At 52.4% G+C, this 115,343-nt stretch carries 100 protein-coding genes and 1 pseudogene (1 of these 101 only partly in view); 30 read left to right on the top strand and 71 right to left on the bottom strand.

Annotation, left to right across the window (positions count from 1 at the left end):
- Window positions 1-102: 102 nt before the first annotated feature.
- The 9 genes from AC3RCL_RS07175 to AC3RCL_RS07135 form a co-directional block, all read right to left on the bottom strand.
- The gene (locus tag AC3RCL_RS07175) at window positions 103-1,284 is read right to left on the bottom strand and encodes a phosphotransferase (RefSeq protein ID WP_015733943.1); all 1,182 of its coding nucleotides are present in this window, start codon (window positions 1,282-1,284) and stop codon (window positions 103-105) included.
- A gap of 238 nt (window positions 1,285-1,522) precedes the next feature.
- Window positions 1,523-2,290 carry a phosphotransferase gene (locus tag AC3RCL_RS07170; RefSeq protein WP_492536284.1) on the bottom strand — a complete coding sequence of 256 codons (768 nt, stop codon included), beginning with the start codon at window positions 2,288-2,290 and terminating at the stop codon, window positions 1,523-1,525.
- Window positions 2,291-2,798: 508 nt separating this feature from the next.
- Entirely contained in the window at window positions 2,799-3,095 is a 297-nt protein-coding gene (locus AC3RCL_RS07165; RefSeq protein ID WP_015733941.1) for a hypothetical protein, read from the bottom strand.
- A gap of 20 nt (window positions 3,096-3,115) precedes the next feature.
- A complete protein-coding gene (locus tag AC3RCL_RS07160) occupies window positions 3,116-3,418 on the bottom strand; it encodes a hypothetical protein (protein ID WP_015733940.1) in 303 nt (100 codons plus the stop codon).
- A complete protein-coding gene (locus AC3RCL_RS07155) occupies window positions 3,415-3,735 on the bottom strand; it encodes an alpha-helical endospore appendage domain-containing protein (protein ID WP_235201757.1) in 321 nt (106 codons plus the stop codon). The genes AC3RCL_RS07160 and AC3RCL_RS07155 overlap by 4 nt, the downstream gene beginning before the upstream one ends.
- A 29-nt stretch (window positions 3,736-3,764) precedes the next feature.
- Window positions 3,765-4,121 (bottom strand): hypothetical protein, encoded by a 357-nt coding sequence (locus tag AC3RCL_RS07150; RefSeq protein WP_015733939.1) that lies wholly within the window; start codon window positions 4,119-4,121, stop codon window positions 3,765-3,767.
- 84 nt (window positions 4,122-4,205) lie between these two features.
- A complete protein-coding gene (locus AC3RCL_RS07145) occupies window positions 4,206-4,910 on the bottom strand; it encodes a glycosyltransferase family A protein (RefSeq protein WP_492535040.1) in 705 nt (234 codons plus the stop codon).
- Between the two features lie 354 nt (window positions 4,911-5,264).
- A complete protein-coding gene (locus AC3RCL_RS07140) occupies window positions 5,265-5,846 on the bottom strand; it encodes a WIAG-tail domain (protein WP_015733936.1) in 582 nt (193 codons plus the stop codon).
- A gap of 72 nt (window positions 5,847-5,918) precedes the next feature.
- Window positions 5,919-7,064: a glycosyltransferase family 4 protein gene (locus AC3RCL_RS07135; protein ID WP_015733935.1), complete on the bottom strand. Its 1,146-nt coding sequence runs from the start codon at window positions 7,062-7,064 to the stop codon at window positions 5,919-5,921.
- 283 nt (window positions 7,065-7,347) lie between these two features.
- Here AC3RCL_RS07135 and AC3RCL_RS07130 point away from each other — a divergent pair, with 283 nt between their 5' ends.
- Window positions 7,348-8,451 (top strand): YheC/YheD family endospore coat-associated protein, encoded by a 1,104-nt coding sequence (locus tag AC3RCL_RS07130; protein WP_015733934.1) that lies wholly within the window; start codon window positions 7,348-7,350, stop codon window positions 8,449-8,451.
- A 51-nt stretch (window positions 8,452-8,502) separates the two neighbouring features.
- On the opposite strand, the gene AC3RCL_RS07125 is transcribed toward AC3RCL_RS07130, so the two are convergent.
- From AC3RCL_RS07125 to AC3RCL_RS07100, 6 genes are all read right to left on the bottom strand, one after another.
- On the bottom strand, window positions 8,503-11,388 hold the full coding sequence (locus tag AC3RCL_RS07125; RefSeq protein WP_492535039.1) for a DUF5704 domain-containing protein: 2,886 nt from the start codon (window positions 11,386-11,388) through the stop codon (window positions 8,503-8,505).
- Between the two features lie 802 nt (window positions 11,389-12,190).
- A complete protein-coding gene (locus tag AC3RCL_RS07120; RefSeq protein ID WP_492535038.1) occupies window positions 12,191-13,393 on the bottom strand; it encodes an S-layer homology domain-containing protein in 1,203 nt (400 codons plus the stop codon).
- A gap of 325 nt (window positions 13,394-13,718) precedes the next feature.
- On the bottom strand, window positions 13,719-14,117 hold the full coding sequence (locus AC3RCL_RS07115) for a helix-turn-helix transcriptional regulator (RefSeq protein WP_015733931.1): 399 nt from the start codon (window positions 14,115-14,117) through the stop codon (window positions 13,719-13,721).
- Between the two features lie 114 nt (window positions 14,118-14,231).
- Window positions 14,232-14,963, bottom strand: a complete 732-nt coding sequence (locus tag AC3RCL_RS07110) for a hypothetical protein (protein ID WP_492535037.1) — start codon at window positions 14,961-14,963, stop codon at window positions 14,232-14,234.
- 184 nt (window positions 14,964-15,147) lie between these two features.
- Window positions 15,148-15,873 carry a hypothetical protein gene (locus tag AC3RCL_RS07105; protein ID WP_492536282.1) on the bottom strand — a complete coding sequence of 242 codons (726 nt, stop codon included), beginning with the start codon at window positions 15,871-15,873 and terminating at the stop codon, window positions 15,148-15,150.
- Window positions 15,874-16,133: 260 nt separating this feature from the next.
- Window positions 16,134-16,292, bottom strand: coding sequence for a hypothetical protein (locus AC3RCL_RS07100; protein ID WP_009591751.1), 159 nt, complete (start codon window positions 16,290-16,292; stop codon window positions 16,134-16,136).
- A 221-nt stretch (window positions 16,293-16,513) separates the two neighbouring features.
- Between AC3RCL_RS07100 and AC3RCL_RS07095 the strand changes: the two genes are divergently transcribed.
- The 6 genes from AC3RCL_RS07095 to queF all read left to right on the top strand — a co-directional run bounded on the left by AC3RCL_RS07095 (window position 16,514) and on the right by queF (window position 20,521).
- Window positions 16,514-16,966 (top strand): cell division protein ZapB, encoded by a 453-nt coding sequence (locus AC3RCL_RS07095; RefSeq protein WP_213580515.1) that lies wholly within the window; start codon window positions 16,514-16,516, stop codon window positions 16,964-16,966.
- Window positions 16,967-17,020: 54 nt separating this feature from the next.
- A complete protein-coding gene (locus tag AC3RCL_RS07090; RefSeq protein ID WP_492535036.1) occupies window positions 17,021-17,725 on the top strand; it encodes an AIM24 family protein in 705 nt (234 codons plus the stop codon).
- A gap of 277 nt (window positions 17,726-18,002) precedes the next feature.
- A complete protein-coding gene (gene queC, locus AC3RCL_RS07085; RefSeq protein WP_096775319.1) occupies window positions 18,003-18,680 on the top strand; it encodes a 7-cyano-7-deazaguanine synthase QueC in 678 nt (225 codons plus the stop codon).
- A complete protein-coding gene (queD, locus tag AC3RCL_RS07080; protein WP_036662528.1) occupies window positions 18,677-19,168 on the top strand; it encodes a 6-carboxytetrahydropterin synthase QueD in 492 nt (163 codons plus the stop codon). The genes queC and queD overlap by 4 nt, the downstream gene beginning before the upstream one ends.
- The gene (queE, locus tag AC3RCL_RS07075; protein ID WP_375120652.1) at window positions 19,161-19,955 is read left to right on the top strand and encodes a 7-carboxy-7-deazaguanine synthase QueE; all 795 of its coding nucleotides are present in this window, start codon (window positions 19,161-19,163) and stop codon (window positions 19,953-19,955) included. The genes queD and queE overlap by 8 nt, the downstream gene beginning before the upstream one ends.
- A 68-nt stretch (window positions 19,956-20,023) precedes the next feature.
- On the top strand, window positions 20,024-20,521 hold the full coding sequence (queF, locus tag AC3RCL_RS07070) for a preQ(1) synthase (protein WP_009591586.1): 498 nt from the start codon (window positions 20,024-20,026) through the stop codon (window positions 20,519-20,521).
- 113 nt (window positions 20,522-20,634) lie between these two features.
- Here queF and AC3RCL_RS07065 read toward each other — a convergent pair whose 3' ends face one another.
- From AC3RCL_RS07065 to AC3RCL_RS07055, 3 genes are all read right to left on the bottom strand, one after another.
- A complete protein-coding gene (locus AC3RCL_RS07065; RefSeq protein WP_192569386.1) occupies window positions 20,635-21,540 on the bottom strand; it encodes an EcsC family protein in 906 nt (301 codons plus the stop codon).
- A gap of 195 nt (window positions 21,541-21,735) precedes the next feature.
- Window positions 21,736-22,209, bottom strand: coding sequence for a Dps family protein (locus AC3RCL_RS07060; RefSeq protein WP_492535035.1), 474 nt, complete (start codon window positions 22,207-22,209; stop codon window positions 21,736-21,738).
- Between the two features lie 205 nt (window positions 22,210-22,414).
- Window positions 22,415-23,863, bottom strand: coding sequence for a potassium/proton antiporter (locus tag AC3RCL_RS07055; RefSeq protein ID WP_176502489.1), 1,449 nt, complete (start codon window positions 23,861-23,863; stop codon window positions 22,415-22,417).
- 212 nt (window positions 23,864-24,075) lie between these two features.
- Between AC3RCL_RS07055 and AC3RCL_RS07050 the strand changes: the two genes are divergently transcribed.
- Window positions 24,076-25,185 carry a GNAT family N-acetyltransferase gene (locus tag AC3RCL_RS07050; RefSeq protein WP_192569387.1) on the top strand — a complete coding sequence of 370 codons (1,110 nt, stop codon included), beginning with the start codon at window positions 24,076-24,078 and terminating at the stop codon, window positions 25,183-25,185.
- A 291-nt stretch (window positions 25,186-25,476) separates the two neighbouring features.
- Here the strand turns inward: AC3RCL_RS07050 and AC3RCL_RS07045 are convergent, their stop codons facing one another.
- Entirely contained in the window at window positions 25,477-25,752 is a 276-nt protein-coding gene (locus AC3RCL_RS07045; RefSeq protein ID WP_492535034.1) for a hypothetical protein, read from the bottom strand.
- A gap of 103 nt (window positions 25,753-25,855) precedes the next feature.
- Window positions 25,856-26,533 carry a general stress protein gene (locus AC3RCL_RS07040; protein WP_009591703.1) on the bottom strand — a complete coding sequence of 226 codons (678 nt, stop codon included), beginning with the start codon at window positions 26,531-26,533 and terminating at the stop codon, window positions 25,856-25,858.
- A gap of 235 nt (window positions 26,534-26,768) precedes the next feature.
- Here AC3RCL_RS07040 and AC3RCL_RS07035 point away from each other — a divergent pair, with 235 nt between their 5' ends.
- The gene (locus AC3RCL_RS07035) at window positions 26,769-27,722 is read left to right on the top strand and encodes a hypothetical protein (protein ID WP_277748246.1); all 954 of its coding nucleotides are present in this window, start codon (window positions 26,769-26,771) and stop codon (window positions 27,720-27,722) included.
- Window positions 27,723-27,794: 72 nt separating this feature from the next.
- Window positions 27,795-28,034, top strand: a complete 240-nt coding sequence (locus AC3RCL_RS07030) for an NHLP leader peptide family RiPP precursor (protein ID WP_015733918.1) — start codon at window positions 27,795-27,797, stop codon at window positions 28,032-28,034.
- A 91-nt stretch (window positions 28,035-28,125) separates the two neighbouring features.
- On the opposite strand, the pseudogene AC3RCL_RS07025 reads toward AC3RCL_RS07030, so the two are convergent.
- From AC3RCL_RS07025 to AC3RCL_RS07005, 5 genes and pseudogenes are all read right to left on the bottom strand, one after another.
- Window positions 28,126-29,349, bottom strand: a pseudogene (locus AC3RCL_RS07025) (ATP-binding protein); the annotation flags it as partial.
- Between the two features lie 124 nt (window positions 29,350-29,473).
- A complete protein-coding gene (locus AC3RCL_RS07020; RefSeq protein ID WP_028407136.1) occupies window positions 29,474-30,667 on the bottom strand; it encodes a transposase in 1,194 nt (397 codons plus the stop codon).
- A gap of 105 nt (window positions 30,668-30,772) precedes the next feature.
- Window positions 30,773-31,459, bottom strand: a complete 687-nt coding sequence (locus AC3RCL_RS07015; RefSeq protein WP_492535032.1) for a hypothetical protein — start codon at window positions 31,457-31,459, stop codon at window positions 30,773-30,775.
- Window positions 31,460-31,613: 154 nt separating this feature from the next.
- Window positions 31,614-33,527, bottom strand: coding sequence for an ATP-binding protein (locus AC3RCL_RS07010; protein WP_492535031.1), 1,914 nt, complete (start codon window positions 33,525-33,527; stop codon window positions 31,614-31,616).
- A gap of 284 nt (window positions 33,528-33,811) precedes the next feature.
- A complete protein-coding gene (locus tag AC3RCL_RS07005; RefSeq protein WP_492535030.1) occupies window positions 33,812-35,263 on the bottom strand; it encodes a SulP family inorganic anion transporter in 1,452 nt (483 codons plus the stop codon).
- A gap of 341 nt (window positions 35,264-35,604) precedes the next feature.
- On the opposite strand from AC3RCL_RS07005, the gene AC3RCL_RS07000 reads away from it, so the two are divergent.
- From AC3RCL_RS07000 to AC3RCL_RS06985, 4 genes are all read left to right on the top strand, one after another.
- Window positions 35,605-36,303, top strand: coding sequence for a hypothetical protein (locus AC3RCL_RS07000; protein ID WP_277748243.1), 699 nt, complete (start codon window positions 35,605-35,607; stop codon window positions 36,301-36,303).
- Window positions 36,304-36,584: 281 nt separating this feature from the next.
- Window positions 36,585-36,761 (top strand): hypothetical protein, encoded by a 177-nt coding sequence (locus AC3RCL_RS06995; RefSeq protein ID WP_015733913.1) that lies wholly within the window; start codon window positions 36,585-36,587, stop codon window positions 36,759-36,761.
- A gap of 96 nt (window positions 36,762-36,857) precedes the next feature.
- Window positions 36,858-37,250: a hypothetical protein gene (locus tag AC3RCL_RS06990; protein ID WP_015733912.1), complete on the top strand. Its 393-nt coding sequence runs from the start codon at window positions 36,858-36,860 to the stop codon at window positions 37,248-37,250.
- A gap of 271 nt (window positions 37,251-37,521) precedes the next feature.
- A complete protein-coding gene (locus tag AC3RCL_RS06985; RefSeq protein ID WP_277749013.1) occupies window positions 37,522-38,244 on the top strand; it encodes a peptidylprolyl isomerase in 723 nt (240 codons plus the stop codon).
- A 181-nt stretch (window positions 38,245-38,425) separates the two neighbouring features.
- Here AC3RCL_RS06985 and AC3RCL_RS06980 read toward each other — a convergent pair whose 3' ends face one another.
- Entirely contained in the window at window positions 38,426-40,534 is a 2,109-nt protein-coding gene (locus AC3RCL_RS06980) for a class I SAM-dependent methyltransferase (protein WP_492535029.1), read from the bottom strand.
- A 173-nt stretch (window positions 40,535-40,707) separates the two neighbouring features.
- Between AC3RCL_RS06980 and AC3RCL_RS06975 the strand changes: the two genes are divergently transcribed.
- From AC3RCL_RS06975 to AC3RCL_RS06955, 5 genes are all read left to right on the top strand, one after another.
- Window positions 40,708-41,427: a 3-ketoacyl-ACP reductase gene (locus tag AC3RCL_RS06975; protein ID WP_015733909.1), complete on the top strand. Its 720-nt coding sequence runs from the start codon at window positions 40,708-40,710 to the stop codon at window positions 41,425-41,427.
- A 325-nt stretch (window positions 41,428-41,752) separates the two neighbouring features.
- Entirely contained in the window at window positions 41,753-42,676 is a 924-nt protein-coding gene (locus AC3RCL_RS06970; RefSeq protein WP_015733908.1) for an AEC family transporter, read from the top strand.
- 33 nt (window positions 42,677-42,709) lie between these two features.
- Window positions 42,710-43,891, top strand: a complete 1,182-nt coding sequence (locus AC3RCL_RS06965; protein WP_277748241.1) for a MalY/PatB family protein — start codon at window positions 42,710-42,712, stop codon at window positions 43,889-43,891.
- 167 nt (window positions 43,892-44,058) lie between these two features.
- Window positions 44,059-45,324, top strand: coding sequence for an MFS transporter (locus tag AC3RCL_RS06960; protein ID WP_277748240.1), 1,266 nt, complete (start codon window positions 44,059-44,061; stop codon window positions 45,322-45,324).
- Window positions 45,325-45,336: 12 nt separating this feature from the next.
- Complete coding sequence (locus AC3RCL_RS06955; protein WP_277748239.1) at window positions 45,337-46,431, top strand: ArsR/SmtB family transcription factor; 1,095 nt, start codon at window positions 45,337-45,339, stop codon at window positions 46,429-46,431.
- A 176-nt stretch (window positions 46,432-46,607) separates the two neighbouring features.
- Here AC3RCL_RS06955 and AC3RCL_RS06950 read toward each other — a convergent pair whose 3' ends face one another.
- The 8 genes from AC3RCL_RS06950 to AC3RCL_RS06915 form a co-directional block, all read right to left on the bottom strand.
- A complete protein-coding gene (locus AC3RCL_RS06950; protein ID WP_492535026.1) occupies window positions 46,608-48,527 on the bottom strand; it encodes a DUF4855 domain-containing protein in 1,920 nt (639 codons plus the stop codon).
- Between the two features lie 119 nt (window positions 48,528-48,646).
- Window positions 48,647-49,405 (bottom strand): N-acetylmannosamine-6-phosphate 2-epimerase, encoded by a 759-nt coding sequence (locus AC3RCL_RS06945; protein ID WP_492535024.1) that lies wholly within the window; start codon window positions 49,403-49,405, stop codon window positions 48,647-48,649.
- 47 nt (window positions 49,406-49,452) lie between these two features.
- Entirely contained in the window at window positions 49,453-50,286 is an 834-nt protein-coding gene (locus AC3RCL_RS06940; protein ID WP_096775299.1) for a carbohydrate ABC transporter permease, read from the bottom strand.
- Window positions 50,286-51,215 (bottom strand): carbohydrate ABC transporter permease, encoded by a 930-nt coding sequence (locus AC3RCL_RS06935; protein WP_492535022.1) that lies wholly within the window; start codon window positions 51,213-51,215, stop codon window positions 50,286-50,288. Before AC3RCL_RS06935 ends, AC3RCL_RS06940 begins: the two co-directional genes overlap by 1 nt.
- 88 nt (window positions 51,216-51,303) lie before the next feature.
- Complete coding sequence (locus tag AC3RCL_RS06930) at window positions 51,304-52,620, bottom strand: ABC transporter substrate-binding protein (protein ID WP_492535021.1); 1,317 nt, start codon at window positions 52,618-52,620, stop codon at window positions 51,304-51,306.
- Between the two features lie 253 nt (window positions 52,621-52,873).
- Window positions 52,874-53,836, bottom strand: a complete 963-nt coding sequence (locus AC3RCL_RS06925) for an ROK family protein (RefSeq protein WP_452517286.1) — start codon at window positions 53,834-53,836, stop codon at window positions 52,874-52,876.
- A 101-nt stretch (window positions 53,837-53,937) separates the two neighbouring features.
- On the bottom strand, window positions 53,938-54,807 hold the full coding sequence (locus AC3RCL_RS06920) for a MurR/RpiR family transcriptional regulator (protein ID WP_036662487.1): 870 nt from the start codon (window positions 54,805-54,807) through the stop codon (window positions 53,938-53,940).
- Between the two features lie 189 nt (window positions 54,808-54,996).
- On the bottom strand, window positions 54,997-55,524 hold the full coding sequence (locus AC3RCL_RS06915) for a hypothetical protein (protein WP_492535019.1): 528 nt from the start codon (window positions 55,522-55,524) through the stop codon (window positions 54,997-54,999).
- 174 nt (window positions 55,525-55,698) lie between these two features.
- Between AC3RCL_RS06915 and AC3RCL_RS06910 the strand changes: the two genes are divergently transcribed.
- The 4 genes from AC3RCL_RS06910 to AC3RCL_RS06895 all read left to right on the top strand — a co-directional run bounded on the left by AC3RCL_RS06910 (window position 55,699) and on the right by AC3RCL_RS06895 (window position 58,542).
- Entirely contained in the window at window positions 55,699-56,292 is a 594-nt protein-coding gene (locus AC3RCL_RS06910; protein WP_192569403.1) for a M15 family metallopeptidase, read from the top strand.
- 270 nt (window positions 56,293-56,562) lie between these two features.
- The gene (locus AC3RCL_RS06905; RefSeq protein WP_015733895.1) at window positions 56,563-56,949 is read left to right on the top strand and encodes a GntR family transcriptional regulator; all 387 of its coding nucleotides are present in this window, start codon (window positions 56,563-56,565) and stop codon (window positions 56,947-56,949) included.
- Window positions 56,939-57,817, top strand: coding sequence for an ATP-binding cassette domain-containing protein (locus AC3RCL_RS06900; protein ID WP_015733894.1), 879 nt, complete (start codon window positions 56,939-56,941; stop codon window positions 57,815-57,817). The genes AC3RCL_RS06905 and AC3RCL_RS06900 overlap by 11 nt, the downstream gene beginning before the upstream one ends.
- Window positions 57,814-58,542 carry a hypothetical protein gene (locus AC3RCL_RS06895; protein ID WP_015733893.1) on the top strand — a complete coding sequence of 243 codons (729 nt, stop codon included), beginning with the start codon at window positions 57,814-57,816 and terminating at the stop codon, window positions 58,540-58,542. The genes AC3RCL_RS06900 and AC3RCL_RS06895 overlap by 4 nt, the downstream gene beginning before the upstream one ends.
- An 85-nt stretch (window positions 58,543-58,627) precedes the next feature.
- Here the strand turns inward: AC3RCL_RS06895 and mmsB are convergent, their stop codons facing one another.
- From mmsB to AC3RCL_RS06855, 8 genes are all read right to left on the bottom strand, one after another.
- The gene (mmsB, locus tag AC3RCL_RS06890; RefSeq protein WP_009591707.1) at window positions 58,628-59,794 is read right to left on the bottom strand and encodes a multiple monosaccharide ABC transporter permease; all 1,167 of its coding nucleotides are present in this window, start codon (window positions 59,792-59,794) and stop codon (window positions 58,628-58,630) included.
- A gap of 2 nt (window positions 59,795-59,796) precedes the next feature.
- A complete protein-coding gene (gene mmsA / locus AC3RCL_RS06885; RefSeq protein ID WP_145038703.1) occupies window positions 59,797-61,329 on the bottom strand; it encodes a multiple monosaccharide ABC transporter ATP-binding protein in 1,533 nt (510 codons plus the stop codon).
- A 43-nt stretch (window positions 61,330-61,372) separates the two neighbouring features.
- The gene (gene chvE, locus AC3RCL_RS06880) at window positions 61,373-62,458 is read right to left on the bottom strand and encodes a multiple monosaccharide ABC transporter substrate-binding protein (protein WP_492535016.1); all 1,086 of its coding nucleotides are present in this window, start codon (window positions 62,456-62,458) and stop codon (window positions 61,373-61,375) included.
- 366 nt (window positions 62,459-62,824) lie between these two features.
- A complete protein-coding gene (locus AC3RCL_RS06875) occupies window positions 62,825-69,667 on the bottom strand; it encodes an invasin domain 3-containing protein (protein ID WP_492535015.1) in 6,843 nt (2,280 codons plus the stop codon).
- A 268-nt stretch (window positions 69,668-69,935) separates the two neighbouring features.
- Window positions 69,936-71,153 carry a response regulator transcription factor gene (locus AC3RCL_RS06870; protein ID WP_145038707.1) on the bottom strand — a complete coding sequence of 406 codons (1,218 nt, stop codon included), beginning with the start codon at window positions 71,151-71,153 and terminating at the stop codon, window positions 69,936-69,938.
- Complete coding sequence (locus AC3RCL_RS06865) at window positions 71,150-73,093, bottom strand: cache domain-containing sensor histidine kinase (RefSeq protein WP_442789414.1); 1,944 nt, start codon at window positions 73,091-73,093, stop codon at window positions 71,150-71,152. The genes AC3RCL_RS06870 and AC3RCL_RS06865 overlap by 4 nt, the downstream gene beginning before the upstream one ends.
- The gene (locus AC3RCL_RS06860; RefSeq protein WP_492535013.1) at window positions 73,074-74,081 is read right to left on the bottom strand and encodes a substrate-binding domain-containing protein; all 1,008 of its coding nucleotides are present in this window, start codon (window positions 74,079-74,081) and stop codon (window positions 73,074-73,076) included. The genes AC3RCL_RS06865 and AC3RCL_RS06860 overlap by 20 nt, the downstream gene beginning before the upstream one ends.
- Window positions 74,082-74,325: 244 nt before the next feature.
- Window positions 74,326-74,916: a TetR/AcrR family transcriptional regulator gene (locus AC3RCL_RS06855; RefSeq protein ID WP_492535012.1), complete on the bottom strand. Its 591-nt coding sequence runs from the start codon at window positions 74,914-74,916 to the stop codon at window positions 74,326-74,328.
- Between the two features lie 189 nt (window positions 74,917-75,105).
- Between AC3RCL_RS06855 and AC3RCL_RS06850 the strand changes: the two genes are divergently transcribed.
- Together AC3RCL_RS06850 and AC3RCL_RS06845 are read left to right on the top strand one after the other, a co-directional pair.
- Window positions 75,106-75,816, top strand: coding sequence for a futalosine hydrolase (locus AC3RCL_RS06850; RefSeq protein WP_145038709.1), 711 nt, complete (start codon window positions 75,106-75,108; stop codon window positions 75,814-75,816).
- Complete coding sequence (locus tag AC3RCL_RS06845; protein WP_251499337.1) at window positions 75,813-76,670, top strand: 1,4-dihydroxy-6-naphtoate synthase; 858 nt, start codon at window positions 75,813-75,815, stop codon at window positions 76,668-76,670. Before AC3RCL_RS06850 ends, AC3RCL_RS06845 begins: the two co-directional genes overlap by 4 nt.
- 216 nt (window positions 76,671-76,886) lie before the next feature.
- Here AC3RCL_RS06845 and AC3RCL_RS06840 read toward each other — a convergent pair whose 3' ends face one another.
- Window positions 76,887-77,402, bottom strand: a complete 516-nt coding sequence (locus AC3RCL_RS06840) for a mismatch-specific DNA-glycosylase (RefSeq protein ID WP_015733882.1) — start codon at window positions 77,400-77,402, stop codon at window positions 76,887-76,889.
- A 41-nt stretch (window positions 77,403-77,443) separates the two neighbouring features.
- Window positions 77,444-77,947, bottom strand: coding sequence for an LURP-one-related/scramblase family protein (locus tag AC3RCL_RS06835; RefSeq protein WP_492535011.1), 504 nt, complete (start codon window positions 77,945-77,947; stop codon window positions 77,444-77,446).
- Window positions 77,948-78,101: 154 nt separating this feature from the next.
- On the opposite strand from AC3RCL_RS06835, the gene AC3RCL_RS06830 reads away from it, so the two are divergent.
- Window positions 78,102-78,620 carry an RNA polymerase sigma factor gene (locus tag AC3RCL_RS06830; protein WP_009591721.1) on the top strand — a complete coding sequence of 173 codons (519 nt, stop codon included), beginning with the start codon at window positions 78,102-78,104 and terminating at the stop codon, window positions 78,618-78,620.
- Window positions 78,617-79,627: a DUF4871 domain-containing protein gene (locus tag AC3RCL_RS06825; protein WP_492535009.1), complete on the top strand. Its 1,011-nt coding sequence runs from the start codon at window positions 78,617-78,619 to the stop codon at window positions 79,625-79,627. Before AC3RCL_RS06830 ends, AC3RCL_RS06825 begins: the two co-directional genes overlap by 4 nt.
- Before the next feature lie 233 nt (window positions 79,628-79,860).
- Here the strand turns inward: AC3RCL_RS06825 and AC3RCL_RS06820 are convergent, their stop codons facing one another.
- A complete protein-coding gene (locus AC3RCL_RS06820) occupies window positions 79,861-80,742 on the bottom strand; it encodes a DUF6612 family protein (RefSeq protein WP_096775282.1) in 882 nt (293 codons plus the stop codon).
- A 125-nt stretch (window positions 80,743-80,867) separates the two neighbouring features.
- On the opposite strand from AC3RCL_RS06820, the gene AC3RCL_RS06815 reads away from it, so the two are divergent.
- Entirely contained in the window at window positions 80,868-81,428 is a 561-nt protein-coding gene (locus AC3RCL_RS06815; RefSeq protein ID WP_213580491.1) for an SLOG family protein, read from the top strand.
- A 16-nt stretch (window positions 81,429-81,444) separates the two neighbouring features.
- Here the strand turns inward: AC3RCL_RS06815 and AC3RCL_RS06810 are convergent, their stop codons facing one another.
- The 13 genes from AC3RCL_RS06810 to AC3RCL_RS06750 form a co-directional block, all read right to left on the bottom strand.
- Window positions 81,445-84,042 (bottom strand): TPM domain-containing protein, encoded by a 2,598-nt coding sequence (locus tag AC3RCL_RS06810; RefSeq protein ID WP_492535007.1) that lies wholly within the window; start codon window positions 84,040-84,042, stop codon window positions 81,445-81,447.
- 185 nt (window positions 84,043-84,227) lie between these two features.
- Entirely contained in the window at window positions 84,228-85,346 is a 1,119-nt protein-coding gene (ald, locus tag AC3RCL_RS06805; RefSeq protein WP_015733875.1) for an alanine dehydrogenase, read from the bottom strand.
- Between the two features lie 291 nt (window positions 85,347-85,637).
- The gene (locus tag AC3RCL_RS06800; RefSeq protein WP_015733874.1) at window positions 85,638-87,137 is read right to left on the bottom strand and encodes an alpha-glucosidase/alpha-galactosidase; all 1,500 of its coding nucleotides are present in this window, start codon (window positions 87,135-87,137) and stop codon (window positions 85,638-85,640) included.
- Between the two features lie 107 nt (window positions 87,138-87,244).
- Entirely contained in the window at window positions 87,245-88,162 is a 918-nt protein-coding gene (locus AC3RCL_RS06795) for an AraC family transcriptional regulator (protein WP_375120680.1), read from the bottom strand.
- Window positions 88,163-88,318: 156 nt separating this feature from the next.
- Entirely contained in the window at window positions 88,319-90,307 is a 1,989-nt protein-coding gene (locus tag AC3RCL_RS06790) for a methyl-accepting chemotaxis protein (protein ID WP_492535005.1), read from the bottom strand.
- Between the two features lie 6 nt (window positions 90,308-90,313).
- Window positions 90,314-90,436, bottom strand: coding sequence for a hypothetical protein (locus tag AC3RCL_RS06785; RefSeq protein ID WP_260871434.1), 123 nt, complete (start codon window positions 90,434-90,436; stop codon window positions 90,314-90,316).
- Between the two features lie 219 nt (window positions 90,437-90,655).
- On the bottom strand, window positions 90,656-91,324 hold the full coding sequence (locus AC3RCL_RS06780; protein WP_492535004.1) for a response regulator transcription factor: 669 nt from the start codon (window positions 91,322-91,324) through the stop codon (window positions 90,656-90,658).
- 57 nt (window positions 91,325-91,381) lie between these two features.
- Complete coding sequence (locus AC3RCL_RS06775) at window positions 91,382-93,814, bottom strand: sensor histidine kinase (protein WP_492535003.1); 2,433 nt, start codon at window positions 93,812-93,814, stop codon at window positions 91,382-91,384.
- A 408-nt stretch (window positions 93,815-94,222) separates the two neighbouring features.
- Window positions 94,223-95,023, bottom strand: a complete 801-nt coding sequence (locus AC3RCL_RS06770; protein WP_492535001.1) for an ABC transporter ATP-binding protein — start codon at window positions 95,021-95,023, stop codon at window positions 94,223-94,225.
- On the bottom strand, window positions 95,010-96,020 hold the full coding sequence (locus AC3RCL_RS06765; protein ID WP_492535000.1) for an ABC transporter ATP-binding protein: 1,011 nt from the start codon (window positions 96,018-96,020) through the stop codon (window positions 95,010-95,012). Before AC3RCL_RS06765 ends, AC3RCL_RS06770 begins: the two co-directional genes overlap by 14 nt.
- 7 nt (window positions 96,021-96,027) lie before the next feature.
- The gene (locus tag AC3RCL_RS06760; protein WP_009591588.1) at window positions 96,028-96,864 is read right to left on the bottom strand and encodes an ABC transporter permease; all 837 of its coding nucleotides are present in this window, start codon (window positions 96,862-96,864) and stop codon (window positions 96,028-96,030) included.
- Window position 96,865: 1 nt separating this feature from the next.
- Window positions 96,866-97,876, bottom strand: a complete 1,011-nt coding sequence (locus AC3RCL_RS06755; RefSeq protein ID WP_085981266.1) for an ABC transporter permease — start codon at window positions 97,874-97,876, stop codon at window positions 96,866-96,868.
- A gap of 102 nt (window positions 97,877-97,978) precedes the next feature.
- A complete protein-coding gene (locus AC3RCL_RS06750; protein ID WP_145038723.1) occupies window positions 97,979-99,802 on the bottom strand; it encodes an ABC transporter substrate-binding protein in 1,824 nt (607 codons plus the stop codon).
- Window positions 99,803-100,048: 246 nt separating this feature from the next.
- Here AC3RCL_RS06750 and AC3RCL_RS06745 point away from each other — a divergent pair, with 246 nt between their 5' ends.
- Window positions 100,049-101,302, top strand: a complete 1,254-nt coding sequence (locus tag AC3RCL_RS06745; protein WP_492534998.1) for an ATP-binding protein — start codon at window positions 100,049-100,051, stop codon at window positions 101,300-101,302.
- Between the two features lie 67 nt (window positions 101,303-101,369).
- Here AC3RCL_RS06745 and AC3RCL_RS06740 read toward each other — a convergent pair whose 3' ends face one another.
- Together AC3RCL_RS06740 and AC3RCL_RS06735 are read right to left on the bottom strand one after the other, a co-directional pair.
- Window positions 101,370-101,714, bottom strand: a complete 345-nt coding sequence (locus tag AC3RCL_RS06740) for a hypothetical protein (RefSeq protein ID WP_192569423.1) — start codon at window positions 101,712-101,714, stop codon at window positions 101,370-101,372.
- Window positions 101,715-101,885: 171 nt separating this feature from the next.
- A complete protein-coding gene (locus tag AC3RCL_RS06735; RefSeq protein ID WP_096775269.1) occupies window positions 101,886-103,184 on the bottom strand; it encodes an alpha-glucosidase/alpha-galactosidase in 1,299 nt (432 codons plus the stop codon).
- 191 nt (window positions 103,185-103,375) lie between these two features.
- On the opposite strand from AC3RCL_RS06735, the gene AC3RCL_RS06730 reads away from it, so the two are divergent.
- Window positions 103,376-104,260 (top strand): helix-turn-helix transcriptional regulator, encoded by an 885-nt coding sequence (locus AC3RCL_RS06730; protein ID WP_492534997.1) that lies wholly within the window; start codon window positions 103,376-103,378, stop codon window positions 104,258-104,260.
- Window positions 104,261-104,332: 72 nt separating this feature from the next.
- Here AC3RCL_RS06730 and pepT read toward each other — a convergent pair whose 3' ends face one another.
- The 11 genes from pepT to AC3RCL_RS06675 all read right to left on the bottom strand — a co-directional run.
- Window positions 104,333-105,565, bottom strand: coding sequence for a peptidase T (gene pepT, locus AC3RCL_RS06725; RefSeq protein WP_213580483.1), 1,233 nt, complete (start codon window positions 105,563-105,565; stop codon window positions 104,333-104,335).
- A 145-nt stretch (window positions 105,566-105,710) separates the two neighbouring features.
- Window positions 105,711-106,547, bottom strand: a complete 837-nt coding sequence (locus AC3RCL_RS06720) for a MetQ/NlpA family ABC transporter substrate-binding protein (protein ID WP_096775266.1) — start codon at window positions 106,545-106,547, stop codon at window positions 105,711-105,713.
- A 54-nt stretch (window positions 106,548-106,601) separates the two neighbouring features.
- Window positions 106,602-107,300, bottom strand: coding sequence for a methionine ABC transporter permease (locus tag AC3RCL_RS06715; protein WP_015733860.1), 699 nt, complete (start codon window positions 107,298-107,300; stop codon window positions 106,602-106,604).
- Complete coding sequence (locus AC3RCL_RS06710) at window positions 107,293-108,054, bottom strand: methionine ABC transporter ATP-binding protein (RefSeq protein WP_096775265.1); 762 nt, start codon at window positions 108,052-108,054, stop codon at window positions 107,293-107,295. Before AC3RCL_RS06710 ends, AC3RCL_RS06715 begins: the two co-directional genes overlap by 8 nt.
- Before the next feature lie 145 nt (window positions 108,055-108,199).
- On the bottom strand, window positions 108,200-110,170 hold the full coding sequence (locus AC3RCL_RS06705) for a tetratricopeptide repeat protein (protein ID WP_096775264.1): 1,971 nt from the start codon (window positions 110,168-110,170) through the stop codon (window positions 108,200-108,202).
- A 217-nt stretch (window positions 110,171-110,387) separates the two neighbouring features.
- Complete coding sequence (locus tag AC3RCL_RS06700) at window positions 110,388-110,888, bottom strand: DUF3995 domain-containing protein (protein WP_340964583.1); 501 nt, start codon at window positions 110,886-110,888, stop codon at window positions 110,388-110,390.
- Window positions 110,889-111,057: 169 nt separating this feature from the next.
- Window positions 111,058-111,732 (bottom strand): response regulator transcription factor, encoded by a 675-nt coding sequence (locus tag AC3RCL_RS06695; protein WP_192569430.1) that lies wholly within the window; start codon window positions 111,730-111,732, stop codon window positions 111,058-111,060.
- A gap of 93 nt (window positions 111,733-111,825) precedes the next feature.
- Window positions 111,826-112,812, bottom strand: coding sequence for an ABC transporter ATP-binding protein (locus AC3RCL_RS06690; protein ID WP_492534994.1), 987 nt, complete (start codon window positions 112,810-112,812; stop codon window positions 111,826-111,828).
- 15 nt (window positions 112,813-112,827) lie between these two features.
- Window positions 112,828-113,628, bottom strand: coding sequence for an ABC transporter permease (locus tag AC3RCL_RS06685; RefSeq protein ID WP_192569432.1), 801 nt, complete (start codon window positions 113,626-113,628; stop codon window positions 112,828-112,830).
- Window positions 113,625-114,401: an ABC transporter permease gene (locus AC3RCL_RS06680; protein ID WP_036662442.1), complete on the bottom strand. Its 777-nt coding sequence runs from the start codon at window positions 114,399-114,401 to the stop codon at window positions 113,625-113,627. Before AC3RCL_RS06680 ends, AC3RCL_RS06685 begins: the two co-directional genes overlap by 4 nt.
- A 348-nt stretch (window positions 114,402-114,749) precedes the next feature.
- A protein-coding gene (locus AC3RCL_RS06675) for a LysR family transcriptional regulator (protein ID WP_213580479.1) crosses the window boundary here: on the bottom strand, window positions 114,750-115,343 show its 3' portion. Its footprint extends 318 nt past the window's final position; only the last 594 of its 912 coding nucleotides appear in the window; its start codon lies off the right edge, out of view; its stop codon occupies window positions 114,750-114,752.

Here is a 115,343-nt window from a genome sequence, read left to right as displayed (position 1 = left end):
TGATTCATTCCTATACCTCCCTCCTGATTTCAGAGCTTTGACCTGGCCATCATGCCAATGTTCTTGATACTCCCGGAGCCTATCCCGCTAAAGCCATTGGCATTAATATAACCCGAGCTCCTTACCCCACACATTGATTCTTTCTAAATAATGATCCAATAAATGAACCGTCTTCAGATCCTCCACGCCCCAATAGAGCTGCTGGAACAAGCTGCGTTCCAAAACGCGCTGCAAATAGGCCATTTTGTACAACGTAACCGGGTCCGTATCGAACCGGATTCCATATTTGAGCATTTCTGCGGCATATAAAGGCGCACAGCGTTCAATTACGGCATTTTCGTCGCCTCTCCAGTCCTTGCGGTATGCAAAAAACACACCCATTAAATTAAACATATCGAACCAGCAAGGTGAGAAACGTGCACCTTCCCAATCGATAAACTTAATGTTCCAGTTCTCTTCGGCTACATTGTGGCAGCCGATATTCGGTGTTTGCAGATCATTGTGAATGATGCTTTTACCTGCCTGCAGAAGCTCGGGAAAATAAATAGGTCCTTTTTGTAACATGGTACGGACATTAGCGTAGCTAGACTCCAGCCTCGCCTTTAATTCGGGACGTTCCATTGCTTTATCCAGATATTCTATAGTTCTTTGATGCGTCTTCTGGCGCTCTTGCGTTGAGTTGGGGGAATCGTAAAGCGGGAGCCATTCCTCGAATGTTTCCCAATGACTATAAAAATTGTCGTTATAGGTTAGCGCGTGAAGTTTCGCCAAGGAAGGGATAATCCGGTCAAAATAATCAGGTGTAAAGATAACCTGACCCTTTACTTGAGGGACGAACTCCATGAATACCCATACATCATCACCATTCATACCTTCCACGATCAGATATATGTTAGGTATCAGATCCGATAAAATATGGGTTGCTTTTCGGTACATGTTTAACTCGATAAGTTTCTGTTCGTTCACGGGTGCTTTGAATATCTTTAAAATCATTGGATATTTTTGTCCGTTTGCCGTAATTTCGAGTTTCCAGATTGCACTCTTGAATGTTTCTTTCAAACACTCCATATTTCCGTCGTTCAAAACAACGGAAGATCCGAAATGGCTTGCAATCTGATCAGCGCATCCAAGCTCCCGCCACTTCAGACTTATATCGTTAAGAGGCGGGTTTGCCAATAAGGCTTGTGCATCCTCAAGCCCTTTATTATATCCATCTTCTTTTCCCTTTTTAAATCCATCCGCACGACCTTGCTCGAACCCTTCCGAATTTCCTGTTTTCACCATATCCGCGATCCTCCACTCCGTATTCCTTTTATATCCTATGTGGAGGACCTCCGACATGACATTAAAAAAACGCGATTTAACATTCCGTATACACGATTTTACATCCTGCGAATAATTGGATCTTTATGCGGATGGGCGCTGGATAAACATTGTAAAGCAACGCAAAATAACCCGCAGAACACGCGGGTTAACCGTGTAGTATTCAACTTCGTATTCATAGGACCGAATGTTTCTAGCGCTAATAAAGCTCCAAATTTTTTCCTAAGACCTTGATTTTTTCTAAATACGCCGGCAGCAGCTTCGCCTCTTTTTTTCCGGTAACAGCCCAATTCAGCTGCAGATACAGCCCTTTCTCGAGTATTCGTTTTGCAAATGCCATCTGATACAGTTTTAGTGGATCCGTATTAAAGATAACTCCGTGCTTTCTCATCTCATTCGAATATAATTGAACGCAGCGGCGGGTTATATCCTCTTCCTGATCACCCCATTCTCGGCGGTATGCCAAGAAAACCCCGATCAAATTGACGAGATCAAACCAGCACGGGGCATATTTTGCGCCTTCCCAATCGATAAACTTGATTTTCCACGACTTCTCCTTAACATTGTTGGTCGCTATGTTTGCAGTGTGAAGATCTCCATGGATAATGCAGCAGCCTTCATGAACGACCTCCGGGAAATAATCCGGCCCTCTCTGCAGCAGGCCCTTTACGAGTGAGTAGTATGGATTAATCATATCTTTCAACTTGTTGTTTTTCATCGCTTCATCTAAATAAAATAAGGTTAACTTATTTATGTTTTTTCTTTCTTGTCTCATAACATTGGAATTATATCGAGGCAGCCAATCACCGAATAGTCCCTCATATTGTATAAAGCGTTCATTCATCGTAGAGGAGTGGAGCTTCGCTAGTGTCGGAATGATTTTGTCAAAATGATCCGGATTATACTGAACTCGCCCTTTAAGAGGCTCAACGTATTCCATGAATACCCACAAATCGCGTCCGTTCATATTTCGTTTGGTCTTATAGACCAGTGGCATGAACGGTTGAAGCACTGTTCTTCCTTTACGGTAGATATTTTTCTCAACCGTGCTTTCCGGCCGGTCTTTTTTGAGCGCTTTCGAAATTTTAAGAATGACGGGGACGCGCTTTTGGTCATGTTCGATTTCAAGTTTCCATATGCTGCTTTTGTAGGAGTCTTTTAAACATTCCATGGTTTGATGAACCCATCTCGCTTCGGTGCCAAAGGACTTGAATGATTTGGGGAAACCCATCTTACGGCATGTTCTTCGAATGAATCGCTTGTCTATTCTGCTGGTTCGACTCATTAGTCCTCACCCCATTTTTTGCTTTTAACCATCGTATGTCGAACATAGCGATACAAATCCATTCATTCGCCTACCAAACGGAAATGTGCTCTGGCTCAAATTGGTCCGCGGGGTTCTTCCATACATAATTTTGATTCGGTAAACGGGATCGTTCTTCAGCCTTAGTTATATAGAATGCTACCTGTGTCGTCTAGGCTAAGGTAACAGCCTGTCTCCCATCTTCATACCCTTTCGCAAATCCGGCTTTAAAATCTTCCATGTAGGAATGATCATACCCTTTGTCATGGATTTGGTGGGATAAAGGCCGGGATCTGCCGGCCTCAGACCTGGAGCTGTAGCGTCCACCGGCTCGATGGCGCTTGACTGGCTTGCCATGGCGGCGTTTAGTAACTGATGACTTCAGGCTTCTCAGCCCTTTTGCGAATGACTTCTTCCGTGCCATGGGTGAAGCCTTACGATGATTCCTGACCGTTAATGCCGTGTTCATGGCGAATCCTCCTGCAAGGTTCAATTCGTAGCTTCTAACCCGGCCTCATTGTAAAATAGCTGGCACTCGGATGTTATCCAGGGCGATGCCGGACTGCCTAATTTGTACCGATTTAACGGAATGCCTGTCAACATTTCAGCCATCACGGATTGATAGCCGACAAGCAGCCGAATATTCTCCGCAAGCGTGCGCGCGGTTGTTTCGGAATGTGCCGTAACCTCTGCGATACTTTCCAAAATACTTGCCAGCGCTTGCTGGCTTCTAGCAATGGATGATACCATAGCAATCTTGGCCTCATGTTCCCGTTGTATGCGCGCGATCATGAGTCCGTATCTCCGAAATCGAATGCATCAAATCCCATGGCATCATCTTGTTCAGCGTCCGTTCCGAGAATAATCCGCAGATTCCGGCACAGACCGGAGCCTATTTTCGTCAAGCCCTCGATTTGCTCGACAATTTGCTCGTGAATGGATAACGAATCCTTCAACTCTCCCTTGGAACGAGGATATTGAGTCAAGACCCATTGACAAACCTTTTCGGCTTCTACCGCTTTCCCTTGAAGAATGAGATAGGTATTATATTGAATAGTCACGGATGCATCGAGAATCCGCATGAACGATTCCTCTTTACTCACATACATTCCCCCTTAACCAACGAAGTCGGATCCCATTATTCTTCGCCTTGCTCGTTCGCTCTAAGCTCTTTCATTACGATTTCCAAACTGTCTGCCGATGTTTGTTGCAGGTCGGCCATGGCGTTCAAATAAGCAGCAATGCTGCTATTGACTTGTTCCACCTGGGATCCTGACGACCGGCCACCTAATAATTGTCCCCCTAACGATGGTCCTCCTAACGATGATCCTCCTCGTGAATTCGGTTCTTCGGAGGCTTGGATTTCATGATTCGGTAAGGAATGTATAATTTGAGCCATGCGGACTGCTGCATGGCGCTGAGCTTCTAGAATGCGCGCTAATTGCTGCTGGGAGTGCGATAGGTATTCGACCATATCATCTATTTTTTTCTCCACGACATAACTCTCCTTCGCTCATCATATTTTTCAACATATGCTTCGACAAGCTTCCTGGTGCCATCAATAATGCCATCCTTCGAATCAAGTGAATAGATCCTTAGCTGGCAACATCGTTCTATATTGCTGCGGAACTCGCCCTAACCATTCGCTTATGCTTTCCTGTAATGATGGAAGCCCCTCATCTAGTCCTCCAACCTCCGTTAACAGCTCGGGGCGGAACAGAGCACAGCATGCATTTAACCGGTTATGGATATCCGCTTCGTCCCCGGAAAGTACGGGGGTTCCTGACTGTGCAAAACTAACGCAAACCGTTTTGATAGCGGGTGCATGTTCCAGCTCATCCATCAGACCGCCGATCCAGTTATCCATAACAGGTGTACAGCCATATAGAATAACTAACTTCTTCCCGTGTGCAGCACGAAGTGTCTTATTAAGAACAACCGCTATGCCTTGACCACTTCTCTCCATAATGTGTCGTACCGCTCCGATCCGGCCGCGCACATATTGCCTGGTTCCTTCCGAGGAGCCGGCATCAGCTATGAGCAGCTCATATGGATGCGGCGTTAAGGCTTCGATTCTTCTAATCTTGCCAATGGCATCTTCGTTTGGATCATGAATGGGAATGATGATGCTGATGCCCTCAAATGAGGCTTCTCCGTTTTTTTGTCCGTGTTGAACGCCATAAGAATAGCCAACGATAAATCCATCCTTCCGTCCTTCAACCGGATCAGCTTTGGGAAGAGTCGCCGATAAAGATGTCCGTAAGCGAGTGCCGCGTCTCTTCATCGTAAAAAGTCCTTCATATACATTCCGCCTCCCGTTTCTCATCACTGCGTGAGGACCGAATAATCATTTGGCAATTCATTTCTATTGTATGTTGACTTTCTCGCTTCGTGACGGCATCCACAGGGACCATTCCATTCTCTAAACGTATGATCATCTTCCATATGTAAACAACACTTGATTGGAGTAACATGTTCGTAAATGAGCGTCATTCGGAGAACTCCTTAGTATTCACTTTCGCGGATGATTGCACTGAGGCTCTTTCGGAACGGCATCTTCATCATGTTGACGAATGGGACCTCCCACGGTTACTAAAAAGGATGGGTGGAATCTCGCTTCCCCCATCCTTCTCCTCCATTATGTTGCCATCCGGCCTATTGAGATCCAGTACAGCCAGCCTTCTGAGATCACAGTGCCTGCCGGCCGCGTAATTCCGATGGCCACCTCCGCATGCTGCCGTTTTCGAATGCCAGCTTGAAACACCGGATCACTGCACGATGCCACCACTACATAATGTTCATCTTGATAGGAGGTCTGAAGCGGTATTGCAATTTCGATCGTTTCTTGTTCATCAGAAAAGATGAAGGGGAAATATCCAAACTGCTGAAGTAAAGGCATATCAGGAATCCCTTGAACCGGATTAAAGGAAAGATGACTCGGTTGAACCGATTCAAGCGCTAGTTTGGAAGAAATAATGGATTCGGATGACAGATGAATACTGTGTACGGCATAATCCTCAATCGCTTCACTTCTTACGCTGCGATGCTGCAGATGGGAAGCACTGATTACATCATCAGCCAACGCGTGATCCATCACATCATTATCTAAATCTGACCACTTGCCGGAAGTTCCTCTGATGGCTATCTTCTTATTATAGCCATCGTACCGCCGAAAGGGCCTTCCCCTTCTTATCCTGGTGATCCTTCTGGCTTTGTTCACTGTCAGCTCTCTCCTCTGCTTCTAATCGTTACCTTCATCCTATTCAAGAGAAGGGGCTACTGCCACAGTCGGTTAGATGGTTTGCATCAGGTTAGCCCATCGTTCTGCCGTATGATCCCATCTGAAACGCTGACGTACCGTTTCACGGCCAGCCATCCCGATTCGGGTACGCAGATTCTCGTCCTGAAGCAATCCGTTAATCCGTTCGGCAAGCCCGCCAGGAAAATCATCCCTTTGAACCAGGTAGCCCGTCACGCCGTTCTCCACGATCTCCGGGATACCGCCTGCATTCGCAGCGATGACGGGAACTCCTGCAGCCATGGCTTCCACGTTCACGAGCCCAAAGGCTTCCCTCGGCGCTGAGGGGACAACCACAATATCGGCAAGCGAGTACCAGTCTGCAATTGCGGGATAAGGGATAAAGGGGCGGAAAAATACCCATTGGGTATAAGGTCCGGCCGTTCTTTTCAGTTCCCGTACATATGCGGTTTCCCGATCGGATCCGTAGGCTGCACTCCCGATGATAAGCAAAAGAACATCCGGATGCTTGTCAATGATATGAGGCAATGCGGCAATCAGATGGTGAACCCCTTTGTCAGGGATGAGCCGTCCCGCAAACAGAATGATTCGCCGTCCGCTCCATCCGTAATGAGCAAGCTTTGCTTCTCTTAGTGCCTTGGCAGCAGGACTGAAAGCAGGAGTAAAATGATCAAGACTCACACCAAGATGATTAATCGTGATCTTCTCCAGAAGCCCAGCATGTCTTGAAGTGATATCCTCCAGCAGGAAACGGCTGTTCACCACAATGCCGTCCATCCAGCGAGCAATGGTCCCAAAACGCTGCTCGCTCATATACGGAGGTGAAATAAATGTATTGGAGTGAAGATTCAATACGATTTTCACATCCGGCAGATGCATTTTGAGGCGCTGCGCCAGCAGCGGCCGATTGTGAACTTCGATAATATCCGGTCTCCACTTCTGAAGCCTCCGCAGCAAGGAAGGATAATAATTCGTTCCAGATGGCAGGCGGTAGCACGGAACGCCGTTGATCGTGTCTTTTGAAGGGAGCCCTTTTCCCAGTACTCCGAATATGCGCACATCCATGGCACCCTGCGCTAATGGAATGGTCTGCTCTACTACCCGCTCGACGGAGCTGCTCCTCCCCGATGGAATGACAAACGATCCCGGCGTCACAACCGCCACCTTCCGCAAACCCATAACTCCACATCCTTCTCACATCTTATCTATATGAAAAACACCTACTGATATATCAAAGGTTCCCCCTTGATCCGTAGTGTTTCGTTGCCATATCCAAAATGCGCATACCTGTTCATTTGTATGGTTAGATACCTTAACATATACCGAATCAGGGCCTGTTGGTGACTAATTCCCGACAAAGAATAGGCCAACCACGGGCGACACCCGTCCATCCGGGACAATCATCCTCACGCATACGATATGGTACAAAGACTACAGGATTATGGTGACAAGGAGGGTGACCATGCATCTGGAATATGTCGGCATTCTGCTCAACAACAATACGTATCGCAGAATTTCCAGCGGGGGAATCGGCACTGAATCACTGGCCAACTACGAAGAAGCTGCTGCCATGAATGGGTTGGTTCCTTGTTTTTTTACAATCCATCATATTTCACTAGAGACTGGAAAGGTGACTGGTTTTGTTCCGGCTCCAGCTGGATATTCGCAAGTGCATATTCCCATCCCACGCGTTATTCATATGCGGGCTATTTATCATAAAAAACAGGAGCAGGCGCTGATTGATCAACTGATCAAGCGCGGGGTATTCGTTTATAACGGGCGTACGCGTTACGGTAAAAACGTTATACATCATATGCTGGAGCAGGACCAGGGGATATTACCATCCCTGCCTCATACGGTAGAAGCTACCCCTGCCTCGATTCGCTCCATGCTGAGCCAGCACGGGGATCTCGTTCTAAAACCATGCAATGGAAGCATCGGGGTTGGTATCATGCGATTAAAAGGTAACTCTTTACGCAGTCAATTCACTTACTCCCGCTCATCCCCATCGGCCAAGGGCTGGCGAACGGTTACCTTGCCGCCCGGAAAGCTCCATCCTCTGATCTATCAGCGGATTAGGCAAGCTCCATTCGTTGTACAGCAGCGCATACCGCTTGCCGAATATGATGACCGCCCCTTTGATATCCGAGTTACCGTTCAGCGCGGGGGAAGCGGGCGCTGGGAAGTCGCCGGCATGTTCGCCAAAACATCGGCTCCACGAACGTTTGTCTCCAACATTGCTCAAGGCGGCTCAGCCTATCGGGTCCCGGACATACTCGCCCGCTGCATGCCTGACTTGCCTGTAGGACTTACCATCGAACGAATTGCTGAGTTTTCCCTCCATGTCGCCAAGACGCTGTCCTTGTATATTCCGTACGCAGCTGATTTTGGAATGGATGTCGGCATTACCGAGAATGGAAAGATCTATTTCATTGAATGCAATGGCTGCGATCAACGTTATGGATTTCGGGAAGCCGGAATGGAGGAAGTTTGGAAATACTCATACTACAATCCGATGGCTTTTGCCCGGTATCTTTATGATAACGGGGTCTGGCCGCATTATTGAATGGAAAAACCAGCCTCTCCTGAGAACGGGAGAGGCTGGTTCATGACGATTTTAATGGGGAACCTGGGATTTGAAATCCCCTTTACTGGATTGATCTGCATGATAAAATACGACATCCCCATCCAGCAGGGTAAGTCTTTTGCCATACGGATCGGTATAGGTTCGGCTGTACCCTTCAAGCTGCCACTGATTCATGAGCGGTGCATGAATGTATTGCAGATGGGGCTTGGCCGTATTGCCCTCCCGGATCGTCTCGATGTTGAAATTGACCACGATATACCCCTTCTTCAGAAATACAGAGGACTTCTCGTCCAATCGGTTACTCCGCCCATAAGCCGCCAGATCCGTTCCTTTCTTCACCACATAGACGTCGGCGGGAAGGCTGTATTCACCGTACCAGCGCTGAACAGCGGCGTTGGCCCGCTCACCGTCAACGGAGGTTGGCAGCCCCGACTTTGGCCCAATCAATGTTCGAATGCCGGAAGGCAGCAGCATCCAGTCGAGCCGGCCTACCCAGGTCTTGCTCCTGCTGATCTTCTCCATATACTGCTTCGCGTAGGCCGCCGGGGACATTCCCGACGGTGCCCCCCCGTGGTTGTATAGATACGAAGCGGTATCCTGCAGTTCCTCATGGGGTACATTGCGCAGCCTTTCATTCAGAATGACGTAACGCTTCTCTATATCCTGCGGGGAACCGATTCGAATGAACTTCCGGTTTCCACTGTGGTAATACAGATCGACAGGCTGACGTCCGCTGCCGTCTTTATTCACGAAATAAAAGCTCGGCGTAACCGAAATGCCGTCCTGCGCCCCGAACATATTGCCCTTAGTCTTCAAATCGAATTTGAAGTGGTATCCTGTCTTCACGGCCGCATTCTTATACCCCTGTGCCGGATGCTTGCCCGGAGCGATGGGAAGCGTATAAGGCAGCGCGTTCCCCCGGGCCTCGCCGTCAATGCCGCGGAGTCCTGTCCAATAGGACGCCCCGCTTGGTGACGCATTCCCTTTTTGTTTGCGGAAGACCGTCTCCCAGTTATAATCGGCAATATCCGTGATATGAAAATCATACACGCGCCCGATCACTTCCACAGGTTCTATATCCGTAGCCACATGGTGGGATAAATTCGTGTTGGCATCGGGCTGCGTCGTATAGTCGGGCGGCGCGTTCTCCGCAATCGTACGGAAGTACACCTGGTAATCACCCTCATCTACCCACACCGGCAGGAAAAACTCCGTGTCCAGCTGTGCTGTCGGGATCGTGATCCAGGTGCCTTTTGGATAGAAGGTGCGCTTGTCGCTGCTGTACACATCGAACGGAAAATAAACCTGCTTCGATCTTACATACTTCGCATAGTCCCGGTTTCCGTATCCCTGAATGTTCCGATGCTGGCCCGAGGTAGGGATGCGTACCGTAAACGGCCGATCCAAGATGAAGGCAGACCGATTCGGATTAGGGGTCGTCTTCTGGTTGTGGGCCTGATCATCCGTTACGGAGGAATAGTTGACGACCGGGGTGTGGACCGTGACGGTGTTTATGGCGTTGACCGGGAACGTTTGATGGGACCCGCCATTAATGTTGCCCGGGATGAGCTCGTAATCAATCGTACCGGTGCTCGCCGTATTCGCTTTATTCAACAGCGTACTGCTGATAAGATAGTTTCTGCCGTACAATACGTCTCTTTGAATCGTCGCAGCCGGAGGGATAATCCCTGGAGATGGCGCCGTTCCCTGTGCCCAGCTGTCACTCATGACGGTAGATCCGTTAAACAGGACTTTATCGTTTCTTACCTGGTTTTGGCCCACGGCCGACTCGGCTGCGGACGTAAAATCGGTTGTCGGCACCGCCGGCCTGCTTGAACCGCCTGAAACGGTTTCCGTCCCTAAATCCACTTCTTCGCATGAAGCAGGCTCCACATGATCGTCAAGACTCGCGCTGTGATCGGACGTAAGAACGGGAGGTGTGTAACCGGCCGGAGTGAGGCTCACCGAACCGCTTGGCAAAGCATAGTTGCTGACAGTCGTTTTGGACAGCTTATAAACCTCCAGGTTATCGATTTGCCAGTAGGAGTACGGCCTCGTTATCGTCACCTGTTCTTCTACCGGAACCTCTTCTTCCATAGGTTCATCGGGCGTGCCGGGATCATCCGGTCCTGAGCTTGGCGTTCCCGGGATCGTCCAGGTGAGAAGGTATGTTTTTTTGACGGGAACAGTGTAGGTGATCTCCCCCGTCATGTTCGCCCATTGGTTCTTGTACAGATAATTGAGGCCAAACACATTGACGTACAGGGATTCCGAAGTCGGTATCCCGTCAAGAACATCAAACTTTTCTGAATCCCGGTTATCCGCCTTAATGACGCCCGTTGCCACGGGGTCCATTACCGTGTGCGAAGTAACAGTTCCCTTTCTCGCAGCACCGATTTGGATCCCGCATGTGTTGGGCGGGCCGCCTGAGCCTCCATCTCCACCGCCGCCGCCTCCTCCGTTATTTCCGCACGATGACCCTGTCCCGACCTGTATCATGGCATCGTCGGTTTCGTCCAAGGCTTGGGCCGTGTCCTTAAAATGAGCCGTAATCGTCGCTTGCCCCGTCGTTGCCACGGCTGTAACCATACCGGAAGCGTTCACGGACATGATGCTGTTATCCGAGCTTCGCCAAGTCAACTTATCGTGTCTTTGCAGATTATATGTACTTCCGTCTACCTTCGTTAATTTCGCTGTAAGTTGAACGGTACCGGCCGGTGGAACACAGGTGGGGCCGGTAATTTCCAGGCTTGATGTTCCATCTGCAAAGGTGGCTCGGAGGAGTTTGTCTTTGTACATATAAGTGTAGGAATCAAAAGACACCCAAAACTTAGCAAAGTACCATACCTGCTTTGCTCCTGGATTTGCCCAGTATCGGTTGTAAGTGTCATTGTTGAATGTTTGAGTATAATACATCCTTATACTATCAATTGAAGTGACATCTGCTATTTGTCCTACTAAGGTGCTTGGATCAGTTGTCCCAGTAGATCCATGAACATCTGGAATTCGTGATGTATTGTCAATCTTTGTATTTGAAGAACTTATATCATTAGTAGAGATAGCACTATGTTTTATCCACGTCCCTTCCAAGGTATGCCCGGTTTCACTTATCAAAAAAGCAGTAGTTCGATTGATAGGTAAAGATAATTTATTATCCGTACAGCCAGGATATTTAGGAAGTTGGTGTCCTTGAATTGTTTCTTTTTCTACATAACCATTACAGTTTCTATTATCCATGATAGTTCCATTGGTACTTGATGCTTTCCATAATTGGCCAAAGTCATGACCTGCATCTGTTACTGACCACCTATCCCAGTAATATACGCCACCATAATTGGTATTATCTACGGATGAAACCTTTAGTCTTGTACCACTTAGAGAATCCTTTCCAGCCCATGTTGTAGAACCTGGAGTAAACCCTTTGACTGTTCTGATAGGGTTATTAGTACTCTTATTTATCCATTCAAGTTTTTTTATTACTTTTCCTGCGGGAGCATTTACACTAATTCTTGTAGTTTCTAGCTCCTTTTTAGATGAAAATAATATTCCACTATATTCGTAATCTTCAGTAGTTGTTACAAAATCATACGTAATATTCTGTGTAGTATCAGCAGCATCCAAGGTCTCGATCGGAGGAATGCAAATAGAGACTATAGACAATGAAAGAAAAAAAATCGCTGTTTTAAATAAATATTTATTCTTAATCATGTTGAGTTACCTATCGTATGAGCTTTGACTTTGATAGGGTACTCTGATAAATCGGAGCTCCAGCCGAGATAGTTTCTACTAAGACCCTAATGTTTCCGTCTGTGCTAAAACCAGTTTTCGGGATAACTAGACCATTAATTTTTCTTTTTGGATCTTTGGATTCAACAAGATATGCCATATTCAGTAGTCCTCCAGTTGGTTGGCCGTTATATCCCAAGATTGCTAGATTCAATTGATTAATTGGGTAGGACTTAGGCTTTTTATTTATCGGCAAATGTGACTTCAATACGATTACATAAGCTTGAAGATCATTAGTAAAAAGATTTTCTTTCGAACCAAATTTCCATACCAGTTTATCTTTACTTGGAAGTAATTTGCGGTTTGGATCTTTCGGATCATTCCAATCTATTGCAATAAGTTCATCAACTTGGGCTACTACGGATCCATCCGGCGCTCCGAAACGCAATTTGGATGTTTTCCATGAATCAATTCCAAAATTTTTGTTATGGTTATCAGGCCCATTAAAAATCTCCGGTGCCACCGAGAAAATATTCGTCTTGTGCCAATACACCTCAGCAGCAGCTACTGCATATTTATCCACGGGAAGCTCCTTGCCGCCTTTTACCTGAAGCAGTCGCTCAATGACCGCAATCGCTTGAGCTCTTGTGGTAGCTCCTGTTGGTGATATTACGCCCGGGGCGGTCCCGGATATGATGCCATCCTTGGATGCAAGATACATCCACTGCTTATCCTCTACATTTTTGTACCCCAGTGCTTTTACCGCCAGTTTGGACATTTCTTCACGCGTCATCCGTTGAGTCAGGTTACCGTCGGCATAATCGCCGACTTTATAGATCCCTGCCGATTCTGCCGCCGTCACGTAAGGAGCATACCAGGAACCTGAACTTGTAGAAGCTGCCTCAAGCTCCAGGGCCGACACCGCCAATTTGATGAATTCCGCTCGGGATACCTGTTGGTTAGGCAGGAATCTTTTATCCGGGTACCCATCCACATAACCTCGTTGTACCGCATCTTGTATAGCTGCCTGGGCCCAGTGGCCCTGAATATCCGTAAACTGGACAACCGGGGTCTCACGAGACTCCACCGCTTTGCCGATCGTATTGTCTTGGGCCGCCTCCGCCACGGCCGAATTCAAGCTTCCGACGATTACGGTTAGCACCGTTAATACACTCATCAAAATCTTCTTTTTCATGCATATCCTCCTGAAAATCGTTATAGATAAACCCTATGTCATTGCTTCATATCTCCTTCCTACGCCCTTGCTTAGGGACATCTACCGCCAGCTCTCACAATTACACAACGCTTACAGTTTTGTATGTATGAGAGAAATTGTAGTTATTTTATCATATAATCCACTATTTTGGTATAATATTCCTAACCTGATTCTAGTTGACTAGTTGATTCATCATCTCTATTCACGACCGCAGTTGCACCCTAAACATGACAAAACCTCGACGATAGTCACATGAATTTGTGTCCATTCGTTCGAGGTTTAATTGTTACATGTAGTGAAAGTGTTATAAACCGGTAGTGGATTCTTCCCGGTCTCCGGCTTGAATCTCAGCCTTCTCCGCGCTTTGCTTATATACAGCAGCCAACACCTTTTCATAAGCGCTTTCAAATTCATCCGGCAGGATCGGCTTGATTTTGTCCATTACATTCAGCAGTTTAAATAGTGCCTGCACCTCCTCTTCCGTTAAACCAAGGGGGTACATTGCAAAATGTCCAATGAAGGTATAGCCGCGGCCGCGGCCTTGGTGAGTGATGGGGATATGCATGGCACTGAGGGCATCCATATCCCGATAAATGGTTCTTTCACTGGTTCCACAGCGTTCGGCAAGCTCCCGAGCAAGTATTCCTGGTCTTGCTTGTACAAGGGTAATGATTCTCATTAGTCGGATCAGTCGGTCTGTCATATGGCATTCTCCCTATCTTTCTAGTAAATTAGACATATTTTTGTTGACTGCTAAATAGTACATTCGACCCTGATATCATTTTTCCTTTTTTATATAGGGATTCTTGTTTCCTGGTTATGACTTAAGTCTAAAGTCCCTTTTCCAGTTCGCATTTTCAGAATAAAACTGCTGATATGTATTCTTATATAGAACACTAAGTTTATAAAGGACTTCGGCCTCCTTTAAATATTCCGGATCTCGAAATCGGGTTGCGTATAAAAGCATCTCATCTGCCTGTCTACGAATCAGATCTTCACCTTGAGTCAAATTCCCCTGTTCCAGCTCTTCTCTTGCCTGCTCCAGGATGAAAGCATTCTGGTATAATTTCAGTACTTTCTCTACCCGGTAATCTGCTTTTCGGTATCTCAATGTCGTATGATTGCTGAATTGAAGCGGTATCGTTCGGGACGGCTGCAAAACCACCTTCTGCTTTAGAACATCCATATAGGTCCATAAAGCAGTAACGATCGGATACACCCCCGATTGACGAGCACCGACACTCAGCTCCAGAACCAATTGCTTGGTTCTCCCTTCGGACAAAGAGCCTAAAGACAACGAGATGTTGCGATCATTCAGAATCTCTCCTTGGCAGCCATACATCTGTTCCACTTGAACGCCTTCTCCTAATTGAAGGTGCAGCTGGACTTCTTCGGCTATGCGCCGACGAAGGCCATTGGACTGCGTTTTCTGCTTCTGGACACCAGCCCTCCACTCGATCCGCAGAAAGACTTGACTAGTGCCGCCAGCGAACACATGGCTGTGGCTCCATGTATAATCCGAATACAAGCCTGACTGCAATACATCCACCTCTTTCCTCTTCTTCTAATAATGTACCAATAGAGAGGGACATCTTACTGTCACGGAACATACGTTCCCATCCCAATTTCGACAAAAAAAGACCACAGCCCTTGAGCTGCGGTCTTTCGTGGATATGCTTTTATGGCAGTTCGCGTACAAGGAAATCTGCGGCTAACCTCAGAATGCCCTTCCTTTACAATAAAATGGTGTTGACGACGGCAAGCAGCACAACATATATCCCTAAAGCGATCCCAATGAATTTGACCAGCTGGGTTGAGCCGATCCGGTACAACTCGATTGCGGCGGCGCTGTTTGCTGCCAATCCGGTCATTAGAGCAAAGACAAGAAGGAAGAAAGCCGGCTTTACCAACAAGAAGCTGAGCAGTCCACTAACGATAAGCACCGCTCCGAACGGCAGCTGGAACGAGCCCATTTTGGCGATGTAATCCTTCATGTCGAGCTTTTGTTTGGTCATCATGTTCCCGGCAAGCCAGAACGAACCCAGCAGGATGACGGTTGAGAACAATCCCAGCAAAAGAAAACGGCTCCCCATGCCGAAATCGCTTAACAAGGCGGACATCATGCCCAGTCCGGAATAGAACATCCGCTTGACTCCAAGGCCGAACAACCAAAAGCCGAGGATGCTGGAGGCCATCCCGATCAGGCCATAGATCATGCCTGTTTGTTCCCCTCGCATATTCAGGGCGCTCATCGGATTTTTCAATAGATTCAGCAGCACCTGACCATCGACTTGAACGGCCGAGGAAGTTTTGGCATGCGAGCCTCCGGCCGATGCGGAATCTTGACGCCCATGTTCCGGCTCCGCCGCTGCCGCGGTGTATTTCGCCGAGATGTCGTTAGCGCATTGATGTGCGACGCCATCCGTTAATTCTTTACCGCAATGAATGCAAAAGCCCATTTTCTTCAAAACTCCTTTTCTCCTGTTATGGATTATGTATACTGATTCAAGTTACAACCTAGTATAAAGGATAAATGTATTATTTTGTAACTGTTTCTGCCATAAAACGTCATATTCAGACGATATTTTCTGTTTGTCTAGGATACTCCCCTCCCGCAGCAGAATGAAAACGACTTCGATAGATTAACGCCAACCAACGCAAAAAAGCCCGGAGCGTTCTCCGGGTTTTAAAGGCTGCTTATTTGAATATACGGGATCTACTAACCTATTACCGCTGCCGAAGCGGACTTCGTATCTCCCATAAATCTTTCGGTGCGTTGAATGGGCGCGTACGTGACTTTATCGATTAATAAGCCGTTGCCTACGGGCTTTCCATTCACCGTTATCATAATTTTCTTCACGTTGTTATCTTTCATCATAATCGCAATCTCCTTTTATCTGCTAGTTCATTTTATGTTCATTTCGTATGGGATGGCCTCTATGCGCTTGCTTGAATACATTACCCGCCGCATCGGCAAGTTAAACAACTTAGCTGCGAATGGATTCACTTCCCATGCGAATGTGGGTAATGTATATTAATAGAAACCTGTCGAAATCTGATTCGTATTTACTATAAATAATCGAATGGTGGTGACCCCGCATGTTTAAGCCGTCAAAATCCAGGCTCATCCAACTTTCTTTTATTCTGCTGGTGGCAGGAATCGCGCTGCCGGCCGGAGGACGGACCGCCGACGCCAATTATTTCAATAATATGTACGATAATATCCAGCAGTTCACGGGACTCCCCGATGAAATAAACCAGCTTAAGAGCAACTATAACCAAGCCCTGCAAGAGCTTGATAAAGCCAAGATCGCTTCCGAACGGCTGCAGCAGCAAAATCTGACCCTGGCGGAGCAGAACTCCAATCTTGCAGAGCAGAACCAGCAATTAACCCAAATGGTAAGCCAGTTACAGGAGGCTGAAGCCGCACGAAAGCGCGGGGCGGAACGTTTAAAAACGGTAGCGATCACCGCCGTGGCGTTGGCTGCCGGATACTTTGTCATCATTCGCGTCCTGCGATTCGGCATGCGCCGAACGAACCGTTCGAGATAGGACAAGCTTTTATCCAGTTCCATACCATTCAACCAGGCAAAAGGAGGCGCGGCGATGATTATCCGAATGGAAGATGCAGCCGGCAGCGGAGCAGGTCAAGCGGTTACGTTCTCCTTGACGGAAGGGGACACGGCGCATGTCCTTCATCCCGAGCAGATCGTTGCCTATCGGGGACCCTCCTCCGGGCGCAGCGATCGACTCATGAACGTGAAGGGCATCTACCGCAAAAAAAAGCTGATCCGTGCCGACATTACGGGACCCAGCCAGTTTACGGCTGCGCTTCCCCCGGGCTTCAACATGCATGAAATTCAGCTGGAAGGCGAACAGGACATGCTCTATGATTTTCGTCATGTTTTCTTTTACACCCAGTTTGTTACGATGCAGACAAGAATACTGAAAATCAAAAACATGCTGGTCACGCGAGATGCCATTAAGATGAAGTTTTCCGGGAATGGCAGCATCGGCATTCTGACCCAAGGCCCGGTATGCAAAGTCAAGCTGCATCCTACCGAGCCGCTGTATGTGGACGCCGGAAGCATCATTGCCTACCCCGAAGCCGCTAAGCTGGATCTGACCGTATACGGCAATCATCTGGCCAGCCAGCACATGAACTATCACTGGAAGCTCACCGGCGACGGTTATGTGCTGTTTCAAGCGGGACGCCAGAATCAGCGGCTCGTGAACGAATTAAACGACGAAGGCATCATCAAGCGATTCCTCCGGGAAGCAATTCCCTTCGGCGGAGTGTTTATCAAATAATCCAGCCGTGTTATAATGGAGGGCGTAATCGGACTGCATGCCGGTCACGGCTCTCCATGCGGTCACAAGGACAACAGAAGACAATCCATGCGCCTGCATCGGTGCGTGGGAGAGGTTCGTGAACTCCCTCTATAAAAAACTATCGTGTCTTATTCGGTGTTACACCCTAAGAATAAGGCTTGTTTTTTTACGGATTCAGTTCAATGAACTTCTCTTTCTTCTACGGGATCGGCCCTCTGGGGCTGCTCTTAAATTATGAAGGATGAGAGGTTTTTTTATGCTTAAAAATGAAAAAGCAGTCGTTGTTTTCAGCGGGGGGCAAGACAGCACCACCTGCCTGTTCTGGGCGAAGGAACGCTTCGCCGAGGTGGAAACCGTAACATTCGATTATGGCCAACGCCATAAGCTTGAAATAGAATGCGCGGCACAGATTGCCAAGGAGCAAGGCGTGAAGCAGACAGTGCTTGATATGAGCCTGCTTAATCAGCTGGCACCGAATGCATTAACGCGCAGCGATATCGAGATCGCCGAAGGCGACGGCTTGCCTACGACGTTTGTGGATGGCCGAAACCTGCTGTTCCTCAGCTTTGCCGCCGTGCTGGCCAAGGGCGTCGGAGCGAAGCATCTGATCACGGGCGTATGCGAGACGGATTTCAGCGGTTATCCCGACTGTCGGGACAGCTTCATCAAATCGCTCAACGTTACGCTGAACCTGGCCATGGATTACCCGTTCGTCATTCATACCCCGCTCATGTGGCTCGACAAATCCGAAACCTGGGAGCTTGCCGACCAGATGAATGCGCTCGAATATGTTCGCGACCATACGTTAACCTGTTATAACGGCATCAAGGGAGACGGCTGCGGGGAATGTCCTGCTTGCAAGCTGAGAAAAGCGGGGCTCGACAAGTATATGCAGCGCCGCAGCAGCATCTCCGAGAGGGGGCGCCTGGTATGAGCCGCGAGCCCGGGGCTTTCCGCATTGTAGAGCATCTGCAGAAGCTTGGCGAAGACATCGATGCTGGAAGCCTGCGTTACCATCGGAAGCGGGTGCTTGTTTCCAAAGAGTTTACCTTCGATGCTGCGCACCACCTGCATTGCTATGAGGGAAAATGCAAAAACCTGCATGGCCACACGTATAAAGTGGTTTTTGGTATCAGCGGAACTCCAAACGAGGTCGGCATTACCGTGGATTTTGGAGACATCAAGGATTGCTGGAAAACGAGTATCGAACCTTACCTGGATCACCGTTACCTGAACGAGACCTTGCCGCCGATGAATACGACAGCAGAGAACATGGTGGTCTGGTTGTTTGAGAAAATGGAGGAGGCCCTCCGCAGCAGAGAATCCTACGAGGAACAAGGCATGCGAACGGAATTCGTTCGCCTGTTCGAGACGCCGACCAGCTATGCCGAGGTCAGACGGGAGTGGATGATCCATGAATAATGTGCATGAAACGCCTGTTACGGATTCAAACGGGGGCTCCTCCCCTGCCATGACGGTGGACCGTCCGATTCCCGTGATGGAAATTTTCGGTCCTACCGTTCAAGGCGAAGGCATGGTCGTTGGCCGCAAGACGATGTTCGTTCGGACGGCGGGCTGCGACTATCGCTGTTCCTGGTGCGACTCCGCATTCACATGGGACGGTTCCGCTAAGGACTCCATCTCGCTGTTGAGCGCTGATGAGATCTGGCAAGAGCTGTACCGTCTGGGCGGAGAACGCTTCGATCACGTCACCCTGTCCGGCGGCAATCCCGCTCTTCTTTCCCAGCTTGGAGCGCTTGTGGATGAGCTGCATCGGCACGGAATTACCGTTGCCGTGGAGACCCAGGGCTCACGCTGGCAGGACTGGCTGAATCATATCGATGAAGTCACCATCTCCCCTAAGCCGCCAAGCTCGGGCATGGATACGGACTGGGGCAAGCTCGACGATATCGTCTCGCGTTTATCCGCCCGTCCGCCCGGCAGAACCTTCAGCTTGAAGGTTGTGGTCTTTGACGATAAGGACTTGACCTACGCGGAAACGGTACATGAACGATACCCGAACGTGCCATTTTACTTGCAGACCGGCAATCCCGATGTAGGCACAGGCGATACGACTTCGCTTGTCTCCCATCTGCTGGACCGGTACGAGTCGCTTGTTGATGCGGTCATGCAATCCGACCGGTTAAACGATGTGCGCGTCTTGCCGCAATTGCATACGCTCGTCTGGGGGAATAAACGCGGCGTATAGCACGGCATCAAGAATTTACCGATGATTGGATTGAGTTTGAATTCATATAAATGAAGGAGTTATCATATATGGCTGGAAGACAAAAAGAAGAAATGGAAGACGTTACCCTGCTCGGCAACCAAGGCACGAAATACACCTTCGAGTATGATCCCGGCATTCTGGAGAGCTTTGACAACAAGCATCCCTACCGCGACTATTTCGTCAAGTTCAACTGTCCCGAATTTACAAGCTTATGCCCGATCACAGGCCAGCCGGACTTTGCGACCATCTACATCAGTTACATTCCGGATATCAAGATGGTGGAGAGCAAGTCCTTGAAGCTGTACCTGTTCAGCTTCCGCAATCACGGGGACTTTCATGAGGACTGCGTCAATATCATCATGAATGACCTGATCAAGCTGATGGATCCGAGATATATCGAGGTATGGGGCAAATTCACCCCGCGCGGCGGCATTTCCATCGATCCGTACTGCAATTACGGTCGCCCGGGCACCAAATACGAGGAGATCGCCGCGAATCGTCTGATGAACCATGACCTGTACCCCGAAAAGGTGGATAATCGGTAAGAAACCACCTTTATGGGTTGCGTCATGATATTTTCCGTGATGGATTAAGAAAAGGGATGCCCGCGCATGGCGGGCATCCCTTTTTGTCGTGTCGATCCGTATATCAGCCTTGATTACAGCGGATATTCCATATTCCGAAGCCGGTAATGAACACGCCGCTTCTTGTACAGCATTTTCCCGGCTTCGGCCACATCGCTTATGGTGCCTTTGTTGCTGATCGAACCGAATACGATCCCGGCGATCGGAATCAGCTGAAACAGCTTTTTCATCCCGAAGTTATCGGTATACGACTGAACGACTTCACGCCAGCCCTGCAGCTGCGAGAAGACCTGCTCCGTCGCCTGGACGTCGTCAAAACTGGCAAGCTCCTCCAGCACCGCTTTCTTTCCGACGATGTCGGCGGATGCAAACTGCAGGCATTTCACGATAAACACCCGCTCCCGGGGATCGTTCGGATCATACCCGTAACAAAGGGCCATCTCCTGAAGCACCTTGAGCGATTGACCGAGCACCATGGGCAGATCGGCCGCTATCGTAAATACGCCTCCGATTCCCGTTGCCGCCCCTTGGGCCGCCGCGAATTTGACCCGCTTTACCGTCAGCGTATCCGCTGCCGCATCCATGGCCTGGAGCGGCAATTTCGCGGCTGTTGCCAGCGTAAGTCCGGAAGCCACCGCCTGCTCCTCTCCGTTCCCAGCGCCACCCGACTCCGCCTCGCCGGATTTCGCGGAAGGGTCGTTCACCGCGGCTGAACCTTCCAATCCAGCGGTCTGAGCCAGTACGTTCATGACCGACTTCTCCCGAACCAGATGCTTCCCGCCGCTTTGAATAAATCCGCCTACCTCGTTCAAGGCGCTTCCGATTTTCTCTTGAACAGCCTTGGGCGTGAGGCGATCCAGCAGCATAAAGGGAATTCTTCCGAGCTTCTCCCAGAACATGACGTCCTTCTGCTCCTTCTCCCATTTCAAAATCTCTTGAAGCTGCGACTCCAGCTGTTGTCGTGATTCCATCTCTGCCATCCTCACTACTCCTCTATCCGAATTAAAACGATCTATGAAGGTTATACGCACAAAATTGAAGAAAGGCGCAATAAATTTCAAATTGAATCTTGCAACAGCATTCGCAAGGCGAACAAAAAAAGAGATCGGCCTTATCAGGTCGATCTCCCTTTGCTTATGTTAGCCGTCATGAAACGGCAGCAACGGATATGAACTTTATTTGCCCAAAAATGCGTTCAGCATCCACGAATGCTTCTGCACAGCGCTCGCCATGCCGGTCAACAGATCGGCTGTCGCATCGTCGCCCTCTTGGTTTGCTGCCTCGATACCGGACTTGAGCTCTCCGGCCACTTTCTCGAAATCCGCAACCAGCTGTCCGACCATCTGCTCGGCCGTGTTTTCATTCGAGACCTCCTGCAGCGTCGTCAGCTTCAAATATTGAGCCATGCTGGCGGCCGGTTTGCCGCCGATGGCCAGCATTCGCTCTGCCAGCTCATCCACATAACTAGCGGCCGTGTTGTACAGCTCCTCGAATTTCTCGTGCAGCACGTAGAACTGAGGACCTTTCACATACCAATGATAATGGTGCAGCTTCACGCCAAGCACACTCCAGTTGGCTACCTGCGTATTCAGAATTTGTTGAAGTTCATCGGTCGTATTTCCTTGTGCTTGTTGGGTTAGGTTACTCATCTATATCGTCTCCTTTGATATTGTATTTAGACTTATTCTAAATCCTTGAATTAATCATAACAGATTCTTGTCTCTTTTGCAAAGGAAATCGAAACTTCTCGGATGAAGATAGGATGAAGAAATTACCTCCGATTTATACCTATCCTAAATTATTTTTAAGACCGTCTGCTGTGATGGGGATCATATAGCTTCAGCTGCGAAATCCCTAGGATAACCCCAGAATCGATTTCATTTCCTTCCGTTTTTGCTTCGGATTCATCACGTACAACGTGTCCCCTGCCTCAATGACGGTGTTTCCTCTCGGCGTGATGATGCGCTTCTCCCGAATGATGGCCGTAAAGAGAATATCGTCCGGCAGATTCAGCTGCTGAATCTCCTTGCCGACGATGGGCATATCCCCATCCACCAGCACGTGGTTGATCTCGGAATCCGTTTTTCCTAGTGCCATCAGCTCCAATAAGGACGGAGCCTTTGCTTTATCCTTCTCCACCAGCGCAAGCCTTTGCGTGAGCGGGGAGATGGTGGTGCCCTGGATCACCGCTGAAGTCAAAACAACAAAGAACACGACATTAAAAAACAATTCCCCCTGCCTGATTCCCGCCAGTACGGGATATGTAGCCAATACGATCGGTACGGCCCCGCGGAGGCCGGCCCATGAAATCAATATTTTCTCGCGGACGGCAAATTTGGCGAACAGCAGACTGCTGAACACGCCGATCGGCCTGGCGATGAAGATGAGAATCAAGGACAACAGGAGTCCTTGCCATACGACCTTCGACAGCTCGTTCGGGAAGACAAGAAGCCCGAGCAGCACAAACATCACGATCTGCATCATCCACGCAAAACCTTGGTTGAATGCTTGAATCGTCTTACGGTACGTCAGCTCGGTATTGCCGAGCAGCAAGGCCATAACGTATACGGCAAGCAAACCGCTGGCTCCAAGCCATGCGGCGGCTGCATACGTAAGCACGGCAAATCCTAAAGCGGTCACGGGGTATAGCCCCGAAGAATCGAAGTTGATGCGATTGATCACATACACGGCCAGCATGCCGACAAGAATGCCGACAACCAGTCCCAATCCCATTTCCATGACAAAGGAAAAAATAAGCCCGAACAAATTTAAGCCCGGATGTTCTATCCATTCGATTAAGGACACGGTTAGAAACACCGCCATCGGGTCATTGCTTCCGGATTCGGCCTCGAGCGTCATTCGAAGCCTTTTCTTCAGATTCGTTCCGCCAAGAACCGAGAATACGGCTGCCGCATCCGTCGAGCCGACGATAGCGCCGATTAACAGCCCTTCTTTCAAAGAAATATCAAGCACGAAAGAGGCGCATAGTCCGATTACAACGGTTGTCAGCAGGACGCCTATCGTGGCAAGCGAAATGGCCGGACCCAGAACCGGCTTGATTTCTTTGAAATCGGTCTGCATCCCGCCCTGAAATAAAATGACGATCAGTGCGAATATGCCGACCAGCTGCGTGAGCTCCGCATTATCGTAATAAATGAACCGGCTGAGAATCATCCCGATCGCGATAAACAGCACCAGAGCGGGCATGCCGAAACGGGAAGAGAACTTGGTGGTCAATACGCCTGTCAGAAGCAAGGCGCCGCACAGCAAAATCATGGAATCAACAAAACTTGGCAAGCTCATCCCTCCGGCGTCAGATTCGTTCATTTATTATTACCCGAAAAACACCGCCTTTTCGCATACGCCTAAACCGTAAAACGCTTCGCTGCAGGGCTGGCTAACTCCGCCAACCGGACAATTCCGAATAACCTTAGAAAACGTTTACTGGAAATTCCCCGCCCAATGACTTTATACTGGTAATAACAAGCGACATACATAGGGGAGGCGTCAATCGAGTGAAGATTTCTATGATGAAAAGCGATCAATTGCAACAAGCCGTCGAGCTGTCCGACCGTATTTTTCTTAAGCAGCCGGAGCAGCCTTCAATGGGGGTATCCTTCCCTCCGATATTCTCGCCGGGTATCAGCCATTCCTACGGTGCCTGGGATCAGGACAAACTGGTGTCTTTCATGGGATTCGTGCCGTTCACCATCCAGACTCGCGGTGCCCGATTAAATATTTTCTCCATCGGCTCCGTCTGCACGGACCCGGATTACCGGGGACAGCGACTTGCAGGCAATCTCCTGGAACAGTGCATGCGGCATGGCGAGGCGTCCGGTGCATCCCTCATCCTTATTTCCGGCGGCAGATCCCTGTATACCCGGGCAGGCAGCCGTTTATTCGGCCGGGCGCTCCGGTTCCGTCTATCTCCGGCCGTCGTGGAGCCGCTGCGTGCTGCAACGGAAAAAAAAGTGAACATCCGGGCCATGCAGCCGCACGATTTGTTCCAGATCCAAAGACTGATGGAACAGCGGGAGGCTGGATATGTTACGACGGCTTCGGAGCTTAACAAGCTGCTGGATGCAAGCGCATACTCCAACGTGATCCGCCTTAAGCAGCAGGTGCTTGTCGCCGAAGAAGACGGGGCGCTGACCGCTTTTGCCATCATCGCCGTACCCGGAGACACGATGACGCCTTCCAGGGAGTCTACCCTCGTCGAGTGGGGAGGAAGCCCTGAAGCAGCCGCACTGATTATAGCCGATGCCGTCGCGTCCTTCAGCCTTTCGGAGCTTACGGTTCCGCTGCCTTGGCAGGATAAGGAGCTTGCCGCTTTAATCCAATCTGCCGGTACCCTGCCTGAGTATATTCGCAACGAGGGAACCATTTATTTGGTAAGCGGCCCGCAGCTGCTTCGTCAGTTGGCTCCTCTGCTTCCGGAGGGGTTGATCCAGGCGGAAGGCGAACATGGTCCGTACCGTCTTACCTTGAGCCATGAAACGTTGGAGCTGGATGACGAAGGTTTGCTTTCCATCCTGTTCGATCCGGAATCCCCGTATCGGGCTAACGGGAGCGTAACCTTCGATCCTGTCCCTCTCCCTTACACAACCGGACTTCAATATATATAATGGAAGAACGAAAGGTGCATCTGATCCTTTTCCCTACGCAGGGGAGGTCATATGCGCCTTTTTTACTTTCGCTTGAGATTGAGTACCTGGAACCTGTTCATCCCAAACAGAACCAGCGTCGATACTGCATCCCGAGGAGTAGCCGTCCGCCTATTTTTCCCAGGATAAGTGCCCTTCCTCTCCGCTTCCACATAGGATGTGATAACCGATCTGATAGAAAGAGGTGCAAGGCCTTGAGTCATCAACCGAAAAGAGGGCTTCAATCCCAAACAAGCCTCGGTATCCCGGGTCTCATCCCTGGATACCCTTACTATCCTTATCCATACTATCCACCGTTTTATCCGCCGGTCTATCCGTTTCCTCCGTATTACCCGGGGTATCCCGGATTTCCCGGACATGGGCATGGGCACGGTCCTTGGCATCCGGGACATGGCCCAGGACCGTGGCATCCGGGCGGACCTGGACATGGCCCCGGTGGACCTGGCGGTCCTGGACATGGGCACGGCCCCGGCGGTCCCGGGTACGGGCCGAGGGGTGCGAGAATGCAGCGCAACAAGCGTTAAACACGACTTCAAGCAAGCCCCATGAAGCCGGATTGTCGCCGCAAACAAACCGCCCGGAAGAATCCGGGCGGTTTGTTCATCGTTCATGATGCATATGAGAATAACCCTTATCGTCTTTTCGTGGTTTCTTCACGATCCGGGCTTACAATGTTAGGACTCACGGCGCCGCCATTGCCATCGCCATAGCCTTGATACAGGTTAGGGTCCGGCACGGCATCCTCGGTGGCAGCAGCCGCTTCAGAACGCGAATCTACCGGTGCTCCCGTACCGCTGTAGGTACCTTCTTCGCGGTAATGATGTTCATTGAGCGCGCTGTTGCTGCGGAATATATCATATACCTGGCCACCGTTCGACTCATCGGCATCCACCATGACCAGAATATGTCCTTCATCGACGTAGCCCCCATATTCCTCCGCTTGATCTTCCGGAATGCCAAGGCCGATCAGGCCTCCTACCAACCCGCCTGCACCGGCACCCACGGCGGCGCCCGTCAGCGTTGCCGCGATCGGTCCAGCGGCAATGATCGGACCAATGCCCGGAATGGCCAATGCGCCAAGACCTGCGAGCAATCCGGTGACGCCGCCCAGCACGCCGCCGGTAGCCGCTCCGGAGGCCAATCCCTCGGGCGCTTTGGTCCCGGTCTCGTCCTGAATATGGGAAGATTCGCCGCGATCCTTGGCAATGACAGAGATTTCATCGGCTCTGAATCCTTGCTGCTTTAGTTCCTCAATGGCTCGGGTTGCTTCCTGCTCCGTCCGAAAAGCTCCTACAATTTTCTGAGTCATATGAATTCCTCCTATTTGGTCATTTTCGGTTATCGCTGTACATCCCTAAATTAAACGCCAGCCGCCATAATCAAACAAGGAAACCGAATAACCGCTTGTAAAGAACCCCGTCGCAGAGCCGAAACTTCCACATATCGCCATGGAATGGGACTGGTAATATTTAACTCCATAAGCATTCATGTTAATATAGCAAGTAAGCACTTGTACCTTAAAAATTGAATAGGTTGGTGATTCCATGAACTGGTTCAAGCCTTTCGAGGACGATCTTGCCGCCGCTTTCTCGGCCTGCGAAGCAAGGCTGTCCGAATTCCCTGCTCCCCTGAACCAAATCGGTCTTTCATACCTCAGAAAGTTTGACGTCTTTGAGCAGGACAGTTCCAAAAATTACATCTGCTATCTGCTTCCCTTCTGGATGAAAGAACGGACCGCACTCCCTGCCGATATTTACCGTGATCTCTCCACGGCCAACATTATCGGCATGTTATACTACTTCATTCAAGACGACATCATGGACTCGCCTCATGACGGCCAGTCCTCTATCGATCCGAAACACCATCTCGCGCTTGCCAACCTGCTGTATTACGAATTTCTCACATCCTATCAACCCTACTTCCCGGCAAATTCAGAATTCTGGTCTTATCTCAAACACTATACGCACGAATGGTCGGAAGGCGTCATCCATGAAACCCGGGAGGATTACTTCAAGCACGACAGGGCCATGGTTGCCAAAAAGGCGGCTCCCGTGAAGCTGGGAAGCACCGCCGCACTGCTTCTATCGGATCAAGCAGACCTTATTCCACGAACGAACGATGTGATGAATCATGTGCTGCTTACCTTGCAGATGATGGACGATTGGACCGATTGGAAGCAGGATCTTGCAGATGGCAGCTACAACTGCCTGCTCTCCCTTATTAAATCGGAACGGGGGCAACCGCAGGACGCTGTTCTAACGATATCCGAAGTACAGGAAGCCATCTTTATCAACAACATGCTGAAGCCTTATGCAGAGATTGCCGCTGCCACCCATGCCCATCTCTTATCGGTTGATATCGAGGCTCCGCACCTGATTTCCTTCCATCAAACCATGGTGGATGAACTTCAGAACGAAGCGAATCATATCGAAAACAGTAAAAAAACCTTGTCTTTTGGCGGGTTAAATTACCACTTGTCTATTCTAAACAAAAAATAATAGATTTTATATTTGTTCCATGGTATTCTTTAAGAGTAAAAAATAACCAATTTATTTGAAAGGGTGATTCTTATGACGACAGAAGCCATCTTTCAAACACAATTGATTCAAAAAGCCTGGGAGGATCCTAGCTTTAAGGCAAGACTGCTGAGCGATCCAAAGTCCGCGATCAAGGAAGTTCTTGGTGTACGGATTCCCGACCACATCGAGATTCGAACGCTTGAAGAGAATCCGGGCGAGCTGTATCTGGTCATCCCTCCGAATCCGACTAGCGTGATCAAATCGGAAGCCAAGGAAAGAGCCATCTGGTAAAGACTACATAACAGCCTGGACATTTCATAAATAGATGAATAGGTAAAAAGAGTGGGGACGGTAACCGCCATCGCTGCCGCAGCCTAGCGAATCATTCGCAAGCTGCGGGAAGCGTAATGACGGCATCGGTCCCCACTCCTTGTTTACTCGTAAAATAAATGTCCCCATCCATGGCCTCGATAATTCGGAAGGTCACCATCAGGCCAAGGCCCGTACCCTTCGTTTTGTTAGAGAAATAGGGCTCTCCCAGACGTGCCAGCACATCCGGCCCCATCCCCTCTCCATTATCCACCACATGAATAAACACCTGGCCTTGCTGGCGATAGCAGCGGATATGAACCAGCCCTTCGTCGCCCAGCGCCTCAATGCTGTTCTTCACGATGTTAATGAAGGCCTGCTTGAATTTCGAGGAATTGCCCCGAATCGTAATATCCTCCGGAATATCGACGGTAATTCTGCCTCCTTGCAGATGAGCCAGCGGGCCGAGTATGCCTTCGATATGCTTGAACTCCTCGGATATCCGCAGCACCGTGTCTTTGCCGAATTCCGGCTTGGCAAAGGTTAAGAAATCCGTAATGATGCCCGAGGCACGGTCCAGCTCGACCAAGGCCAGATCCAGATACTCCCGTTCGGTGGACTGGGCTTTTCCGGTGAGGAGCTGCAGGAATCCCCGCGTCACTTGCAGCGGGTTGCGAACCTCATGCGCGACCGATGCCGCAAGCTCACTGATGATCTCCATCTTCTCTGAACGCTGCAGCTCATTGTTGAACATCTCAAGCTCTTTGGAGTATTGAAGCATCTGTTCGTGATTTTTGGCAAAATGCCGTCCGAGAATAACGATGAGCGCAATGATGAAGCTGACGATGCCCCATTTCCAGAGGAACAGATTGTAGCTGCCCCGGGTCAGGAAAAACTGCAGCAGCTCGCCCAAACCCACAATGGCAAACACCGCAAAGCCGGCGTTGAAAATAATGGCGTCCTTATTTCCCTTAACGGCATAGTACATCGAGCTTCCGACCAGCAGTACGAATTGAACAATCATGACAAAACCCAGGACCTGAACGGAGAAAAAATAATACAGGTCGAACCATTGATTAATGGCCCATTGATTGAAGATCAGGAACAGGCCGCAGAACAGCGAATAGAACACCTGGAACTTCCGAAGTTTGCGCAGCACGCCCCTCCAGCCGGGGCCGAAGATTTTTTCAAAAAAGAGACTGAACGAAGGAAGTAAAATAAATAATGAGATGTCATATAACTGAGTATATAAATTTCCATATTCATCAAAAATCGTATAAAGAAACGGGGAGTATGTAAATGAGCATTTTGCATAATTCCGAATTTGGATAAATCATAGGAAGAACAGACATTGTCTCGTCTCTAAATCACGCGTTTTCTGAAAAAGGACAGACCTCCAGAATTTTTGAAGTTTGAACTTTTTAAGCGGCGGCTTGCTTTCTTCTCGAAGCAGTTGAGAGCGCAGATACGAGTAGGACGATGGCGTTCAAATACTGCTGCGTAGTGACTTTTTGAACGCCCCAGACATGCAGGCTATCCGCGGACAAATACGTTTTCATTCGAGAATTGCACCGTTCCACGCTGGTTCGTTCATTGTAAAGCTCTTTCCAGCGCTTGGTATCGCGATGCGGATTACTATATCGCCTTAGATCGTCCTTCGTATCGACTTTGACGACCATGCCATAGTTGGACGCTGAGCAAGTGGCCATGCCTAACGGGCAATCTACTTTGCCTGTGGCATGCGGACAACGAAACTTCAAGTAATCGCCGTCGGCGCCCCAGTAAGTCATCGCGAACCCCATCGTACAGCAGGGTGTTCCGTTTGTCGTCATGCCAGCGGGCGGTTCTTTTTCTCCCCGAGGATTGAGAGGAATAATGGCTTGAGCGTTCACCTTTCGAGCCGCTTCGTACACTTTCATTTGGTCATAGCCCGCATCAAGCATGAAGAATCTCGTGCGTTTATCGACAGCAACCTTCTCAATCAGGCTCGGCGCCATTTCTCCATCATTCACATGCGCTGGCGTGACTTCGAGCGCAAGTGGAAGTTCGCTTTTCGTATCCACCGCCAAGTGGAGCTTATAGCCGAACCAAGTCACTTTATTACCGAAGGAGTCGAACTTCGCTCCCCAGTTCGCATTGCCCGTTTGCTCGCTTTTTCGCTTAGGCTGCTTCTTTTCGTAAGCGTGAATCGAGGCACTGTCGATCGCAACATGATTTCCGTCGATGATGCCGTCTTGCTTGCAGCGATTGACCAAGTCTTCGAACAACTGTTTGGCCAGCTCTTTCTTCGTCAGCTCGGCAAAGACTCTGCTTAATGTAGCGATGGATGGAGCCTCGCGGTCGAGTGGAAGTCCGCATTGATAGCGAAACCTAAGATCGGTACTCAGTCGATGATGTAAACCAGTAAATGTCTGGATACGTTCTAGAGGAGCAGCAAGAAGGGCGCGCAAAATGCCTTCTCTGCAATGCCCGTCGGCTCCTCGGGGTGAACGACTTCTCAGTTCTTTCGCGTAAGGACGGAGGTCCAGCACACTGAAAAAGATCGGCAAACGATCTTTTGACTCGATTTTTAGCAGTTCCTCAAAGGAAAACAGACTTTCTTGGAGAATATACAAGAGACTTTACCCCTTCTTGAGTTTTCTGGATTGGTCTCTTGAAAACTTCTGCAAGTTGGGGTAAAGTCCCTTTTTTATGCCTGAAAATCCTTGCGTAGCAAGGGCTTAGATTACTGCAAAATACTCAAATACCAGTATGCCAACGGATAAAATAATAAACGATAAGGACAGGACGGTAATCAAATATTTTCTGTTCAGAAACACGGCGCAGATCAGCATCACCAATGCAATAAAAACAAAGGCGCTCCCGAGGATGATATCCACCAGATTCGACTTCACGAATTGGTTCAACAGATCATGATAATTGCCGACCAGTATTTTCCCTTCCATCGTCACATGATCTCGCGCGGTTTCCAGCCAGATGTACAGATCCTTCCCGAGTAAGTCCTGATGAAGGGGAAGCAAAATGTAGTTCAGCTCATAATTGTACGTACGAGTTGATTCGTAAATCTTCTCATGGTCCGCATATACCGCAACCTGCTGTCCGTGCAGCTTGTCAATCAAAATGCCGGGGGATGCCGATGATATTTCGGGAATCTTCATTTGAATCCATGCGGATGCCTTGGCATGCGGCTTGGAAGGCGTCGAAGCTCCGGTCGAAGTTACCAGCCAGTCATCCCTGTGGGCCGGTACGCTGTCCGGTACCCCTCGGGTTTCGGACCAAAGGATTTTCCACTCCTTAATCGCTGCCCGAGCTGCCGTTTCTTCGGTGGCAAAGACAAGCCCAGGTAACCCCTGGCTAAAAGCTATAACGATGATCAGGAACACAGCGATTCTCCATCCAGACCTCATGGACGCACCTCAAACATTATAATGGGTGATTCTCTTACTGTGTTATTCGCTGCGACAAAACCTTCCACCTTCTAATTTTCGGAAAAATGATAAAATTTTCTATTAATGATATAACAAAGAGAGATGCAGCGCGGCATCTCTCTCGATTGGAAATCTAATCTTCCACTGAATCAGGAACGGACGGAAAGCGAATGATCGCCTCGGTGCCGCTTCCTTTTTCACTGATAAAATGAATGGTTCCTCGCATCGCTTCGATGATCCGGAAGGTGACCATCAGGCCAAGCCCCGTCCCTTTCGACTTATTCGAGAAATACGCCTCGCCCAGCCTCTCCAGATCCCCAGCCTCTATTCCAATGCCGTCATCTTGGATGTGAATCACGACTTCACCTGATTCGGCATAGGCCCAGATGCGAATAACGCCTTCTCCATCCAGTGCCTCGATGCTGTTCTTGACGATATTAATCATCGCTTGCTTCAGTTTGGATGAATTACCGGTGATGTATAATTCCTTGGCGTCATCCAGTTCGATCGTGCCCCCGCTCAGATTCGCAAGCGGCAGCAGAATGCCTTTCACATGCTTCAGCTCCTCATACACGTTCAGCCTGGTCTCATGCTCCAATTCAGGCTTGGCAAACGTGAGGAAATCCGTGATGATCCCGGAAGCCCGGTCCAGTTCTTTCAGCGCCAAGCCAAAATACTCCTTTTCCGTCTGCTTGGAGTTCTCGGCCAGAAGCTGCATGAAGCCGCGCGTCACTTGCAGCGGATTTCGAACCTCGTGCGCAACCGAAGCGGCGAGCTCGCTGATGATCTCCATTTTCTCCGATCGCTGAAGTTCGTGATTAAACATCTCCAGCTCCCGGGAATATTGCAGCACTTGCTCATGGCTTCGGGCGAATTTACGCCCCAGCAATATGATCAGGGAGACGATCAGGCCGATAACGCCCCATTTCCACAGAAAGAGCTCATAATGCCCGTCATGGTAATAGAAGGCCAGCATATCTCCGAGCGTCGCTATCGCCATCGTGCCGAAGCCTGCGGTAAAAATATAAGCGTCCTTGTTGCGCTTGGCAGCGTACAGAATCGTGGTACCGATCAGCAGTACCATCTGCAGGATAATCAGGATGCCGAGAATCTTCACGGAGAAGAAATAGTACATATCATAAAACGAATGATGGCTCAGAACATGTACCGCAAGGAAAACCAGGCAGATCCCGGAGTAGGCCATCTGAATTCTTCGGCCGTAACGAATGATCCGGTAGGGACCGGGTCCGTAGATTTTCTCGAAATAGAAATACAGCGCCGGCAAAACGGTGAAAAGCGAAATATCAAATACCGAGACCCATACGCTGCCGAGTTCGCCATAAAAGGTGTACAGGAACGGCGAGTACGTAATTAGCAAGGCTCCGCTTGCCAGAATGATCACGCTCAGGGACAGCCAGCTGGATACCGTATGCTTCGGAAGGAACAAGCAGCAGAAGAACATGACCACCGCAATAAACAAAAAGGAGCTGCCTAATATAAAATCCTCCAAATCCTTATTGATAAAACCTCTACGCAGATCATCATACTCGCCGAGCATGATCTCGCTATCGATGCCTAATGTCATATCGCTAGAACCGTTTGTCCAAATATAAACGGTTTTGCCGGCATCATCCGGATGAAAAGGAAGCAGCAGCGAATGATTCGTATACATATAGTCCCGCTTGGCTTCATACACCGGTTCGTCGTTCAAGAAAGCCAGAACATCCTGCCCCTTGATCCGGTCAATCATAATGGCCGATTGTTTCCAAGGAAGGTCGGGCAGGGTAAAACGATTCCATGCTGAAGATACCCCATCTGACTTTGGGGGTTCTTTGTTCTCTGGTGTCCCTGTCAGCCAACCGCTTGAATTCCGAATGCCGGCCGGCGAAACAACCTCCTGTTGTTCGTTATCCCACATAAACTGCCAATCAGGTATCACGGTATGAGCACGCTCAGCATCCGATTGTCCCGGTGATAAAATCGATATAATCAGCAGCAGCGGCACGACCAGCAGAAGCAGGAATATGGATTTGGGCATATCCTTCATCTAGTCAGCACCTCTAACCGTTATTGTCAATATAAATCCGTCTTCTTCTCCATCCTTTGCATCGATTCGACAAACTTCGTGTTCATTTACAATCAATATAACATGAAATGCCAGGTATCGTTTGTAAAATTTTATTTACGTTCATACCGACAACCGGCCGAAAAGCAAGAATGGCGGTGCAAGGATCATATCCTTGAGCACCGCCATTTCTTCATTTGGCATGTTTTTCATCTGACAAACCTTACCTCTATTGAGCACACCTGCTTACAGAATGACTAATGCTTCTAATGCGTAGAGTTTGAAGCAAGGCCGGCTTTATCGACCATCCGCTGGCTTTCGTCGTTCAACCCTATGAGCGTGAGGTCTTTCCCCGCTTCCTTGTACTTATGCCATACCTTCGAAATGGCATTCGTGGCTGACTGATCCCATACATGGGATTTGGAGAAATCAATCACGACATGTTCCGGATCATCGTTAACGTCAAACAGATTTACAAAATACAGCATCGTTCCGAAAAACAGCTGTCCCCGGATTTCGTATACCTTGGTGCCGTTCGGCTGCATATGGGGCACGGCGTGAATTTTGGCCATCTTCCACCCGAAATTCAAGGCGCTTAAGATAATCCCGATCATGACCCCGATGGCCAGATTATGAGTCGCTACCACAATGATGACCGTTGCCAGCATGACGATGGCATCTCCTAACGGCACGCGGTGAAGCGTGCGAAGCGATCCCCATTCAAACGTGCCGATCGAAACCATGAACATGACCCCGACAAGCGCCGCCATCGGAATCTGTTTCACGACATCCCCGAGCACAATGATGAGGAACAGCAGAAACACGCCGGAAACCAAGGTGGATAACCGGGTGCGCCCTCCCGATTTCACATTAATCACCGTCTGTCCGATCATGGCGCAGCCCGCCATGCCGCCAAAGAATCCGGTGATCACGTTGGAAACGCCCTGACCGCGGATTTCCCGGTTCTTGTCGCTGCCCGTCTCGGTCATCTCATCCACGAGCGACGCGGTAAGCAGCGATTCCGTCATCCCGACGACAGCAAGAGCCAGGGAAATAGGCAATATCGTCATGATCATGTCCAGGCTCACGGTTACATTCGGAATGTGGAAGAACGGCAGTGCCTGGGTAATGTTGCCCATGTCCCCGACCGTTTGCACCGGGGCTTTGAACCAAACCGCAACGATCGTCATCACGATGATCGCAACGAGTGCCGATGGAACCGCTCTGGTTATCAGCGGCAATAAATAAATGATCAGCAGCGTGCCGATCACCATCAAGTACATCGGCCACGATTCGCCCTTGAAATTCGGAAGCTGGGCCAGAAAAATGATGATGGCCAGGGAATTCACGAAGCCGGTGATAACCGGCTGGGGAACAAACGTGATAAAACGTCCGAACTTGAGCGCTCCCATCAACCATTGCAAGATTCCCGTCAGAATCGTTGCCGCATACAAATACTCGATCCCGTGCATAGCCACAAGCGGTCCCATCAATGACGCCATGGCCCCTGTCGCCGCTGAGATCATGCCGGGACGGCCGCCGAAAAACGAAATGCTGACGGCAATCACGAAGGACGCATAGAGTCCCACCATCGGATCAACGCCTGCCATGATGGAGAAGGCGATCGCTTCCGGGATGAGAGCGAACGCTACCGTCAGACCCGATAAAATATCTTTGCGCGAGTTGCCAAAGAAGCCTTGTCTAATCCATTGAAACAAAGTCCTGATCACTTCCTGTTCTGTTGTTGGTTGTTGACAATCCACTCTCAGAATTGTCCCGGTCCGTTAGTCGCTTTTTCGATTATAACGGGATCATTTTAAAATTTCATTGTTCAATTTAAGGGAAATAATCCACGAAATCATTCATTTTCTCTCATTTATCTTGTGTTTGGTCCATTTTCCTTATTTGAAAATTTTCATAATACGTCAACCGACAGGGAAAGATAGAGCTTGCTTGGTTTACCATAACCTGATTGTTTCGGGATTCATTCTTGATTCAGCGGGTAAAGTCGAAGTATAGAAACCTATTGTAATTGAAAACAAGGAAGGAGATGGACACGATGCGAGACGAAAACAATCGGAATACGCTGGCAGATTTGACATATTTGGAATTCGAGGCCAAACGGAAAGTCGAGGATATGGATTTGATTCCGCAAGACGATCTGAGAGACGTCAACACCTATACGGAGCAAAGCCTAAGCAGCGAAGACGCGGATCATATCGCGTACGATCAGAATGAAGCGGCTCCTGCGGATGCAAAACCGGAGGAGCGGATGAACCCCGATCACAGCGCCATTGATGCATGGGAAGCTACAGGTGCCGATCCGGATCAACGGACCATTGCCGATGAGCGGTTATCCTTGTCATCCGATGCCGGAGAAGCCGACGAGGTGCGGCTGGACCGCACCGCCGACGAAACGGTTATTCGCGATGTCGCGGACGACGAGACGGACCGGGAATGGCGGGCCATCGAGGGTGAGCCCCCAACTCGTCCGGGTGACGAGGTCATCGCCGAGTACACCGGCGATGCGAAGCAGAGAGTCGCAGCCGACGCCGCGTTTTCAGGCAGCGGTACCGCCTTTCTGAATCAGGACATTTTTATGAATTACCCTTCGGGTGAAGAGGAGTATACGCCGCTGGAGGACGTGCCCGACGCGGACGCGATTGCGGCCAACAGCCCGGTGGATCCCGCCGCGCCTCCGACGGAACAGATGCACGGAACCGATCTGCTGAACGGCAGCAATGGCGAGGACGACTAAAACCTGCAAGACCCGCCTCTCCTTATAGGAAGGCGGGTCTTATACTAGCACTGTATGATCCCTCTATTTTCCGAATATGATATCCAGCCAGCCGAGAAATGACATCCACAACAGGATGCCGATCAGGGTACCCCATATGAGTGCCGTTAATATGTTGCCCTTTCTTTCCATGCCTACGCCTCCCATACAACCGTCTTTATAGTAAAACAGTATGGGTCAAGCTATCAGTTCTTATACCAGCCGTTCATTTCAAAGATTCGATTTCATAGGAGGAACAGCCGATGAAGAAACAACCTGACGAGAAGCACCGTTTAGTGACCGAACGCGACATCGATGAGGAATTCGGCCTGTTTGTCGAGGATTCCTATCCGGACAGCATTCCGATACCCGACAGCATCAAACACGAGAAGCCGGATGGCAGCGGTACGAGTAACCGCGGAAATCCTCCGTCATCCTGAACAACACCGGGCAGGAATCGTGATCCTCTTCTTTCACCCATGCCATACCTTCCAACATACACTACACCATACGACCCTGGAAGGATGATGCCTCATATGAAAGGATTGCCGATCCATCCCTGCAGACATAAGATCACCCTGCAGCAGCGACTGGCCTCGTTGACCGGACATCTGGTGGAAATCAACGCGCCGAACACCGGGTTGGAACCCGGACGGCTGCAGCGGGTATTCCCAAAAAATTTCATCAAGGTGCAGGGCGAGCTTTTTGTGCCGTCCAGTCTCAACTCGGTTCGGGTATTCGATGTCAAGCCGCCGGGCAAAACGGTGCGGGTTGGGGTACGGACCACCTTCCCGACCCGCGGCGCCTTCGACCGGATCCGGCTTGTCAGAATCGGAGCCGATTTCATCGAATTGCTTGCCAAGGACAAGAACCGTTCGCGGATTCTGCTCCCTTTAAACAAAGTGGAGGGCATATTTCCTGCCAAGTAAAGACGTACAATGCTCCCCATTTCCTGAAGCTTCCGGACTTGTACAGGTTCGGGAGCTTATTTTTTGCATTCTGAGCCGCTGGCCTTGATTCGTTAATCGCAAGGAAAACATCCTCTATACGCGGTCGGTCTTCTGTGACATGACGTTGATAACGGTTTCCTTAATGTATACTCCGCTATTTCGATTTTCAGTACTTGTCCAACCTGTGATAAAATATGATACAGATTACATGCTTAAGACCTGATAAGGCAAAGCACAGGAGGAGTCAATGATGTTGAAACGCAGAACACGCTGGATGCCGGCCCTGCTCGTCATTCTTGGGCTGTTGTTCGTGATGACGGCATGCGGCCAGAATGACAAGGAAACCGAAAGCGGCGCAGGCGGCGGAACAGGTTCGACGAACGGCGCCGCGGCGCCCGAAGCGGAACCACCGAAGGAAACCGAGGTCAAGCAGAACGTGCCCGACCCGAATGCCAGCCACCCCATCGTCACGATTGAAATGGAGAACGGCAAAACGATAAAGCTTGAGCTTTACCCGGAGGTTGCGCCGAATACGGTGAACAATTTCATCTCTCTGGTGGAACAAGGGTTTTACGATGGCACAGGCTTTCACCGCGTCATCCCCGGCTTCATGATTCAAGGAGGTGATCCTGACGGGAACGGCACGGGGGGACCCGGCTACGCAATCGCCGGAGAATTTACGTCCAACGGGTTTCAGAATGACCTGAAGCATACGACAGGCGTATTATCCATGGCGCGCGCGCAGGATCCAAACTCCGCCGGGTCGCAATTCTTCATTATGGTCGCGGATGCGCCTTCGCTGGATGCCCAGTACGCCTCCTTCGGTAAGGTCATCGAAGGCATGGAAACGGCTGAGGAAATCGTGGGCTTGGAGCGGGATCAGATGGACAAGCCGCTTGAAGTGCCCGTCATGAAGAAAGTGACGGTCGATACGCTCGGGAAGGATTATCCGGATCCCGAAAAGCAGGAATAGCTTTTTTGGGATAAGCGCTGCGGCACAGGGCGCTGTCAGCGAACCATTTTCCTTCCTCGCTTGTGAATGAGCACAGAATCCGGACGGCTTACCAAACAACATGCGAAAGAGGACCGAAGCACGCTTGAAATATAGCTGCGTTCCGGTCCTCTTTTTTATAGATTACAGCAGGGTATGGCCTTTACGGACGAGTCGGCTTCTCGATCACGTAAAGGCAGGTGCTGTCCGGCAAAGTTACCGCCTTCCCATCCTCATCCATGAATTCGATGCGGTCAGCCAATGCCTCGGCATATCCTTCCTGAAGATAATGCTGCTGCACGCGGATCAGCGCTTCGGGGCCCAGCGTTCGGCGGATGCACTCCGCATACTGCGTAGGCGTGAAATATCCGAACTGCTCCTGCACTTCATGAACATACGCTTCGGGGCCCCAAGTATAGGTATACAGAAACTCCATCGCATCGTTGACAGGCATGCGCACCTCCGCGTCAGCCAGCTGCTCGTAGGATATGACCCGGCCTTTGAAATCCGAGGCATACCGGTTCAGCCATTCCATGCCGTCGGCCTCAAGGAAACGGATCCTTCTCCAGGTATCCTCGGGCTCGGTCATGATTCCGTCACGGATAATAATGCGGCCCCCGGGTGCAAGCACCTCATAGGCACTGAGCAAGGCTGCCTCCACGGTCGCCGTATTGAAGCGCGCACCGTCTGTTTCAATGTACGAATACAACTCATGCAGTATCGAGGAGAAGATGACCGTATCGACGCTCCCGGGTTTCACATAGTTCCTGAGATTCAGCGCGTCCCCCTTCAGGACCTCCCATGTTTTGTGCTCCAGACGTTTGCGTTTCTCCAGCGCTTCAATCACGTTCGAGGAGATATCGATCCCGACGGGGCGCGCGTGCGGCAGCCGTTCCTCGATCAGGTCAAGCAGCACGCCTCCACCGGGACCGATATCCAGTACCGCCGTTCCCGTGATATAATCCAGAATCACTTTCTTGTAATCTCCCGTGCTGTTCATATCGTTTAAATAACTCTCTTCGTTATGAAACCGGTCATAAGCATCCCGCCTCAGGCCAAACAGATCAAACAACAGCAGCACTGCCTTCTCGTAGAGCGGGGATTTCTCCGCCTCGATGCAAAAATCGATTAATTTCTCCGCGGCCTGCGAGAATTCGAAGGTAAAGAATACCGTATCCGGCAGCTCCGGCTTTCGTTCGATGCGGTGGCGCAGATGCGGGTTGGCACTCGCCTGACCTTGAAGGCAGGCCTCCCAATCCGTCTGGCGCAAATATTGCTCGATCATTCTTTTCTTGTACACGTTCAGCTTCTTGACGCCCTTGTAATCGTAATACATATCGTTCATCAGCGACTCAAAGCTCAGGTGGCTCACCGAATCCGAAGACCATTGATCCTCCGGGCTCTGTTTCTCCGGATGGAGAGCCAGCAGCAATACCTTCACGAACTCTTCCAACGAGAAATCCTGCAGGGCCGCTTCCACATACCAAAGCGTCATGTCCTGAAACCCATGCAGGGCAGCAGGCAGATCCGTCTGCCTCCGAATCTCCTGAAACTGCCTGTCGAAATCTTCTCCCCGGGCAATGGAAGCGGTCCGAAGGCGGCGCAGCCTTTCCTCATAAGTCCACCGATCCGGGACGCTCCCTTGGGCAAGCTTGCGAATCAGTTGTTTGATTTCCTCCTCAACGGAATGCCATAGCTCCTCCGATACGGCAGCAATGATGCAGTGATTCAAAGGGATCAGCAGCCGGATCAGCTCATCTTCGGTGAGCCGTCCTTCCTCCGTAAGCTTCATCAGCGGCAGGTTTTCCTCGAAGGCGACTTCCCCCCGGATGTGTTGCCCGAGCAGTCCATGGGTAAGTATGAGAGTATGTACCATCTCTTCGTGCGGTGACAGGGTTCCCCTGCCTTGCCGGATATGTCTTTCATACAGCTGCGCGGACCCGATATTATGCAGGAACAATTGGATGCCCGACTGCTGCCAGCGAAGGCGATCCCTCATCGTTCCGCCCTTGGCCGTTTCCGCCCACACCAGGACTTCTTCCAGCAGCTCTTTGATCCAATAGGAAACAGGCAGCGAATCCAGTATCTTCAATGTGCGTTCTACATAATCCAGCACGGGGTTGGCATGGGTCAATTGCCCGATGGACGTGATCCGTTCCAGATTGACGATTCGTTCCTCGGCCGATATCAGCTTCAATAGCCATGGATGCGTTCCCGCAGCCGATTCATCCCCCTGACGAAACGCGGTTATGATATTCAGCGCTTGCAGCATAGGTTGTTCCTCCACTTCCTGTTAAAAATGAACAAAGGTTATCTTTGGTTTCGCTGCTACGATTATAACAAATTGTTTAGGGTGGATCGCGGGCATTTGGTAGTTGCGGATGGTACAGGGTATACTGGTCAACGAAACCATATTTTTTTATCAATGTGAAGGAGTGAATGTACATGAGCCTGAAAAATAAAACAGCCCTCATCACGGGTGCAGGCAAAGGGATTGGACGTGCCCTGGCCATCGCACTTGCCAAGGAAGGCGTGCACGTTGGACTCGTCGCCCGCACGGCAGCAGACCTGGAGCCGCTGAGCGCCCTGGTTGCCGAGCAATATGGTGTCAGAGCCGTCGCGGCGGTGGCCGACGTTTCCGTGCAGAGCGAGGCAGAGGCTGCTTTCGCGGCGGTAAACATGGAGCTGGGCTCGGTGGACATTCTGATCAACAACGCGGGCATCGCCCAGTTCGGCAACCTGCTGGAGATGGAACCCGAAGCCTGGAAGCGTATCGTTGACGTGAATCTGATGGGGACTTACTATATGACCCGCGCAGCGCTGCCCGGCATGATCGAGCATAACCAAGGAGACATCGTCAATATCTCTTCTACGGCCGGAGAACGCGGCTTCGCCACGGGCTCAGCCTATAACGCTTCGAAATTTGCGGTTATGGGACTGACCGAAGCCGTGCTGCAGGAGGTCCGCAAGCACAACATCCGCGTGACGGCGCTGACCCCGAGCACCGTGAACACGGATCTCGCCGTCAATGCCGGTCTGAAGATCGGGGACGAGGACCGGATGATGCAGCCGGAAGACGTAGCCGAGCTTGTACTGGCTGCGCTCAAGCTGCCGCAGCGCGTATTCGTCAAATCCGCCGGGATTTGGACAACCAACCCGCAATAAGGACGCGTCGACAGACGCTCCCATTGCAATAACCAAATTCAAGGGTGTTCTTTGGTCAGGGGCCAAGGAACATCCTTTTTGCGTGCAGCTTGCGTGTAACGCGATGGTCTGCGCCAGCGAATCCTGCGCAACCCTTCCCCCAAGGTTAGGTTCCGATGAAGTCAAGAACGTTTCGCTTAAATACCCGGCAAGATGCGCGTGCTTTGTTCTTTTTTCCATGCGGAATCAAGTGTCAACCATCCGTTGTCATGATATAATGACATGGCGTCATACGCACAGCCAGACCATTACCAAGCTATACTCATGGAAAGAAGATGACAACAGCATGATCGCCGACATTTTACTTGAAGTGGTACTTCCCATCTTTGTCCTGATAGGCTTTGGCATTATTATGCAATATGCCTTTAAGCTCGATTTGTACACACTCGCCAAAATCAACTTTTACTACATTACGCCTGCAGCCGTATTTATGAGTATGTACGAATCCAAGATGTCACCGCAGCTTCTGGGCATGGTGGCGTTATTTTATGCGCTTTATATCGGCGTTCTCTACTTGATCAGCATGCTGGTTGCCAGACAGCGCAAGTTCAACCGGGGGATGAGAGCCGCATTTACCAACAGCCTCCTGCTGGATAATTCGGGAAACTACGGCCTTCCGATCAATGATCTGGCCTTCAAGGGAGATCCGATGGCCGGCTCGGTGCAAGCGCTGATCATGTCATTTCAAAGCCTCCTTACGTTTACGTACGGAGTTATTTCCATTCAGGGAGCCAAGACGGAGGGATTATACAAACAGGCCATTATCGGATTTCTGAAAATGCCCGTCCCCTATGCCCTCGTCATCGGCATTGTGCTGCATGCCCTGGCCTTGCCGCTTCCGGTCTTTATCTCGCAGCCGTTGACCTATGCGGACCAGTCCATGGTGGCGATCGCCCTGCTGACGCTCGGGGCACAGATCATTAAATATCCGCTGCGCCTGCGCCGGCTCGATGTTTACCTCAGCGTCCTGCTGCGTCTTTTGGTCGCGCCGGCTATCGGCATTCTGATCGTGCTGCTGCTCGGGCTAAAAGGCGTTCCGGCGCAAGCGCTCATCATCGCTTCCGGCATGCCCGTCGGCGTCAATTCGTCCATCCTGGCGGAAGAATATCAGAATGAGCCTGATTTTGCTGCACAAACTGTCCTTATATCGACCATACTAAACGTAATTACGATTACCGGCCTGATCACGCTGGCCAAATTCATAGCCTAAAGACTAACTCAACTCAGCTAGGAGGAATTACATATGAATTTTGATCTTGCGATTGACCGCACCTGTACCAACTGTCAGAAATGGGATAATGTCCCCACCGTCTTCGGCGTGCCGGACGCGCTTCCGATGTGGGTGGCCGACATGGATTTTGCCGCGCCATCCGCCGTTGTAGAGGCGCTTCATAAACGGGTGGAGCATGGCGTGTTCGGCTATACGTTCCCGTCCGACTCTTACCGCGAAGCGATTAGCGATTGGATGAAGAAACGCCACAGCTGGAGCATTCAGCAGGAGTGGATTCAGTTCTGTCCGGGCGTCGTCCCGGCTCTCAGCCTTATCGTGGATGCGTTCACCGAGCCGGGCGATCAAGTCGTCATCCAGACGCCGGTCTATCCGCCGTTCTACAGCGTCGTTCAGGACCATGGCCGTGAGCTGGTGCATAATCCGCTTCTTCTTAGCGAAGAGGGGGATTACACGATGGATTTCGAGGACCTGGAGAAGAGCTTTTCTACCGGCCATGTCAAAATGATCATTCTGTGCAGTCCGCACAACCCGGTGGGCCGGGTGTGGAGCCGAGCGGAGCTGGATCGTCTGGCTTCCCTCTGCCAGCAATACGACGTGCTTGTCGTATCGGATGAAATCCATGCGGATCTGGTGTTTGAACCCGGCGCGCATACGCCGTTCGCCGCGCTGTCCGAGGATGCCGCCGAGCGTTCCATCATCTGTACCGCTCCTAGCAAGACGTTTAATATCGCCGGCCTGAACACGGCGAACATCATCATCCCGAATGCGCAGCTGCGCAGCAAGTTCCGCAAAATATTGAACCGTTACGCCATCGGCTCCATCACGCCGATGGGTGCGGCCGCCACCGAGGCTGCTTACCGTGAGGGCGAACCGTGGCTGGATGAGCTTCTGGTTTACATCCGCGGGAACATGGAGCTGGTAGCCCAATATGCACAGGAACATCTGCCCGAGCTGAAGGTGGTTATGCCGGAAGCCACCTACCTGTTGTGGATTGATTTCCGCGGCATGGGCATGTCCCACGAAGAGCTAAACCGCTTCCTCGTTCAAGAGGCGAAGCTCGGATTGAACAGCGGCGCGGCCTTCGGCAAGGAAGGCGAAGGCTTCATGCGCATGAACCTGGCCTGCACGCGCGCCACCGTTCAGGAGGCGTTGTCCCGCCTGAACAAAGCTGTCGGGGAATGGCGGAAGGCTTAAAAACATACAAGATCCCGGAATGAAATGATTAACGGAGTCAAGCCCATGGCTGACTCCGTTTATTTTTGTATTTTACGATAACGGCTCTTTTATTAGATAAAGATCTAAAATTATTATTGACCATCATCTAACAGTTATGTTTTACTTCTATCTAGAAAGGTGGTTAGATGATGGTGATACAAGAAAACGCTCGAGAGATTCGTTATCGGGATCTGTCATCCCAAAAGGAGTATCTGAAGTTAATGATGGCCAATGCCGTGAACCGGTTCGGCGATTCCATCGACATGATTGCTTTTTCCTTGATGGTATACCAGCTTACCGGTTCCGCTTCATGGGTAGCCGTTATTTTCGGCATCAATGCACTCCCTTCCATCCTGTTTCAGCCCTTTGCAGGCGCCATCGTTGAAAGACTTCACAAGAAAACCATCATGATCCTTGCGGATATCGGACGAGGAGTGATTGTAGGCGTCACTGCCGTCCTGCTTATGCTTGATCTGCTTCAGCCCTGGATTCTGCTTGTGCTTACGTTCATGAATTCCACACTGGAATCCCTTCGCATTCCCGCCGGGTTAGCCATCATTCCCCAAGTGCTTGATAAAGCCTTATATACCCATGGCATATCCTTAAATTCAACCATCAAGAAAATCGTGGAGTTAGCCGGTCTTGGCGCTGCCGCAGCCATCATCGGATTATTCGGCCTTGGGGTGGCTATTTTGATCGACGCCGTCACCTTTTTACTGTCCGCCCTCTTCATTCTGGGCATCAACAGCAAGGAAACATGGCAGCGGAGCCCGATTCGGCTGGATTTGAAAGGCTATCTCCATGCGCTGGCCGAGGGATTCATCTATCTAAGAAAGGCAAAAGTCGTATTCGCCGTCTGCATATTAGGCGGCATCATGGGCATCTTCCTGATTCCCATTAACTCCATGATGGCTCCATACACGACGGGAGTGTTAGGACTGTCCGCCAAGGGGTTGTCCGTTGCCGGCATTTCCTCAACGATCGGTCTTGGCATCGGTGCCTTCTTGTTCCCTTACTTAAGAAAACATTTCTCTGCACGCATTCTGTTCATCACTGGCGGGACGTTCATTGGAATCTGTTATCTGGTATGGTTCTGGATATCGCACTATTCCGGACAAGTCATGCTGACCTATGTCATGTTGGCTTCTACCATGCTGATATTCGGTTTTTTTGCTTCCTTCGTGGAAACGGTGATCGGGGTAGCCTTCATGGAACACATTGAGGAATCCTACTTGTCTCGCGCCGGTGCCATTTTTAACGCTATCGCAAGCTCAACCATTCCGCTCGGTTCGCTGATCGTCGCCACCGCGATGACGTTTATAACCCTTGAACAGCTATTTGTCGCTACTGGTATTTTTACAATTATATTGTTTGTTGGTATGCTCTTCATAAACACATTACGCCAGCTGTAAAGGAGTAATCCCATGAACATAACGGTATTGGCAAGGCCGGATATTCTCCGTGAATGCATCGAATTGCTCTATCGGTATACGAATCATGAAGACACCCGGTCCGTGAAGAATGAACTCACGATGAAATATAATCTGGACTCGCCGGACCTATTGCAAACCTTCGACCCCATCATCGAGATAGGAGAGCTGGTTTACGGCCAACTGGAAGCAGCGCCTGATCGCATGGCTTTTTTCTTCGAAAGCCGGGGACAAGCGGGGTGGTGCTGCGCCAAGCTGCTATTGGATGAATATCTCCGCTCAGCGGGTACGAATGCGAATATTCTTCGGCTGTCCCCTGTCATGCAGGATGAACGGCGGCGCAAATACGCGGAGTCTCTCTTCCGATTATTTATGGGGGATGCCGAAAGCCACGAATGCCAATCGACTCATACCGATGCCGATCTGACCAACATGATTGACGGACTCGAACTGGACGTTCAGGAAAAATGGACGTTACATCTCTTATATCAGAACTTCGAGATATACATGCAGGAATTGCAGAGCATCCTTGAACAGGCCGTGACCCTGTATGAGGAACAATTGCCCTTGCTTGAGCCTCTGCTGGACCGCTTTGCGGCAAGATACCATCAGGTGGTTCAAACCGAACCGCTGGAGTACATCAATAACCGATTCCAAATCAATCTCTTGGACGATGAGGAAATCCGAATCGTTCCGCAAATCATGGGTTTCAATATGGTCACGCTCCATCCTCAAAAAAGCGAGAATTCAATAGAGACGCTGTATATCGGCATTCTCTTTGAAGCTCTTCAAGAAGCGGTCAGCCGGGTCATCTCGGACGAGAAGATATGCAAAACGTTGAAAATGCTGAGCGATGCCAGCAAATTTGCAATTCTGAAGTCAATTTACCGTGAGCCGGCATACGGTTCGGAACTGGCAGACCGGCTGAATCTAACCACGGCTACCATCTCGCATCATATGAACGCACTCATACACCAGGGATTCGTCATGATGGAAAAGCGGGCAAACCGAATCTACTACCGAATGAATCGGACGGCTGTCGAGACTTACCTGGAACAGCTGCGATCCAGCTTATTGCAGCAGGAATGAGCAGTCGTCCTTGCATGCCCGGTATGGGATTTATCCTCTCCGCATAAGGAAAAAGAAGGGTGAGCCAATGTCTCTCCTTTGGCTCACCCTTCTTATGCAACCCTTTCTCTTCCACAGCCGTTAGTCGCTTCGCCAAACGAAAATAGCTGTTGAGCGAACTCTTATCCGTCTGAATGCTACTGCATATGCTTCGCCAAATACTCGCCGTTTGCCTTCAGCAAGGGATAGGCTTTGCCGGATACCGTCCCGCTCTGCTTATGGCTTTCCAGCAACTCCATGAAGCCGTCCAAATGGTGGGCCGCCTGCTGCTTGTTCCCCTTCTCTTCGAAGCGGATGACCGAATCCAGGTGCGCCGTAAGCGAGCGGGCAGCCCCTTGGTTCGCAAACCCGCCTGCTTGCTCCAGCTGATCGACCAGACCTTTCAGGTGCAGGGAGCTTGTATTCTCCAGCTGGTACGTTCCTCTAACAAACTGATACAACCAGTCATACATTATCCGGATATCCGGATCCTGGCTTGCCGCTGCATCTCTTAACACAGGCCCGGAGCCTTTGTAATACGCTTTGAAGGTATCGTTCATATAGCCATACTTCACGCCGCCATCCAGGTATTCCTTATACCGGTTGCGGAATACATCGTCGGTCAGCATCCGTCCGTCAAACTCGATCTCGACGCCCATCCCGAATCGTTTGGCCGTGTATGCGGCATCGTCCAGGCGCTCGCTGCTCATGTCTTCAAAGAAATAGTTCGGCTGGAACGCGACCGCGTCGAATCCGACCTCTTCCCACATATAACTCTTATAGGCCAAGAAATGAGGAATCCAGAAGGACTTTAAGCCTTCGCCGTGAATTTGGCCGTTCACGTATTTCAGCATATCCGGACCGGAAGCGCTTGTGCTTACCTGTTCGGACAGCCAGTATAAACCGGCAAGCTCCAGATTGGAATAATGGTTAGCCTCCCACCGCTGCAGCACTTCGTCCATCCACCAGCGGATCGCCTTTTGCCTGTTCGCCATGGCCGACTCCTCGCCAATGGCCCCGGCGTTAAAATTTTCGGAGATTCCATCTCCGTCCACGTCGCCGAAGTCGGTTAGATACTCGCCCGTATCCGGGATCATCACGACCACCTTGGTTTTATGGTCAGGCTGCCCCAGCTTGGCTCCTACCTCCTTGGTGGCTTCATTGAGATGGTGCATCTCGCCGTCCGCATCAAAAGTCTTGTCGAGGTACCACTTCCAGTCCTTCAGGTTCGCGCCGCCGCCAAAGTCGCGTCCATCCGGCGATATCAACCCAAGCGTAAGCACGCCGTCAAAAAACCAATCCACCGGCTCCCCGTTCTGGTCCACGTAGCTGATCTGAGGAATGATCTCCTCTTTGCTCCAGTCTCCATCCCCATTGGCATAATGACCATTGTATAGAAGGGACAAATCATGAATGCCGGCCGTAGCCTCTCCCGGCTGCAAATATTTAAATTCTTGCGGCGGAAGCTGCACCGCCCCAGCGGCTTTGCCATCAGTCCCCATGATCTCGATTTCGTCGATGAAGGTCCAGGCCCTTGTATGCATGGTGAAGCTCACCTTCACATAACGCGCGTAAGCGAACTTCCCATCTTCGAAGCCCGGCACGCCATCGGTCTGGCTATCCCAAGCGTACGTTTCGTCTACGGGCGGACCGTCCACCCATAACGTCTGGGTCGCTTTATTCGTCAAGTTCGCCCAATGAACATTGTCGTCCGAGACATACATCGAAACCGTTAGCGGAAACAGAATCGCCGAGCCAGGCCAATCCTGCAGAAAACGCGCGTTGATGCCCGAGATGGATTTGGCCTCGCCAAGATCAAATACGACCTCACGCGTCTTCTTGCGTATATGACCGACCCATGCGGAATCCAGTACATTCCGCGTTCCATGTATTCCGTCGTTCAGTTTATGGCCAGGGTCGGGATAATTGGCTTCCGGGGCCTCCGACCACGAGTAGGTTGCATTTCTTGCCAGGTTTCGCACCTCCGATTGAGCCTCATCAGCATAAGCGAAAGGAATGATCGAGAACATCATGACCACAATCATGGCTAACGATACCCGTTGTTTCATAGAACGCATATAAATTAACCTCCTCTTATCATGCTTCCTGATCTTCGCCGGTTTTCACCGGACTTCAGCCTTACGAGCTCCAGCAATCGTGGGCCGGCGCCGTAACTCGCGCCATTGCCATGGTTTCGTCATCTCACCCCCTTCCAGTCATGATCTGCCTTCATGCCTCCAATCCTATATTCGCCCCCCCTGCCCTTTCCTTCGTTCAGATCCACCTGCGCTTCAATCGATTTCCGATATCGTTCGGTTATATCCTGGGGACGCGTAATTGCGCTGCCTACCACGACAAACCGGGCGCCGGCATTCAGAGCCTGAATCATGTCGTCCGCGCTGGCAAACCTGCCTTCGGCTATAACCGGCAGCCGCGTTCCCTGAACCAGCCTTGCGACCAGCCCGATATCGGGCTTTGTCGTTTCCGGACTATAGGCTGTATACCCGGACAGCGTTGTGGAAATATAATGAACGCCCAAATCGGCCGCATACAGTCCTTCCTCCAAGGTGGAAACATCCGCCATCACATGGATTCCCCGACGAATCAGCTCATCGACTATCTCTTTCAGTTTGTTCCCATCCGGTCTCGGCCTCAGCGTCCCGTCCATTGCTACAATATCGGCGCCGGCCTCATGGACGGCTAAGGCATCCTCAAGGGTCGGCGTAATGTAAACGGGATAACCTTCGATCTGCCGTTTCAGCAGCCCGATGACCGGCACGCTCACCGCCGCTTTAATTGCCGCAATATCAGCCGTTCCATTGGCCCGGATCCCGATGGCTCCTCCCAGCACGGCCGCTTTCGCCATTTCAACCATATGCTGCGGTCCAAACAGCGGCTCTCCCTCATACGCCTGACAAGACACCACTAATCCTCTATCTGTAATCATCCGCCTCATATTTAGCTCCTACATCTGGTTTAGTATAAACTTGCGTCATCCTTCGTTTACTTCAAGCCCGTAATCGTGATTCCTTCGATAAACTTCTTCTGGACGAAGAAGTATAGAACGATGATGGGAATCGTAAACAGCGTAGCGGCTGCCATTAAAGGCCCCCACGCCACCCCATTCTCCCGAATAAATTGCTTCAGGCCGATGGACAGGGTCCATGTTTCCTGATCGTTCAAGTAAATCAACGCTCCCTGGAAATCGCCCCATGCGCCCAGAAACGTAAACAGGCCGATCGTCAGAAGGGCCGGTTTGGCAAGCGGCAGCACGATTTGGGCGTAGATGCGAAACTCCGACGCGCCGTCGATTTTGGCTGATTCGGTGAGCTCCATCGGAATTCCGTTAAAAAACTGCCGGATCAGGAACACATTGTACGCCATCCCCGTCCCGAACCACGCCGACAGCACCAGCGGCCAGTTGGAATTCAGCAGGTTGACCTTGTTGAATACGACATACAGCGGAATCATCGTTACCTGCATGGGGAGCATCAGCGTGCTGAGCATCAGGATAAACAGCATGTTTCGGCCTTTAAATTGAATTCTCGAAAAGCCGTACGCGACCAGCGGCGATAAAATCACGACGCCTGCAACGCTCATCAAGGCAATCACGACGGTGTTCCAAGTGTATTTGATGAACGGAATCATGTTGACCGCGTTTACGTAGTTATCCCATATCCATTCCGTCGGAATCCATTGGATGGGAATGACGAAGATTTCCTCCTCGGTCTTAAAGGTGGTCAGCAGCAGCCAGGCGAAGGGCGCCAGAAACAGCAGGCCCACGAGGATTAACAGCATATGAGGAATGATCTTTCGGCCGATAAATGCTTCGTTCATTATTTTTCACCTCCATAGAAGACCCACTTGCTGGATGTTTTGAAGATTAACAGGGTCAGCAGCAGCACGATGATAAACAAAATCCAAGCCATCGCCGAGGCGTATCCCATCTTCAGGAACATGAAGGCGTTCTGGAACAAATAAATCGCATAGAACAAAATCGAGTTCCCCGGCCCGCCAATGGCCTGATTGCTTGATTCCGCAAACACGTAGCCTTGGGAAAAATATTGAAAGGAGCCGATCAGCCCCATAATGAGCTGGAAGAAGGTCAGGGGCGAGATGGCCGGCAACGTGATATGCCAGAACTTATGCCACTTGTTCGCACCGTCAATGGAAGCGGCCTCATAATACATTTTGGGCACTTCCTGCAGCGCCGCCAAATACATGATGGTGATCGTCCCGGTCCCCCAGAAACCCATCATAATCAGCGACGGTTTGGTCCAGTTCTCGTCCATCAGCCAATTCGGTTCCGGCAGGCCGATCGCGCCCAGCATCTGGTTCACCAAACCATATTGCGCGTTCAACAGCCAAATCCACAGCAAGGATCCCGCTACGGCCGGGACCAGCGTTGGCAGGAAATAAATCGTCCGGTACAGGGACAGTCCCTTGACGCTCTGGTTTAGCAGCAGGGCAATGCCCAGCGCGTACGCAAGTTGGGGGAAAAATCCGAACAAAGCCATGAATGCGGTGTTGTACAGGGATGAGAACATTTTGCCGTCTTGGGTCATCTCCACATAATTGTCCAGGCCGACCCATTGGGGCGAGGTAAACAGGTTATACTCCGTGAAGCTGTAATACAATGACGTGATAATCGGATAGAGCTGGAAGACCAGGAAGCCGAATATCCATGGACTTAAAAACAAAAGTCCGATGATCAGCCGTTTTCTTTCCCTGCTCTTCATTCCGCTCCGGGGTTCCAAACGTTCCATGTGATCTTTTCACCTCCAAGTAAAAAACAACAACCTGCAGGGAGCGGCCAGCCTGCCTATCGTACTCGCCGCTCCTGCATCATCAAGATTATTTTTTGTCCGCGATCGGCTGCATCTTGCTCACGACATTATCCATCGCTTCCTGAGCGCTTATCTGTCCTTTGAGCGCCTTCTCCGTTTCTTCATTCAAGGTCTGCAAGTATTCGTTAATGTAAATGCTGTTCGGGAAGCCCTTCAAATTCGGATTTTTCGCACTTTCATAATAGTCCCAAAGTTCCTTCACCTCTTGGTTCTCCGTCAGCTTCGGATTATCAAGCGCTTTCATTAGAACGGGGATAGAGCCGCTCTGGATGCTGTATTCAATCTGAACGTCCTCACCGAGCAGGTACTGCATCACCTTCCACGCCTCTTCCTGATGCTTCGCCTTGGATGGAATGAACATGGCGATCGGACTAACCATGCCGGAGCCTTTAAGATCAGGGTTGGCTGCTGGGTAAGGGAATGGCGCTACGCCGACTTCCTTGCCTTCGCCGCGATGCTTGACATACCAGTTCTCCCAGCCGATAATCATGGCCAGCTTGCCGGTCAGGATCGGATCCTGCGGAGTTTCGAGACCGCCCATGCCCGATTTGAATTTATCGATGCTCTCCTGCCCGAATTCCTTATAATAATTCACTTGATAATCAATGGCCTTTACATTCGCTTCCTGGTTCGCGGTCAGCTTCCCGTTGCCGTCGTCCCATGAGCCGTTGAAGATGATCGGCCAAAACACGTTATCGATCCAAGGGTAATCCGGTATAAAGCCCATCTGCGTTATATTTCCTTTATCGTCCTTCTTGGTCAGCTTCTTCGAATATTCGAGCAGATCTTCGAGCGTCTCCGGCGGAGCCGTGAGTCCTGCTTCCTCGAACGCCTTTTTGTTGTAAAACAATTTATTGGCCATGCTCATGGAAATCGGGAACCCGAAGATATCATTGTTGACCTTCATGCGATCCAGCGCCGCAGGAATGATCTGGCTGGTGTCGAATCCGTCCCGTTTGATGAATTCCTCCAGCGACTGCACCGCACCGGCAGCAGACCAAGGTCCGATGTTATTCCACTGCGTTACGATGAGATCCGGAGCACTGCCCCCCGAAATCGCGGTTAGTTGTTTCTGATGATCCTGATTGCTGAGTGTCTTGACTACGATGTCGTCCTGGCTTTCATTAAATTTCGCTACAGCATCCTCAATCGGCTTCGCGTTTTCTGCTGTGGCAGAACTCCATAGTTGAATTTCAACCTTGCCGTCCTGGCCGGCCTTGCCGCCAGTGCCGTCCGCTCCGGAGCATGCGCTTAATACGGTGGAGAAGGCTAAGAGCAGCATAAGCAAAACGTGAAACGACTTCTTTCTATAGTGCTTCTTCAAATGACTCACCCTCCAACATTTCATGGTTTTATAATTTCATAACTGAAGAAAAATTCCTTCTAAACAGAAATTAATGGATAATTACTCTTTCGTCAATCCTTATTTTTCTGATTTTTGTTTTTATCCTGACATAAAAAAAGCAAGGATTATAATCATAATCCTTGCTGCATCTAGGATATTTCATGATAATTATGCCTGATCAACATTAAAAATATTTTTTAGTTATTTGAATCGTTTTGGAGAAATGATCCACCTATATGACGTATTGCATACATTCCATCTCACCGTAAAACCATACTTGGGCCGCCGCTCCTATGACGCCGGCGTCATTGCCAAAACTCGCAGCCATAATCCGGCAGCAGCTTCTCATATACGAAGACGTTCGGGCATCGATTTCCTGATCGAGCTCCTGCAAAAAACGGGGACCGGATTCCGCAACCCCGCCTCCGATCACAACGACCTCCGGATTAAAGGCATGAATATACCCGGCAACAGCAGCTCCCAGCGCCCGGATGACCACCCGCATGACCGCCGTGGCGGATGGATCATTCTGATGCCAAGCCCGAATAATATCCCGGGAATTAGGCCTCCATGCATATGAAACGCTTTCATTTCTTTGCATTTCAAGACCTATTCTGGCAATCCCGCTTCCGGAGGCATACAGCTCGATGCATCCGTTATTTCCGCAGCTGCAGCGAGGGCCGTTAATGTCAACACTAACATGGCCGAGCTCCGCCGCCCCGCCAAAGACGCCTCGCAGAAGGCGTCCTGATTCCATGACGGCACCGCCGATGCCGGTGCCAAGAGCCAAGCACACAAAATTATCGCAGTGTTTGCCAACCCCGTACATCTTCTCCGCCATCGCAATGACATTGACATCATTGTCCACATACACGCGAGTGTTATAACGCTGTGTTACCAGCCGTTTAATTGCCGTCCCCGTCCAGTCGGGAAGCGTATCTCCCGCGTATAGAACGGTCCCTTCCCGAAAATCGATCTGGCCTGCGCTGCCGATGCCGATCCCTTGCACCTCTCCCTCAGCGCCGGCCGATTTCATCATCATGTCGATGCCAAGCAGCACTTTGTGCATAAGCTGCTCTGGACCTTTATGGGCCTCGGTTGGCACCCGATGCCGGTTTATGATCTCCCCCCCTCGATCGATGACCGCAAATTGGACTTTCGTCCCCCCAATATCAACGCCGATGGCGTAACCCATAACAAGGTAACACTCCCTTCTGTGATCCTTAAAAAATGAACGAAAGATCACCCCGCTTTCGCCGATGATGAATATGTGAATCGATTCAAGGAATCGATTCACTAGTACAGCTTATCCGCAACGGAACTTGCGGTTTTTTTCAACGATTCCGAGGCATCCTCTTTTTTCATCGTTAAGAGCGTTGTAAGAATGTTCAGCATGTACGTCTGCATGAATTTTGTCGCCAGTGCCCCGCCCTCGGTCGGCATTTCCCGGGAAGACACGAGCAGCACCGTATCTGCGTACGTGGCAATCGGGGAGCGCAGGTGCCCGGTCAAGCAGATGACGTCCGCTCCATTCTTCTTCGCTTCCTTCACCGGATCCACCAGGTCGCGCGTGCTTCCGGAAGTGGATATGGCGAATACGAGATCGCCCTTCTTGACCAATGAAGCGGACATGGCAATAATATGCGAATCCCGGTGCGCTTCCACATTGAGTCCCAGCCTCATCAGCTGATAATGCAAATCCAGGGCGGTTATGCCTGAAGAGCCTACGCCATAGACATACACTTTGTTTGCGGCCAGCAGTTTATCAACCGCCATCCTCAGATTGTCGGCATTCACCAGATCCAGCGTATTCTTCAGTAAAATTTCATGCTGCATCGTCAGCTTTCGAGCCACCGTCATCAGGTCGTCCTGCTCATCGATAGAGGTATCGACTACGGATGGGGGACGATCCACCAAGTCCTGTGCAACGGACAGCTTGAACTCATGAAATCCCCGGAACCCCAGCTTGCGGCAGAATCGAATGACGGAGGTCTCTCCGACCCCTGCTTTCTCGGACAGATCCGTAACGGTGGCAAGGACCGTTTCCTCGGGGAAACCTTTTACGTAATCAGCCACTTTTTTCTCCGTCTTGGTCAGGGAAGAATAAATGCTTGATATCATCAGCAGCGTATTGGATTGATTCAGTCTTGGGCCTACTCTTGCCATTCCACATCCCTCATTTCTCTCTATCTGGACAAAAAAGAATATTTTCTCCTTAATTATATATTAAAAAAGAGTTTTCTTTCAATAACAAAAAAGAAGCTGTCAGCATCCTTATGGATCGGATACTGCAGCTTCCATCATGATTTCGTTGCATTAAGAAAAATTCTGTCCCGCGCATCCTTCCAGGCATGCTTACATCATCGTTCCGCTGTCGTCCGTGCTTGAAGTCAGTTCCTCGATAGCCACTGCCCCGTTCAGGCCGCCGTCGGCCGTTTGCGCCCGCTCCATTCGGTATCCTGCGTCCAGCATCGAGCCATCCAGCTGATGCAGCTGCTGGCTGACTTGATCCATCTGTTTGAACAGCTGGCGATACTGATAGGCTTGCGCATAGTCGCTCTGCTGCGCGGCCTCGTCCAGCTGCTCGAACATCGTTTTATTCTCGCCCAGCACCTGTCGGTACTGCTCCGCCGCAGCGGTTCGGATATCCTGAGCCGCCCCCATCATCCCATGCAGCACCATCCTGCAGTTTACCAGCTCCTGGCGCACGGCGGAAGAAGTTTCAGGCGTGACCGCAGCCTGCGCATTCTGAAGCTCGGCGTGGATCCCGCCGAGCTCGTTCACGATCATCCCGACTTCGTCCATGCGGCCGTTCTGCCCTGCAGCAGCCAATTGGCTGGATAGCTGATTGAGTCTCATCGACATGTTTTGAATATTGCTCATTCGTTATTCCCCATTTCCGGACCAAGTCCTTTTTATGAACTAGGATGCGATAAACCATGGATTGCTATTCATTCCGGTATCTGGGCGTGATTAACGGTCTGCTGGAATGCGGGGCGGGATGCCGATATAATAGAGTAAGCCATCATATGAAAGTAGGTAGATTAAAGAGTCCGCATGATCAAACGCAAAAAAACGACGCTTTTCCTTGTTGTTGCCTTATTGCTCGCCATATTCTACATGCAGCTGCAAACCGCCATACCGGGATTTATCAACGATCTCGATTTTGATTTTAATAGCAAAGAATCCCCTGAAATCACCCAGCTCCACCCTTATGTACTGCAACAGAAGAATGAGCTTGTCCGTCTCACCAAGAAAAAAGGGATCACGATTGTCATAACGGACGGTTACCGGAGCCACGAAGAGCAGACCCGCATCTACAATCAGGGCCGCAGCACCGAGGGCAGCATCGTGACGAACGCCAAGGCCGGGGAATCTCTTCACAACTACGGGCTCGCCATTGATTTTGCGCTGAGGCTGAAGGATGGCAGCGTCATCTGGGATATGGAATACGACGGGAACGGAAACGGTAAGGCCGACTGGATGGAAGTCGTGGAGATTGCAAAGGATTTAGGCTTCCAGTGGGGCGGAGATTGGGCCAACTTTCCGGATTATCCGCATCTGCAAATCGATTTTGGATTATCGATCCGTGATTTGAAACGGGGAAAGCTCCCTCCCATGGACGCTTCCGAGTATTCGGAAGCCAAATGAAATGAGATTGTTATTTGTTTTTATTGAGCATCGAGGTACGCATAGCATAGTTTAGCTATACTCCAATATGACTAACGCATCAGGTAAATAAATCAAGGCCGACCAGATCCTTCTGGCCGGCCTTTTTTGACGTTGTTCGCTGTTAAAGCGTCTCGATGGAGGTGTGATATTCAACCAAATGCTTGACATGCCGTTCACGTTTTGGTTATATAGTCATATATATAAGCATATAACCTTAACAGGACAACGAAGGCAAGGTGGTGATTCTTATTGAGCGGTACCGTGCATCCAGATAATAGGCCCCTGTTCATCCAGATCAAGGAAAAGATCGAGGACCAGATCGTCAATGACCAATTGCTTGAAGGTGAACAGGTTCCTTCCACGACGCAGCTGTCCCAATTTTACAAAATCAATCACATTACGGTGTTGAAAGGCATCAACCTGCTGGTTGATTCCGGACTCATCTATAAAAAGCGAGGTGTCGGCATGTTTGTTGCTGAGGGGGCCAAGGAAATGCTGCTCCGGACCCGAAAGAGTGCATTTGCGGAACATTATGTGGTGCCTATGGTACAGGAAGCGGACAAACTCGGTTTGTCCACGGATGAGCTTGTTCAAATCATAACCCAGTTAAAAGGAAGTGAACCCCATGAATCTTGATGTACAGTTAGATCGGGTATCGGTGACATACGGCAGCGTCGAAGCCGTCCGCGATATTTCCCTCCGCCTCCCGGCCGGCAAAATTTACGGTCTCCTCGGTCGCAACGGCGCAGGCAAAACCTCGCTCCTGTCGATCCTGGCTTCATTTCGCGAACCATCGTCGGGATCGGTTACGATTGGCGGCGAGCAGCCCTTCGAAAATGCCAAAATCATGAGGGAAGTTTCCTTCATCTACGATGTCGACTATAAAGAGGAGACGGACAAGGTCAAGGCCGTGATTGAATCCGTTGCCAGGTACCGGCCCCATTTTGATACGGCTTATGCCCTGGAGCTTGCCCGCAAATTCAATTTGCCCCTGGATAAACAGCTCAAGCAGCTCTCCAAAGGCATGCAGTCCGCTTTTAACGTATGCATCGGCCTCGCCAGCCGGTCGCCGGTTACCATTCTGGATGAAGCTTATCTCGGCATGGATGCGCCGTCGCGCGAAATTTTTTACCGGGAACTGCTGAAGGACCAGGAGCGCCATCCCCGTACGTTCATTCTTTCCACCCACTTGGTATCGGAGATGGATTATTTGTTTGAGGAAGTCATTATCATCCACAAAGGCCGGTTCATTCTTCAAGACGATTATGAAAGCCTTACGTCCAGGGGTGTATCCATTACGGGCCCCGCGGCCAAGGTGGACGAATTCATCCAGGGCATGAAGGTGCTCAACGTGCAGCAGCTCGGTTCCACCAAGGCCGTCATGGTCTACGGGGATCTGGGCGAGGCATCTCAATCAGCCGCATTGAAGGCAGGACTTGAGATCGGGCCGATCTCGCTCCAGGACTTGTTTATCCATCTGACGGGGGAGGAATATTCCGCATGAAAAAGACGTCATCGCCCGTAAGCAAAGTATCGACGGAAATGTTTATTCAACAAGGCAGCTGGGCCTTGGGTTTTCTAACGATTGTGCTGCTGATCTATATTGGAGCCGGCATCGGCAACAGCATTGGCATCAATGTTCGGGAAGGAATATCAGATGAGGACTTCTTCTCCATCGCTTACCGCTCCACCAAAGGATTTATGCTTGTCATCGGCATCATTTCAGCTTACGGTTTTCTGAGCTATTATGTAAGACACGGCATTACGCGCCGGGATTTCTTTGGTGGTTCCGCTTTAGCGGCCGTCTATCTGTCCCTGGCATTTCCGGTTGCCGCGGCTCTGATCCAGTGGATTGTCTCGCTGTTTGCATCACAAGATGCGGGAAGCACCCGACTGCTGCAGGAGTTCGACAACAGCTGGCTGCTGACGCTCGTTTCCTACGGTATCCAAATCTTCATCTATTACCTGATGGGGTGGATGATTGGATCCGGATTTTACCGGTTTGGCTGGATTCGCGGCTTGGGATGGATCGCCGTTGCCCTCGTGTTGATCGGCTTTATGGATGCATTGTGGCAGTTCGAGCTGGCTTCCATATGGGAACAGTGGTTGCCGGTCACGACAGACTTTTCCGTCACGCTGCCGGTTTCGCTCGCAGGCTCCCTGGCCGTCATCCTGATTGCAATGATTCTGATTCGGCTGATCACCCGAAGAGTTACGATCAAAATGTAACCAATACGCAAAATAAATGGCTGATCCAGGGTAGCACCTTCTACCCCGGAATCAGCCATTTTATGATATAACGCCACCGTATAGATTAAGCGGCACTGCTCTTCTTCTTATTGTAAATGTCGAAGGCTACCGCCGCGAGGAGAACCAGGCCCTTAATGCCTTGCTGCCAGTCGATGCCGAGACCTACGAGCGACATCCCGTTATTGAGGACGCCCATGACGAGCCCCCCAATGATCGCGCCGAAGACCGTCCCGATCCCGCCGGTGGCCGAAGCGCCGCCGATGAAGCTCGCCGCGATGGCATCCAGCTCGAAGTTCGTACCGGCTCTCGGCGTCGCCGCGTTCAAGCGGGCGGCAAAAATCAAACCGGAGATGGCGGCCATGACGCCCATATTGACGAATACCCAGAACGTGACCTTCTTGGTTTTCACGCCGGACAGCGCCGCCGCTTTTTCGTTGCCGCCAAGCGCATAAATATGACGGCCCATCACGGTTTTGTTCATCACGAAGGAATAGATGATAATGAGCACCAGCAGCAGAATCAGGATGTTCGGCAGGCCGGCGTAACTAGCCAGCATGAACGTAAAGGCATTGATCACGGCCGCGATGAGCACCAGCTTCAGAAGGAACAAGCCGCTTGGCAGAACGTCGAAGTTGTATTTTTTGTGGGCCTTTCGTTCCCGCAGCTCATTGATCAGGAAAATAACCGTAAAGATGATGCCGGCCAGAATCGCGATCAGATTGGTGCCGGTGTTCCCGAAGTCCGGAATGAAGCCGGAGCTTAGCTTCTGGAAGCCGCCCGGAAACGGCGCAATGGATTGGCCCTCCAGCACAATCATCGTCAGGCCGCGGAACAGGAGCATGCCGGCCAGGGTTACGATAAAGGCCGGTATCCTCACGTAAGCCACCCAGAATCCCTGCCATGCTCCGATCAGACCGCCGACGATCAAGGATACGATGACGGCAATGACTGGATGCAGCTGCATATCGACCATCATGATCGCAGCAACGGCACCGACGAAGGCGGCTACCGAACCGACCGACAAATCAATATGACCCGTAATGATGACAAGCACCATGCCGATGGCCAGTACGAGAATATAGCTGTTCTGGAGAATCAGGTTCGTGATGTTGATCGGCTCCAGCAGCAGCCCTCCCGTAATGATTTGGAAAAAAATCATAATGACAACAAGGGCGATGATCATCCCGTATTGGCGGATGTTGTTTTTAAACATTTTTTTGAGCGTCTCCATGCTTAAGCCCCTCCATTCTTGGTCATGTATCTCATCAAGGTTTCCTGCGAAGCCTGCTCTCTGCCAACTTCTCCGGTCATCCGTCCCGCGCTCATGACATAAATCCGGTCGCAGATCCCTAAAATTTCAGGCAGCTCCGAGGAAATGACAAGCACCGCCTTCCCCTCATCCGCCAGCTGGTTGATGATCGCGTAGATTTCGTATTTGGCCCCGACGTCAATCCCCCGCGTCGGCTCATCCAGAATCAGGATGTCGGGCCCAGCATAGATCCATTTACTCAGCACAACCTTCTGTTGATTCCCCCCGCTGAGGTTCCCCGTCTTCTGGAGAATGTTCGGCGTTTTGATCTTAAGCTTCTTCCGCATGTCTTCCGCCACGAGAATTTCTTCCCGATCATCAATGACCATGTTCTTTGCCAGCTTGGACAGTCCGGTCAGCGAGATGTTGCGTTTGATATCGTCCATGAGGATCAGCCCGTATTCCTTCCGGTCCTCGGTCACGTAAGCAAATCCGTTTTCAATCGCCTCGTTGATGGATTGATTCCGGATTTCCTTGCCGTCTTTCCGAAGCGTACCCGTGATGTTCCGGCCGTAAGCCCTGCCGAAAATACTCATCGCAAGCTCGGTCCGGCCGGATCCCATCAGCCCGGCAATGCCCACGACCTCCCCCCGGCGGATATTCATGCTCACGTTGTCAATCACTTTTCGGCCTGCTTGCAGCTCGTGATACACCGTCCAATCCTTAACCTCCAGGATGACCTCCCCGATCTTCGGGGTCCGCTCCGGATAGCGGTTCGTCAAATCCCGGCCGACCATGCCGCGGATGATCCGATCCTCGTTCACCTCGCCGCCTCTCATATCCAGTGTTTCAATGGTCTGGCCGTCGCGCAGAATCGTAATGGAATCCGATACCTTCGACACCTCGTTCAATTTATGGGAGATCAGGATGCAGGAGATTCCCTGCTTCTTGAATTCCAGCATCAGCGCAAGCAAATTCTCGCTGTCGTCCTCGTTGAGCGCCGCCGTCGGCTCGTCCAGAATAAGCAGCTTCACCTTCTTGGATAAGGCCTTCGCAATTTCGACCAACTGCTGCTTGCCGACGCCGATGCTGCCCACCTGCGTATTCGGGTTCTCGCTGAGTCCCACCTTATCGAGCAGCTCTTTGGCCCCCGTCATCGTCTCATTCCAGTTCATGATTCCCTTCTCGGCACGCTCGTTCCCCAAATAAATGTTCTCGGCAATCGACAGATAAGGGATCAACGCAAGCTCCTGATGGATGATAACGATGCCCAGGTCTTCGCTTTGCTTGATGTTTTTAAATTCACAGACGCTGCCTTTGAACAGAATATCTCCCTCATAGCTGCCGTAAGGATACACGCCGCTCAGTACTTTCATCAGCGTGGATTTGCCCGCTCCGTTCTCCCCGCACAGGGAGTGGATCTCGCCTTCGCGAACCTTCAGATTCACCTGGTCCAGCGCCTTCACCCCGGGAAACGCTTTCGTAATGTTCCGCATTTCAAGAATGTACTCTGACATCTGGCTTCACCTTCCTATCCTTTCGTGTTCGCTTGCCTAAAGACTATTTCAATCCGATTTCTTCCTTGGAATAGTAGCCCGTCTCCACAACCTCTTTCTCCACGTTTGAAGCATCCACGGATACAGGGGGAAGCAAATAGGCAGGCACGACCTTGATGCCGTTGTCGTACGATTCCGTATCGTTCACCTCGGCCTCTTTTCCCTTCAGCACGCTCTCCGCCATCTTCACCGCCTGCTCGGCGAGCTGGCGCGTATCCTTGAACACCGTCTGGGTTTGCTCACCAGCCACGATCGATTTAATGGAAGCAAGCTCCGCATCCTGACCCGTGATGATCGGCAGCGGCTTGCCTGCCGTCCCGTAGCCTACGCCCTTAAGCGAGGAGATGATGCCGATGCTGATCCCGTCGTAGGGCGACAGCACCGCGTCCAGATTCTCGCTGGAATAGTTGGCGCTGATCAGGTTATCCATCCGCGACTGCGCCAGGGCGCCGTCCCAGCGCAGGGTCGCAATCTGGGCCATCGTGGTCTGTTTGCTCCGAACGACAAGCTTGCCCGAATCCATGTAAGGCTTGAGCACGGACATCGCGCCGTCATAGAAGAAGTAAGCATTGTTATCGTCCGGCGATCCGCCGAACAGCTCGATATTGAACGGCCCCTTCCCTTCCTTCAGGCCAAGCTTCTCTTCAATATAGGAGGCTTGCTGAACGCCGACCTGGAAATTGTCGAAGGTGGCATAATAACTCAAATGCTCGGTGTTGCGGATCAACCGGTCGTAGGCGATGACCTTGATTCCCTGATCATGGGCCTTCTTGATCACGTCGGTCAGCGTATTGCCGTCGATCGAAGCGATGACGATCACGTCGACCCCTTTCGTAATCATGTTCTCGATTTGGGAAATCTGGTTTTCAATCACGTCCTCGGCGAATTGAAGGTCGGTTTTATACCCTTTTTCCTGAAACAGCCGCTCCATGTTCTTCCCGTCAGCCACCCAGCGTTCGGATGATTTGGTGGGCATCGCAAGGCCGACGTAACCCTTCTCAGCATCGCCGGTTTGGCTTTCGGCGAGGTTGCAGGCCGTCAGGGCCAAGAGCAGCACCGCGATCAGCAATCCTGGCAATCCTCTCTTCATCGGTAGTTCCCCTTTCCGAAAAATGAAATCGAGAGCGCTTACAACCGAAGGTTCGAAAAGCCTCTCTGTACTAAAAAGGATACCTCCGTTCGGGTGGAGGGGTCTTTCCACGAAAACAACCTTTTTTATAATTTTCATACTTTTGTTGTTCGGCATTCTTGCGAGATGTGCACAATATGCTCCATGGGAACCGGTCCGAATGACTTTATCGTCATCAAAAAGAGCCCCCGGTTTGTTGTTTGCCAACGAACCGGAGGCTCTCTCCATGCTGCAGCGTATATCCGCCCGCAACCAGATGTTCTCTTTCCATGCATCCATGGAATTAAAAAGGCCGGCGGGCACTAACGCCCGCCGACCATACTGCGATCACATGCCCGATTGCAGCATTCTTGCCAGGATGGCCGCCGTTTCCGCGCGCGTTGCCGCCCGCTCCGGCGCCAGCCTGTTCGCTTGGTCGCCCGTCAACAGTCCTGCCTGCGAAAGCTGATCGACTGCCCCGCGAGCCCATGATGCAAGCTTGACATCGTCGGCATATTGCAGCGGCGCTCCCTCGGCCTCCTTGCCAAGTCCCGTCGCTTCCATCGCCCTTGCGATCATGACGATCATTTCCTGACGGGTCACGGCCGCATCCGGACGGAAGCTGCCGTCCGCATACCCTTGGATCAATTCCGCCTTATAGGCGGCTTGAACGTCGGCTGCAAACCATCGGCCCGCCACGTCGTTGAACGAAGCAGGAACCGCGGCCGCTCCGCTCGGATGGATCCCCAGCATCCTGACCAGCATGGCGGCAAGCTCCGCCCGCGTGATGGAGCGGCCCGGCTCAAAACGGCCGCCCTCCGTCCCCTGCACGATGAGCTTGTTCGCGAGCAGTTCGGCGTCGGCTTCAGCCCAATGCCCGCTCATGTCGGTGAATGCGCGGCGGCTCTCCAGAACGGTATAGGTTCCCGATGTCTTCAAAGTGAGAAGGGCATTCTCGGCCGAAGCGAAACGGGCCGGAACGTGTTTCCATCGTCCGGCGGCTTCATCGAGGTAAGCTGCCGTCAAATACCGGCCGTCGGCCAGCATTCGCTCTGAAGGCGCGAAGGTTGCGGATAATCGGCCATCTGCCAGCGGCTGCGCCGTTCCGTCCGGCTTCCACGCGTTCAGCGACACGGAGAACGGCTTAAGCCGCATACTCGCTCCCGTTTTTCGCGAGAGCTCCACGAGTCTCGTCTCCGTCTCGTCATCGGCCGTTCTGATCGTGAGCCCGATGAAAGCCGCAGATAAATCCGATGGCAGCTCGCCAAGTTCAGCCAGTGAGAAGACTAATACGCCCTGCGGCGTGCGCCACTCCAACACCGTGCCGCTGACAAGCTCCTGCAGCCGCTCCACGACGGCAGGCTTCATGAGCAGCGACCATTCCTTCGTTCCGCCCTTCGTTTCAATCACGATGCGGCCTGAACTCAGCTGTTCGTGCTCGAGCGTGATCGTCTGGCCGGATTCACCGTCGAGCACCAGATCGACGGTGAGACCGCGATCTTCCCCTTCGGGCGGTTTCACCCCGCCGGCATCGCCCGGCAGGCCGACGGCGTTGCCCGGGCTTCCGCCGGAACCAGGATCACCGCCTGAGTGAGCCGGCGGCAAAACGGCAACCTCGGCTGTGGTGCTTAAACCTTCGTAGGTCACGGTCATGGACGATTTCCCTGACCGGATGCCGTGCAGCCGGCCCGCTGCATTCAGGGATGCATAGCCTCTGTCTGCAAGACGGTATGCAGCTTCCGCGGTCACATCGGAGGACGTGCCGTCCGAGTAATGTGCAGTTACCCGGATCTGGCGATATTCGCCCTCCCTCACTTCATACCGGGAAGCATCCAGGGTCAATCCGGTCGGCACGGCATAAACCGTGACGGGGGCGGCGGCTGACAGCCTGCCGGCATCAGCCTCATAGACGGCCTGCATGACGGTACGCCCGGTACGAAGACCTGTGACATACCAGGAACCGTCCTCGGCCCGCGCCACCCGGATCAGCCCATCATCATATTGAAAGCGGGCATCTGCGGTTACGTCCGAGGTAGCATCCCCGTAAGTCACCTCGACGACCGTGCGCACCGATTCGCCGATTTGAAGGCGGTACGAGGGCGGCGTAAACCATATGCCGTCGGCAAAGGTCACCTGCACGCCATCCCGAATCGGCTCGCCGCCGATCCAGGCGCGAATGTCGGCCACTCCCGGCTCGGTTGAACGGACTTCCGCCGTAAACACGCCGTTCTCGCGGTACGTGGCTTCCGTCACGGTGCCAAGCGTTGTTTCAAGCCGGATATCGGCCCCGCTCCCCGTGTTGTTGCCAAAGACATCCCTCACCGAGATGGTAATCGTCGAGGCAGCAGAGCCGTTAGCCGGGATTGCCCCGCTGTCGGCGGACAGCTCCGATGCAGCGGCCGAAGCGGGACCCGGCAGAAATTCGACCTCCGCCGTATCTGCAAGCTCGCTATCGTCCACGGATGCCGTAATGACGGCAATGCCGGCCTCGGTTGAGATCAGCGATGCCGTGTACCGCCCCTCGGCCTCATATACAGCCGCGGAAACGGTGCCGATCGAGGAATGAATCCGAATGTCCGCGGGCCCGCCGTCATCCGGAACCGTATTGCCCGCGGCGTCCTTCAGCTGCACCGTAATCCGCGCGGATTGCTTGCCGTCGGCCGTCAGCCCGGTCCGGTCCGCATCGACCGTCGAGCGAAGCGCCGAAGGCTCGCCCGGCTCGAAGGATACCGTCACTGCCGAGGCGATCCGAATGCCGTCCAAGGTTCCGGTAATGACGGCTGTTCCGGCCCTATTCGATGCAACGCCGGCCGTGTAACGGCCATCCGCTTCGTACTTCGGCTCCGTCAGCAGGCCAAGCGTCGACGCCAGCTTAAGCTGGAGCGATCCGGCATCGGAGCGGAGCTCGTTTCCGTAAGCGTCCTTCAGCAGTACCGTCACGATTGAACGGCTTAGCCCGTCAGCGGTGACGACTGCCCGGTCGGCTGACAATATCGTTTGGTCCGCCGAAGCCGGGCCAGGCATGAACTGCACCGACGCCGTGTGCGCCAGCGGCACATCGTTGACCGTTCCCGTGATGACGGCCTTGCCTGCCGCCGTGCCGGCCGTCAATATGGACGTGTACGTACCGTCATGATGATCCGTCATCCGTCCCAGCGTTCCGGCCGTCGTCTCCACCAGGACCTTGTCGCCTCCTGCGGTCAACGCATTGCCGAAGGCATCCTTCAGCCGAATCGTGACAACCGTTGACGTGCTGCCGCCCACGGTGATTGCTTTGCTGTCCGTCTCGATGATCGATTCGGCCGCGGATGCCGCCCCGGCGAGAAGATCAACCGATACGGGGTGCTCCAACGGCACGCCGTTTACGGCACCCGATACGACGGCTGAACCGGAAACCGTGCCGGCCGTCAGCATGGCTGAATACGTGCCGTCGCCATGGTCTTGAACGCTGCCCAACGTTCCGGCCGTCGTGGTTAACACGACCGTATCACCGCCCGTCTTCAATTCGTTGCCGAAGGCATCCTTCAACTGCAGCGTCACGGTTGTTGTGCTGGCGCCGTCAGCCGGCATCGCCGGGGATGCTGCCGTCAGCAGCGATTCGCTCGCCGAAGCCGCTCCGGGCTCAAAATCAGCGGACGCGGTCTGCAATAGCTTCGCACCGTTCACCGTCGCGGTGATCGTTGCCGGACCGGCAACCGTCGGTGCCGTAAGCACGGCCGAGTATGTGCCGTCCCCATGATCCGTTACCGCTCCGATCGAGCCGGCGGTCGCGCTCAGACTCACCCTGTCGCCGCCGGACGTCAGGTTGTTGCCGTAGACGTCCTTCAGCTGCACGGTCAGCGCCGTTGTGCTTGACCCGTCAGCCGGGAGCGCGGACGCCCCCGCTGTGAGGAGCGATGTTGCCGGAGAAGCGGCGCCCGGAACATACGCGATGTCCGCCGTCTGCGTGACGGTCTTGCCGTTCAGCTCGGCCCGGACGACGGCCTTGCCGGCAGTCGTCGGCGCCTTAACGGTAGCCGTATAAGTGCCGTTACCGCGGTCCGTGACGGCGGAGAGCGTGCCTCCGCTTGTTTCGACGGATACCGCGTCGCCTCCTTGCGTCACCGGGTTGCCGTAGGCATCCTTCGCTTGGACCGTAATGACGGCCGTACTGACTCCGTCTGCCGTAATCGAGGCCGGGTTGATCGACAGGCTCGTCGCTGACGGCGATGCCGCTCCGGCAACGAAGTTCAAGCTTGCCTTGCCGGCAAGTGCCGAGCCGTTGACAAAACCCGACACCGTTGCGGTTCCGGCGGTCGTGGGCGCCGTCCAGGTCGCGCTGTACGTCCCGTCGCCGTGATCCGTTACCGCACTCAGGCTGCCTGCAGTAGCCGACAAGGTTACGGTACCGCCCGAAGCAGCCAAACGATTGCCATGCGTATCCTTCAGCTCCACGGTAACCCTGGTCGTGCCGGTTCCGTTAGCCGGTACGCTTGCGTTCGCGGCGCTGATCGTGGATGCCGACAGAGACACGGGGCCGGGCACGATGCTTACGTTCGTCGTTTGCGCGAGCCTCACGCCATTAACCGATGCCGATACGACCGACATGCCCGTTGCCGTCGGCGCCGTCAGCGTCGCGGTATACGTTCCGTTGCCTTGATCCGCAACGGAACCGATGGAGCCGATGCTGGCCTGCATCGTCACGGCATCGCCGCCTGTCACGAGATCATTGCCTCGCGCATCCTTCAATTTTACGGTTAACGTCGTGGTCCCCGATCCGGCCTGGAGACTGCCTGAAGCAGAGGCAAGGCTGGATTTGTCCGCGGAGGCGGCCCCCGGGACGAACGAGACAACGGCCGTTTGTTTGATCAAAGAACCGTTCAATCTGGCCGATACTTCAGCGGTACCGGTCGTGGAAGCCGAGCTCAGCGTCGAGGTATAGGTTCCGTTGCCTTTGTCGGACACGGCCCCGATGGTGCCGCCGCTTGTGCTCATGGACACGGTACCTGCTGAAGCCGTCAACGCGTTGCCGTAGGCATCCCGGAGCCGTACCGTCAGCATCGTTTTACTGCTGCCGTCGGCAACGATCGAGACGGGAGCCGCTGACAGTTCCGAGGTTTGCGTGGACGCTCCCGCGGGAAGAATCTGAATCGCGGCCTTCTGCTGCATCGCCGCCCCGTTCACCGCGGCACTGACGGTCCCGCTGCCGGCGGCCGTGCCTGCCGTCAGCACAGCCGTATAGGTCCCGTCCCCATGGTCGGTTACCCTCCCGGCCGTGCCGTGCGAGGACTGGATCGTTACCGTGTCGCCTCCGGACACCAGCGGATTGCCGTGCGCATCCTTTAAGCGGACGGTCACCGCCGTGCTTCCGCTTCCGGCCGTGAGCGTGTTCTGCCCCAGGCTGATCGTGGATGCCGAAGCCGATGCGGCTCCCGGGACGAACGTGACCGCTGCCTTCTGCGCGATCGGCGTTCCGCCCAGCTCCGCCGTTACGGTTGCCGTACCGACGGAAACGGGCGCTTTCAGCTGTGCCGTGTACGTCCCGTTCTTCCGGTCCGTCACGCCGGACAGCGTACCGGCGGTCGTCTTCATTTGCACGGTACCGCCGCTCGTCGTCAACGGATTTCCGTTGCTATCCTTCAGCTGCACCGTCACGGTGGAGATACTGCTGCCGTCCGCCGGAATCGATGCCGGGCTCGCGGTGACCGTTGAAGTGACGGCCGAAGCGCCAAGCGGATTGAACTTCACCGTGCCGCTTGCGCTCATGGGATAACCGTTAATGATGCCCGTAATCGTTGCGGTTCCGGTCGTCTTGGACGACGTCAGTTCAGCCGTATACGTCCCGTCCCCGTGATCGGTGACCGGACCGAGCGTACCCGCTGTCGTGCTAAGCTGAACGGTCCCTTCGCTCCTGCCGATGTTATAGTTGCTTCCTTCCTTGAGCGTTACGGTGACCGTCGTCTTGCTGGTCCCGTCCGCGTCGATGGAAGCGGGACTGGCGCTGATTTGCGTCCGGGCCGGATATACTTGCAGCGCAGACGTGTAATATACCAAAGGGCTGGCATCCGATATGCCCAGTTCTCCCCTGCTGGTCCAGCCTGCGCCCCATACGGTACCGTCCGCATTAATCGCAAGGGCATGGTTGTCGCCGGCAGCGAATAGATCTGCGTCGCCGAGCAGCTTTGTTGCCACTTGGAGGTTCCGGTTCTGCATGCCCCACCACCACAGGGTTCCGTCGCTTTTTAGAGCCATGCTCAAGCGGCCGCCGCCGGATATCCGGACTACATTCGTAAGCGGCAAGGAACCTGCCTGCTGAACCTGAATCGCCGTGTTGGAAGAGGTCAGTCCCGGGTTGCCCAGGTTAAAATTCTCATTGTATCCCCAAGCCCAGACGGTTCCGTCTCCCTTCAGAGCCATGCCGCCCAATCGATTACCTTGGATATCGGCAATGCCGGTTAAAGGCTGTCCGGCAGAATCGATCACCTGTACCGGATAGTCGGAGTCGGCCGTTGATCCGTTGCCCAGCGCTCCGAAGCCTCCGTAGCCCCAGGCCCATACCGTTCCGTCGTTCAGCAGCGCAACGGAATGGTATTCGCCCGCCCCTATGGCCTTCACGTCGTTGAGATAAGATCCGCTTGACGCCTTGATGCGTACGGCCCGGGGATTGATGACGTCATAATAATCGGTAAGCGTGCTGCTGGAATTGGATCCCCACCCCCAAGCCGATCCGTCTTCCTTGATGGCCAGAACATGGTTGTAAGCCGCGGCGATGCTGCGTACATTCGTTAGCGGCCCGCCGCCGGACTCCGTTACCTGCACGGCACGATGCTGATTATCCGATGCACCGTTGCCGAGCGTCCCATAGACTCCCCTGCCCCAGGCCCATACGGTGCCGTCATTCAGCAGCGCGACCGAGAAATAGCCTCCGCCCGTCACGAACTTCGCGTTTCCCAGCGGCGTACCGTCGAATTTGGTCACCGGTACGGGTCGGAATGCATTATCCGTTGTACCGTTGCCCAGTGCTCCCGCACTGTTGTCCCCCATCGTCCAAACCGTGCCGTCTCCGGCAATCAGCAAGGAATGAAGGTATCCCGCTCCGATTCCTTTGATGCCGGCGGGGGCCGCGGATGCGGCATGCGCCGGCTGCGGCAGATTCGGCATGATCATCAGGAATGCGAGCAGAAGCATCGCGATTTTTTTCAATCTGCGCAATGGAATCCCCCCTTCTTAAAATAAATAGTGAGTAAATAGCAAGGAATAGAGACTCTGGTGCATGTTGTCCATGATTCCATGGTCCTGACCGCCATTCTAGCAAAAAAGGATGTCAATAATAATTAACAAACGTTAACGATTCGACAAAAAATTTATCTCGGATGAGTCCCCTCGGATTGCAAGAAAAAAAGCGGGATTGCCATGGAACGCAATCACCGCTTCTCCGCTTCTTATCGCTACCTACCGTGGGCTCCGCTCTTCGTCTCGTCTATTCTTCCAGAACCGCCGCCCCTTTGCGGTACCGGTTCGGCGACACCCCCATCACCTTCTTAAAGGCCGTGCTGAAATAATGCTGGCTGTCATACCCCACCCGCTCCGCGATGTCCAGGATGCTCAGCTCGGTGGCGTTGAGCAGCTGGATCGCTTTCTGAATCCTCGTCTGGGTCATGAGCGTGATAAAGGACGTGCCCAGCTCTTTCTTGAGCATCCGGCTCAGATAGACCGGCGATACCTGCAGGGCCTGGGCGAAAGATTCCAGCGTCAGCTCCCGAACGGCATACTGTTCCTGGATGAGCTGCCGGGCACGCCGTACCAGCGGAGACAGCTGCGCCTCCTTGAATACGCCTTCCCGGCAAGCCTCGTAGGCGGCCGCAACCGCGCCGTCCGCCCCTTCCGAAACCGGCTCCAGATGTACATTCACGGCCAGCTTCAAGTACTTCTGGATCAACTGCTCGGCATCGGCCGCAATCTCCGTATCCGCTTCTCCCCAACAGCAAATGCCGATCCAGCCGGTATGGTCCCGGAACAAAACGCAGGGTGCGGGATGAAACAGCTCGGCGATTATATTTTCCATCGCGAACAGATACAGCTGGCGGTCGCTTTCCTTCATCAACGGCTGCGGAGCCGTCATCTCCGGCCATCTGGCGATGCCGATCCGGGTGGGACGGCAAGGCGGCAGTCCCAGGAACTCCAGCTGCTCGATCGCCTCCTCCTCATCCAGCAGGCCATGCATCCATTCGAGGCAGAACCGTTCCCGAAGCAGCGGAATGTTCTTCTCGATTTGCTCCGACGCCTTCTTCAGGTAGCTTTCCTGGATTTGATGGTCGTTCAGCTCATCTCGAACGCTGCTGAGCACCTGAATCAGATGCTCCGCATTTACCGGCTTCAATATATAATCCTTAACCCCGAGCCGGATCGCTTCCTGCGCATAAGCAAATTCGTCATGGCCGGTAATAATGACGAACCGGCATGCGGGGCGTTCTTCCTTCATTCGCTTCATGAGCCCGATGCCGTCCAGGAACGGCATATTCATATCGACCAGCATAATGTCAATCGGCTGGCTGAGCGCAAGCTCCAGCGCTTCCTCGCCATCCTCCGCTTCGGCAGCCACTTCCATGCCGAGTGCCCCCCAGTCGACCGCATCCCGAATCCCCTCACGGATAATCGGCTCATCGTCGGCAATCAAGACTTGATACGCTTTCTTCATCGTGAGTCTCTCCCATCATGATCGGAGGACGAAGGAACGGCATGCAGCAGCGGATGCGTAATCCGTACCGTGGTTCCCTCGTTCTCTATACTGTCAATCATAATTCCGTACGTCTCCCCGAACGTTAACTTGATACGGGCCTGTACATTCAGCATACCGTAGCTTCGGCTTGCACCCGGCCCTTCTTCGGGAGGCGCCTCCATGGCCGTTACCGGATCGGCAAGCTGCCTGCGAAGTGCCTCCAGCCGCTCCGCAGGCATACCTGCCCCGTCATCACGTACGGCAAGCACCAGCACATTATCCTCAACTTGTGCTTGGATCCAGATTCGCCCCGGGCCTCTCCGGGCCTTAATGCCGTGGTATATCGCGTTCTCCACCATCGGCTGGAGGATAAGTTTCAGGACGTGCAGTCTCTCGGCTTCAGGGGATAGCTCCATCTCAACCTGCAGCCTGTCGCGGTAACGCGTCTTCTGGATCTGCAAGTAACTGCTGATATGCGTCCATTCGTCGGACATGGGAATGATATCATCGCCTTTGCTGAGCCCGATCCGAAACAGCCGCGACAAGGATTCTACCAGATCCGATACGTCATCCGCCCCTTTCTTGCGGGCCATCCAATGGATCGTATCCAGCGTGTTGTACAGAAAATGCGGCTTAATATGCGCCTGCAGGCTGCGCAGCTCCGCTTCGCGCTTCTGCCTCTCCCGCAGCTCGCTCAGCTTCATCAGCTTGCGGATCTGCAGGAGCATGCGGTTAAAGCTGCGGCCGAGCATGCCCACCTCATCCTGCCGGTTTCCCCAGTAGCGGATCGTCAAATCCCCGGATTCGGCTTTTTGCATGAAGGACATAAGCTGCCAGATCGGCCTGGATATGGACTGCGAAAGCGTGTAGGACGCCGTAACCCCAAACAAGCACACTATAAACAAGAAACAGATCATATAAAAACGAATTTCCCGCACTTCATACACCGATTCGCTGGTTGGAAATACGCCGATCGTCCGCCAGCCGGTAAAGGAGGACGTGCCGTATATCAGTTGCAGCCGTTCCCCGTTCACCTCGCGGATCAAAGCGCCGCTCTCCTCTTCGGGAAACCACGATGGCGGAATGGACGGGATGATGGAATCCTCCGGGGTATAAATGCTCGAGCCGCCGGCCTCTGCGACCATCAAATATCCGCTTTTCCCGAGCGTGACATCCCGGACCGCCCTGGCGACCGCCCGCAGCTTCAAGTCGATCAATACCGCACCGGTCACTTCCCTCGTATCCGGATCCACAAACGAGCGTACGACCGACACCAGCTCCTCGTTGGCGTAATGAACGTGGGTGGTGACGTTACGGTCTGCCGGATGGCCGAGCACGGTAAAAATCCCTTCGTTTAAAACGGCCTCGCGGTACCATTCTTCCTCCGTCAAATTCGCCGGACTGCGCGCGTACATTTCGTTACTGATATAGGCTCCTTCGCGATTGACCAGAAGAATGGAGGCGATTTCCGGATACAGCGTCGTGAAGCCTTGAAGGTAACGCTTAATCTCGTAGTTTTCCTCATTATCCTGCTTGACCGGGGACGTTTGCGGGCGATAGGTTCCCGAAGGAACATCGGCTCCTGCCGCCGGCTTATCCCCTTGAATGTCCCCTTGCAGAAACCGTTCCGTACGAGGGTCGAAGCCGATCAAATACGTAATGTTCTGCAGATTCTCCATATCATTGTCCAGGGTCTGGTTGACCTTTCCGATCAGTTGAATGGTATTCGAGGTTACCTGCTGGTCCACAATGCGGTTTACCGTCCAATTGACAAGAACGCCAAGAGCGATTGAGGGCAGGATCCCAACCATGAGGAACAGGATGACCAGCTTGTATCTCAGCGGCAAATCCCCGAACCGCAGCCAACGGGAAATGCCTTTGCGCCAGGATTCCACTCTGTTATTTCGCATAATAATCATTCACATTCTCTCGGGTCACAATCGAGATTCCGGTGTCCACCCTCACGGGAAGCGGCGACACGTCATTCCCGAGCGTCGGGGCCGGTACGGTAAGTCCGTGATGCAGGTGAAATAAATACTGCAAGGACCAGTAGCCCATATTCCAAGTACCCTGGGCGATCGTAGCAACGATGGTTCCGTCGGAAATCCGGTCCAGCGTCCCCTTGTTCGTATCGAATCCAATGATGGTCACCCGGCCTGCCTTACCCGCGCCGATAACGGCATCCGCCACGCCCATTCCGCCGCTGGCCTCCGTCACGAAGATCCCTTTGAGATTCGGGTGCTTGCCCAGCATGTCCGCCGCAGCCTCTTTGGCAACGAGGGTATCCCCTTTTCCTTCCCTGATCTCCACCACGGACATGGAAGGATATCTCTGCGCCAACGTGTCCCGGAAGCCCTCCGAGCGGTCGTCATGGTTCTGCTGCCCGGGCTGGGTCACAATTCCGATTTCCCCTTCCCTGCCGAGAAGCTGCGCCATCTTGTCCGCGGCCGCAACCCCTGCATTGTAATTGTTGGTTGCAAGAAAAGAATACGCTTTGCTGTCAGGTGCATCCGCATCGAACAGGACGACCGGAATCCCGGCATCCACGGCCTTATTGATCGTGGACGTCAGCGCCTTCGAATCGATGGCCGATAAGGCGATGCCGGCCGGACGCTTCGCGATGACCTGCTCCAGGACGGTAATCTGTTCCTCCACGTCATATTGCGTGGACCCGCGATAATCGACGGTTACGCCGAGCGCGTCCCCTCCATCCTCGAAGCCCTTCAATATATTTTTCCAATATTCCATCCCCGATTGAAATGTGACCATGACGTAATTCTCGCCCATGCTGCCGTGCAGCCCGCCTTCCTCCCAGGCCGAGGAGCGCTTGTCTTCCAGCCTGTACATGAACACATAGGTGAGAAAAGCCAATATAAGAGCGCCGTAAACCAGCATCATCTTCTTCATGAATGAGTCCCCCGATTCTTGATCCTTCGTGTGCCATCCACCAGTTGCAACCGGTTACATATCGTATAATGAATATACTGCAATTCTCTGAAAAAGATCAAACGCTTGCTAGAATTTGGCAACGTACAGCAGCAAAAAACAGGCTGTTCCAGGTTCCCCTTAACCATGTTCACAGCCTGTTTCTATGATTTCAAGCATCTGCATTTCGTTCCTGCATGAACGAGGCTTGGGTTGCCCGTACTGCTCACTTAGCCGGATAGATGCTAATGCCGTGCATAAATAAACTCACCACGTGACGCGCAAGATCCTCAGGAGTCCGCTTGCCTGTCAGCAGCTGCTGGGAGGTCAGCCTTTCGATGACGCCGACCAGGCACTCCGCAACGATGTGCATGTCGGAATCACGGTCAAAGTACCCGTCCTGCTGCTCTCCTTTCAGATTTTGCTCGATCATGGCTGCCATTTCAGCCTTTACGATGACGGAATCATCCCCGATAAAAAAACCGATTTGCGTCAAATCCGGGTCCTTGCCAAGAAACGTGAACAACCCCGTAAGCACGCCAAGCAAACGCCCGGTCACATGAGCCTCATCGATTCCGCTCTCCAACCGGCTTCCCTCGATCAGGCCTTTAAGCTCCGAACGAAATTTCTCCATCAGCTCCCTGAAAATCGCCTCTTTGCTCTCAAAATACAAATAGAATGACGGCTGCGTCAATCCTGCCCGGGAAACGATGGTGCTGATCTTGGTCTGATGGTATCCTGACTTCGCAAATTCATTGGCGGCAACAATCAGTAGTCTTGCCCGGCTTTCTTGTCCGTTCGCACCCTTCTTCCGCAAAGCTATCCAACCTCCGAATCTACCCATGATGTATGTATGCTAGTTACCCTTCATTATACTCTATATCGGAAAGTTGCTGCTACACATAAAGTGTCCCGCCTGAACCGAAGACTTTACATCGCCACCGGAACGTTATAACGTAAAAGGGATGAGATGCTTAACGTTTCAGCCAAAAAGGAGATAACTCACATGCAGGAACATACCCAATCCAACTCGGTAGATACAATCGAGTCATATAGCTCGGCCCCGCATTCCTCCAAGCGCGTGCTTATCGTCACGGCGGTTGATGCCGAAAAAGATGCCGTGTTGCGCGGCCTAAAGAATGCGTCCGGATTCGAGGTTATCGCGGGAGGAGTCGGTCCGGCGGCAACGGCGGCCGCGACTGCCCGACAGTTGATGCAAACCTCCTACGATTTCGTTGTCAGCGCAGGCATCGCCGGAGGTTTTGCCGGTCAAGCTGAGGTTGGCTCCATCGTCATTGCGGACCTCATCCTTGCGGCGGATCTCGGATCCGAAACCGAAGACGGCTTCAGCAGCGTTCAGGAGCTCGGCTTCGGAACGGATCGGATTCCGGTCGATGCTGCCGCTGCCGGCAAGCTTGTCGAGGCCTTGGAGGATGCCGGCGCAGCCGTGACCCTTGGTCCCGTGCTGACCGTATCCACCACGACGGGAACGGCGGTTACGGCCGCCAGCCTTCTCCGCCGGGTGCCGAACGCCTGCGCCGAAGCGATGGAAGGGTTCGGCGTAGCCACCGCTGCCGCTGCAGCCGGGGTACCCGTGCTTGAGATCCGTACCATATCCAATCAGGTCGGTCCGCGGGACCGCGGCGCATGGAAGATCAAGGAGGCGCTGCAGGCGCTTGAGACAGCAAGTTCATTACTACCGGAGGTGCTACGATGAAAATCGCTTTTTCCCCTTGCCCCAACGACACATTTGTATTTCATGCCTGGGTTCACGGTCTTATTCCCGGTGCTCCCGAGCTTGATGTATCCTATGCGGATATCGATATCACCAATCATTGGGCGGCCGAGGATCGGGAACATGACATCTTGAAAATATCCTATGCCGCACTGCCCTGGGTGCTGGATGAATACGCCCTGCTGCCCTGCGGGGGAGCGCTCGGCCGCGGTTGCGGGCCTCTCGTTCTGACGGCGGACAAGCTGACGGGCGGAAAGACCCCGGACAGTCCGGCAGCGCTGTCCGGCCGGCGAGTAGCCGTTCCGAGCGAGCGCTCCACGGCTTATCTGTTGTTTCGCCTGTGGGCCGCCCAAAACGTACCCGGGGGACTCGGCGAAATCGTGGTGATGCCGTTTGACCAGATCATGCCGGCTGTCCGCGACGGTGCCATCGATGCCGGGCTGGTCATTCACGAAGCGCGATTCACGTACACGTCCTACGGATTGAAGCTGATGACCGATCTCGGCAGCTGGTGGGAATCCGATACGAATCTGCCGATCCCGCTGGGAGCGATCGTGGCCCGCAGGTCGCTGGATCTGGCCAGCATCTCGAGCTGGATCCGCTCCTCGGTCGAATACGCCTGGGAACATCCCGGGGAATCCCGGGATTATGTCCTCCGGCACGCACAGGAAATGGACCCGGACGTCGCCGATGCCCACATTGACTTATATGTCAATCCATTTACCGCAGAGCTGGGCGAAGACGGCTATGCAGCAATTTCCGCCCTGCTGAACCGCGCAGCCGATGAAGGGCTCGTGCCGCGGATCGATCCCGCGCTGCTGAAACGTCCGGAATAGCCGGAAGATAACCATCTAACGACGTATTCTCTCGAAAGACCGACTGCATGCAGCGGAAGTTTTTCTTGGGAGAGTAGGAGGGGGTTCCCTCCGAAGTCAACACTGTATTTCTCTAAAAATAGAGGAACGCCCCTGAGCCCGACCAATCGTGTCCGGCTTCTCTTTTGGCGTTCCTCTTTTTCCTGCCTGTGAATCGTTTCATCCGAACTTTCCAAATCAGAACTCGTTCCTCGATATCCAATCATGCAGCTGCCTGTAAATTCCGATTATTTCATCCATGGGCATCCTCACCAGCCCGCTGGACGATGGAGCTACAAACTCACGGACGCCGTCTACGACGGAGTCCGGCTGGATTCCCCAGTCCGCCTTGGCCTTGCCGCTGTATTCGGTATACACGCCCTTGCCGACAAAACAGGCAACCTCCGGTCTGTATTCCTCCAGCTTCTTCCGCAGCGTCTCTCTTCCGAGCCTATACTCTTCGCGGGTAATGTCTTCCGCGCCCCGGGTGGGCCTGGCTACAATATTGGTGAATCCATAACCCAGTTTAAGCAATTCCCCGTCCTCTGCGGCTTCATATAAACGTGGAGTCAAACCGGACTTATGCAGGATCCTCCAAAAATTGTTGCGCGGGTTTGCGTAATGGTGCCCCACTTCGCCCGATCGCAGACTCGGGTTAAAGCCGATAAATACAAGGGTTAATCCATAATCCAGATGATCGCTGACTTCGTCCAAGCTTGATTCCTCCTCATCATCTAATCGGGGTTCCCTTAAGTTTAATGAGAGCTCGATGCGGCGGCGCTGTTGTTGCGTTTGCGTATTTGGTGAATGCCCATCACGACGGCAACGAGCTCCCAGTCATCGAGAACATCGCTCTCATTCTGCAGCTGATAGGCTCCGGCTTGGAGCCAGCCGCTAATACGGGGAAATTGGGCGATGATCCTTCCGGTCTCATCCGTTATTTCATATTCATTGGAAAAGGCAGGCGAAGTGATCTCATACACGCCACGCGCCCCCGCATCGTATTCGAATTTTTTCGTAAAGAAACTCATCCGCATGCGCAGCAGACCCAGTTCTTCCCCATTGCCGCCCGTGATATTCCATTTGTTCGAGAAGAATCGGAACGAGCCGCTGCATACGGCCTCTCCCCCGGCTTTATACACGTCCAGCGAGGAGCCGAAAGCGCTCTTCAAGTCCAAGCTTCCTATTACGCGGCCTTCCCTATCCATAATATCTGTTATCCCCGAGCTAAAAAAGTTATCCTTAAAATACAAATGCATGCCCCTGCTCCCCTTCCTCGATTTCCTGCATCCCTGTTATTCATACAACGATTTGCAGGTTAAATTGTTTCAAATTTTTGCGGGAAATTCGGGAACCGATCCATGTTTCGATTGTCTAATATTCGAGGTGATGCTATTGGAGACCCTTAAATCTATGGTAGCCGTGAATGATCCAAGCACGCTGCTGAGCGGCTGGATGGAGTCCTTCGGCCAGGACGTGTGGAATTATGCGTTCTTCTTAACGAAACGCAAAGATGCGGCGGACGATATCAGTCAGGACGTGTTCCTTAGGGCTTATAAGCACTGGAATGATTTTGAGGGCCGAAGCTCGGTCAGAACGTGGCTGTTAACCATCACCCGCAATCTTTCCCTGAACTATCTCAAATCCTCCTTCATGACAAGGGTGTCTTTAACCGGCTGGATCACCTCCAAGCAGACCGAGCCTTCCGCGGAAAAAGAGTTCATGGATGCTGCGGCCGTCTCGCAGATCTGGAAATGCGTGATGGAGCTGCCGCCCAAATACCGGGAAGTGCTGATCCTGGAATTCCACTATCAGCTGCCGCGAAAAGAAATGGCCCAGCTGCTCGGCCTATCCGAAGGAACGATCAAGTCCAGACTGCACCGGGCGCGCGCCCGGATGGAAACGATGTTGAAAGGAGCGGATATCCCATGAAAACCGAACAAGAGCCGCAGCCGGATTGGATGCAGGAGCTTGCTTCCCCTCCGTTCAACGAGCCGATGTTCACCGCGAAGATGAAATCCGATGTATCGCAGAGCGCCGCAAACGGCGCCATAAGCCGTAAACGACGAAGAGCTCCAGGGCGTCTTATCAGCATGACCGCGGGCGTATTGGCGCTGCTTCTCATAGCGGCGGTATGGGGATGGCGCGAGTCCCCTGCGCTTCAACGGATGATCCCCATCCAGGGCTGGGGATACGCTGCCAAGTGGACTCCCCGAAGCGTATACACGGTAGATGGCGTGGATAAACTTCAGGTTTTTCCGGGCGGGGAAGCTGCCGCGGGCTCTCCGGCCGGAGCCTGGTGGAATTTATTAACCCCGATCCAAGAGCTTGAAGGGAAAACGATCAGCATATCCGCCGTTCACCGAGATACGGGAACTATCATCGAGGAGCTTGCCGAGACCAAGATTACCTCCGATATGGCTTACAATGAATTAACGCGAGTTTCTTCCCGCTTCGCTCTGCCGCTTTCCGGTTTATGGCGTTTCGACGTGATGGTGGATCATGAGAAATACGGCGATATCGTTATTGATGTGCCGGATAGCAGCTGGGAGCCGAGCCCGAATTTCGTTTCGGCTGCTTCTGAAGACCAGGCGATGCTGTCCTCCCAGTTTCCTCCCACTGAAATGACCGGCATTAAGGGACATCTCGGCTTTATTGATCCTGGGTTTATCGCAGGTCATCCCAATAAATACATGTGGCACTTTTGGGGAAGCAAGGAAGAATTAACGGGGGATCTGGTCATTACCGCGGTGAAACAAAATTCATCCGAGATCATTGATGTATTTAAGGTTGCCGGTTTAAGGCCTTCCCCCTTAAACGGTGCAGATGCAGCCATACCCACCTCCATGTCACTTCCTTCCCCGGGACTTTGGCGCATTATGGTCTCGATCGACAGTCAATTGTTCGGCAGCGTCATAGTCGAAGTTGCTAAACCTTAAATTTGGCGATGCCGCAAGATATATGAGCCGCAGACCGTTAACACAAACACGCATCATGGCAAGCCTCTTGCAATCATGGAGGAAACCGCTGCCTTGACCCTGCCGTTGAGATGAAACGAATTTCATTAAATAAGGCTGCCCCGGTCCGTAGAACATCTACGGAGAACCGGGGCAGCCTTTTTCAAGAGGAATATGACGGTTCATATTCCTCTTGTTCCATCAGCCGAGATGCATTATTTCGCTTCCAATGCTTCCTTCGGCACTTCGATTTTGCTGATTTCGTTATGCTTGGAGTATGCGCTCTTCATTTTCATATCCAAGGATACCTTCTGACCCTCGGCTTCCATTGCCATCACCATGTCCAAATCCGTTGTTACAGGCAGGTAAGATTCCTTCTGCACGCCATAAGTAATATGAATGCTCTTGATATCCATTTGGTCCATCATGGCTTCCATCTGCGGATCGTTGCCCGCTTGGCTCATCATAGACTTGGCAAGCTCCTTCAGATTGTCGCCGGAGACATCCGCCGTCAGGACGTATGCGTCTCCGTCCTCCGTTACTTCGAAGTCCTTAGCGAGGGTCTTGAATTGCTCTACCTGCTGCTCAGGACTCGCGCTGCTCGGATCCAGGCTGTCGCGGATCTCCTGCTCCGATTCCTTCGGAACCTGCATCCATTGACCATCCATGAGCATGTAAATGCCGTCTTCCGTTATATACTGCTTCATCTCGACCTTGCCTTCCGGCGAATCCATCACGACGTTCTGCATCATTTCCACCGGCTCGAGCGTAAGCTCCGAATCGAGCGACATATCAACGTTTTGCTCCTGTTTCTCTGCGCCTTCAACAACGATGTGCTGCTTGACATCGGCTTTCATGGCAAAGCTCTTCAAGTTTTTCGAAGCTTCGGCCGATTTTTGAAGAAGCTCGTCAGCGGTCGGCAAAGCCTCCTCCTTCGGCTCTTCTTTAGCCGGCGGCGTCTCTGCCGGAGTCGTCGTCCCTTGTTCCGCTGCAGGCGGTGTTGCTGCGGCATCATCTGCTGCTTTGTTGTCTTTGCCGCATGCCGTCATGCTCATTACCAAAATTGCCCCTAGTAATACTGCTGTCCACTTCTTCAATCGAATTTCCTCCTAAAATATGTATTCCGGATTACTTACCCATTCTATACGATTTGTAACATCCGTTGATCAAAATTTCCGAAAAAGGTACACTAGACCTAATTCTGTTCAGGAGGCGTGCTCGATTGGAAAACATTCTGATTACCGGATATCGAGCCCATGAGCTCGGTATTTACAATAACAAACATCAAGGCATTCCTTATATACGCAAAGCGATCGCCAATCGTCTGGTTCCCCTTCTGGAAGAAGGCCTCCAGTGGGTAATCACCCCCGGCCAATACGGCGTGGACCTGTGGGCCATTGAGGCGGCAATAGAACTAAAGTCCCATTACCCTCACCTGAAATGCTCCATTTTGACGGCGTACCAGAATCCCGAAGAACAATGGAACGATGATAAAAAAGCTTATTTTCAGGAAGTCATGAAGGGGGTAGACTTCTATGCGCCGGTCAGCAAGAGTCCGTACCAGGGGCCATGGCAGTTCACGGCCAGAGACGATTTGCTCCTCCGCAAAACCGATGGCATTCTGCTCGTGTATGACGAAGACGGCGGGGAAGCCAGTCCCAGGTTCATCAAAGAACGCGCGCTGAAGAAGCAGGCCGCGGACGGCTACCGCTTCATCAGCATCGGTTCCGAGGAAATACAAGCGGTTGCCGACGAAGAGAGCATGTCGCAGGATGATTACTAGGTCGGCTGCCCTCCGGTTACCACTTCGATCCACCGGAGGAATTGTTATTGTCCCAGCTTGATCCGCCGGACGAATTTCCGGATGACGAATCCCCCCAGCCGGAACCACCCGAGGAATGCGAGGAACCGGAGGAGCTTCCCCAGCTGGAGCCCGATGACCGGCTGCTGTTCTGCGCTGCCGCTTTGCGGGCGTCCGCCGCGGCTCTTCGCGCTTGATCGGCCGCTCTTTGGAGCTGCTGGGCCGCCCTGCGCTGCTGCTCCAGCATTTCCTGATGGCGAATCTCCCTTTCTACCCGATCGATATATTCCGCGATATTCAACAGTTCATGCGAGGCTTCCGCATACATCCCCTGCTCAAACAACTGCTCGACTCGAAGCCGATAAGACTTGTAATTTTTCTTGAATCCCCTGCTGGCCTTCCGCGAAACTTGTTTGAAACGCTGCTCGATCTGAACGGATAATCGTTCGGCTTCCTCCTTCTGACGTACAATGTCTTGGACCCCGTAGGCAAAATGCTCGGCATCTTGGGTACAGCTCCTCGCTGCGCTCTCCAGATAATCCAGATCATACAACGGGGATGAGAGCGCATCGCCCACGGTCTGTACATTTCTCCAAAATGAATCAGGCAGCCCTAACAGAAGCGAGTGGTTGCTCGTGACTACGTTATGAATCTGCAGGGTCTTCTGCTGACTGACAAACACTTCTTGAGCTGCTGCCAATTCACGGCGTACAGCCTGCAGCCGATCATCCAGGCCTTCAAGCGTTTCCTTCATTTCCCGTACCCATTGCAGCACGCGGGCCATCGTCATCGATTCGTTCTCGATGATCTCGCTCGCCTCTTCGAACTCCTGCACCTCGTCGTGCGTCAAGCGTTCGGCCTCCGGAAGTTTACCGTCCGCCATGCGGACCTCCTGCGACTCCTTCGCCAAAGCCTGCTCCCAGCTTTGCCAATGTCTCGGTACATAGTGGCTTCTGCAATGATTCAGCATCGATTGCAGCACGGAGCTTTCGTTATGAAATTGTTGTATTTGCCCATACAACCGATCCAGATCGTTTCGATTCTGCCTTCTCAGCTCCTCCTGCCGTCTAGTCATGCCCAGCGCCTCTTTCAGCATAGCGTTCGCACGTTCCGAAGACTTGCGGACTTCCCCCATATTCCCTTGACGGAGATAATTTTCCAGTTGATTCATCTGCTCCCGGGCATCATCGAGCCGCTCAAAGGGCCGGACCTTGATCCGATACAACTGGTGGGTTTCTATGATCTTAACAATCTCGGCGCGAATAGCCGCCGACTGATCCGAAAATTCATGAGCTTCCTTAACATAAACAGCCACGTCTTCGATGTTGCTCTTGCTCATGGAGTGCTTCTGCTCGGCTGCCTTTAGAACCTCCTGCGCCTCCAGCGGGTCAAACAACTGAAGCTCGACGGCGCGCTGAATATCTTGTTCCAGCCCTTCAAGCTCTTGGTACAAGATCGGGAAGGAATATCCCGTATCGGCTGCCGTCCGGTCAAGGGTTTGCTTAAGCACCGTGTAATCCGCGTGCAGCTCCGTGGTTCTCCCTTTCGCCGTTTTATCGGCATGCTCGATGACGGTAATCCGGTTATCTTCGGCCTTGATCCCATGCTCCAGCCGATCGGCGATTTTCGAAAACCGCTGGATGGCTTCATCCATGGAAGCATAACGCAGGATGAAAATCCGGGTCTCCTGCAGCTCGGTTTTACTCTCTGCGGCAGCCACCATAAACTCGGACAAACGATCTGCGATTTCCTGCACCGCTCTGCCTGTCTTGCCTTGAGCAATCCCCTGATAGGCGCCTACCTTCTCGAGACTTGCGTTGCATTTGACCAGCAATTCAGCGAACTGCTCCGAAATCATGGACAGTTTGCGCTTTTTAAGGTAACCCCAGATCAACATAAAGATCAGCGTGATTCCCAATCCCCCAGCAACCATTTCGATCCATGGGAGCTTCGGAAACTCGAGCTTCAGAGGGGCGGCGGTATCTGCCGTGAACGTTGACCGGGTTGTTTCATCCGTGGATTTGACGCTCCCCTTGTTCTCGGGTGCCGGTGATACCGCCTCGGCCTTATGATCATCTCCCTGAACGGGATCTTCACCGCCGGGCAGAGCTGCCAGGCGATGGACCTGGTGGATCATGCTCGCGCTGGCCTTCGAGAAACTTCCCTCCTTCGCATGCGGTATGAAATAAGCGTCCAGCATGGCGGTTATGGCGGAACTGCCGGTACCCTTCCCCTTATTGCTGTTCCATTCGTCGATGGCTTGCTGCAGCCGCGGATTGTTAAAATTGAATTCCACGCTCCGGTCTCCCGAAGAGATCAGCAGCAAAACATCCGCCGTGCCCAAATTCCAGGCATCGTACGCTGCATTGGCATAATCCGTCGGACTTTGACCTTCCAAACTCGGAACCGTCAAAACAAAGACACGGATCTGCTCCCCTTTGGCGATTTTACTCAAATACTGCCGCTGCGACGAATCAAACAGGCCGGCCGTATCTCGCACCAGCCCTTGTTTGGACGGAATACCCGCAGCCCATACCGATGTGCCGGTCCCTATGATCAGAACCAGCAAAACAATCAACCATCGCATACGTTTCATTTCAAGCCTTCTCCCCCATTCGCTACAAGCCAAAGACCTTTCTATATATATCGGATATTCAGGCCAACATAAAAAGCCATCTTTCAATTTTGCTCACGCTGGCTAAATCGTTCATCCCCAAGGTTTACGCAATAAACCTTGGTATCGTGTCAAATTTTTAAAAAATGGCTCTTTTTATGTTTTTTCTATGCCAGCAGATAGTCGTCAATGCTGGTATGCGCATAACCATGAGCTGCCGCCACGGCTTCATAGGTCACTTTGCCTCCGATGACATTGATGCCCTTGGCCAGCGCCTTGTCATGGCGGGCGGCAGACCGGATTCCGTTGCTTGCTATTTTCAACCCGTAGGGTGCCGTTACATTGGTCAATGCCATGGTGGAGGTACGGGCTACGGCGCCCGGCATATTGGCAACGGCATAGTGGATGACGCCATGTTTTTCATAGGTCGGATGATCATGGGTGGTGATCCGGTCGATCGTCTCGATCGAACCTCCTTGATCAATCGCCACGTCCACGATGACCGATCCCGGGCTCATCTCTTTCACCATCTCTTCCGTGACGAGGCGCGGAGCCCGGGCGCCGGGAATCAACACCGCACCCACGACGAGATCGGCGGCCTTAACCGTTTCCGCAATGTGATACGGATCGGACATGATCGTTTTGACCCGCCCTTGAAAGAGATCATCCAGCTGACGAAGCCGGACGGGATTAATATCAAGAATGCTGACGTCCGCACCGAGTCCCAGCGCAATTCGTGCCGCATTGGTGCCGACGATGCCGCCCCCGATGACGGCGACCTTGCCCGGAGCTACCCCCGGGACACCGCTTAGCAGCACACCTTTGCCGCCATGCGCCTTCTCCAGGAAATGCGCCCCGATCTGAATGGACATTCTTCCCGCCACTTCGCTCATCGGGGTCAGCAGCGGCAAGCTGCCGTCCGCCAGCTGTATCGTTTCATAAGCAACGGCGCTCACCTTGCGGTCCACCAGCGCTTTGGTCAGCTCCGGTTCGGGGGCCAGATGCAGGTAAGTGTATAGAATCATTTCCTCCTGGAAGTAGTCATATTCCTCCTGCAGGGGTTCCTTTACCTTCACCACCATCTCGGCTTTCCAAGCCTCCGCGGCCGTTGCGACCACTTTGGCTCCGGCCGCCTCATAATCTTCATCGGTAAAACCGATCCCCAGACCGGCTCCGGATTGTACAAGCACTTCATGCCCGGCATTCCTGAAACTGATAACGGTACCCGGCGTCATGCCTACGCGGTTTTCGTTATTTTTGATTTCTTTGGGAACCCCAATAATCATTCCCATGGCCTCCTTCGTGGTCAGCTTTGCCTATCTAATTGCATTGTACCCATTTTTACCCAAACTGTGTACCTGTCTAAGGTCAGGGATTGTCCATCCGAATTTTCATCTATATATCCGTAGTATATGCCGGGACAAGAGGAACGGCATACAAAAAATCACTCCCGGCAGACGGATTATAACGGATTTTTGTCCGTTATACCATCCTCTGCCAGAAGTGATACCATACTTGCGTATATATGAAAGACTTGCATTGTAATCTCTGATTGCCTTCGCTGATGTGCAATCGGCTTACACTTTTTCGCGATCTTTCCCTTTATCGGATTCTCCTGCGTTTTTATTCGCTTTCTCCCGATCGAGCTGCATCTCCTCCACCGTTTTCACCTTGAGTCTGGCTGCGCCTTCATACGAGCGGGTCGGGATCAGATTGCCGGCCGCCAGGCGTTCCTTCGCCTCGGCGATCGAAGCCGAATACTGAGGAAGCCATGCTTCACCGGCTACCAGCATTTCATCGACCAGCTGCCAGATTTCCTTCGGATTGCATACCGCCCCGACCAGCGGATCCATCATAAACGCCTGCCGAAGCAGCTTGTCGTCTCCATGAACCGCCGCTTCAACCGCCAGCCGTTGAACGGATATGCTTACGCTGCATACGGCAGCCGGGCCAAGAGGCAAATTCCCGACAAGCGGCATGGAAATACCGTTGCGGTCAACGTATCCCGGTGCCTCGATGACGGCATCCTCCGGCAGGTTGGCGATAATGCCTTCATTCACCACATTAAAGTGTCCACGGTATACCCTGCCGGTCTCCAACCCTTCAATGATATAGGAACCGTGCTCCTCTCCCCGGTGCTCCGGCTTGAATTCCATTGCCGGATCCTTCATCCAGTTCGGGAAATCGGTCTCGAACCAGTTGCGCCCCTCGGTGCAGACTCGCAAATACCCGCCCGTCTCTCCGTTGATCCAGCTGCTGAGATCAATCCACTCCGTAATTTCCTCCGGCCGTTTGCGGTACCAAGGCACGTATTCGCTTAGATGACCGTTGGATTCGGTGCTGTAATATCCGAAACGCCGGAGCATATCGATGCGGACCTTCTCCGTCCTGCTGTACTCCGGATGGCGCTCGAACGCCTCCAGCAGCCCGGCCGTCAAGTCCTTGCCTTGATGCGAAGCTTGAATATACCAGGTCTGATGATTGATTCCGGCACAGACAATATCGACGTCCTGTTTCTTTAAACCGTAAACCTCGGCAATCTGGTGGTGCCCATGCTGCACGCCATGGCATAAACCAACCGTCCGCACGCCTCCATACCGATTGCATGCCCATGTCAGCATGGCCATCGGATTCGAGTAATTCAGCAGCAGGACATCGGGCGCGCACACCTCGCGAATATCCCGGCAGATGTTCAGCATCTCGGGGATTCCCCGCTGGCCGTACATGATGCCTCCTGCGCAGAGCGTGTCGCCCACGCACTGATCGATGCCGTATTTCAGCGGAATGTCCACATCCGTGCGGAATGCCTCCAGACCGCCCACGCGGATGGTGCAAATGACGTATTTGGCATCCTGCAGTGCCTGCCTACGATCCGTGGTGGACTGGATCGCAATCGACAGCCCGTTCTCATTAATGTCCCGCTGACATAATTCCGTGACCATCTCCAGGTTATGCCGGCTGATGTCGGTGAAAGCGACCTCGATATCCCGGAACTCCGGTACGGTCAGCAAATCGCGCAGAATCCCCCGGGTAAAGCCGATGCTTCCCGCTCCGATAAAAGCAACCTTAAATGACATTTCATCCTCTCCTAAGCTACTAATTAGATTGTACCCATTGTAGCAATGGAGGGACGGTAAGCGTTATCAAAATCATGACCTCTTGGACCCTTCGGAGTCAAAAATCCTCACTTCTTATCTTCGACATCGTCTTCACCGTAGTTCCAGGCATTCCGGTCTTTCCGAAGACGATATTCCACCGGCGTGCTGCCCGTATACTTCTTGAATAACATATGAAAATACTGCCTGCTGCCCACACCCACATAATCCGATATTTCATGGATGGGGATGTCCGTCTGCTCCAGCAGCATCTTGGCCTTTTCCATTCGGATCGTTGTCAGGTACTCGGTTATCGTCCTGCCTGTCCCTCTGCGGAATACCCGGTGCAAATAACCGGGATGCAGATTCACTTCCGCGGCTACGTCCTTCACCTGAATCTGGCGGTCATAGTTCTGATGTAAATAATCGACGCTGCGTTTAATATAGAAGTCGCTCTGCTGCATGTCGCTGCGTTCTCTTTCTTCATACAAACGGGCGATGCATACCAGCAGCTGTATAAACAGCGCATGCGTCATCATCCTGCCGTCGGTACCTCTCTGATCGAGCTCAAGCACAAGGCTTTTCAGCACCGGATATACCTCCTCCTGATCAGCCAGCACCAAATAGCGGAACGGCCGCTTCAAGAGAAAAGATACCTCTTCTTCTTCTCCGACGATATGCCTTAAAGATGGCGCCTTCCCTTCGCTTTCCATAAAACCGAATTCCACGTTCAGCATTCGGCATGAGGCGGCCTGATCCACGATTAACCGATGCGGAACACCAGCATCCAGCACCATGAACTCCCCTTTCTTCAAAATGACGCTCTTCTCCGTATCGCCTGCCTTCACGTCAATCCGGCATACTCCGGAAATCATATACATGATTTCGGTTGAATCATGCTGATGGTAAGGCATTTCATAATTCATCCACTGTTTATAATAATAGGCATAAAAGCGCGGGACATAATCCCCCTCTTCCAGCATTTGCTGAAATAAGCTGCCGTTCACAATCACTCCTCCTCCCCTTTGTCATAAGCAGAACAGCATTCGGTTTATAAAAAACGCCCATCGGCGCCATAAACTTACAGAACTCGGTGACCACGGTACGCGCATATAAAAAAGCCTGGCCCTTAGGCCAAGCTTATCATCATTATGGCAGTGGTGCTACGAGATTTTGAAAGCGGAGACGGTATGGTTCAACTCTTCGGCAAGCTCGGCAAGCGATTGTGCCGTTGCAGCCGATTCCTCGCTTGTAGCCGCCGTTTCCTCCGTGGAAGAAGAGATCGTCTCGATAGCCGTCGCCACCTCTACAGCCTGGGCCGCCTGCTCCTCGCTGGCGGCGGCAATATCCATGACTTTGCCTGCCGACTCATTCACCATGCTTGTAATATGGGCAAAGGCTTCCCCGGCTTTTTCCGTATGGATGACGCCCTGATGCACCGCCTCCACGCTATCGGCCGTATTCTTCTGCATGCCTTTGATAATGTCGGCAATCTGCTTCGTGGCTCCTCCGCTTCGTTCGGCAAGTTTACGCACCTCATCCGCCACCACGGCGAACCCTCTCCCTTGATCCCCTGCACGTGCAGCCTCGATCGTGGCGTTGAGCGCAAGCAGATTGGTCTGCTTGGCGATATCGTCGATTACCTCGATGATTTCGCCGATCCGCTGGGAGTCTGTCTCAAGCTTGGCAACATGCTCGCGTATCCGATTCATGCCTTCCACCGACCGCTGGACGATTCCGCTGCCTTCCGCTGCAATCCCGGAAGTCTGGTTCACGAGCTCGGACGCTGCCGATGCATCGCTCGCAACGGAATTGATGGCATTAGACCATTCCTGGAACAATTCGCTGACCGTTTGCACGGATTCAGCTTGGCTGCTGCTGCCCACCGCAAGCTCCTCGGCACCGGCCGACAGCTGCTGCGAAGCGGCGGCAACCGAGGATGCATTCATATTCACTTTGCCGATCATTTCCCTCATGCTCTCCAGCAGCTGGGCGAACACCCGGGACAACGTTCCGATCTCATCCGCCCTGCGAAGATAATCCGCGGGAACCTCCTGCGTGAAGTCTCCCTTGGACATGGACTCGCCGATCGCTACGGAAACGCCCAGCGGTTTCACGATGGATCTCGTTAACAGGATCACGATGACCGCCAAGGCCGCCAAAGTGATCACGCCTGCCGCTATGATGGAGATGATCAAGGCATCCGAATTCGCCGTAATCTCATCCATCGGGATAATGATGGCGGCCGACCATGGCGTTTCGGTCATTCCGGTCTTAATCGGCGTATACAGCTTGTACAGCGCGGAGTCTTCCTCGGTATAGACATCCCCTTCCCGAATGGCATCCAGTATGAGGGGAACCGTCTTGCCAGGATATGCTTCTTCCAGCTTCTGTCCCATCAATCCGTCCTCCGGCGACGTTACGATCACGCCGGTATTCGAATAAATATGCGCATACCCCGTATCAAATAACCGGAATTGCTCCATGACGCTTTGCAGATGTGCGAGGGATATATCGACGCCCACTACGCCGACGGTCTTGCCGTTATCGATAATCGGCACGACGAGCGACGTCATCATGACATCCTCGTTGCCTACTTTGAACTCGTACGGATCCATAATGATCTCTTTGCCGCTGTTCTTCGCCAGAAGATAGAAGTCGCCTTCCCCCTCCTGATCGTAATCCTCTATAATCGTACGTTCCAGACCCGCTTCTGTCCTTGCCCAGTAGGACATCATGCGGCCCGAATGGTCGCTGCCGAGTTTGTTTCGGTAATCGTTGTCCCGGCCGTCAAAAGCATCCGGCTCCCATAACGTCCAGATTCCTTTCCAGGACGGATTATCCTCCAGGTTTCTTCTCAAAATTTCATTAACGGCTTGACGATTCGTTGTATCGGTCTCTTTCATGCCAACGAAGCTTACGGCCAAAGTACGTGCAGAGTTCATGACATCGTCAAGCTCGGCCTGAACCAGCGCGCCGATCTTCTCACTCGTTGTCACTGCAAGCGTCTTGGCCGAATCCAGAGCTTCTTCCGTTGTCGTCATGCTGATATAGGTCATCATACTGCCTAAAAATATCGTGATTGCTCCCAAAATTATAAGCAGCATGCGACTTTGAAGTTTCATCGCAAACAGAGATTTCCATCGTTTCATTATGAGTCACCCTCGCTTCTTCCGGCTGTTAAATTCATTCCACTCTTCTTCAAGCTGCGCCAAAACTTCCTCAATCTCTTCCCGTGACAAGAGATCATCGGCGCCATATTCAAATAGGTCCTTTGTCATGCCGCAAGTTACCACCCTTCCTACTTACAGACTATATCCATCCAGTAAGATAAGCATATACACTTGCTTACCGTTCGTAACCGAAATTCTCTTGCGTGCTCACGCAAGAATTTTGCGGGATACCTTGCGGTTTATTGTCGAATCTTTGCGAAATGAATCGGAGTCATGTCGAAACATGCTTTGGATATCGTCTGAACTTATAGAAAAAAGACCGAGTTATCAGCTCATCTGAACAAAATCGGAATCCGACAGAATCCCCATTTGCTTCGCTTTCAGCGCAGCCTCTATGCGCGACTTCACATTCAACTTTTGAAACAGGTTGGTTAAGCAGTACTCCAGTGAACGCTGGCTCATAATAACCGTCCCCGCAATTTCCTTGTTGCTCTTTCCTCGAGCGATCTCCTTAAGAATGCTGTATTCTTTATCGGTTATAGACTGGGCTGCCGGCGCACCCGTCGTCCGTTCCGGGCCACTCGCGGTCACGCGGCGGAGCTGCTTCACAAGTGTCAACGGAAGAACCACTTCGCCTCGCAGCGCACATCGAACAGCCGTCACCAGCTGCTCTTTGCCTGACGTTTTCGAGACAAAACCAGCCAGTCCCGCCTCCATGATCAGGTTAAAATGATTGCTGACTTCAAAGCCCGTATAGATCAGCATCACCGCGTTCGGGGCGATCCGGAGGATCTGCTTGGCCAAATCGATTCCGTTCATACCCGGCATATGCATATCGATCAGCATCACGTCAAAGCTCTCCGCATTGACCAGCTCCAGCGCGCGCTCCGGCGTATTTGCAAGCTTGACGAACATATCCTTTTCCTGTTCGAGCAGCACCTTGGTTCCCTCCATCACCGAGGGATGGTCATCCACCAATAAAATATCGATCTTCATAACCCTCATGACTCCTTTAGTCTGGTATCTTGTTTGCTGCTTTGCCGGCATCCATGCTTACTTTGCCGTTATCGATATATAGACAGCCAGCCCCCCGCTATCCGATGAGTCGAACTGGATTTTGCCGTTCATGCTTCTCACCCTTTCCTTCATGCCGCCGATTCCCATACTGTTGAATTGATCCGGCTTTTGGCTGGGATCGATTCCGACTCCGTTATCTTCATAACTCAGATTGACCTCATCCGACTGGGTGGACAAACGAAGCTTTACCTCCGTCGCATTGGAATGCTTCGTGGCATTCGCCAGCAGCTCCTGAACGATCCTGTACAACCCGATCAAATGGTCGTCACTGATATCATCAACGAAGTTCGAGCAGTCGAACTGTATGGAGTAATTGGTGCGGAGCTGGGTGAATTCAAACAATGCCTCAAGCGAACGTTCCAGCCCCTCTTCCTTCAGCAGCGGTGGGCGAAGCTCATTGCAAGTGATTCGGATCTGATAAATGACATCCAAAAGCCCCTGCTCAATCTCCTCCAGCTGTGGACGCAGATGTTCCGGCAGATCAAGATCGGATGTAATCTGATTCAATTTCCTGTACCAGATAATCTGTTCCTGGAGCGCGGCATCGTGAAGATCCTGGGACAGTCGCTTCCGCTCATTCTCGGAGAGATGCAGCATCAGCCGCAGCAGCCAAAGGGGCATGATCTGCTGTGAGGATCCCAGCTTCTCCAGCTCCCTCGTCAAGTCCTCAATCACGCGAAAATTATCGTACAGGACGCTTGCATAGCGGGTAATCGTCTCCAGCCATATTTTCTTGGCCTGAATCATGAGCAGCGGGGCCTCGCCTGCGATGCAGACGATGCTGCTGTCACCGTTCATCTCCCCGATCTTGACGAAATATCCGTCGCACGTCTCAAACAGCTTGCAAAGCGGAACATGCTCGGGACCGCATTTATGGATCGCGTGAAGCACCCTTTGCGGCAGCTCTTTGCTGCCGCCTTGAATCTTGATATGCAGGCTGTGATGGTTGATCCGGATCAGGCTCACCCGGTCCGTTCCCAGCACTTTCCTGATCTCCTGCACGATCCGGGCGTTCAATTCGCTGATCTTCACCATCCCGAACAGATCCGAGGAGAATTGATCCAGGCTCATCTGAAGCCTGAAATACCGGTCCTCGCTCTCCCGGACAAGCCGCTCTGCCGCAATCCGCTCGCGTTCGGCCTGCTTCTGTTCCGTTACATCCCGAATAATGGTAAGCGCCGTATTATCGCCTATATAAGGGATCGGCGTCGTGATGGCCTCGATATCGATGATCATTCCATCCAGCCGGACCAGCTTATTTCCCGCGAGCTCGGAGGTAGTCCCGCTTTTGTACACATGTTCAACCTCAGACGCCACGAACTCGAGCTGGTCGGAAGGAATCACGTCCTGGAAGGAGGTGCCGTCCAATTGCGCGATGTCCGTAATTCCCAATAAGGATAAGCCAGCGGGATTGGCATAAATGTAAGAAAAATCGGAGTGCAGGAACATCGCGACCGGTGCGATATCCAGAATGTGGCGGTTGATACGGTCGCTCTCCATCAGAGCCCTTTCCGCTGATTTACGGGCGGTAATATCCTCGAAGAAAATTTCAATGGCGTCCGATTCCTCGTCATACAGGGCCGTCGCCACGACATCGACCCGCTCTCCGTCCACCCGCTTTATGGATAACTCCTCGGGAACGACCCGCCTGCTGCGAATCAGCTGCGTAAGCCGTTTGCGTGCCCACTCCTCATAGGGATCAAACACCCAGTCCCAAGGATCGGTGCCCAGGATCTTGTCGGGTCCAGCGGCTCCAAGGATCCGAAGTCCGGCGGGATTCACGTACATCAGCTTGCGTTCTTTGCACACCGCGATGGCAATAGGCGATAATTCCACGAGGCGGCGATACCGGTTCATGCTTTCCTTGAGCGCTTGCTCCATCTTCTTGCATTCCGCCATATCATACAGCGCCTCTTCCATGCGGAATCGGGTGGTGATGTCAATGGCAATGCCATCGGTACGGACGATTTGCCCGGACTCATTCATCGTCGGAATCATTTTCACCTGAACCCAGCGTACGTCGCCCTCCGCGTGGAGGATGCGGTATTCGGTATGGACCGCCTCGCCTTGCCGAAGCTTGTCAACCAAGGTTCGGAACAGCGCCATATCCTCGGGATGAATCATCGTTTCCCAGGAGAGCCCGTCCGAGAAATCGCGATGCGAATAACCCGTGATTTTATGAAAAGCCAAGGATGTATTTCGTATGGTCCTGGTGCCGACATCGTATGACCAAATCCCGACATCCAGCGTAAGCAGCATATCGTCAAGCATGCGGAACCTGCTCTCGGCCATGTCCAAGGCCCGATGGCTTAACTTCCGCTGATAACCACATCTGTATAAGATAATCAAGAAAAGAATCGTCATGGCGGCCAACACCAAAACGGTTGCCCCCAAGAAGTAGCTGTGCATGATGTTTGATAGTCTCCTTATGAAGCATACACGCAAGCCACGTCAGGGGCTTTGCGTTATGCCGAATGCAGGCTGCGGGACGAACCCAATGGCAGCCATATCATTTATCGGCAGATCCTTCACAAATGCGAAGATCAGGGACTAAGAAATTTTATGTCACGTTTCTGAGTGTCATATCTGCGAAAATACACGAAGCGCCAGCGGTCCTATGCAAGTGCATGCCCTATGTGAAAATGGTCGATCGACGTACATGCCAAGATGACAGACTACGTATCAAAGGGAGTTTTATTGCGTGTTCAGGAGGGTAAACCTGTGGAGATACTCCCGTTCCTTGTCTCTTGCCAAAAATAAAAGCTCGAAGCGGTTTCTCGCTTCGAGCGTTCCATAAGCGTTCCATAGCTAACGGCCTTATGCCAAATCCCACTCGGAATGGATCTTGGGCACATCCGATATCAGCTGCTGCGTATACGGATGCTGCGGGTTCAGGATAACCTCTTCCGCCGGTCCGCGCTCCACGACTTTCCCCTGTTCCATAATATACAGCGTATCGCTTACATAATAAGCAAGCCCTACGTCATGGGTTATAAAAATAATCGTCATGTTATTCTCATTCCGCAGCTTCAAGAGCATGTCAAGGATCGTGGACCGCGAGCACGCATCGACCATGGAGGTCGGTTCATCCGCAATAAGCAGCTTCGGATGAAGCATGAAAATCCGGGCGATCATCAGGCGCTGCATCTGCCCGCCGGACAATTCGAACGGATATTTATTGTGCAGCTCTTCGAATTTTAGATTGACGAAGGAACACGCTTCCTTCATCTTGCGGAATTGCTCCTCCTTCGTCAGTTTATCTCCCTGCAGCTTAATGCAGTCGAGCAGCAGCTTCTCCACTTTGTAGAACAGGTTGAACGAAGAGAACGGGTCCTGGAAAATCGCCTGAATGTTCTTCCAATAGCGCTTGCGGTCTCCATGCCGCTTCAGCCGTCTCGGTTTGCCCATATATTCAATCGTCCCGCTGCTCTCTTTCAGCAAGCCCATGATCATTTTTGCCAGCGTCGTTTTGCCGCTTCCGCTCTCGCCGACAATCGATATGATTTCGCCTTCATGAAAGGTAAAGCTGACATCCTCCACGGCGGTTGTCTTCTGCTTCCCGTAACCGAACACCTTCGTGAGATGCTCTCCCCGAATCAGTACGTCATTCCCCTTCATTCGCATACCACTCCTTAAGCACATCAGGCTCCACGATGCACCGATAGATTCGATCCCCCACGGTCCGGCTCGTTATCTTGCCCTTCCGGCAGGCATCCTGCACATAGGAGCAGCGGTCGGCGAACCGGCAGCCCTCCGGCACGTTCTTCAGATTGGGCGGGGTCCCCGGAATGGCGGCAAGCTTATGGCCCTTCATGCCCTCCTCGGGCACGATGATGGAGCCCATCAGCTTTTTCGTATAAGGATGGATCGGGTCAAATATCATTTGCTCCGCGGTTCCCCGCTCCACGATTACCCCCGCGTACATGACGATGATGTCATCCGTTATATGATAGAGCAGCGGCAGCTCGTGCGTGATGAAGACAAGGGATTGGATAAAGCCGCGGTCCAGCAGGCTCTTCAGCAGCTTGATAACCGCTTTCTGCGAGGTTACGTCCAGAGCCGAGGTCGGTTCGTCCGCAATCAGCACTTTCGGATTCAGAATGGTGGAAATCGCGATGACCGTTCTCTGCTTCATGCCCCCCGACAGCTCGTTCGGATAGGAGTTCAGCACCTTGGTCGACAAATTCAAGGTCTCGAACCGCTCCGCCGCCATATCCCACACCTGCTTCTTGTTCAGCTCGGGGCGGTGCTCCTTCATGATATCCTCGATGAATCGAATGATTTTGAGCGTTGGATTCAGGGCATTCATGGCCGCTTGCGGAATATACGATATCTCTCTTCCCGACACCCGGGAACGAAGCTGTTCCTTGCCGAGCTTCATAATGTCCGTGCCGTTGATGACAATCGAGCCGCTGCCGAAATGCAGCGGGGGAAAATAGAATCCCATCAGGCTGAGGGCAAGGGTCGATTTGCCGCAGCCGGATTCGCCGGCAATGCCAAGCGTCTTCCCCTTCTCGAGCGAGAAGCTCACGCCGTCTACGGCATATACATGCTCCTTCAGCCGGGTACGGTAAAAGGTTTTCAATTCGTTAACTTCCAGTATATTTGTGCTCAAGGCCCCATCAGCTCCTAATCTTCGGATTGAATATTTCATCCATGCCGGTGTTCATCATGTACAAGGAGAAGGTGATGATGGCGATGGAAATCGCCGCCGGGATAAAGGCCCACCAGGCCCCGGCAACCGGCGCTTCGAAGACGAGCGCCCAATTCATGATGATGCCGAGGGAAATCGTGTTGTAAGGGCCGAGTCCCAACATCGAGATGGAAGCCTCGGAGAGAATGCCCGATGCCGTCTGCAGCACGAAAGCCATCACGACATAGGAGGCGATGTACGGCAAAATCTCCGAGACAATGATGCGCGGCGTGCTGTACCCGGAAATTTTGGCGATGTTCACGTGATCCCGGTTTCGCAATGAGGAGGTTTGCGCCCTTACGGCCCTGGCCGTCCAGGGCCAGCTGGTGATGCCGATGATGACCGCCGTGACAAACGAGCTGCGCGAATCGATGCTCACCGAGATCAAAATCAGGATGACAAAGGAAGGAATCACGATGAAAATGTTGGTGATCGCGGTCAGCAGATTATCGATCATGCCTCCGATATAACCTGAGGCTAAACCGATCACAAGGCCGATAACGGTAGCAAATACGCCGGCAATCAGCCCCACCTGCAGGGAGGTCCGAATGCCGTAGATCAATTCAAGAAATAAATCCCTGCCGAAGTTATCCGACCCGAGCAGCAGCTTCGAGTCCGGCGGTTGATATGCCAGCGCGATCATTTCCAGCGGGTCATTGCGGTTAAAGAGCGGGTAGATCAGCACCATGCCGATCATGGCCAGCAGCATGCAGGCTCCGAACATAAACTTTGGCGATTTGATCAATATGCGAAAGGAACTGTTCATATTATTGATCCTCCATCTGAGCGGCCTTGATTCTCGGATCGATCCAGCCGTAGATTAAGTCGATCGTAAAGTTGGCCAGCAGCACAGCCAGGGCGATCAAGAGGGTGCAGCCAGAAATTAACGGATAATCGAGCTGACGGATCGCCGTGAACATCCAGGTTCCGATCCCCGGATAACTGAACACGATCTCGCAAATCAGAGAGCCGCCTACCATCGTGCCGATGGATAACGCCAGTCCCGTTATCTGGGGCAGCATGGCATTCCGGAATACATATTTCGCGATCTTGGAATCCCGTATCCCGAGCAGCTTGCTGTACAGAACATAATCCGAATTGAGCTCATAGATGGACATCTCGCGCATGCCGATGGCCTGACCCCCGATGGTCACCAGCACGATCGACAGGAAAGGAAGCGTGTGATGCCGAAGCACCGAAGCGAAGAATTCAAAGCTGAGCGTCGGCACCATCTGATAGTCGTAACCGCCATGCAGCGGAAACCAGTTCAGGGACAGTGCGAACACGTACAGCATGATGATGGCCAGCGTGAAGAACGGAATGGAATTCACGAATAAAGCCACCGGAAAAATCACTTTATCGAACACGCCCTTGCGGTATGCCGCAACGGCGCCCAGCACGTTGCCGATGATCCAGCCAACCAGGATGGCCGGAAGCTGGAGACCGATCGTCCACGGCACTGCCGAGGCCAAAATCTCCGTGACCGGTTTCGGATACAGCCCGAACGAAGTGCCCAGGTTGCCGGTCGCCAAATTTTTCAGATAGATGAAGAATTGTTCCCATAAAGGCTTGTCGATGCCGAACTCCACGAGAAAGGTCTCATAGACCCGCTTGATCGTATCGCTGTCGGTCATCCCCTGCGTCATCTCGGACACGATCATGCTGACCGGATTTCCCTCAATCATCCGGGGCAACAGAAAGTTCAGCGTAACGGCGATTACCAGCGTCAGAAAATACCAGAAGAACTTCTTGACGATATATTTTCCGTAAACACTCAAGCAGCTCACCCCCATGAATCGCACCTTCGAATTTGGTGGAAAAGAGACCTATATCAGGGGTGCTAATCCACCAATACAGGTCTTCGTTCATTGAGTTATACCTCAGTTATGAATCTGATACAGCGACTTGATGCCGGCCCCATCCATTGAAATTTGAGGAGGGATGTTGCTGCCGTCCCCTTCGGTCGGGAAGCCCTTCCAGACCGATTCATTAACCGTATCGAATACCCATGGACGATACATGAGCGGAATCGACGGGATATCCTTCAACCAGATTTGGGTCAGTTCGGTGTAGAGCGCTTTCAATTCGGCTTCGTCCGAAATGGTAGGAATCTTCTCGATGATGGCATCCGCCTGATCGTTCTTGTATCGGCCCCAGTTGTAGAATGCCATTTCGCCCATTGGCGCAACGCCTTTGGAGTACATGATGGTCATGGCGCGGTTCCACGGCTGGCTCGGGCTGACTCCGCCCGCAGGCGTGTTCATGATAATGTCGAACTTGCCGGTCTGAAGATCATTGGTCCATACCGGCGCTTCCGGGAATTTGGTCCGAATCTCGATGCCGATCGCTTTCGCGTTCTGGGCGACGATCTCAAGCGCCGCATTCCAATCCGACCAGCCGTACGGACATTCAATCTCAAACGGACCGAGTCGGGTACCGTTCAGAACGCGGATGCCGTCTTTCCCTTTCGCGGCGCCGATGGAATCGAGCAGCGCATTGGCCGCCTCCACGTCCGTTGTCCACTGGAGCGGTTTGATGGCCGCCTGGTCCACATATTTCGCTTCGGCCTCCGTATTGAGCGTCAATGACGGCTCCATCGGGGCGGAGTAGCCGCTGATGGCCAGCTCCGAGATTTTGCCGTAGTCAATTGCCATGGCAATCGCTCTGCGGACATCCGCATTGTCGAGCCCTTCCTTTGTCATGTTGAAGAAAATCGACGGCATGGAGCCCGGCACATAATAAGGTGCCTCTTTGATATAGGTTTTGACCGGAGCCCCGCCTTCCCACATTTTCCATACCTGCGGAATAAACTGCTGCGATACGTCGACCTGGCCGCTCTTGAACGCCAGATCGCCCGCGGCATTATCTTTATAGATGACATGGGTGATGTACTTTGGAGCCGGCAGCTTGCCGAAGAGCGCCTGGCCCCAGTAGTTATCGTCCCGTATAATCGTGATTTTCTGGTCATTGTAAAAATACATTTTATAAGGCCCCGTTCCGATCGGGTCCTCGTTGACTTCCTTCCGAATGGTGGCAAGGTCGTTATTGGCCTTCTTCTCAACCTCTTCCCAGACATGTTTAGGCAGCATCGGCATGATCTCAATGCTGTCGAGCACCGTCAACTTGTTCGGATTGTCTTTGTTGAGTGTGATGTTCACCGTTTGCGGTCCGTCTGCCGTTACGTCCTCGATGTACGTCCAGAAGCTGCTCCAGTTGATGTCATACTTTTTGCCAAGCTGGTAGGTATAGACGACATCGTCGGAGGTGAACGGCTTGCCGTCGCTCCATTTGGCATCCTGGTTCAGCTCGATCCGCAAGTTGAGATCGTCGGTCCATTCGTACTTGGTCCCAAGCAGCGGCTCTAACTCGCCTGTGAGCTGGTTGACCATAAACAACGTTTCATACACCAGTTCCCTCGAATTTCCGTAGTTGATCGGAAACGCCGGGTTTCCGCTAAGCAGGTTGAAATTCGTGGGCGCTCCCCATTGCAAGCCGTTCACGTAAAGCGTTTCGTTTCTCGGCGTTGCTTTCGCATCGCCCTGCGGTGCCGGTTCTTCGCTTCCTCCGGGCGTCTTAACTTCTTCATTAGGCGGCGGTGTTTCTGATGCTGTCGGCGGCGGCGTTACGCTTTGGCACCCCGCGACAAAAAAAGACGCGGCCAACAATAGAATGAACATGGGTCTCAGAACGGTTTTCAGCTTCACTTGTGAACCCTCCCATTCATGGAAATGTGTTCTCACTTAAGTGCTGAGTATCCGAGTCGAACATCGGTTGTCTGCAAGCGCTTTCTTGATGGATTTATATGTACCTCGGTTCAATCTGAGTACGAATTATTTTTTTTGTCATTTTTATTCAAGCCTCAAGGATTTTTCCATTTGACGTCGAACTTGAATGGACATGGTAATCTAGCGGACGATCCGATACTCTTCAAAGGGGTGGGCCTACTGCCTGTGATCAAAGATGTTTTGCTGCAGCTGTTGTTTGCATTGATGCCTTTTGTTGCATACAACATCTATTACAGAAAACTGACTGTCAACTATTCCCGTAATTTCATCGTTGTCATTTGTTCGCTGTGCATGCTGCTGTCCATGACCTTTGCTTCGTCTGTCCAAAGCGGTCTGATCTTTGACGTACGGTATGTCATTATGTTCTTCGGCATGCTGTTCGGAGGGTTCCTGACAGGGGCAATTCTGCTCGTGGAATTTCTAATCTACAGATTGTACATTGGCGGATCCGGCACGATCGACGCCATTATAATCTTGATCTTTACGTTCCCGCTGTCCGTTCTGCTGTCATTCCTGTATCACCGAAGCAAACACAAATTATGGATCATTTTTATAGCCGGCATCAGCTTCTCGGTCCTTCCGCTCCTGGTGCTCTATATAACCAAGCCCGACTACATCATGAATTACTTTGTTTTTAATATTTTAGCCATGCCGGTTCATAACTCGCTCGGGATATGGCTTCTCGTGACCCTGTTTAACAAGTCCGTATCTGACAAGGAGCTTTATCTGCGGTATATCCAGAATGAAAAAGCCGAAGCCGTGAATCATGTCGCCGCCTCACTTGCCCATGAGGTCCGCAATCCGCTGACGACCGTGCTGGGGTTCCTGCAATTGATCAAAAGCGGCACGTTCCCTCCGGAAAAGACCGAACGATTCCTAGAAATCAGCATGGAGGAAATTCGCCGAACCGAACAGATCTTGTCCGAATACCTCTCGATCAGCAAGCCTCACTTGCCGTTTCAGCAGCGAATCGAGCTTACCGCCCAAATCAAGTCCGTCGTTGAGCTTATGACTTCATATGCCAATATGAGCAACGTCACCCTCAGCACGGACTCTCCCCAGTCGAATCTCTACATTTCGGGGAGTCCCGCAGAGCTCAAGCAGCTGCTGGTCAACTTTATTAAGAATGCGATCGAGGCGTGCAAAGACGTCGACAACGGCATGGTCAACATTACCGTCTATGAAGAAACGGACCAGGTGGCCGTGGAAATCAAGGACAACGGGATCGGCATGACCCCCGAGCAGCTAAGCCGTCTCGGTTCGATCTACTATTCCACCAAAATGAGCGGGACCGGGCTTGGGCTCACCTTCTCCTATCAAGCCATCCGCGCCATGAACGGAAGCGTCTCGGTTCGAAGCTCGCCAAGATCGGGAACCGTGTTTCTCATCACGCTCCCGCGCGCGAAACTGAACCCGTAAGGGATGACGCACGAGGTCCGTTAACGAAAAAGAGAGACGTCTTTCCCAGCGAAAGAGCGTCTCTCTTTTATTGGGCTTGCAGCATAATTTCTTTGGCCTCAAAACTTCTGTTGTTCTTGCTTATGTTCAACGGCTTTTTTAACGTGATGCGGATAAGATCGCCTTCCTTTAGCTCATCCAGCGTGATAGCTCCTCCTCCACTTGCCTTCAGGGAAGTCGATTCGGTGACCAGCACCTCACAGTGGTACCCCTCATCCGTGTGATTCTTCCGGTTACGATTCACTTCGTCGGAGCAGTCCACGGCAATCCTGTCGTCTTCCAGCGAATAAACCGCGGACTCGAACACCGTTACATCACGGGCACATCCTGCCGTAAACAGGAACAGCAGGCACATAAATAGCCTCAGCTTCATACCGCACCCCCATATACCTGCATAAGCAGTTTTCATTAACATAGAGTGACAGGCAAAACGAGTCATCATTAGGTTTAGTGTAACATCGGCCCATCCATTGCGCTTCAAAAAAAAGCAAGGAGCAGGGAGGATCCCCTGCTCCTTGCGTTACTTTCGTTCATCCATTCTTCCTTACTGGTATTTAGGAAGCCAGTCTCCGTGCGCTTCGATCAAGTCGTCGCACAGGCTCTTGATGTCATCCATGGACAATTCGGCTGCCGTATGCGGATCCAGCATCGCCGCATGATAGATATGCTCCTTCTTGCCGGTTGCCGCGGCTTCCAGCGTCAGCAGCTGGGTGTTGATATTGGTGCGGTTCAGCGCGGCACACTGCGGAGGCAGATCGCCAACATAGGTCGGCGTCACGCCGCTGGCATCGACCAGACACGGAACCTCGACGCAGGCTTCCTTCGGAAGGTTCGTGATCAGTCCCGTATTCATCACATTGCCGCCGATTTTGAACGGTTTATTGGTCTCGATTGCTTCCAAAATGTAGGAGGCATATTCATGGGAACGGTTGTGCTTCAGATCCTGGTTGTTGACCAAATCCTCGCGCATCGCCTTCCATCCCTCGATTTGGTTCACGCAGCGCCGCGGGTATTCATCCAGCGGGATGTTAAAGCGTTCGATCAGCTCCGGATAGTTGCGCTTGATGAAATACGGATGATATTCGGCGTTATGCTCGGACGATTCGGTAATGTAGTAACCGAAGTTCAGCATCATCTCGAGACGGACCATATCATGGTGCTTCTCCTTCTGCTTCTCCGCCGCGCGCTTCTTGATTTCCGGATACAGGTCCACGCCGTCCTTCGTTACCTCAAGCAGCCATGCCATATGGTTGATGCCGGCGATTTTGGCCTGCACGCCTTCCTTGTCTATTCCCAAATTATCGAACAGATGCGGGATGCATGCCTGAACGCTGTGGCACAATCCTACGGTTTGCACGCCGCCCAGCGTGTTCATGGCATTGGTCAGCACTGCCATTGGATTCGTATAGTTGAGGAACAAGGCGTTTGGACAAACCTCCCGCATATCAGCCGCGAAATCCAGCATGACCGGGATGGTACGAAGGTTGCGGAATATCCCGCCGATTCCCACGGTGTCCGCTATCGTCTGTCTTAGCCCGTATTTCTTCGGAACCTCGAAGTCCGTGATCGTGCACGGGTCATAGCCTCCAACCTGAATCGCGTTAATGACGTATTTTGCTCCGCGAAGCGCTTCCTTGCGGTCGCCGTATGATTTTACGACACAGGTGCTGCCGCTGGTTTTCTTTATGTTATTCAGCATGTTCTCCGAGTCTTTCAAACGAACGGGGTCAATATCAAACAAAGCAAGTTCAAACCCCTGCAAAGCCGGCGTCTGCATGCAATCACCCAGGACGTTTTTGGCAAATACGGTACTTCCTGCTCCGATGAATGTAATCTTAGACATCAATAAATGCCCTCCTTAAACTCCATAAATTAATACGCTTTCACATGACTAACTATAAGATAATCGGCCTTTTTTGAATATGGAGCAAAACAAGTGCCATATGGACATTTGTCGTGCGATTATGTAATCTAACTCTATCTCATATCCGCTCATCGATCGATTTCGCACACGTTTAAGGAGGAGCCAAAAAGATGTCCATTTTGCCGGACCATACCCTTTACACGATTGGCATGAACCCTTCGCCCGGCGGTCATGACCTGAACATTCTGTTCAGCGGCGAAGGCACGCCCGTACCCCGCCACAAAATCGGGCCCATCATCCATGATTACTGCCTTATTCACACCGTCCTGACAGGCCAAGGCGTGTTCGAATGCGCTGGCACGGTGCATCACTGCCGGGCAGGCGATACCTTCGTGATCCTTCCCGGCGTTCTGTTCAGCTATGAAGCGGACGACCGGAACCCCTGGCACTACAACTGGGTGGCTCTGCAGGAGAAAGGCACGAACCTGCTGCTGGCTGATATGGGCGTTACACCCGTCAGGCCGATTATCCGCTGCACGGAAGAAACCGAACTGAACGCCCTGGCCGAGATGTACCGTCATCTGCGTCTCGGGTTTAACCAATCGGATCACCCTTGGCTGGAGGATCTTCAGGCATCCGGGTGGCTCCGATTGCTGCTCCATAAGCTGGCGATGTTAAACCGCGAGTTTCTTCCGTCGAGCTCCAATGACGTGCCGGATATTGAGCGGGGCGTGAGACAGACGGAGCGCTGGATTTCGACCCAATATCACCAGCAGCTGTCCATAGATCAGATGGCGAAGGCACTCGGCTATCACCGGGCCCATCTGTCCAAGATGTTCAAACAGCATATGGGCCTTTCGCCCATGCAGTACCTCATGAAGGTACGCATCGAGAAGGCCAAAGCACTCATGAGATCGTCCTTCTCCATCCATGAAATTGCCTCCTCCGTCGGTTTCAACGACGCTCTCTATTTCTCCAAGCAGTTCCGCAAATGGACAGGCATGACCCCCAGCGAATATAAGTACAGCCTGGAAAAAAGCTCGAATAAAACATGATCCTGCAAATGAAAAGAGCTCCCGGCATGAATGCCGGGAGCTCTTCTATAAATAACACAACTGCCTTTTAACTTATGCCTGCGCCTCATACAGCTGGACAATCTCGATAATCGTCTGGACGGCCAGTACCATATTGTCGGCGGACACGTATTCATATCGTCCGTGATAGTTTTCCCCGCCCGTAAAAATGTTCGGTGTCGGCAGGCCCATATACGACAGTTGGGAACCGTCGGTCCCCCCGCGGATCGGTTCGATGATCGGCTTGATTCCCAGCTTCTCCATCGCGGTCTGCGCGATGTCGACCACTTCTTTGACCGGCTCGATTTTCTCCCGCATATTGTAATATTGGTCTTTCATCTGAAGCACGATCCGCTCGGCTCCATACTTGTCCTGAAGCTCTTCGACGATGGAAGCCAGCTTGGCTTTCCTGCCTTCGAACAGCTCCCGGTCATGGTCGCGGATAATATAACGAAGCTCGGTCACCTCCACATCGCCTTCGATGGAAGTGAGATGAAAGAAGCCTTCATACCCCTCGGTATGTTCAGGCGCTTCTTCCGCAGGGAGCATGCCGTTCAGCTCCATGGCGATTTTCGCCGCGTTGACCATTTTTCCCTTGGCCGTTCCGGGATGGACGTTCTTGCCTTTGCAAGTCACGAGCGCGGCCGCCGCATTAAAGCTTTCGTATTGCAGCTCTCCCAGCGGCCCCCCGTCCATCGTATACGCGTATTTAGCGCCAAAGGCCTCCACGTCGAATTTATGCGGTCCTCGACCGATCTCTTCGTCGGGCGTGAAGGCCACGCGGATTTTGCCGTGCTTCAGCTCCGGATGCTGGATCAGGTAATTCATCGCCGTCATGATCTCTGCAATGCCCGCTTTATCGTCGGCGCCCAGCAGCGTTGTGCCGTCCGTTGTCACAAGCGTATGTCCTTTGTAACCGCTCAGCTCCGGAAAATCGCGCGGGGAGAGGATCACGTTCTGCGCTTGATTCAAAACGATGTCTTGTCCGTCATATTGTTCAACGATCCGCGGTTTGACGCCGGCACCCGTAAAATCGGTCGCCGTATCGATATGTGCCAAAAAGCCGATGGTCGGGACGGGTTTATCCGTGTTAGCCGGAAGCGTGGCCATCACATAGCCGTTCTCATCCATGGTGACCTCCTGCATGCCGATGCCCTTCAGCTCGTCCACCAGCAGCCGGCCCAGCGTCAGCTGCCCCGGGGTAGAAGGGCAAGTGTGGCTGTTCTCGTCGGATTGCGTATCCATCTGCGCATAGGTAATGAGTCTGTCGATTACTTCTTTTTTCATAAATTCTCAACTCCAATACGTATGGTATGTAAGGTGCACCTCTCAAATCCATCAAGAGTATACCATATTTGCCTGCGCTCAAAAAAATAACCGCTCCCCGAAAACCAGGGGAACGGTCAGGCTATGGCCAAAATGAAACGTTGATTTATTCAAAAGCCGGCAGCGCGATCTCGGAATAGTTCTCCTCGAAGAATTTCTTCACTTCGGGGCTGGTCATCGCCTGGGCGAGCTTTTGAATCGGCTCGGAATCCACGTTATCCTTGCGGGCCACCAGCGTAATGGTGAAATCGGAGTCGTTGCCCTCGGTTACCAGGGCGTCCTTCTTAGGCGTCAGTCCCAACGGTTTGGCATAGGCCGGCGTCATGGCCACCATATCGACGTCGTCGAGGGTGCGGGCCAGCATCAGCAGATCCACCTCGGTGAACTTGTATTGATGCGGGTTCTCGACGATGTCGGCCTGCGTCGCTTGGATGCCGACGCCTTCCTTCAGCTTGATCAGACCGTTCTTCTCAAACATCACCAGGGATCGGCCGATGTTGGAAGGATCGTTGGGAATCGCTATCGTTGCGCCGTCCGGAAGCTCTTCGATGGTTTTGTATTTTTTGGAGTACGCGCCGAAAACGGCATTATAGATCGGCGTGACCGGAACCAGTTCCGACCCGTTGTTCGCATTGTACTCTTCCATGTACGGTACATGCTGGAAGAAATTCGCATCCACCTCTTTATGGGCAAGCGCATTGTTCGGCTGCACATTATCGGACAGAATCCGGATGTCCAGATTGATGCCTTCTTCCTTCAGCATCGGCTTCACCAGCTCTAGCACTTCCGTCATCGGCGGAATGAGCGTTGCGACCTTCAGCGTCACTTCTTCTTTCGCTTCGGGCGCCGCGCTCTCCGGGGCTTCGTCCTTGGCTGGCTGCTGTCCGCAGCCCGCAAGCGCAAGCATGAGGGTCAGCAGAAGCAGCGATAATTTCTTATTCATTTTAGGTTACCTCCAGGTAAAAAATAATCTGTGCAAGCATGTTCAAAACCGCAATTATACTTTTCTTTTGTCCAGCAGCCTGGAAGCCAGGTTCCCGCCGAACTGGATCGATTGTACCAGAATGATCATGATGATGATCGTAAACGTCATGATCTCTTCCTCGAATCGCTGGTACCCGTAGCGGATCGCGAAATCCCCGACGCCGCCCCCGCCCACGATCCCCATGACCGTGGAGTACGAAATAAAACTGATCGTGGAGGTTGTCAGTCCGAGCGCAAGACCCGACCTGGCCTCCACATACAGGAACTTGAATATCATCTGGATCGTGGAGGCCCCCATGGAAGAGGCGGCCTCCATCACTTCCTTCGGCACCTCCAGCAGGGATTGCTCAACCAATCTGGAGTAGTAGGCAACCGCTACGACGGATAGCGGCACGGCAGCGGCCACCGTGCCGAGCGATGTACCGACAATCCACCTTGTGACCGGAATCATGGCAACGACAAGCAGCAGAAACGGAAATGACCGTATAACATTGACCAGAGCATTCAGAATGGAGAACAATAGCCGGTTCTCATACTGCTGTCCTTTTCGGCACAGAAATAGCAGTGTTCCGACCGGAAGACCCAGTATTATAGCGGCAGCAATCGAAATGCCCACCATAATGAACGTCTCGCCGATCGCCCGCCATATTTCATGCTGATACTGGAGGACATAGGCCAAATAATCGTTCACGTATTGAATGATGTCATTCATAGAAGCCCAGTCCCCCCGTTTCTTCAGCACCGTTAGTTGGAGTTCCGGTACCTCGAGGCACCTCTCCATCCTGTTGGCGATTACGGTACGTTCGGGTCAAGCGGCCGTCCTCCATCACGGACACATGGTCGCAAATGCCGTTCACCACGTCCATTTCGTGCGAGACGATGACGATCGTAACCCCCAGCGTCCGGTTAATATGTCTTAACACATCCAGAATATCCGCCGTCGTCCGCGGATCCAGGGAAGACGTAGGCTCGTCGCACAGCAAGACGGTCGGCGAATTGGCCAAAGCTCTGGCAATCGCTACCCGCTGCTTCTGGCCGCCGCTAAGCTGAGCAGGATATGACTTCGCTTTATCCTCCAGCCCGACAAAGCGCAGGACCTCCTGAACGCGCTCCGCACGGGCAGACTTCGGTACCTTTGCCAGCTCAAGCGGCAGGGACACGTTGCCCCATACCGTCCGGTTGCTGACCAGTTGGAACAGCTGAAAGATCATGCCGATGGACCTTCTTGCCTCCCGAAGCTCCCTGCCGCCAAGGGCGGTCAGCTCCCGTCCATTCACCGAGACTATGCCGGCGTCCGGTCTCTCCAGTACGTTCATGATGCGCAGCAGCGTCGATTTACCGGCTCCGCTGGCGCCGATGATGCCGTGTATGCTGCCCTCTTCAATATCGAGAGAGACGGCATCGATTGCCAGGTAACGGTCCGCGCCGTTGCCATAGCTTTTACTGACCTCTTGCAGCGAGATCATCCTAAAATCCCCCTCCTTGCCACATGAAGAAAGCCCGCGTGGCGATACCGCCTGCGAGCACATGATGCTGCAACAACAATTGAATCATACCATAATTTTAGACAAAATGTGACACCCCTTGCCCACTGCCAGAAAGTGCATGCTCTCAAGATAAATAAAGCTGATGTCCATACATGCCCGTTAAGCGTTCAACCGCCTTATCCAGCAAACCTTCCTCAAAACCCTCAAGGCCTTCGATGGCTTGAATTTTCTCCGCAGCCGGCATCTCCTTCTGAAGATGCAAACTCCAGTTCACGATCGCCTGCACCGCATCTTCATGCTCAAACTGGCCGTAATAGATATGCGCTTTGTACAGATAGCTTTCGGCATGCTCCGGCACCACCTTCAGCACCTCGTCAAATGCAGCCAATGCCGCATCTTCGTCCTGATCCTTGTAATAAATCTGCCCCAGCCTGAAATATGCCCCGGGGTGACCCGGCGAAAGCTCCAGCACTTGCAGCGTATCCTCCTTCGCGCGCGCGTAGTCTCCCATCGAATAATAAATTCCGCTTCGCAGGCTGTACAGGCTTCCCTGCCCCGGGTTCAAGCTGAGCCCCTGAGCGCAGTCCGCCAGTCCCCGCTCGAGCTGGCCGGTCTCCACGAAGCAAACGGCGCGGAATTCATAGAATCGCGGGTTGGACGGATGCGCTTGAATCGCCTGGGAATACGCATCGATGGCAAGGTCCCACATGCCCATCTCCTTGTAAATATGACCGCTGGCCGCCAGGTACGTCGGGTGCTCCGAGAAGGCTTCCTCCTGCTTAACCGCTTCCTGCAGCTCCAGCAGCGCTTCCTCGTTGCGTCCTTGAAGATAGAGCACGTAGCTGAGCTTGTTGCGGATCTCGGTCCCGTCCTGGAGCGCGGCCGCTTCCTTCAAAGCCTGCTCCGCAGACGGCAGATCGTTCATCTCCATATAAATATCGGCACGCTGAACATAATTGGGCGCGTCATCATGCTCAAGCTTAAGCAGCTTGTCATTGATCGCCAGCGCCTCCTCCTGGCGACCCAGCCGGTAGTAGCAGTCGGCCATCCAGTAGCAAGCCAGCGGAGAATCCGGCTGTCTCGCATACAGCTTCGAAATCAGCTCGAAGGCTTCCTCTTCCCGGGCATCCTCGCGGTAGATACGGGCCAAATCGAAATAAGCGCGGTAATCGTCCGGTTCCGCCTCGATCGCCCACTCCAAATCGGCTTTGGCCGCAGCTTTGCTGCCGGACCGGTTCAAGACCTCCGCCCTCTTTAAGTAAAGCTCGTACGTATCCGGATACCGTTCAATGGCCTCCGACAGATAGTGCTCGGCCTGCCCCAAATCCCCCAGCTGCACGTACAGATCCGCCATGGGCTTCCGGAAGGAATACGCCTCGCGCGCTTGCCGCTGAAACGTCTGGAATGCGCCATAGCTGTAGTTGGTGCTTCCCGCGAACAGCGCATATCCGCCATCCGCTTCCGCTTCATACCGGTCAGCCAGCTGGATTCCCTCCTGCAGGACGCCCACGGCTTCCTGCACATGATCCATCAGATCCAGCGACACCGACAGCATGTAGTAATACATCGGAATGGCGCGCTCCGGCTTCTGGATGCTTAAACGAAAATAGCGCGCCGCTTCCGCCGGATTCCCGCTCTCGTAATAAGCCATGCCCAGTTCATAGTAGGTCGAAATTACCGTGCTGTCGTCCTCCCGCTTGATGCTTTCCTTAAGATCCCGAATCGCCTCGTCGTACTGGTTCAAATCCTTGTGCGCAATGCCCCGGGTATACCAATTCATATAATTGTCCGCATTCAATCGAATCGCTTCATCCAAATCCTCGATGGCCTCGCGCTCCCGGTTCAGCTCCCGCAGAATATGGGCGCGCCGCTCGTACGCGCGATGGCTGCCGCTCGTTTCGATCACGCGTCCCAGATAAGCCACGGCCTCATCCGAATAGCCGCTGTTGTGCAGCAGTTCCGCATAGTGCAGCTTGTCATTAAAACTTGTAATGGCGCTTTCGCCTTTTCTCATATATTTAAGGGCTTGCTCAAAATCCCGCTTCTTCCTGTAATGGTTCCCGATACGGAACCAGATCCGCTTCATCAACTTCATGGTGGCTCATCCTTTGTATGTAGATGTTATTCTTGGGTTTCTTGGGCTCCTATGATTAGAGCCGGGGCAGCTTTCGCCTTATCTCTATATTATACTTCCTCTATGTCCATTTGCACCCAAATTAAAGAGGAACCTCCTGCAGGCTCCTCTTTCGGTGTGTATCCTATTATATTGTATAAAGATACCAAAAATGTGCAATCCAAAATATTACTTCCGATTATTTAGTGAAATGCTCTTCCATTTTGCGCCATCGGGTTTTTCCGGCATGGTATGCAGCAATGCCTAGCGAAATTCCCCAGACCAGAAAGAGCGCATACCAGAAGTATCCCCACGCCGCCATGGGGCTTGCATCTTGAGCAGCGTGCATCGGGGCCGACTGAACGCGTCCAACCGCTAACAGATACTGCAGGGCGAAATAGATAAATCCCCATAATGACAACAACACCGAACCGGCTGTTGCCGGAACAACTAACATCCATTTCGGCAGTCGTCTCCCCCAAGGCCTGGCGAAAGCAAGCGCGAAGACGGCAGCCAACATAGCGATGGTTCCCATTCCCCAGTAGCCGATCGCATGTGACCAAAAATCATCCGGCGTCTCCTGGAAATCCCCGGGGAATGCAAACCCGAAGCCAAGCCCCCACCAATAATGGGGAAGGGCATACAGCACAGCAGCAATGCAAGCAACAACCCCCGCTTTTTTCATTCTTGATTCATTCATTTCATCACCTCAAGCTCATCATACCTATCTAAAGAGAGCATTAAGTTGACTCGAAGTTTAAGTTTCGTTTAAATTTCCGCCCAAACCATAGCTGAGGTGCGGCTAAGAATGGACTTCACTTCCCATTGCAAGTTCATTTCCTTTGTCTGAATAAGCGAGCGACCCACATTCATGAGCACACCCGGTATCCGACCCCCCGGATCGTTTCTATAATTTGAGGAGAGCTTGAATCGATCTCGATCTTCTCCCGTAAATGGCGAATATGCACCATAAGCGATTTGTCGCCATGAATATACGGTTCCCTCCATACGGCCTCGTAGATTTGCTTTTGGGTCAATATTTGATTCAAATGATCGATTAAATACATGAAAATGTGAAATTGCTTGCCCGTAAGAACGATTTCATCCATCGTTTCCGTATTTAATATACGGTTCGTTCTCCGGTCAATATTTAAATGCTTCACCTGGAGGTTATCCGAAGCCATTGAACCAGAACGTCTTAACAGCACCTGAATGCGCGCAGCCAGCTCGTCGGGATGAAACGGCTTGGTCATGTAATCGTCGGCAAAGGACAGCCCTTGCAGTTTATCCTCCATTGACGTTCTGGCAGTCAGCATTAAGATCGGTACATCCGGACGGCGCTGCTTGAACCGCTGTCCGATCGTATAGCCATCCAATCCTGGGATCATGATGTCCAGTATGACCAGGCTGCACGTTTCAAAAGATTCCATAGCATCATGGCCTGAAGTCCTCCAGATCACTTTATAGCCAAGTTCGATTAAAAAATCTTTGGACCAAGCGCCGATCTCCTTATCGTCTTCTATGTATAAAATAGTAAAACTCATCGTCTGTGTTTGACTCCTTATGAGGGATATACTGGTAGTTTAGCATATTGGAGTGAAACGAGGGCTCCTATTTGAAGCCCTCTCTTGATTTAGTCAGTATACCTTATGAATCACGTCTTCAAAATCGGGATCTTCCATATCGATATCATCCAGCTCGCCCCAGCGGCCCAGCTCTTTAAAAATATCAAGCGTGTTCATCTCGCGGCGGTTCACCTCAATCGTGACGGTGTTATCCAGAGAACCTGTCACGCGGATCGGGACGGAAAGATTGCCTTCCCCCTGAAACTGCTCAGGGATAACAAAAGGTCCGCGGAAGGTCACGGTGATGACCGTAGGCAGCCCGATCGTCTCGCGCAGGGACTTCACCGTTCCATCATAGGAAAGCTCGCCGTTGTTAATGACCATTACGCGATTGCAGAGCTGTTCGATATCGTCCATGTCATGCGTCGTGAGCAGGATGGTCTTGCCGAATTGCTCGTTGACCAGCTTGAGAAAATGGCGGATGTTCCGCTTGGCGTTCACGTCCAGGCCGATCGTCGGCTCATCCAGGAACAGCACGTCCGGATCATGCAGCATCGCGGCCGCGAGGTCTGCGCGCATGCGCTGCCCGAGCGACAGCTTGCGCACAGGCGTTTCCCAGAACGCCCGTAAATCCAGAAGTTCGGCAAACTGTCCGAGTCTGCGCTCCTTGTCCGCCTGATCCACGCAGTACATTTTCGCCAAAATATCGTAGGAATCCTTCACCGGCAAGTCCCACCACAGCTGGCTGCGCTGACCGAATACGACGCCTAGATTGTTCACCACGCTGCGCCGTTCCTTGTGCGGATTCAAACCTCCGATCGATACGTGGCCCGAGGTCGGGTGGAGAATGCCGGTCAGCATTTTGATCGTTGTGGATTTGCCGGCGCCGTTCGGACCGATGTAACCGACGAATTCCCCCGGCTCCACTTGAAAGCTGATCCCCTTCACGGCTTCCTTCGTCCGGTATTCTCTCGTAAACAGGGTTCGCAGACCGGAGAAGCGCCCCTCCTTCACGACCGGCGTTTTGAACTCCTTGCGTATGTTGCTCACTTCAATCATGGACGCATTCCTCCTTTAGCTCCCTGTACTTTGATATTTCGTCAAACCAAACTGCCAGAACCTCAGGCTTAAACCGAGACATAACAGGGCCGCTCCAGCCAACGCAGGCAGCACCCAGGCTCCGAGCTCGCCCCGCAGTATGTATAGCGATGGGACATAATTGACCAAACCGACCGGGACCACGATCAGCAGGATCGACGACATCCATTTGGGATACAGCGTGAGCGGATACTGGGCCGCCGTCCGGGCTGCGTCCTCCGTCAGGTTCTGAAGCTCGGTGATCCGGGTCGTCCAAAAACCGAAGGTTGCGGTCGCAAGGCCGATCGAGAACAGGATGACGGCACCCGTGACGATAATGTACAGCGATTGCGGCACCGCGCTCCATCCCACCTGACCTGCCGCCATCATGCCATGCAGCGACCACCAGAGCAGAAAGCCGCCCTGCAGCACTTCGCCCAGCATGATCCGGAATTTCTGCGGCATGAGCGCCAGCAGCACCGGCATGGGACGGGTCAGCAGCTGGTCAAGCTCCCCGTTGACCAGATATCTCTCAAGATGATGCACTTCATCCCCAAACGTCCGGTAGAGCGTCTTCGACAGCGTCATGACGGCAAACAAATACCCGATTTCATGCATGGACCAGCCCTGAATGGCTCCAAACTTGTAGAGGACGATGGCGACCATGAGAAACTCGGAAATTTGGATCAATGCGGCAAGAAACGAAGCCAGGATGAAATTGAATTTGTACTGCATGCGGCTTTTGATGCTCGTACGGATCAGCAGCGCATACAGGGATAGCCAGGATCTCGCGGTCATCCTCCCTGCACCTCCACTTTCCGCCTTAGGAATCCGGTAGCCAGCAGGCTTGCCAGCGTCAGCAGCACGCACCATGACAACGTGCCCCACAGATGGGAAACGTCATCGAAGCCCAAATAGATCCGGGTCGGCACATAGAGCAGATACGGATACGGCGACCACCAGGCAATCGCCTGAAGCCAGCCCGGCAGCCATTCGATGGGAATGAAGAAACCGGCTAGGAGATTGATCATCGCGTGGTTGCCCCAATACAACCAAGACGATTCCGTTGTCCATAATGCCGATGCGCCGATGAGATAGTTGATGCAAATCGATAAGTAGGCGGCGCCTGCGAGCGCAATGGCAACGTAGAGGAAGGTGACTGCTTTTCCAGGCAGCTGCAGTGAGAAGGCAAAATAATACACCAGGTAGATCGGGATTGATTTGTAAACGAATTGGTAGGCGATTTGACCCCATTCCTTGGCCATCAAATGACTGAACAAATGAACGGGGCGCATCAAATCCAGGGAGATATGGCCGGTTCGCACGGCTTGGGGGATGCCGAGGCCATTCGTGACGAAACTGGAAACCCAGAGCGCGGCTTGCGTAAAGGCGATGTAGCCGACCATTCCCTGCGTTCCGTAATCTCCGAGCGCGTAATCGGCGCCGAGACCGAGCCAGATACAGGCATACATGAAGCCGAACATCGCACTGGCGACATTGTGCACCATGTGGGCGCCGCGGTACTGCAAATTGCGGGCATAGGCTTTGGAAGCCAATGTGAAATAAAGCATGAAGCACCTCCGATAAGCATTTTAGATGGCGGACCCATCCACTTCAGACAAGGCGAAAATGAGAGAAGGACAATAGCATACCAGAACGTTCCATTTCAGGCAAGGATTTTTTCGCAAGGGATATCAAGTGAATATCAGGCGGAAGTTCCGGCGTTAAAAAGAAGCCTTCTTCTCCCTAAGCCGGTTGAGAACAAACGTCAAGGGCGTGCGAAGACCTCATCGTCATGAAGAGTAACCAACGGGCGTGGCAATCTACTTCTCCCTGTTCTTTGGTCTAAAAAACGGTATGAAGGGAATGCTCGGCTTATGTAGAAGGGAGGCGGCCGGACAGAAAAAAGACGTGATTTGTCAGATCACGTCTTTATGCTTCATCGGCTCCTGAAACTCGCCGAAATAGTCTACCAGGAATGACTGGAACTCCGTTGCGGCCTTGGACAAGTAGCGCCGCTCCAGCCAAGCTATGGTAAAGGTGCGGTAGCAGGAAGGCTTCTCGATGCGCACCATCGCGTACGGGGGCATGTCGTCCCCTTTGCATCCGGGTACAAATGCGGCTCCAAGCCCGGCCGATACGAGGCTGGACAATGCCGCCGGCTCATCGACTTCACATACGACTTCCCGGCTGATCCCGGCCAATCGGCAAAACTCTTCGTTCATTTTACGAAACGGATGGCCTGCCTTGTACTCGATGAAGGCATCCCCCGCCACCTCCTGAAGGGAAATGCGGGACCGTCCCGCCAATCGATGGCCGTGAGGCACCGCCAGGAACACCTCCGCATGGAGGACCGGAATCTCCCGAATGTGGTCTTCGTCCAGGGCCGCCGCGGTAAAGCACAGATCGATTTCTCCGTTTTCCAGCATCTGCACCATCTCCATCGTGGAGTCGGGCGGAATCTGAATGATGCGAAAATTCACGTCAGGATATCGCGCGCGGAAAGCGCCCAG

Source organism: Paenibacillus sp. MT86, from assembly GCF_058792535.1.
This window is presented reverse-complemented; position numbering and strand designations above follow the sequence as displayed.

Bases quoted from the DNA above. Each gene is read 5' to 3' on its own strand.
- AC3RCL_RS06850 (WP_145038709.1), top strand. From the start codon at position 75,106: ATGCAGGAACATACCCAATCCAACTCGGTAGATACAATCGAGTCATAT.
- AC3RCL_RS07090 (WP_492535036.1), top strand. From the start codon at position 17,021: ATGATTATCCGAATGGAAGATGCAGCCGGCAGCGGAGCAGGTCAAGCG.
- AC3RCL_RS07175 (WP_015733943.1), bottom strand. From the start codon at position 1,284: ATGGTGAAAACAGGAAATTCGGAAGGGTTCGAGCAAGGTCGTGCGGAT.
- AC3RCL_RS06955 (WP_277748239.1), top strand. From the start codon at position 45,337: ATGAACATAACGGTATTGGCAAGGCCGGATATTCTCCGTGAATGCATC.
- AC3RCL_RS07095 (WP_213580515.1), top strand. From the start codon at position 16,514: ATGTTTAAGCCGTCAAAATCCAGGCTCATCCAACTTTCTTTTATTCTG.
- AC3RCL_RS07000 (WP_277748243.1), top strand. From the start codon at position 35,605: ATGCGAGACGAAAACAATCGGAATACGCTGGCAGATTTGACATATTTG.
- AC3RCL_RS06940 (WP_096775299.1), bottom strand. From the start codon at position 50,286: ATGAACGAAGCATTTATCGGCCGAAAGATCATTCCTCATATGCTGTTA.
- pepT (WP_213580483.1), bottom strand. From the start codon at position 105,565: ATGAAAAAAGAAGTAATCGACAGACTCATTACCTATGCGCAGATGGAT.
- AC3RCL_RS06845 (WP_251499337.1), top strand. From the start codon at position 75,813: ATGAAAATCGCTTTTTCCCCTTGCCCCAACGACACATTTGTATTTCAT.
- AC3RCL_RS06730 (WP_492534997.1), top strand. From the start codon at position 103,376: ATGTCCATTTTGCCGGACCATACCCTTTACACGATTGGCATGAACCCT.
- AC3RCL_RS06865 (WP_442789414.1), bottom strand. From the start codon at position 73,093: ATGATTATTATGCGAAATAACAGAGTGGAATCCTGGCGCAAAGGCATT.
- AC3RCL_RS07065 (WP_192569386.1), bottom strand. From the start codon at position 21,540: ATGGCAGAGATGGAATCACGACAACAGCTGGAGTCGCAGCTTCAAGAG.
- AC3RCL_RS06680 (WP_036662442.1), bottom strand. From the start codon at position 114,401: ATGCTTTATTTCACATTGGCTTCCAAAGCCTATGCCCGCAATTTGCAG.
- AC3RCL_RS07115 (WP_015733931.1), bottom strand. From the start codon at position 14,117: ATGACAGACCGACTGATCCGACTAATGAGAATCATTACCCTTGTACAA.
- AC3RCL_RS06825 (WP_492535009.1), top strand. From the start codon at position 78,617: ATGAAAACCGAACAAGAGCCGCAGCCGGATTGGATGCAGGAGCTTGCT.
- AC3RCL_RS07135 (WP_015733935.1), bottom strand. From the start codon at position 7,064: ATGGGTTTGCGGAAGGTGGCGGTTGTGACGCCGGGATCGTTTGTCATT.
- AC3RCL_RS07010 (WP_492535031.1), bottom strand. From the start codon at position 33,527: ATGAAGGATATGCCCAAATCCATATTCCTGCTTCTGCTGGTCGTGCCG.
- AC3RCL_RS07160 (WP_015733940.1), bottom strand. From the start codon at position 3,418: ATGATCGCGCGCATACAACGGGAACATGAGGCCAAGATTGCTATGGTA.
- AC3RCL_RS06770 (WP_492535001.1), bottom strand. From the start codon at position 95,023: ATGAAGGGGAATGACGTACTGATTCGGGGAGAGCATCTCACGAAGGTG.
- AC3RCL_RS06800 (WP_015733874.1), bottom strand. From the start codon at position 87,137: ATGTCATTTAAGGTTGCTTTTATCGGAGCGGGAAGCATCGGCTTTACC.
- AC3RCL_RS06945 (WP_492535024.1), bottom strand. From the start codon at position 49,405: ATGAGGCGGATGATTACAGATAGAGGATTAGTGGTGTCTTGTCAGGCG.
- AC3RCL_RS07040 (WP_009591703.1), bottom strand. From the start codon at position 26,533: ATGACTCAGAAAATTGTAGGAGCTTTTCGGACGGAGCAGGAAGCAACC.
- AC3RCL_RS06695 (WP_192569430.1), bottom strand. From the start codon at position 111,732: ATGAGTTTTACTATTTTATACATAGAAGACGATAAGGAGATCGGCGCT.
- AC3RCL_RS06790 (WP_492535005.1), bottom strand. From the start codon at position 90,307: ATGAAACGATGGAAATCTCTGTTTGCGATGAAACTTCAAAGTCGCATG.
- queC (WP_096775319.1), top strand. From the start codon at position 18,003: ATGCTTAAAAATGAAAAAGCAGTCGTTGTTTTCAGCGGGGGGCAAGAC.
- AC3RCL_RS07125 (WP_492535039.1), bottom strand. From the start codon at position 11,388: ATGTATTATACTCAAACATTCAACAATGACACTTACAACCGATACTGG.
- AC3RCL_RS07055 (WP_176502489.1), bottom strand. From the start codon at position 23,863: ATGAGCTTGCCAAGTTTTGTTGATTCCATGATTTTGCTGTGCGGCGCC.
- AC3RCL_RS06735 (WP_096775269.1), bottom strand. From the start codon at position 103,184: ATGTCTAAGATTACATTCATCGGAGCAGGAAGTACCGTATTTGCCAAA.
- AC3RCL_RS07145 (WP_492535040.1), bottom strand. From the start codon at position 4,910: ATGAAGAGACGCGGCACTCGCTTACGGACATCTTTATCGGCGACTCTT.
- AC3RCL_RS06720 (WP_096775266.1), bottom strand. From the start codon at position 106,547: ATGAATAAGAAATTATCGCTGCTTCTGCTGACCCTCATGCTTGCGCTT.
- AC3RCL_RS07170 (WP_492536284.1), bottom strand. From the start codon at position 2,290: ATGAACGGACGCGATTTGTGGGTATTCATGGAATACGTTGAGCCTCTT.
- mmsB (WP_009591707.1), bottom strand. From the start codon at position 59,794: ATGGAGACGCTCAAAAAAATGTTTAAAAACAACATCCGCCAATACGGG.
- AC3RCL_RS07060 (WP_492535035.1), bottom strand. From the start codon at position 22,209: ATGAGTAACCTAACCCAACAAGCACAAGGAAATACGACCGATGAACTT.
- queF (WP_009591586.1), top strand. From the start codon at position 20,024: ATGGCTGGAAGACAAAAAGAAGAAATGGAAGACGTTACCCTGCTCGGC.
- AC3RCL_RS06870 (WP_145038707.1), bottom strand. From the start codon at position 71,153: ATGAAGAAAGCGTATCAAGTCTTGATTGCCGACGATGAGCCGATTATC.
- AC3RCL_RS06860 (WP_492535013.1), bottom strand. From the start codon at position 74,081: ATGAAGAAGATGATGCTGGTTTACGGCGCTCTTATATTGGCTTTTCTC.
- AC3RCL_RS06925 (WP_452517286.1), bottom strand. From the start codon at position 53,836: ATGGGTTACGCCATCGGCGTTGATATTGGGGGGACGAAAGTCCAATTT.
- AC3RCL_RS06990 (WP_015733912.1), top strand. From the start codon at position 36,858: ATGAAAGGATTGCCGATCCATCCCTGCAGACATAAGATCACCCTGCAG.
- queD (WP_036662528.1), top strand. From the start codon at position 18,677: ATGAGCCGCGAGCCCGGGGCTTTCCGCATTGTAGAGCATCTGCAGAAG.
- AC3RCL_RS06810 (WP_492535007.1), bottom strand. From the start codon at position 84,042: ATGAAACGTATGCGATGGTTGATTGTTTTGCTGGTTCTGATCATAGGG.
- AC3RCL_RS06685 (WP_192569432.1), bottom strand. From the start codon at position 113,628: ATGACCGCGAGATCCTGGCTATCCCTGTATGCGCTGCTGATCCGTACG.
- AC3RCL_RS07015 (WP_492535032.1), bottom strand. From the start codon at position 31,459: ATGAGGTCTGGATGGAGAATCGCTGTGTTCCTGATCATCGTTATAGCT.
- AC3RCL_RS06920 (WP_036662487.1), bottom strand. From the start codon at position 54,807: ATGGCAAGAGTAGGCCCAAGACTGAATCAATCCAATACGCTGCTGATG.
- AC3RCL_RS06895 (WP_015733893.1), top strand. From the start codon at position 57,814: ATGAAAAAGACGTCATCGCCCGTAAGCAAAGTATCGACGGAAATGTTT.
- AC3RCL_RS06780 (WP_492535004.1), bottom strand. From the start codon at position 91,324: ATGAAGATCGATATTTTATTGGTGGATGACCATCCCTCGGTGATGGAG.
- queE (WP_375120652.1), top strand. From the start codon at position 19,161: ATGAATAATGTGCATGAAACGCCTGTTACGGATTCAAACGGGGGCTCC.
- AC3RCL_RS06985 (WP_277749013.1), top strand. From the start codon at position 37,522: ATGTTGAAACGCAGAACACGCTGGATGCCGGCCCTGCTCGTCATTCTT.
- AC3RCL_RS06830 (WP_009591721.1), top strand. From the start codon at position 78,102: ATGGTAGCCGTGAATGATCCAAGCACGCTGCTGAGCGGCTGGATGGAG.
- AC3RCL_RS06715 (WP_015733860.1), bottom strand. From the start codon at position 107,300: ATGAATGACATCATTCAATACGTGAACGATTATTTGGCCTATGTCCTC.
- AC3RCL_RS06965 (WP_277748241.1), top strand. From the start codon at position 42,710: ATGAATTTTGATCTTGCGATTGACCGCACCTGTACCAACTGTCAGAAA.
- AC3RCL_RS06710 (WP_096775265.1), bottom strand. From the start codon at position 108,054: ATGATCTCGCTGCAAGAGGTCAGTAAAAGCTATGGCAACGGCGCGGAC.
- AC3RCL_RS06970 (WP_015733908.1), top strand. From the start codon at position 41,753: ATGATCGCCGACATTTTACTTGAAGTGGTACTTCCCATCTTTGTCCTG.
- AC3RCL_RS06705 (WP_096775264.1), bottom strand. From the start codon at position 110,170: ATGAAGTTGATGAAGCGGATCTGGTTCCGTATCGGGAACCATTACAGG.
- AC3RCL_RS06935 (WP_492535022.1), bottom strand. From the start codon at position 51,215: ATGGAACGTTTGGAACCCCGGAGCGGAATGAAGAGCAGGGAAAGAAAA.
- AC3RCL_RS07105 (WP_492536282.1), bottom strand. From the start codon at position 15,873: ATGGGCTTTTGCATTCATTGCGGTAAAGAATTAACGGATGGCGTCGCA.
- AC3RCL_RS06950 (WP_492535026.1), bottom strand. From the start codon at position 48,527: ATGCGTTCTATGAAACAACGGGTATCGTTAGCCATGATTGTGGTCATG.
- AC3RCL_RS06775 (WP_492535003.1), bottom strand. From the start codon at position 93,814: ATGCACAGCTACTTCTTGGGGGCAACCGTTTTGGTGTTGGCCGCCATG.
- AC3RCL_RS07035 (WP_277748246.1), top strand. From the start codon at position 26,769: ATGAACTGGTTCAAGCCTTTCGAGGACGATCTTGCCGCCGCTTTCTCG.
- AC3RCL_RS06835 (WP_492535011.1), bottom strand. From the start codon at position 77,947: ATGCATTTGTATTTTAAGGATAACTTTTTTAGCTCGGGGATAACAGAT.
- AC3RCL_RS07030 (WP_015733918.1), top strand. From the start codon at position 27,795: ATGACGACAGAAGCCATCTTTCAAACACAATTGATTCAAAAAGCCTGG.
- AC3RCL_RS07120 (WP_492535038.1), bottom strand. From the start codon at position 13,393: ATGAAAAAGAAGATTTTGATGAGTGTATTAACGGTGCTAACCGTAATC.
- AC3RCL_RS06700 (WP_340964583.1), bottom strand. From the start codon at position 110,888: ATGAATGAATCAAGAATGAAAAAAGCGGGGGTTGTTGCTTGCATTGCT.
- AC3RCL_RS06690 (WP_492534994.1), bottom strand. From the start codon at position 112,812: ATGATTGAAGTGAGCAACATACGCAAGGAGTTCAAAACGCCGGTCGTG.
- mmsA (WP_145038703.1), bottom strand. From the start codon at position 61,329: ATGTCAGAGTACATTCTTGAAATGCGGAACATTACGAAAGCGTTTCCC.
- AC3RCL_RS07100 (WP_009591751.1), bottom strand. From the start codon at position 16,292: ATGATGAAAGATAACAACGTGAAGAAAATTATGATAACGGTGAATGGA.
- AC3RCL_RS06915 (WP_492535019.1), bottom strand. From the start codon at position 55,524: ATGAGCAATATTCAAAACATGTCGATGAGACTCAATCAGCTATCCAGC.
- ald (WP_015733875.1), bottom strand. From the start codon at position 85,346: ATGATTATTGGGGTTCCCAAAGAAATCAAAAATAACGAAAACCGCGTA.
- chvE (WP_492535016.1), bottom strand. From the start codon at position 62,458: ATGAAGAGAGGATTGCCAGGATTGCTGATCGCGGTGCTGCTCTTGGCC.
- AC3RCL_RS07130 (WP_015733934.1), top strand. From the start codon at position 7,348: ATGCATCTGGAATATGTCGGCATTCTGCTCAACAACAATACGTATCGC.
- AC3RCL_RS06980 (WP_492535029.1), bottom strand. From the start codon at position 40,534: ATGCTGCAAGCGCTGAATATCATAACCGCGTTTCGTCAGGGGGATGAA.
- AC3RCL_RS06910 (WP_192569403.1), top strand. From the start codon at position 55,699: ATGATCAAACGCAAAAAAACGACGCTTTTCCTTGTTGTTGCCTTATTG.
- AC3RCL_RS06995 (WP_015733913.1), top strand. From the start codon at position 36,585: ATGAAGAAACAACCTGACGAGAAGCACCGTTTAGTGACCGAACGCGAC.
- AC3RCL_RS06740 (WP_192569423.1), bottom strand. From the start codon at position 101,714: ATGAAGCTGAGGCTATTTATGTGCCTGCTGTTCCTGTTTACGGCAGGA.
- AC3RCL_RS06760 (WP_009591588.1), bottom strand. From the start codon at position 96,864: ATGAACAGTTCCTTTCGCATATTGATCAAATCGCCAAAGTTTATGTTC.
- AC3RCL_RS06900 (WP_015733894.1), top strand. From the start codon at position 56,939: ATGAATCTTGATGTACAGTTAGATCGGGTATCGGTGACATACGGCAGC.
- AC3RCL_RS06960 (WP_277748240.1), top strand. From the start codon at position 44,059: ATGATGGTGATACAAGAAAACGCTCGAGAGATTCGTTATCGGGATCTG.
- AC3RCL_RS07165 (WP_015733941.1), bottom strand. From the start codon at position 3,095: ATGAACACGGCATTAACGGTCAGGAATCATCGTAAGGCTTCACCCATG.
- AC3RCL_RS07155 (WP_235201757.1), bottom strand. From the start codon at position 3,735: ATGTATGTGAGTAAAGAGGAATCGTTCATGCGGATTCTCGATGCATCC.
- AC3RCL_RS06975 (WP_015733909.1), top strand. From the start codon at position 40,708: ATGAGCCTGAAAAATAAAACAGCCCTCATCACGGGTGCAGGCAAAGGG.
- AC3RCL_RS06785 (WP_260871434.1), bottom strand. From the start codon at position 90,436: ATGACAAAGGACCTATTTGAATATGGCGCCGATGATCTCTTGTCACGG.